The following is a 115343-nucleotide window of genomic DNA, read 5'->3' on the forward strand; positions in this document are numbered from 1 at the left end:
GATATGATGAAGGAGCATCGGCCGGAGCTGACTAAACAGCAAGTCTACGAAATGGCAGCCGAGCGGTTTACGATGCTGCATCTTTCACCGGATGTGTTGAAATCTTATCCGAATGAGCTCTCCGGAGGAATGAAGCAGCGAACGGTCATTGCGATCTCGACTATTCTTAACCCGAAGGTGCTTGTAGCCGATGAGCCGACTTCCGCGCTCGACGTCACGTCGCAGAAAGCGGTCATTCGCCTTCTTAAGGAGCTGCTGGATAAGAAGCTAATTCAATCGCTTGTCTTCATTACTCACGAGCTGCCGCTGCTATACCACGTCACCGACGATATTATGGTCATGTATGCAGGCGAGATCGTGGAACGGGGAACGGCGCATCAGATGATATTCGACCCGATTCATCCTTATACGAAAAGGTTGATGGGGTCCATCATCGTGCCGGAGGAAGGGATGAAGGAGCATAAACTGGCGGCCATTCCGGGGGCTCCACCGAATTTGAAGCATGTTATTGAGGGATGCCGATTCGCGGACCGTTGTACCTTCGCGACGGACGCGTGCCGAAACGGCAAGATCGGCAATCGCCATTCAGGTGACCGGGTATATCGCTGCATCTTTGATGTAGACACCTTGAAAGGGTGGTATGCGAATGAAGAAAGGTGAAGTATTGCTGCAAGGAACAAATGTCACGAAGGAATTCGGCTACGGGAAGAAAACCAAGTTGGCGGTTAATGAGGTCGACTTCGCCTTCCATGAGGGCGAGATTGTCTCCATCGTCGGCGAGAGCGGAAGCGGCAAAACAACTTTAGCGAAAATCGTAATGGGTCTCCTGAAGGAGACCAACGGTACGATCACCTATAAGGGCCAAGCACGACAGCTCCGCAATCATGCCGAGCGCAAGAAATATTGGAAGGATATTCAGGCGATCTTCCAGGACCCTTTCTCATCGTTCAATATGTTCCATAAGGTCGAGAAGCTGCTGCTGGACTGCATTTCCCTGCGTGGATTGAAGCTGGCCAAGGATGAGCAGTTCAACAAGATGAAAGAAGCTTGCTCGTTCGTTAATTTGAAATTCGAGGAGCTGCATAATAAATATCCGTTTGAGCTGTCGGGCGGGCAGATGCAGCGTCTGATGATCGCCCGGATCTTTATGCTTCATCCGAAAATTCTGATCGCCGACGAGCCGACTTCCATGATCGATGCGTGCTCGAGGTCGACCATTCTTGATATGCTGCTAAAGCTGCGCAGCGAGAATAACATGACGATCATCTTTATCACCCACGATGTAGGGCTGGCTTATTATGTCAGCGATACGATCTATATTATGGAGAAGGGGCAGATCGTCGAATCCGGTGAAGCCGAAGAGGTTATCATCAATCCGAAGCACAAGTATACCCAACAGCTGATCTCCGACGTGCCGAAAATTCATGAGTCTTGGAATTTGGCATAACCGCAAAATGCAGGACAAAGCACGCACGTGCTTATGTCCTGCTTTTTTTTTAGGGAAAAAGTACAAAGGTTTAAACAAACCTCAAAATATATTTTATTTTTACACGAAAAAGGCATAGACATACGAACATTCGTACCCTTAAAATAGGAATGTATTTCCATTTCCATGATTCTCCAATTCAGGGAGGGGTCAATTCAAATGCAGGACATGATTCACATTTACGAAGGCTGGACCAATGCCAGTCCGGAGGAAGCCGGTTTCGATAGACAACATCTTCGCCGTCTCGACGATCATTATGCTTCCATTATCGGAAACGGTACGATTCAGGCCGCAAGTTACATCATCGCAAGAAAAGGAAAGGTTTTCGCGCAGAAATCGCTTGGCAAGCTCCGCCACGAGGAAGGCAGCGCCGATCTCCTGCCCGATTCCATTCGGAAGATATACTCGATTACGAAAGTATTTACGGCAGTTGCGATTCACCAGCTGGTAGACCGGGGGAAAATCTTCCTGACGGAATCCGTCAGCCGGGTCCTGCCCGAATTCGATAACGATAAGCACCGCAACATTACGATTTTCCAGCTGCTCACCCATACATCCGGCCTCCAGGGAGATCCTGGCTTTTATCAGGAGCCTTACGGTCTTCCGTGGTACGAATGGATGGCGCGTGAAGCGAAGGAAGCCTATCCGCATGTCAATTGGCTGCAGGTTGTGATCTCCGGTCCCATGCAGCGCATGCCGGGCAAGGAATGGATCTATTGCTCAAGCGGTTATGCCGTATTGGGCGAGATTATCGCCAGGGTATCCGGCAAGTCCTACGAACAATACATACACGATGAGATTCTGGTACCGCTGGGCTTAACGAATACTTTCTTTAAGGTGCCCGAGGGACAACGGGACTTCGTATGCTGTACGAATGATTGGGAGAAAAGAGAAATTTACGAGCCTCGCGAGCGGATGGCGGACATGCCAAACGTCGCAGGCAACGGTCTATATTCGACGCTTGAGGACTTGTGGAAGTTCGGGCAGATGATGCTGGACGGCGGAACGGGGAACGGCAACCGCGTGTTGTCCAAACGTTCCGTTGAGCTGCAAACGGTCAATCATTTGCATGGCTTAACGAGCAGGGGCTGGGGCAATCTTCACACGGATTTCAAATACGGGTTAGGCTGGTCGGTGGATCATTTTGATCTGGCAAGCAAAGGAACCTTCTCGCATGAAGGCTACGGTCACTGCGGCTTATATGTGGATCCTGTGGAGGAATTGGTATTTGCTTTCTTGGTTCCAAGCCATAAGGGCTTCACGAACGAATCGGTTGTTACCCCGCGGGCTATCGTCTGGTCGGGTTTGGAATAATAATTAGCCTTTTAATGGAGGGATGCCCATGTCAACATCGGGTGTGTATACGGCAATACAACCGCAGGAGACCGGATTTGATCCGGATGCGCGGCTTCGGCTGGAGGAGCATTTCAAGTCGCTTATTGAACAGAACAAGATTCAAAGCGCGGCTTATCTCCTCTCGTCAAATGGAATGGTATTCGCAAAAGGCGCCTTCGGACAGCTCAAATACACGGAACCCGATTCGGTCTACAAGGACGACACGATCCGCAGGATCGCATCGGTAACGAAGCTGTTCACCGCAACTGCGATCTTCCAGCTGGTCGAGCAAGGCAAGCTGTTTCTCAGGCAGTCGGTCTCGGAATGGATTGGGGAATTCAAAAATGCCACGTACGAGAAAATTCAAATCTGGCATCTGCTGACCCATACGTCAGGTCTTCAGGCGGATCCCGGTTACTTCCAGGAGCCTTATCCGAGAGGCTGGTGGGATATGCTGTTCGCCTTCGAGCCGGAGACGGAAGGGCCGGATGCCGTTACGGATCCGGAAGAGCTGGAAAAAGAGCGCCGCAGCCAGTGGATTCGTGCCCTCTTATCCGGCCAGCCGTTATCTGCGCCCGGCGTAGAATGGAGCTATTCGTCAGCCGGATTTAATGTCCTGGGCGAGATTGTATCCCGCGCAAGCGGAATTCCGTTTGAGCAGTATGTGATGGAGAAGATCGTAAAGCCGCTTGGCATGAACCGTACGTTCTTCGAAATTCCGGAGGAGCTGCTGGGCGAGGTATGCTGGATTAACGAGCATGAGGAGAACCGGGATACGAAGAAGCATGACCGCAAATACAGTCCCCAAAGAGCCGGAGGCGGCATGAATTCCACCTTGCACGACTTGTACCGATTTGGGCAGATGCTGCTTAACAACGGTACGCTCGACGGTGTCAAAATCTTATCCCGCAAGTCGGTAGAGAAGATGACCACGAATGTGCTGAACAGCGGGATTGAAGGCTTTTGCTGGGGTGGGCGAATCAAGAACTTTACTTACGGGCTTGGAGCTAGCCTGACCGGGCATGACGACTGGCTGCCCGTTGGCTCCTACGGCCATGAAGGGGCGGGACGCTGTAAATTTCTTGTCGATCCTCAGCATCAATCCGTCGTTGTATTCTTTGTGCCGTCCAACCTGGATTGGTGTCCGGAGTCGATTAGCGGCACGCAAAATATTATCGGCTCCGGCTGGCTGTGAAGCGGCTGAGCGCCGTCATAGCCGCGATCGGCTTCGCTACCTACAAGGAGTGGGCGGCGTTCCGGTCGCATATGGCGGCTTCGCTGCTAGTTGGTCCTGTCATGTTCCTGGTTCAGGTGTTTATCTGGAAAGCCGTATACCAGGGACATGACACTTTAAACGGTCTTACCTATCAACAGATGTTAACCTATTATGGCGTCGCTAGCTTAATACATTACATTTCGTTTGATTTCGCGGACTGGAACCTGCAGATGCTGGTGCGCAGCGGGAAGTTTGTCACCTTCGCCTTAAGGCCGCTGCCGCATTGGCTGTTCGCGCTTGCCCAGAAGATCGGACATCGCTCGCTTGCGGTTTGGGTTGAAGTGCTGCCCGTTCTTCTGTTGTTTATTTTTGTTTTTGGCGTAAATCTGCAGCCCGCGGCCCCGGGCTGGGCGGTCTTGTCGATTGCCTTCAGCTTCCTGATGAACTTTATGGTCAATTACTGCGTTGGTCTAACCGCCTTCTGGCTAATCCGGGCAGAAGGAATCCGGCGCGTGTTCCTGCTTCTGAAGGATATATGCGCGGGGGTGTTTATCCCGCTGTCCTTTTTCCCGGATGTGCTGCAGAAGATATTATTTTTCCTTCCTTTTCAGTTTATTACCTATTTGCCGACCAGAGTATACGGAGGCGACTATGAGCTTGCCGGCGTTCATTTGTCGCTGGCACAGGCGGTAGGCTTGCAAGCCGTCGCCGTTGCTGTTACTGCGCTAACCATGACCTTTCTATACAACGCTGCCATGCGGAGATTTACGGGGGTGGGCGTATGAGAGAGACCTTGTTTGGCGCTGTGCTGCGAACCAAATTTGCGGAGCAGATGGCGTATCGCAGCCATTTTATCATCAGTGTTCTGATGCTCGTTATCGGAGATCTGGTCGTTCCGCTGGTTACTTTGCTTGTGTATAAGTCCGGCGCTTCGTTTCCCGGTTGGACGATGCATGAGGCGCTGCTTATTCAAGCGGTGTTTGCTTTGTCGAAGGGAATCGCCTTTCCATTTTTCTTCGGAATGGTAGGCACAACGCTAGGCCATGTTCGCGAAGGAACCTTTGACCTTCTGCTGCTCCGGCCAAGACCCGTTATGCTTATGGCAATGATCACGGGCTTTGATCCGGATGATTTCGGCAGATTGTTCAGCGGAACGGTTCTGTTCGTATACGCTTTAAACGGAATGGAGATGCCCGGCTGGTGGGCGTGGCTTCAGTTCGGACTGCTGTTCCTGGCGTCGGTTACGATGTTATGCGCGGTATCCTTGTTCTTGTCGGGCATGTTGTTTCGCTGGGTCGGCAGCAGCCGGGTCTTCGATATTTTTGACGCTTTTACAAGCTTCGGCATGTATCCGGGAACCATCTTCTCGAAATCGCTGCAAAACGTATTAACTTACGTTCTTCCCGTAGGCTTGATCGCTTTTGTTCCTGCTGAAGCGCTGCTTGGCCGGACCGGCTGGGGAGGGCTATGGGCGCTGCTGCCGGCTGCCGGTTTCCTGCTGCTCGGGATGCTGTATTGGAACCGGATGCTGAAAGGTTATACAAGTGCCGGCGGCTAACGGCTAGCGGCAGAGATGAAGGGGAGACGGTTAACATGATTGAAGTGAGGAATCTGACAAAAACGTATATGACCCATGAACGCGGTCATACGCTTCGCGAAGTGACGCGCAATTTGATCAAACGGCCTATGAAGGAAATCAAGGCCGTTCATGATTTGTCTTTTACCGTTCCGCAAGGAGAAATGCTGGCGTTCCTTGGCCCAAACGGCGCCGGGAAGTCAACGACGCTCAAGATCCTGACGGGCGTCCTTCATCCGACCTCGGGTGAAGTTAAGGCGCTGGGGCTTGTCCCATGGAAGCAGAGAAGACAGTATGTCGGCCGTATTGGGGCCGTCTTTGGACAGAAGTCGCAGCTGCTCTGGGATATTCCTCCCGTCGATGCCTTTTATATGAACAAAGCGATATACGGCGTTCCGGAGCGGCAGTATCAGTCAACGTTAAATGAGCTCACCGAGCTGCTCGATGTTGGCGACATCATCCGAAAGCCTACCCGTCAGCTGTCATTAGGCGAGCGGATGAAATGCGAATTTATTATGGCGATGCTGCACCGGCCGGAAATTGTGTTTCTCGATGAGCCCACGATTGGGCTGGATATGATTGCGAAGGAGAATATCCGCCGGTTTATAAGGAGCATGAACGGTCAGGGAGTCACCTTTATTTTAACGACGCATGACCTGGAGGATGTCGAGATGCTTGCGGAGCGGGTGATCGTCATTAACCATGGCGAGATTGTGGTAGATGATACCCTTGGCGTGTTAAGAAGCAGGCTGGGAGACAAGAAATCGGTCCGCCTGACGACGGAATCCGTTGTTCCGGATATTCGCATCCAGGGAATTACGGTTACGGAGCGCAAGGGGCCGCTGGAGCTTATGCTGGAGATTGATACGAGCGCGCTGCCTTTGAAACGCTTTATCCGGGAGTTTAACGAAGTTTATGGCATTGTGGACATGGCGATTGACGCCATCCCGATTGAATCCATTATGAAAGAGCTTTATATGGCGGAAGCGGCCGTGGAGTCGGCTGCGGCTAAGTCATAAGCGGAAAGGACTGCCGTTGCCGGCAGTCCTTTTTTTTAATTATTTGCAAGTATTGTTGTTGCTGTTCTTCTTCGGAACCGATCCGGAATTATCGGCAAGCTTATCGCCGAATTGGTCAAGGCGCGAAGGGCTTGCCGCAGGTCCGTCATTATCTGGCTTGTTGTTGCGTCCTGTCATTATTTCTCACCTCCAACCTTTCTAGATTGAACGGGCTTCGGCTAATTCATGCATTGTATAATGAAGGAAATAAAAAGCTAAGAAAAAATGAAAACGGCCGTTGACTTTGACGTTACGTCAAAGTGTAAAGTGAAGTTGTCGGGAGGTGAGCAGATATGGAATATACCGTGCAGAAGCTGGGACAGCTCGCGGGAGTAAGCACAAGAACCTTGCGGTATTACGATGAACTTGGACTGTTAAAGCCGGCAAGAGTCAGTTCATCCGGATACCGGATTTACGGGCAGGCGGAGGTGGATCTGCTGCAGCAGATTTTATTTTTTCGCGAGCTTGGGTTGGGGCTTGAGCAAATCAGGCAAATCATTCAAGATCCGGCCTTTGATAAGTCGACTGCGCTGAAGGAGCACCGCGAGCAGCTTCTCGACAGAAGGCGGCAGCTGGATGTCCTTATCCGGAATGTCGAGCAATCCATTGAACATGCGGAAGGGAGAATAAACATGTCCGACAAGCAGAAATTCGAAGGCTTTAAGCAGAAGCAGATTGATGAGAACGAGAAGAAATACGGCAAGGAAATTCGGGAGAAGTATGGTGATGACAGGGTAAATGCGTCCAATGCGAAGCTGAGCAATATGACGCAGGAGCAGTATGATGAAGTAACGCGGCTTGGGGAAGAAATCAAAATAACCTTGGCGGAAGCTTTCAAAACCGGTGATCCCGCAGGCGAGCTGGCGCAGAAGGCGGCAGAGCTGCACAAACGCTGGCTGATGTTCTATTGGAAGGAATACTCGAGGGAGGCTCATGCCGGGTTGTCCCAAATGTATGTGGACGATGAACGGTTCACCGCCTACTACGATACCGATCAGCCTGGAACGGCTGCTTTCTTGAGGGACGCCATTCATATTTATACGGGCGTAAAGCAACCTTAACCGTAGAACGCATCACTTAAGCGAAACGCAGCCTTTTAGGATGTGTCGATAAAGCCCTCATTATAAGAGCTTTATCATGTGCTTGAAGCAGTGGTCTCAGCCATATTCGGTGATTCAGGATACACGGGCCTTTAAGGTCCCTGAGGGATCTTAAAGGCTTTCTTTTTACCGATGCGAAGTGAGTTAAGGTCCCTTAGGGATCTTAACCTCGTGAATTCAGCCATATATACGGTAATGCCGGGCTACTCACGGACTATTAAAGTCCCTCAGGGACCTTAAAGGCTTTCTTTTTACCCATGCTAAGCGAGTTAAGGTCCCTTAGGGATCTTAACCTCGTAAATTCGGTCATATATACGGTAATGCCAGACTATTCAATTGTAGAGAATTCATCGATAGTCTGACAATGCCTTAAAAAATGAGGGCATTGTCGGAGTTTTGACCGCAGCCTTATAGGCATCGGTCAAAACTCCGATCACTCACTTTGTGCACCGCAGCCTTGCAGGCTGCGGTTTTTTATTGCTTACGGCATGTTAGCGTAAGGCTCCTTCATATATTGATATTGGCTCGGAATCCGTCGAATAGGTTGTCCTTTTGCGGAAAGGGGGAAGGGGAGATGAGGTTTCAGCTGGACGAGGAATATGAGCTGACACGCGCGGCTGTAAGGGATTTTGCGGAAAGCGAGCTTACACCGGGGGCGGCTGACAGAGATGAGCTTGAGCGTTTTGACCGCAGCTTGTTCGACAATATGGCGGCCATGGGCTTAACGGGGATTCCGATTGCCGAGCAGTGGGGCGGAGCGGGGAGCGATATGCTGGCCTACTCGATCGTCCTGGAGGAGCTTGCCCGGGTATGTGCTTCAACCTCGGCTGTGCTTGAGGTGCATACAACAGCGGCATGGGTAATTGCCAAGCATGGAAGCGATAACTGGCGCGAAACAATATTAATGCCATTAACTAAAGGGGAAAGACTTGGAACCATAGCTTATTCGCATCCGTCTCTAAGGGGCAAAAGGATGGGCCAAGACTTTTATACACTGGACGGATTTCTTCCGTCCGTCGAATTAGCTGGCGTAGCGGATGATTATGTTGGGCTGATCAGGCATCGGACCGGAGGGCTCTCGTTAGGTATCGTTCCGGGTGACTGTTCCGGCCTTACCTGCGAGACATCGAGAAGTAAGCTTGGGATGCGGGGGATACCAACTGCGGAACTTCGTTTTCAATCCGTTCATTGCCATTTATTTAATGTAGTTAAAGAAAAATCGGAATCGTGCGCAAGGGATATATTTAACGGCATTAATGAAATGCGGGACATTGGCGCGGCTGCACAAGCGACAGGAATTGCCCAGGGGGCATTGGATGCCGCCTTATCTTACGCCCAAGAACGGATGCAATTCGGCAAACCGATTGGACGCCAGCAAGGCATCGCGTTCAAATTGGCGGATATGGCGGCGAATGTGGAGGCATCAAGGTGGCTCGTCTACGATGCCGCCTGGTCCGTTGATAGAGGATTGTCAGGCTGCGCGAAGGCGGCTATGGCAAAGCTTTACGCGATAAAACACGCGGTAGTAACGGCCACCGAGGCGGTACAGATTTTTGGCGGGTACGGTTATATGCGCGAATACCGCGTTGAACGTTATTTGCGGGATGCCAAAAGTCTGGAAGCAGCCTCTGAGCATTCGTATTCGGCTATTTTAAGCCAAGAGGCGGAATAGGAGGAGCTGGCGGCATGTCTAATCGTCAGTCGGTCATCGCAGCGGGAGCAAGAACAGCGTTTGGCAAGTTTGGCGGCCAGTTCAAAACCGTACCAGCCGTTCAGCTGGGAGCTGCTGCAATTACAGGCGCCATGCATAGATCCGGCATATCGCCCAGTCAAGTAGACGGCGTCATTATGGGCATGGTGCTTCAGGCGGGAGCCGGCCAGATTCCGTCCAGGCAAGCCGCAAGGCTGGCGGGTTTAAGCTGGGAAGTACCGTCGGAGACGATAAACAAGGTTTGCGCATCGGGCATGAGGGCCATAACGATGGCCGATCAAATGGTCCGCTCCGGCGATGCTAAGATCGTTGTGGCAGGCGGTATGGAGAGTATGAGCCGAACTCCTTACGCCGTTCCAACGGCGAGATGGGGAGCTAGAATGGGCAACACGGCTCTCGTTGATCTGATGAATCATGACGGTTTGTTTTGCGCGTTCCATCAGGTGCCGATGGGCTCGCTTGGCAACCGGGTGGCAGACGAATTCAATATCGACCGCCAAGAGCAGGACGCTTGGGCGCTTCGCAGCCACTTGCGAGCGGTAGCTGCGCAGCAGAATGGCCGTTTTGCCGAGGAGATCGTTCCCGTCGCTTTGGATGACGGTACGCAGCATAGCGTTGACGAGTGTCCCCGTCCGGATACAGATGCGGCAAAGCTCGCCAAATTGAAGCCAGCCTTCGATCGGACCGGAACGATTACAGCCGGGAATGCTCCCGGGGTGAATGACGGTGCAGCCGCGGTGACGGTCATGTCTTCGGAGGAAGCCGCTCGTCTTGGCATCAAGCCGCTTGCGACTGTAATCGGGCATGCTTCGGCAGGCGCGGAAGCGGCGTATTTGGCAACCGTCCCGGCCCTTGCGATTCGCAAGCTTCTGAAGCAGACGGGAGTTCCGCTGGAGAAGATTGATCTATTTGAAGTGAACGAAGCTTTCGCTTCGGTGGTGCTGATCAGCGGGCAGATGCTTGGCTGGGATCCCGCAAAAGTAAACGTCAACGGCGGGGCGATCGCGCTGGGGCATCCGATTGGAGCTAGCGGCGCCAGAATCGTCCTGACGCTGATTCATGAGCTGAAGCGGAGGGGCGGCGGATTAGGCATCGCGGCGATTTGCAGCGGCGGAGCGCAGGGCGATGCGATTTTGCTTCAGGTAGATGCGTAATCGGATAGATGCTTGAACGAGAACGGGGTGAAGGGGATGGAGCAGGTAGAGCGGATCCGCCAGGTAACCGTTCTGGGAGCCGGGCAAATGGGAAGCGGCATCGCCCAGACTTTGGCGCAATACGGATATGAGACGGCGCTTTACGATATTAACGAAGCGGCGGTTGAGCGAGGGATGTATGCGATTGGAAGCTCCCTGGACCGATTCGTTAAAAAAGGACGTCTGACAAAAGAGCAGCAGGAAGCCGCCATGCGGAAGCTGACGCCGGTTATTACTCTGGAAGCTTGCCGGCTATCGGATTTTGTCATCGAAGCCATCCCCGAGCAGCTGGAGCTCAAACGGAAGCTGTTCAAGGAATTGGACCGGTTATGTCCGCCGCATGCCATTCTTGCGACAAACACCTCATCGCTGTCGATAACGGCGATCGCCGGCGTGACGAAACGGCCCTCGCAAGTAATTGGCATGCATTTTATGAATCCGGTTCCGGTTATGACGCTAGTGGAAGTGATTCGAGGTTTAGCCACTTCGGCCGATACGCTGGCAACGACGGTTGCCCTTGCCGAATCGCTTGGGAAGACGGCGGTCCGCGTTGAGGATTATCCGGGCTTTATCTCGAACCGGATCCTGATGCCTATGATTAACGAGGCCATCTATGCCGTGTATGAAGGCGTGGCAGCGCCAGAATCGGTGGACCAGATTATGAAGCTGGGCATGAATCATCCGATGGGCCCTTTGACTCTCGCGGATTTCATCGGGCTGGATACTTGCTTGTACATTATGGAGACGCTGCATGAGGGATTTGGCGACTCGAAATACCGGCCGTGTCCGCTGCTTCGCAATTATGTGTCGGCCGGCTGGTTAGGGAAGAAAACCGGGAAGGGCTTTTACAGCTACGAATAGAATCGCACCCGAAAGGAGCGATTGTCCATGGAACTCCGGTTTACGAAGGAGCAGCAAGTCATTCGGCAGGCGATAAGGCAGTTTGCCGCCCGGGAGATAGCACCGGCGGTACCCGAGATGGAATCCGAGAGGTTTCCTGCTGAGATCATCCGGAAGATGGCGGAGAGAAAGTGGCTGGGAATCCCCATTCCGAAGCAATGGGGCGGGGCAGGATCGGATTTTATCTCCTATATTATCGCGATTAACGAAGTGTCGAGAGTCAGCGCCGCGGTTGGCGTTATTTTATCCGTTCATACCTCCGTATGCACGCTTCCCATTCTGAATTACGGCATGGAGGAGCAGCGCCGGCAATTCGTCGGAAAGCTGGCTTCCGGCGAGTGGATTGGCGCCTTTGCCTTAACGGAACCGCATGCCGGTTCGGATGCTGCGTCGATACGAACATCAGCCGAGCGGAACGGCGATTATTATGAGATTAACGGCTCCAAGCTGTTCATTACAAACGCAGGGGCGGCTGGGGTATATGTCGTGTTTGCCGTTACGGACGCGACGAAACACGCCGGCGGCATTACCGCATTTATCGTGCCGGGAGATACGAAGGGGCTTCATATCGGGAAGCCGGAGAGGAAAATGGGTCTTCATGGCTCGAATACCTGCGAGCTTCATTTCGAACAGCTGCGAATTCCCGCGGAATACCGGCTGGGACGGGAAGGCGAGGGGTTCGCCATTGCCAAAGGCTCGCTTGACGGCGGCCGGATTGGAATTGCCGCGCAAGCGCTTGGAATTGCCGAAGCCTCCATACAGCTCCTCCGCGACAGGCTTGGTTCGCCTAAGGGTTATCCGTATACCTCCCGCGACACCGAGCTGGCGGAGCTTCTGGCAAGAACGGCTGCCGCCAGGCTGCTCGTCTACCGGGCTGCTTCGCTTCGTCAGGAAGGCAGGCCATGCACGAAGGAAGCGTCAATGGCCAAGATGTTTGCTTCCGATACGGCCGTTGCCGTGTCCGGAGCTGCCGTCCGGCTGTTGGGCGAAGAGGGATTGTCCAAGGAACATCCCGCCGAGAGGTTGTTCAGGGACGCAAAAGTGACGCAAATCTACGAGGGTACGAATGAAATTCACCGTCTTGTAATCAGCGGCAGATTGATGAAATGAAGGTGACGGATATGAGAAGTAGCCCCGGTCTTAAGCTTCGGGATGCGATTCAGAAGGAGCAGCCTCTGCAGGTGGCGGGGGCGATTAACGCGTATGCCGCCATGATGGCGGAGCAGGTTGGCTTCCGCGCGCTGTATGTATCGGGTGCCGGAGTCGCTAATGCTTCCTTTGGCCTTCCTGACCTGGGAATAACCACGCTTCAGGATGTGCTCGAGGATATTCGCCGGATTACAAACGTAACGGAGCTGCCGCTGTTAGTTGATATTGATACCGGGTTCGGCGGCGCTTTTCAGATTGCCAGAACGATTAAGGAGATGCAAAGAGCCGGCGTGGCGGCCGTCCATATCGAGGATCAGGTGGCGGATAAAAGATGCGGACACCGCCCGAACAAGGCCATGGTCGGAACGGAGGAGATGGTCGACCGGATCAAAGCCGCGGTAGACGCGAAGTCGGACAGCAGCTTTGTCATTATGGCAAGGACGGATGCTTTGGCATCGGAAGGGCTTGATGCCGCGATTGAACGCTCCCGCAGGTATGTGGAAGCGGGGGCGGATATGCTTTTTCCCGAAGCGGTAGGCAGTCTGGACGATTATAAAAGGTTTGCCGAGGCCGTGCAGGTGCCTATTCTGGCGAATATAACGGAATTCGGTAAAACGCCGCTGTTCACCGTAGAACAGCTCCGAGGTGCGGGAGTCAGCCTTGCTCTGTACCCTTTATCGGCGTTTCGGGCGATGAACGCGGCGGCGCTGCGCGTCTACCGCACGATTCGCGAAGACGGCTCTCAGCAGAAAGTCGTAGATTTGATGCAGACGCGAGCGGAGCTGTACGATTTCCTGCACTATTATGATTATGAACATAAACTTGACGCGTTGTTTGGAATGGAGCTGAAGGAGGAGAAGGGGGAGGGGTAAATGCCGGAACCGAAGCAAGGAGGCCTTGCGGCTGTTATTGCCGGACAGACTCGAATCTCGACAGTCGGCAAGGAAGGGAAGGGATTATCGTACCGCGGTTATTCCATCTACGATTTGGCCCGATTCGCAACCTTTGAGGAGACTGCTTATTTACTCTTGTACGGATGGCTTCCGGATGTTGAACAGCTTAGCCAGTTCCGCAAGCAGCTGGCTTCCAGCCGGGAACTGCCGCCAGCCTTAACCGGCATACTCGAGCTGCTGCCGGGCAGCAGCCACCCGATGGATGCGCTCCGGACCGGCTATTCCGCCCTTGCCTCGTTCGAGCCGGAGGAGGAAGGGCGTTCCGCTCTGGATATAGCGGTCCGGTTGATAGGCTGCACGTCATCCATTCTGCTGTACTGGTATCATTATCAGAACAGCGGCAAGCGGATTGATACGGCTGGCAGCGGCGGCGACACGGCTGCGCATTTTCTGCAGCTGCTGCATCAGAATGAGCCGGATGCGCAGCATGCCAAAGCGCTGGATGTTTCTCTAACGTTATACGCGGAGCACGAATTTAACGCCTCGACGTTTGCGGCAAGGGTTACGGCTTCCACGCTATCCGATTATTATTCGGCGATTACGACCGGAGTAGGCACGCTGCGCGGACCGCTGCACGGCGGTGCCAACGAGGCGGCTATGGAGCTGATTGAGCGATACGACAATGCGGATGAAGCGGAGGCGGGCATTCTGGAGGCTCTCCGGCAAAAGCAGCTGATCATGGGATTTGGCCATCGTGTCTATTCGGTCTCGGATCCCCGTTCCGACGTAATTAAAGAGTGGGCGCTTGCCCTTTCCGAACAAGCAGGAGACCGGAAGCTTTACGATATTTCCGAGAGAATCGAGCAGGTTATGCGCCGGGAGAAAAAGCTGTTCCCGAATCTGGATTTTTACAGCGCTTCGGCGTATTTTCACTTGGGGATTCCCACTTCGTTATTTACGCCCGTCTTTGTGTTGTCCCGTCTCACGGGATGGTCGGCCCATATCATGGAGCAGCGGGCAGGTAACCGGATTATCCGCCCAAGCGCCGATTATATCGGGCCAGACCCTCAGGAATGGTTGCCGCTGGATGAGCGTTAACGGAAATCTTGATCCAGTGAGGGAGGAGCACAACTAAAATGTCTGTAACGTTTAGCACGAATCGACCCGATCCCGATCCGCTGCTGGCCGCTATTGCGGATTATGTTCTTCATAAGGAGCTGGCGAGCGAAGAAGCTTACAACACGGCCAGGCTATGTCTGATGGATACGCTTGGCTGCGGGCTGCTGGCGCTCCGTTATCCGGAATGCGCCAAGCTTCTCAGTCCGCTTGTGCCGGGAACCGTTGTGCCAAACGGCGCGCGGGTGCCGGGTACTTCAACCGAGACGGATCCGGTCACGGCCGCCTTCCAGATCGGCTGCATAATCCGCTGGCTCGATTACAACGATACGTGGCTGGCCGCGGAATGGGGCCATCCCTCCGATAATCTTGGCGGCATTCTGGCTGCCGCCGATTATATCAGCCGCAAGAACAGGGCAGAAGGAACAGCTCCGCTCACCATGCGCGACGTACTGACGGCAATGATCAAAGCGCATGAGATTCAGGGAATCCTTGCGCTTGAGAACAGCTTTAACCGGGTAGGACTCGATCATGTGCTTCTTGTCAAAATCGCCTCGACCGCCGTAGTGGCTCAGTTTCTTGGAGGCAGCAAGGACGAGATCGTGAATGCCGTCTCGCATGCCTGGATTGACGGGCATGCTCTCCGGACGTATCGCCATGCGCCGAATACGGGCTCGAGAAAATCCTGGGCTGCGGGAGACGCGACAAGCCGCGCCGTGTGGCTTGCCATGATGGCTATGCGGGGCGAGATGGGTTATCCTTCCGCGCTGACCGCCCCGGGTTGGGGGTTTCAGGATGTCCTGTTTAAAGGGAAGCCTGTTGTTCAGGCGAGGCCGTTTAATTCCTATGTTATGGAGCATATTTTGTTCAAAATCTCGTTTCCGGCGGAATTTCACGGACAGACTGCCGTTGAAGCGGCCATTCGCCTTCATCCGCTCGTGAAAGACCGGATTGATGACATTGCTGCGATTGAGCTCACAACCCACGAGTCGGCGATCCGCATCATCGACAAGCGGGGACCTCTCCATAATCCGGCTGACCGCGATCATTGCCTTCAATATATGGTTGCGATTGGCCTGCTGCACGGCAATTTGACGGCGGATCATTATGAGGATGCGGCCGCTTCCGATCCCCGGATCGATAAGCTGCGGGATAAAATGCTCACGAAGCAGGATCCAAGGTATTCCAAAGAGTATTTGGATGCCGACAAACGTTCGATTGCCAACGCCATTCAGGTGTTTTTCGCGGACGGTTCCGCAACAGGTAAAGTAGAGGTGGAATATCCGATTGGCCACCGGAGAAGGAGAGAGGAAGGCATTCCTTTATTGGTGAGCAAATTCGAGGAGAATCTGCGGACGCGGTTCCCGGCGAAGCAAGCCGGCCGGATCGCCGCTCTTTGCCTGGATCAAGAGGCTTTGGAGCGCATGGATGCGGATCGATTTGTAGATTTATTCGTCATTTGACGCCGCGGCCTTTCAAAAGGCCGCTTTTTTCATCTTTTCTTGACTTCCTTCATTGAGTTATGAGGCCTCTAACGCTTATAATATAACGAGGAAAAAAGATTATAAAGAAAAGGTGCATTCATGAGTATATTAAACGTTGAAAGATTAAGCCATGGATTTGGCGACCGCGCGATTTTTAACGACGTATCGTTCCGTCTGCTCAAAGGAGAGCATATCGGTCTGATCGGCGCAAACGGCGAAGGCAAATCCACGTTCATGAACATTATTACCGGCAAGCTTCAACCGGATGACGGCAAGGTTGAATGGTCGAAGAAGGTTCGCGTCGGTTACCTCGACCAGCATGCGGTACTGAGCAAAGGAATGACCATGCGCGACGTGCTCAAGAGCGCATTCCAATATTTGTTTGACATGGAACAAGAGATGAACGACATGTACGGCCGCATGGGCGAAGTATCGCCTGAAGAGCTGGAGAAGCTTCTGGAGGATGTCGGCACGATTCAGGATACGCTGACAAGCCAGGACTTTTACCTGATCGATGCGAAAATCGATGAAACGGCACGCGGCCTTGGACTCACCGACATCGGTCTCGACAAAGACGTGCATGATTTGAGCGGCGGTCAACGCACGAAGGTTCTGCTCGCCAAGCTTCTGCTCGAGAAGCCGGACATCCTGCTCCTCGACGAGCCTACCAACTATTTGGACGAGCAGCATATCGAGTGGCTGAAGCGTTACCTGCAGGAGTATGAGAACGCGTTTATTCTGATCTCCCACGATATTCCGTTCCTGAACAGCGTCATCAACCTGATCTACCATATGGAAAATCAGGAGCTGAACCGTTATGTAGGCGACTATGACCATTTCCAGGAAGTTTACGAGATGAAAAAGCAGCAGCTGGAGTCGGCGTTTAAGCGCCAGCAGCAGGAAATTGCCGAGCTGAAGGACTTCGTAGCCCGGAACAAAGCATCCGTTGCAACCCGTAACATGGCGATGTCGAGACAGAAGAAGCTGGACAAGATGGACGTTATCGAGCTTGCGAAGGAGAAGCCAAAACCGCAGTTTAACTTTATCGAAGCACGCGCGTCAAGCAAGCTGATCTTCGAGACGAACAATTTGGTAATCGGCTATGATTCGCCGCTGTCGAGACCGCTCACCCTCCGCATGGAGCGCGGTCAGAAGATCGCTCTCGTAGGCGCGAACGGTATCGGTAAAACAACGCTGCTCCGCAGCATCCTGGGCGAAATCCCTGCTCTTGAGGGCTCGGTTCAGCTTGGCGACATTCTGAGCATCGGTTACTTCCAGCAGGAAATGAAAGAAACAAACAACAACACCTGTATCGACGAGATTTGGAGCGAGTTCCCGTCGTTTACGCAGTTCGAGGTTCGCGCGGCGCTAGCAAAATGCGGTCTCACGACCAAGCATATCGAGAGCAAAATCGCCGTGCTTAGCGGCGGCGAGAAGGCGAAAGTACGTCTCTGCAAGCTGATCAACCGCGAGACGAACCTGCTTGTGCTCGACGAGCCTACGAACCACTTGGACGTAGATGCGAAGGAAGAGCTGGCTCGTGCGCTTAAAGCGTACAAAGGCAGCATAATCCTAATCTCTCACGAACCTGAATTTTATCAGCAGGTTGTTACGGAGACGTGGAACTGCGAGTCTTGGACGACGAAAGTATTCTAATCGTTTGGCGCATAATAGATAGAACTGATCCTGCCTGACAGCTTGTTGTCAGGCAGGATTTTTTTGTGCGGATGGGACAAATGCTCAATATACCCCCTATAGGTATTTTTAATGATTGACATATATACGGGTGGGGGGTATACTGAAGCCAATCAACGATACTAAGAAATGGATGTGTTGCGTATGGCACCCGTGCAAACGAATGATCATGACCAGACCACCTTTGATATAACCGGAATGACTTGTGCCGCATGTGCGAATCGCATAGAGAAAGGGTTGAACAAACTTCCGGGCGTTGCTTCCGCAACGGTGAACTTCGCGATGGAAACGGCCCGCGTCGAATATGCGCCAAGCGAAGTTTCCCCCCAGGATATAGAGCGCAAGGTTGAGCAGCTGGGTTATTCTGCGTCCGAAAGCGTGGAAATGGCTGGATCAGAGAAGCATCCTGAAAGACATGGGCAAATAAGGAAGCTGATTATATCCGCCTTATTATCGCTTCCGCTCATATGGAGCATGGTGGGACATTTTTCGTTTACTTCCTGGCTATATGTGCCGGAGCTGTTTATGAACCCGTGGTTCCAGCTTGTTCTGGCAACGCCGGTACAGTTCTACATTGGCCGTTCCTTCTATGTGAGTGCGTACAAAGCACTCCGCAACGGCGGCGCCAATATGGATGTGCTTATCGCGCTCGGCACGTCGGCTGCTTATTTCTACAGCTTATATGCAACCGTCAAATGGGAAGCGGAAGGCTCATCGATGCATCAAGCGCCGGAGCTGTATTTTGAAACCAGCGCGATTCTGATTACCCTGGTATTGCTTGGCAAGCTGTTCGAAACTTTAGCTAAAGGTCGGACCTCGGAAGCGATCAAATCGCTTATGGGACTGAGAGCAAAGAAGGCGACGGTAGTAAGAGACGGCCAAGAAATGACGATTCCGATCGAGCAAGTGGTCAAAGGTGATGTCGTCCTGGTTCGGCCGGGCGAGAAGATTCCGGTTGACGGTCTAGTGCTGGAAGGCGCCTCGGCCGTTGATGAAGCGATGCTGACGGGCGAAAGCCTGCCGGTGGAGAAAAGCGCAGGCGATACCGTAATCGGAGCAACCATCAACGGCAACGGCGTATTGAAGGTCCAGGCGACAAAGGTAGGAGCGGATACGGCGCTTGCCCAGATTATCAGAGTAGTGGAGGAAGCGCAGGGCTCCAAAGCGCAGATTCAACGGGTTGCAGACGTCATCTCCGGTATTTTTGTCCCGATTGTAACGGGTATAGCGATTGTTGCTTTCCTGGTGTGGCTGATCTTTATCAAGCCGGGAGATTTAACCGCGGCGCTTGAGACCGCCATAGCGATCCTGGTTATTGCCTGCCCTTGCGCGCTTGGTCTCGCGACTCCCACCTCGATTATGGCGGGTTCCGGCCGTGCGGCGGAGTTAGGTATTTTGTTCAAGGGCGGCGAGCATCTCGAACAGACCCACAAGGTGGATGCGATTATTCTCGATAAAACAGGAACGGTAACAAACGGCAAGCCGTCGTTAACGGATATGATCGTAGCGGATGACAGGGATGAGGCGGAGTTTTTGCGGCTCGTTGGCGGAGCGGAGCAGCTTTCCGAGCATCCGCTCGCCGTTGCGATAGCTGACGGTATACGGGAGAGGGGTATATCTTTTGCTTCCGCGGAATCGTTCGAAGCTTTGCCTGGCTTTGGGATTCGGGCTGCCGTCGAAGGGAAATCGGTATTGATCGGGACCCGCAGGCTGCTCGAGGAAAACGGCGTTCATGCGGAGGACTTTTATCCGGTCATGAACAGACTTGAGGAAGCGGGCAAGACCGCGATGCTGGTTGCCATTAATGGGCAATACGCCGGAATCATCGCGGCTGCGGATACGATTAAGGAGAGCTCGGTATCCGCGGTTAGGCGGCTCAAAGAGCTTGGAATCAAGGTTATAATGGTGACGGGAGACAATGAACGCACCGCATTAGCGATTGCCTCGCAAGCCGGAATTGATCATGTGCTGGCTGAGGTTCTGCCGGAAGGCAAGGCTGCGGAAGTGAAAAAGCTGCAGCAGCAAGGCCGTATCGTGGCCATGGTTGGCGACGGGATCAACGATGCACCAGCGCTTGCTACTGCCAATATCGGCATGGCAATCGGCACGGGGACCGATGTGGCGATGGAGGCGGCAGACATCACACTGATGCGCGGCGATCTCGAGAGCATTCCGGATGCGATCTACATCAGCCGGATGACGATGCGGAATATTAAGCAGAATCTGTTCTGGGCGCTTGGCTACAACACTCTTGGCATTCCGATTGCGGCAATTGGCCTGCTTGCGCCATGGGTAGCCGGAGCGGCCATGGCTTTAAGTTCTGTATCCGTTGTCCTGAATGCTCTAAGACTTCAAAAGCTACATGTTAGACGTTAAGGAACTTTCCGTCTGCGCCGCAACCGGATTAGGTGTTGTCCAATACAAGGAAAAGCCGTTATAATAGGCATATAGAAAATGAAGAAAGTGGTGCAGCATGGGTCGTAAGTGGAATAACATTAAAGAGAAAAAAGCTTCGAAAGACGCTAACACTAGCCGCATTTATGCGAAATTTGGTCTTGAAATTTACGTAGCGGCGAAGAAAGGCGAGCCTAACCCGGAATCCAACGGCGCACTGAAGTTCGTTCTTGAACGCGCGAAAACGTATAACGTACCGAAGGCCATTATCGACCGCGCGATCGAGAAGGCTAAAGGCGGCTCGGACGAACAATATTTCGAGCTTCGGTATGAAGGATTTGGTCCTGCAGGCTCCATGATCATCGTGGATGCCCTGACGAACAACGTGAACCGCACGGCTCCGGAAGTACGTTCGGCTTTCAACAAAGCCGGCGGCAATATGGGCGTAAGCGGATCGGTATCGTACATGTTCGACCAAACCGCCGTAATCGGCGTGGAAGGCAAATCGCTGGATGAAGTGATGGAAATTATGCTGGAAGCAGACGTTGACGTCCGTGATATCGTGGAAGAAGACGAGACTATCATGGTCTATGCGGCTCCGGATCAATTCAATGCGGTGCAGGACGCATTCAAAAATGCCGGCATTTCGGAGTTTGCGGTAGCCGAAGTAACGATGCTTGCGCAAAACTTCGTTACACTCCCCGAGGATGCGGTTGCTTCCTTCGAGAAGCTGATTGACGCGCTTGAAGATTTGGAAGACGTTCAACAGGTCTACCATAACGTTGAATTTGAATAATCGCATAGAGAGTAACGGTCGCCTGAGGGCGGCCGTTTTTTTTGTAATTCTAAGCGGCGATAACCAAGAGTATCGAGGTATATCCAAGTATAGTAGGTAACCTAGAACCAATCTAATGAAAAACATTTCAGCTCTTTTCAGGCCGGAGGATGTCCTTTAGAATAAGGTTGGCTGGAGAACAGCCGTTTGTGTATGGAATAAAAATTCTTAGTAAACGAATGGAGGAGCAATACGATGAAATATCGGAAACTTGGCGGTACGGGTCTGAAGGTTAGCGAAATCAGCTTAGGCAGCTGGCTTACATATGGCGGTTACGTGGAGCGCGAGAATGCGGTAAACGCGATTCGCACGGCTTACGATTTGGGAATTAACTTTTTCGATACGGCGAATGTGTACGAGCGCGGCGGCGCGGAGGAATTGGTTGGCGAAGCATTGAAAGCGTATCCGCGCGAATCCTATGTTCTGGCGACAAAAGTATTCTGGCCGATGGGCGACGGCCCTAACGACCGCGGCTTGTCCCGCAAGCATGTGATCGAGCAGGCGAATGCGAGCTTGAAGCGTCTTGGCCATGATTATATCGATATTTACTACTGCCACCGTCATGACGCGGAAACCCCGCTGTACGAAACGCTTCGCGCTATTGACGATCTGGTTCGTTCCGGCAAAGTGCTGTATGTCGGCGTAAGCGAATGGCAGGCGTCGCAAATCGCCGAGGCGCTTGGCGTAGCGGATCGTTACCTGCTGGACCGTATTGTGGTTAACCAACCGATCTATAATATGTTTGAGCGTTATATCGAGAAGGAAATCATTCCGCTTAGCGAGCGCTCCGGCATCGGCCAGGTTGTCTTCTCGCCGCTGGCGCAAGGCCTGCTGACCGGCAAATACACGTCTGCAACCGATTTCCCGGCGGACAGCCGCGCGGCTAAAATCGATTGGATGGGCAAAGGCATTACGGAAGAGAAAATCAATAAGGTTCGCCAGTTGGAAACGATTGCGGCAGAGCTTGGCATCAGCGTTGGCAACCTGGCGCTGGCCTGGATTCTCCGTCAACCTAACGTAGCGAGCGCGCTTGTTGGCGCAAGCCGCCCTGATCAAGTAACGGAGAATGCCAAAGCTTCGGGCATTGCCTTGAGCGAAGACGTACTGGAACAAATCGAAACCATTCTGAAGTAAGAGAAGGAGACATCTTAGATGGCAAAAGTCGTAGTTACCGGCGGAAGCGGAATGCTTGGACGATGGATCGTTAAGCATTTCGTGGACCAAGGGTATGAAGTGCTTAACGTGGATACGCGTCAACCGGACGAATCGATCTGTCCGACCCTGATCGTGAACCTGGAGGATCTGGGTCAGACCTACGGGGCGCTTGCAGGCGCAGATGCCGTCGTTCATATGGCGGCTATTCCGAGAGCCGGCATGGTGCCGCCCGAGGTCACCTTCCGCAACAATGTCATGTCCACCTACAACGTTCTGGAAGCGGCGGCTGGCCTTGGCATTAAAAAGGTTGTTATTGCGTCCAGCGAGTCTTCGTATGGCATATGCTTTGCCGAGCATCCATTTGGTCCGCAATATGTACCGATGGATGAGGCCCATCCGCAGCTTCCGCAGGATAGCTACGGATTGTCCAAAATCGTGAACGAAGCAACGGCCGATATGTTCCACCGCCGTACCGGCATGCAGGTCGTATCGCTGCGCCTCGGAAACGTCATTCCGCCGGAATGGTATGAACGGTTTCCTTCGTTTATTCATAAGCCGGAGGAGCGGGAACGCATCCTGTGGAGCTATATCGATACGCGTGACGTAGCGGAAGCATGCGAGCTTGCTATTAAAGCGGAAGGGCTTGGCTCCGTAGCGATCAACCTCGCGAACGATGAGTCCAGCATGGACATCGCGAGCCGTGAGCTGATGGCGGCCCGTTATCCGGAAGTTACCGATTTCCGTGCGCCGCTTGAAGGCTTTGAATCGCTGCTGAACAGCGACAAAGCGAAGGAATTGCTTGGCTGGCAGCCGAAATATTTCTGGCGCGAGCAGCTGAAGAAGTAATGAGAACGGTCCTTATCCTCTGGATAAGGGCCGTTTTTTGCGGAAAGACGACGGTCGCCTCACTATAATGGATTGATGAAGAGTGTCTTTTTGTATAGACAGCTTTCCTGAACGAGGAGTATACTTTAAACGCTTACTTAATGAAATTTACTTATAGACATGAGAAGGTGCGGCGGCTTGTGAGTTATCTGTTTCTATTCTTGGCGACTTTGGCATGGAGCTTTGTTGGCGTGCTGGTGAAAACGGCTTCTACGATGGTCGACAGCTCCATCATTTCCTTCTGCCGGTTCTTCTTTGGCGTAGTTGTACTAGGGATTTATCTGCTGATGAAAGACGGGAAAATCCATTTCCGATACCGGATGAAATGGCTCTGGTTTGGAGCGGCGGGCAAATCCGCCAACTATATTTTCGAGAATATCGCGCTTATGATTGGTTATTCGTATGGCAATATTCTTGTACAGCCTGTACAGACCGTGATCCTGCTGTTTGCAGGAAGCTTCGTCTTTAAGGAGAAGGTAACGAGGGCGGGATGGATCTCCGCGGCGTTATGCGTGGTCGGCGTTATCGTTGTCGGGTGGAATGGCGTTCCGCTTGACGAGTTGATGGGAAGCAGCGGACTAACAACAATCCTGTTTACATTGGCGGGGATTGGCGCGGCGGTTCATGTCATGAGCCAGCGCATGCTGGTTAAGACCATGGATAACGGCAATATGAATTTCTCCGTTTTCCTGATTGCAACGCTGATGGTGTCGATTCCCATCCCGTTCCAAAGCGAAGGATTTAAGGGAGTGTCGACCGCCGGGGCATGGCTGGCGCTGGTCTGCCTTGGCGTTATTACGGGCTTAAGCTTCTTCTGGTTCGCGGAAGCGATGAAGCGGGTGCCGTTCGCCGTAGTAGCGATTGTTGGCAACAGCTCCGTATTATTCTCGATTCTGTGGGCGTATATTTTCTTCCAGGATCCGATTACCAGCTATATCATTATTGGGACGTTAATCTTTGTAGCGGGCTTCTTGCTTCTTAACTTCTCCGGTCCAAGAAAGAAGACGGTGAAGCAAGAAGACAACGTGGAAGCAGCGGTATAAAGCGAAGGAGCGAATACGATGGATCAAGTCAATGATCTCCCGGCCAAGTTAAGCAAGCCGGCCAAACGCGCCTTTGCCCAAGCGGGTTATTTGAAGCTTGAGCAGTTTGCCGGGTTGACCGAAGCCGAGGTGCTTGCGCTCCATGGCGTTGGGCCAACCGCAATCGTCCTGCTTCGCCAGGCGCTTGCCGAGAAGGGACTAGCCTTCCGCAATTAACGAAGAGAGCAGCGGGCAGCCGCTGCTCTCTTTGGCTCACCGAAAGGAGGCAGCATGCCGTATGCAAAAGGTTGAAACTACCGTGCGCCTAACGAAGCCTGTGCATGCCATCATTCTAATCCTGTTTATCTTCTATAGTCTCATTATGATCAAGCTGCTGTTTATCCGCGGCAGCAGTTATAGATGGCCAGACTATAATTACAACATCGTCCCGTTTCATACGATCAAATCGTTAATCTATCACCGGCATGCTTACAATACCGATGCCTGGGTGAAAAACCTGTTCGGGAACATTGTCTTGTTCATCCCCCTTGGAGTCTGCTTACCGATCCTTAGCCGAAGGCTATTTCGGGCAGTTAGATGTCTCGCGGCCATTATACTCCTTCTGTTTCTCGTAGAAATCATTCAACTTGTAACTAAAGTTGGAAGCTTCGATATAGACGATATTATACTGAATGCGATTGGAGCGGGCATTGGACTTGCTTTTATCAAGCTGCCGCGTTCAGGTTAAGACCTTAATCTCAATATCAAAAAAACCGTGCCATTGGCACGGTTTTTTTGATTTGCCTGTTATTTCTTCAGAATCCCTTCGAAAAACACCTGGAAGGAGATCAGGAGCTGATCTCCAAAGCCTTCCTTCGAAATGCCCATTACCCAGTTAAGCATCGTTCCCAAATAGATTTGCGTGGCAATGCATGCCATCGTATTGGCAGGGATCGTTGTTGTGAACTCACCGGTCTGCTGGCCTTTCTCAAATACGGGAACAAGATTGTCCATCACCAGACAAAAGCCTTCTTTGCTTTCCTCGATGTTCTGGTTGTTCGCGAGCATGCCCTGAATCGACAGCAGCAGCATGCCGTGATTCTCGGCCATGGCATCGCCAAGCGTCTTGACGAGTGCCAGGAAGCGGGGAGCGTAAGGTCCCGGCTTATCTTTCAGATTTACGATTTCATCAATGGCAACCAGCTTATTCAGCTTGCCTCTGACATCCTCTTTGGTCTTGAAATAGTTAAAGAAAGTGCCTTTGGCAACGCCGGCAGCTTCCGTAATTTGGGCGACGGTGGTGGATTCAAAGCCTTGCTCGGCAAACAGGCACATCGCCGCTTCAAGTATCCGGTTTTTGGTCTCGAGTTTTTTCTCTTCTCGGTTCACAGCCATCATCCTCCGTTTATTGCCTACAGTATAGCATATCCAAGGCTATAATGGGTTCAAAGTTTAAATGACCGTTGGTACAAGAATTTACTGAAAAACTCTGTTTAAGAAGGCTGAACAACGTTAATACAATAATTAAACCTTTACAAAATAACAAAAATAAAAATGACCGATGGTTCAAAATAATATTGACCAACGGTCATTTTGTCGCTATAATCCAAAATGACAGGAGTCGAGAATGGAGGATACAAATGACGAAATCAAATATTCAAGCCGTACCGGACGCGAGTACGTTTACGATCAGGTCGATCATCGCGCCGCTCATTGCCGTCATTGTTGGTTTATTTATGGTTATTCTGGACGGAACAGCGATGAATGTCGCGTTAAGCGGCTTCATGAAGGAGTTCGGCAAGGACTTGTCCGTCGTTCAATGGACGACAACCGGCTATGCGCTTGCTCAAGCTGCGGTAATTCCGCTGGCAGGCTGGCTGTCCGACCGGTTCGGGGCAAAGCGGATTTTCCTCGTGTCAGTAGGGATGTTTACGTTCGGTTCCTTGCTTTGCGCTTTTGCAGGCAATATCGAAATGCTGATTCTGTTCCGGGTTATTCAAGGTCTTGGCGGCGGCATGGTTATGCCGATTGCCTTTGCGATTATTTATAAGCTTAGTCCGCCAGAGAAGGTTGGCTCTGTAATGGGCATGCTGGGCATTCCGGTTCTGATCGCTCCCGCATTGGGACCGGTTGTCGCCGGCGCGTTAATCGATTACGCAACCTGGCATTGGATCTTCCTTATCAATATCCCTCTTGGCATCATCGGGATTATTGCAGGCATGCGCACGTTGCCGAACATTGAACGCCAAGAGGTAAAATCGCTGGACGTTCCGGGCATTATTTTTGGACCGCTCGCTTTTGCGGCTTTATCGTATGGGGTAAGCGAAGGGGGAACAAGCTGGACTTCGGTACAGACTTTAACCGGTCTTATTGCGGGTGCCGCCTCATTGATGATCTTCGTGTTTGTCGAGCTGCGCAGCAAGCAGCCGCTTCTGGAGCTTCGGGTATTCCGTTCCAGAGATTTCAGCAAGGGGATTATTGTCCAATGGTTTACGCAGATTGCGCTCATGGGAACGTTCTTCCTCATTCCAATGCTTCTTATTCAAGTACAGGGTCATACGGCCACGGAGTCCGGACTGATCATGCTGCCCCAAGCGATCGCTTCAGCCGTCTTTATGCCGATTGGAGGCAGGCTGTTCGACCGGATTGGCGCAAGACCGCTGCTTGTTACCGGGCTTAGCATTGTCGGAGTGGCTTCGTTCCTGTTATCGAACATTTCCGCGGATGACGGCTTGTCGCTTATCCTGATCACTTCCGGTCTGTTTGGTGTAGGGATGGGACTTTCCATGATGCCAATGAATACGTATTTGATTCAAGCATCCCCGCCAAGCCTGGTTGGCCGCGTTACCTCGCTTACTTCCGCAGCACAGCAGGTCATGACGTCTTTTGCTATCGCGGGACTCAGCACTTATCTCACTACCAAGATTAAAGATGCGACGGTACCCGGTCAGGCTCCGGAGATTGACGCCTTATATCATTCCTACGGGGAAACCTTCCTTGTTGTTGTAGGAATTGCCATAGCAGGCGCATTGCTGGGCTTGCTGCTGCGCAAACCGGTAAGAGCAGAGGGTGACGAAGGCACAGCTATAGAAGCTCCCATGATGATGGGACACTAATCCGAACGAAAATACCATTTATTTCTGAAATGTTCAGGAATAGATGGTTTTTTTCGTTTACAGACTGTACAACTGTATGTTATCTTCAATATATATTGATTGCTTTACTGCTATAAAGCGTCTACGCGATATCAGACTACGGAGGGTGCACATGACAGTACTAGAAGGACTGCGATCGGCCATTGATAAGACGGACCAACAGATTGTTGCCTTATTGGCACAAAGATTCATCTTTACTGAGGCGGTAGGGAAATACAAAGCAGCAAATCAGCTTCATTCGCAAGATCCCAAGCGGGAAGAACAGCAGTTCAAGAAAATTGTCGAACTCTCCGAGCAATACGGTTTAAGGCCGGAATATGCCGTAGACATCTATCGGAAAATTATGGACATTGCGATATCAAGACATCAGGAGCTGCTTGCGGACAAGGCAGTATAAGGGCACTGCGGTTGTAACTTCGGTTACGCCGCGGTGCTTTTTTTGTACATATTTCCATCCCCGTTGGAGCAAAATGACAATAACTACAAGGTTAGGGAGGGTGCGCTCGTGATCATCCTCGGACTGTTCGTCATTACCGTGATGAGCCTGCTGGTCATGTGTTTTTTGGACATGCTCGTATTTAAACAGCCTTTTTTACATGCGTTTGTGCATCTGCTTCCGATCTATCCGGATACTTCGACCATCTATATTATTGTAGCTGCGTTCCTTATGGGGGGATGGGTTGACTTCAATATGACCGAACGTTTGAGGAGGAAGCCTAGCAAGCAGTCGAATAAGCAGGTGGGAGGGGATAACCGTGACGCCAAGCAAAATTAATTTTGTGGATATGTTCGCAATGCAGCTGGTGTTTTTGCTAAGTACATCGATTATTTTCGGTACGCCCAGCACGGTACCGGACTCTTGGCTAGTTGGAATGGTAGCGTTCCTCCCAGCTTGCCTGTTTATTGTCATGTACGGCGCCATGTTATCTTCGCAGAAGGATATGGGGTTATATCAGCTGCTCGAGAAAGCTTGGGGTAAGATCATAGGCAAAGGTCTCGTCCTTATCTATACAACCTACTTCCTATACATCGCCTCCCGGAATATCCGGGATATGGTTGAGCTTGTTATGAGCACGCTATTGCGCATGACTCCCGTACCGCTAATTACAACGTTGTTCGTCCTTATCGTTGCCTATGCTACGTTGGGCGGGATTCAAGCTATAGCCCGATTTGCCTCGCTTGTTCTATGTATTGTATTAATAATGCTGCTTGCAATCGGGATTCTTCTGATGTTCAGCAGCTCGCTTATTCTGGAACAGATGCTTCCGTTCTTATCAAAAGGGATCGGGCCGGTGATATTGTCTGCCTTCGAGCACTCCATCTGGTTTCCCTACGGAGAAATCGTTGTATTCCTGGTTTTTCAGAAGGAACTTGGCGGTGCAAAACGGTTCCGTAAGCTCACCTTATACGCCTTTATTAGCGCATGCCTCATTTTATCGGTCTCCGATCTCATCCAGATCTGGACGCTTGGAATCGAAGAGAAGAAATACTCCTCATTCGCTTTGCTGGATGCCGCGCGTCTCATTAATATCGCTAATATCATCACTAGGATGGATGCGATCATTGCGCTCATCATCATTTTTGGCACATTGCTCAAATGCGCCGTCTTTCTTTTTGCCTGCACGGAAGGTTTAACGCATGTGTTCAAGGGAAAGACGGGGAAATTTAATTTTCCGATTGCTCTTCTGGCAGGAGCATTCTCTATTCTTGTGACGCGCAATAGTGCCGAGCATGTGATTGAAGGCTTGAAGTATGTGATCTATACGCTTCATATTCCTCTTCAATTAGTAGTGCCGCTATTGACGCTGCTGCTGCTCCGAATCCGTTTCCGAAAAGGGGAGGCCACATGAATACGCAAAATTTCAGCTTAACCGGAGAGGAGTTCTACCGTTTAGAGGATATAAAAAAACAATTTGCTTCGGTATTCGGCAATACCGCTGATCTGGCCGTTGTCCATGTGGATGTCGGGGACTATAAGGGGCTTTTATGCTATTTGACAACGATGACAAATACGGATTTTATCATCGAGCATGTTCTTAAGGATCTTACTCTTCCCAATCACGAAGAGCCGATCAGCATAGAAGAGACCATCCATCTGCTGGAAACCGAGCGTTATGCCGCGCTTAAGCACGAAACGATGCAAGACTTGGATAAAATCATGAACAAGATTGTTCTAGGCAACGCCGCCATCTTCATCGACGGCTTCCCGAAGGTGCTTATCTTGGAGGTGCGGACGCTCAATTCCCGTTCCATTGACGAGCCTACCACGCAAAATGTAGTGCGCGGTCCCAAAGAAGGATTTACGGAATCGGCCGATACGAATATGAGCCTCATCCGCCGAAGATTTAATAACGTCAATCTGCGCTTTGAGAAATTCGAGCTTGGTTATATGACGCATACAGCAGTCTACATGGCTTATCTGGACGGCGAGGTGGACGAGCATATATTGAAGCAAGTCAGGGAGAAGCTGAACAGCTCGCATATCGAGAGCTTGTTTGATTCCGGGCGAATCGAAGACATGCTTCATTCCAACGGGAAAGGTCTCCAGCTGTTCCCGACCGTTTATAACAGCGAACGGCCGGACGCGATTTGCAGCTGTTTGATTGACAAGAGAATCGCCATACTGGTTGACGGCAGCCCGTTTGTGCTTGTTGTTCCGGCGTTATTTACAGATTTCTTCAAATCGCCGGAAGACGAATATCAATGGTTCGTAATCGGAACCTTTTCCCGTTTACTCCGCTATTTTGCTTTTGTCCTGTCCTTGATTGTCCCGGCCCTCTATATCGCGGTGACCAGCTATCATCAGGAACTTGTTCCGACGATTCTGCTGACCAGCATCGCCGCCCAGAGGGAGGGTATTCCTTTTCCGGCCAGCATCGAGATACTGCTTATGGAAATTTCGTTCGAGATTCTTCGCGAAGCGGGCACCCGGATGCCGCGGCTGGTTGGACCCACTATCTCCATTGTTGGCGCACTAGTGCTTGGAGAAGCTGCCGTACAGGCCGGAGTCGTCTCCAATATTAACGTCATTGTTGTTTCCTTGACGGCGATTTCCGGCTTTGTCGCGCCCATCTATACGTTTGGATCGAAAGTGCGGTTTTTCCGGTTCGGAATGATTATTCTGGCCTCCGTAATTGGTCTTTATGGTCTCGTTCTTGGCTGCGCGTTTCTTATGGTACAGATGACGCGGATTGAATCGTTTGGCGTACCGTATTTGTCCTTGTTCTCCCGCTGGGATAGGAGGAGGGTCACATGAAGGCCGCGCGATTCGGAGGAATGATCCTGCTGTGCCTCGCTCTGGCTGCCGCTTGCACGGGATGCTGGGATCAGACCGAGCTGAACCAGTCTTCGCTTGTAACGGGACTTGCCCTGGAGCCGGGCGAGCATATGAAATACAAGGTGACTTTCGAGATTGTTAATGCTCTGGAGACGGACCCAAACAAAGGGGGGAAAGGCGGCACGCCAACCGTTTTATACTCCAAAGAAGGAAATTCGATAGCGGAAGCGACGCAGAAAATTAACGAGAACTTGGAACGTATGATTCTGATCTCCCATATCCGGGTGATCATTATTGATGAAAGGCTTGCCCGGGAAGGGATTAACCAGTTTATGGATGTACTGCAGCGGAACAGGTATATTCGGGAGGATGTTCTCGTCTTGGTGGGCAAAGGCGTTCCGGCCTCCGACTTTCTGAAGACGGTCTATGCCAGGGGGCAATATGCCGGTTATAAAATTCAAATGCAAGTAGAGACCTACCGCAAGGTATTCGGAGGCATTCCGCGCAGCCATTTGTATGACGTTGCCCAGACGTTGTTAACCGAAGGCCGAGTACTGCTTCTCGGAGCCATTTCTATTTCCGGAGACGTGGAGAAAAGCGAATCGTTGGATGCGATTAAGATGGTCAATCCGGCGGCTGTTGTCAGAATGTCAGGGGCGGCCGTCTTCCGCGGCGATAAGCTGATCGGATATTTGTCCAATGAACATACGCGAATGGTTATGTTGGCAAGTGATTACGTGTATAACACTTTATTCGCGATTCCGGGACCAGGCGGAACCCCTAACAGCCCGGGAGCCGTGGCTGTACAGTTCTACCATATGCATGCCCATATGCACGTCAAGATGGATGGCGATACGCCCAAAATAAAGCTTGACGTCGAAGGCGACGGAAAAATTACCAGTATTGACCGAAACATAAAGCTTACTACGACGCAAGGTTATGACAAGATGGAAGAGCTGACCCGGGAGTACGTCAATGAACAAATGAAAAGAACGATCAGCTACGTCCAGAAAAATTACGGCGTCGATGTGTTTGGATTTGGCCAGCATTATTACCGGTTTCACTATCGGAAGTTCAAACCCATTGCGGAGGATTGGAATTCGCTGTTCGCTAAAGCCGAGGTGGAAGTCGACAGTAATTTTACCTTGCGCCGTCCGGATCTGAAAACGCAAAAGCTTGAAAAAGACGGGATAGGACCATGATTATAGAGTGATGTCCCAAAAGATGTTCGTTCGCTGAAGAAACAGCTTGCATATTCAACAATAGCGGTGCAGAGTAATAGAGGTTACTCTTATACATTGATGATAATCATCATAATGGCGGATGCCCATATAAGCAGAGCAGATATTTTGTTCATGGCTTTCATCAGCCTGCCGCCGGCATCCAGCTTGCCAAGCAGCCTCCCGGCCGTGGCGAGGGAAAAAAACCAAAGCCAGGAAACGAAAATGCACGCGAAAGCAAACATCCATTTTGCCGGTCCGTTGTACTGCAACGAGCTTGTGCCGATTACTCCGACCGTATCCATAATGGCATGGGGATTAAAGAGCGATACCGAGACGGCGAGCATGATCTGCTTGCGCGGGGAGTATTGGCGGGCTTCCGAGGAAGAAGAGGTTCCAGCGCTCGAACGCCAGGACATCCATCCGATATAGGCCAGAAACAGGACGCCGGCGATAATAAGAATGGTTTTGAGCACGGGTACGTTTATAATAAGGACAGAGACGCCAAGAACCGCCAGCAAAATCAGAATGGTATCGCACGCGGCCGCTGCAATAACGACTGGAAGAGCCATGCGGAATCTGGCTTGCAGCGCGCCTTGCGAGAAAATAAATACATTTTGCGCGCCAAGGGGCAGGATCAGCCCAAAGGCCAGCAATAAACCATGCAGGAATGGCAAAGGAAACACAGCCTTTCGTTTGTTTCAAAATATGGACTAATTGTAAGGGCAGAAGCAAGTATTGTCGCCATCCAAATGGTTGGCCCGCATCCCAACCAAGTTAGAAGAAAGGGGGGAAACGGATGAAGTTTGAAACGAGCTGGAGACCGGACCGGAGCAACGGAATTCCTCTATACAGACAAATTGCCGATTATGTCCGCGGCAAGATTGAAAGCGGAGAATGGCCTCCGGGCAGCCGTATCCCTACGGAAAGGGCAATTGCCCAAATTGTTGGCGTAAATCGGAGTACCGTTGTACAGGCTTTTGCGGAACTGACGGCAGAGGGGTTAATTGAAGGGAAAAGCGGGAGCGGAACCAGCGTCTCCGCGGCAGCGGCTTGGGATACGGAGATTCCAAAGCTGCCGGATTGGGAGTCTTATGTAAAGACCGGGGTTCATCGGCCTAACCAGCGGACCATTCAGGATATCAACCATGCCGAGTTTATACCGGATATCATTCGTCTCGGGACGGGAGAGCCTTCTCCGGAGTTATATCCGATGGCGATGAGCCGGATCTTCCGGCAGCTGCCGCCCAAAATGGACATATTCGGCTATCCGGAGCCCCGCGGCTTGTATTCGCTTCGGGAGGAAATCAGCAAGCACATGGCCGGTTATGGGGTGCATGTATCTCCCGATTCGGTACTTATTGTATCCGGGGCCCTGCAGGCGCTGCAGCTCATAGCCCTTGGCCTGCTGAAGAACGGTTCATCCGTATTAACCGAATCTCCGTCTTATTTGCAGTCCCTTCAAGTCTTTCAGTCTGCCGGCATGAAGATGTCCGGCTTGCCGTTAAATGCGGAAGGATTGGACGCAAGAGCACTGGAGCATCACGCGGGAAGCGGAAAAGGGACCATCCTATATACCATCCCTAGCTTCCATAATCCTACGGGTACGGTCATGTCCTCGAAAAGAAGGCAGGAGGTGTACCAATTATGCGTGAAGTACAAGCTGCCGATGATGGAGGATGATGCGTACCGGGATCTTTGGCTGGACGAGCCGTCCCCGCCGCCGATTAAATCGTTGGATCAGAACGGACTGGTCCTTTACATTGGAAGTATGTCCAAAACGCTAAGCCCCGGGTTGCGGATTGGCTGGGTCATTGGGCCGGAGCAGGTGATTCACCGGCTTGCCGACGTGAAAATGCAGTCCGATTACGGAGCCAGCACATTATCCCAATGGACGGTTATGCAATTTCTTCGGCAAGGGCTGTATGAGGAGCATTTGGATCATATACGGAAGGAGCTGAGGGCACGCCGTGCCTATATGCTTCAGCTCCTGGAGTATTACTTGAAAGGGGCGGCGGAATGGGAGGTGCCTAAGGGCGGGTTTTATATCTGGCTTCGGCTTAAGCATGACGTCTCCATCCCCGCCTTGTTTGATGCGGCGCTTAAAGACGGAGTGCTGCTTAACCCCGGATACCTCTATGACAAAACGGATCAAAATCATCTACGTTTGTCCTACTCTTACGCTTCTTTGGAGCAAATGAAAACAGGAATCGAGCGGCTTGCCCACAGCATACCCTGAAGTGTCGGGATGCTGTTTTTTTTGTTCAAAATTTCCATGAAAAAAGTGCAAACTTTTTGGCGGCTTGATGCGTCTTGAATACATAACAAAATTATTTAATATGTAAGGGACGGAAACAGCAATGGAAGACAACATGAACAGCAAGAAACGTTACATGCCGGGTATCGACGGTTTACGAGCTTTATCGGTGCTCGCCGTCATCGCCTACCACCTGAACATGAAGTGGGCGCAAGGAGGATTAATCGGAGTTGCCATCTTTTTCGTCATCTCCGGCTACCTCATTACCGATCAGATCCTTATTCAGAAGCAGCGCAATGGAAGGCTGGATTTGAAGGACTTCTGGATAAGAAGAGCACGCAGGCTGCTTCCTGCGATGTTCTGTATGCTGCTGTTCGTTGCCATTTGGCTGTTGTTACTCGATCCCGACCGATTAAACCACTTGCAGGGCGACTACTTATCATCGTTGTTCTACGTCAATAACTGGTGGCTGATTTTCCATCAGGTCTCGTATTTCGAGAGCTTTGGCCCGCCGTCCCCGATCGGACATTTATGGTCTCTGTCGATTGAAGAGCAGTTCTATCTGATTTGGCCGTTGTTATTGCTCCTGACTCACCGCCGCGGCAAGCTGTTCGTTATGATTCTTGGCGCAGCTGTCGTATCGGCACTCGCAATGGCGTTCCTGTATGTCCCCGGATCCGATCCAAGCCGCGTCTACTACGGAACGGATACCCGCATGTTTGGCCTATTGATTGGAGCGGCGCTTGCCGTTGTATGGCCGAGTCATAAGCTGAATGCAGCGGTGTCGAAAGCCTCCCGGTTCGCAATGGATGCGATCGGAGGCATAAGCTTACTTGTACTTATCGCGATGATGTACCAAATGAACGAATACGATGCTTCCTTATACCGCGGAGGGTTTCTTGGCTTGTCGATACTCACTGCAATCGTAATCGCCGTGCTTGCGCATCCTGCCAGCCTGCTGGCCAAAGCAATGGGGCTTCGCCCTCTGAAGTGGATTGGCGTTCGATCTTATAGCTTATATATTTGGCATTATCCCGTCATTATTTTAACGAACCCTTCTAATCAGGCTGTTACTCCGGGCCCATTGCTGATTGCGTTTCAAATCGCGGCAAGCTTTGCTCTTGCTGCATTATCCTATAAGTTTGTTGAAGAGCCGCTTCGACGCGGTTCGCTCCGGGCAAAATTCCGGTCGGTGTTATCCACCAGATGGCTTGGCGTACAGCCTCTCGCTTTTTTAATTATTATTCCTTTATTACTTACGCCAAGCTTTGGCAGCTCTCTTTTGAAGGCTAAACCGGCTCCGGTGACGGCTGTCACGGATAATACCCAACATGATGACTTGCAGCCGGAAACGCCGTCTCCAACTTTGCCTCCGACGAAAGAGCCTGAAGATGATGCTGTCGTCGTTGTGACTCCCGACGAGCATGAAGATAAACCGGATGTAAATACCGCAACGAGTAAACCAACAAAGCATGAGAAGCCTGATCCCGCAAAAACGACTGATCCTACAAAAGAGCCGGTTCAGACAAATAAGCCCGAACATACGCCGGAACCGTCCAAAGAACCGGCAACGGATAACGGGCAGCCAACCGGAGGAGCGACAGATAACTCTTCAGGACAGCCGACGAAGGGGACGGATGACCAGAATAAGCCGGTTGAAACGACAAAGCCGCCCGTACATCAATCGGGAAGCGGCAAAGGCATTACCGTTATCGGCGATTCCGTTATTCTGGATGCTGCGCCGTTCCTCGAGAAATTAATGCCCGGCATCGTCGTTGACGGAAAGGTTGGCCGTCAACTGAGGCAGGCACAGGATGTGATTGACCAGATGAAGGACGATCATACGCTGGGCAGCACGGTCGTTTTAGAGCTGGGGACAAACGGAGCATTTACCAACAAGCAGCTGAAGGCGTTAATCGAGTCGCTTGATAAGGTTGAGCATATTTATCTCGTTAATACGCGGGTTCCGCGAAATTGGCAGGATACCGTAAATCAGATGCTTCCAGAAGTTGCTAAGGCGTACGGCAATGTAACCGTAGTAGACTGGTATTCTGCAAGCGAAGGGAAGGAAGATTATTTCGCGAAGGATGGCGTACATTTGAAGCGCGAAGGCGCAGAGTTTTATGCGTCCGTGCTTATCGATGCTATCACCAAGTGACCATAAATAGAAGGGTATGCCGGCCATGAACAGAAAGACCGAACAAATACTGACCCATTGCATTACAGAGAATAAGGAAAACATTTACCGGCTGGCCTATAGCTATGTCAAAAACAAAGAGGATGCGCTCGACATTGTTCAGGACTCGATTTACAAAGCGATGACCAGTATCGAGCTGCTCAAGGATACCGCATCGGTAAAGAGTTGGTTTTACCGTATCGTCGCGAACACCTCTTTGGATTTCTTGCGCAAGCACAAGAGAGTTCATCCGATGGACCGGGAAAAGCTGGAATTTTACGCGCTTGGCGCGGAGGATTCCTACATGGACATCGATCTGGTCAGGACACTTGCGGATTTGCCCTGTAAATACCGGGAGGTTGTTGTCCTCCGCTACTTCGAGGATTTGAAGATCGAAGAAGTGGCGGAGGTGCTTCACGAGAATGTGAATACGGTCAAGACGAGGTTGTATCAAGCGTTGAGGCTGCTTCGCATCAAGCTGAAGGATACTTCCTTAAAGGAGACTAATGGATGAGTGATATATTGGAGCATCTGCGGAAGGAGTATCAGTCGGTACCGATTCCGGAGGAGCTGGATCTTATCGTTAACCGTTCCATCAAACAAGCCTTGCATACACGCAAGGCGAAACGTCTGAAGGTTAAGGGGATGACGGTAGCGGCAGCGATACTCGTATTTCTGATTGCGATTAACGCCAGTACAACGGTTGCCAGCGCACTCGCGTCCATCCCCGGCGCGGAACGGATCATCAAAGTGTTAACCTTGCAGGAATTCAAGGTAAAAGAGTCCAATTACGAAGCCGACATCAAAGTACCGGCGATAACGAATATGGAGAACAAGGAGCTGCAGCTGGGGCTCAATCAGAAGTATTTGGCCGAGAGTAAGGCTTTATATGACCAATTCCAGGCAGAAATCGAAGATCTGAAGAAGCAGGGTTTAAACGACGCTCATGTCGGCATAGATGCCGGATATGAAGTGAAGACGGATAACGATACGATTTTGTCTATCGGCCGATATTTTCTGCAGACGGTCGGATCTTCTTCCACGGTGATGCAGTTCGATACCATCGACAAAAAGAATCAGAGATTGATTACGCTGCCGATGCTGTTCAAGGATGATCAGTATGTGAAGCTGATCAGCGACAATATTATTACGCAAATGAAAGAGCAGATGAAAGACGAGGACAGCAAGATCTATTGGATTGCCGGAGCAGTCGACTATCTCCCGACTGAGGAGATGTTCTCGTCAATCAAGAAGGACCAGAGCTTCTATATTAACGAGGACGGCAAGCTGGTTATCGTCTTTAATAAATACGAAGTTGCCCCGGGCTCTATGGGCCTTCCGGAATTCGTCATTCCAACAGACGTCATTCAAGGCGATCTCGTCAGCAACCATTATATTAAGTAAGGGACAAGCAGAGGGATTCATGCTCCTCTGCTTTTTTTTGTTGCGCGCAATTCCTTGTTATCGTGACAAGGCGAGTTCGGGATGGTAAAATACAGCCGATAAAGTCACAAGCGAAGGGAAAAATCCAATGCAACTTCATTCCAATACCATTTTAATTACCGGCGGAGCATCCGGCATCGGTCTCGAATTGGCCAGCCGATTATCGGCCATGGGCAACACGGTTATCGTATCCGGCCGAGACCTGGCAAAGCTCGATCAAGCCAAAGCGCAATACCCTAAGCTTCACGCGATTCCGTGCGATGTTACGGATCCGGCTGCTATTGCAGAGCTGCACAGCATCGTAACCGCCCAATTCCCGGAGCTCAATGTGCTCATTAACAATGCAGGCTTGATGCGTAAAATCAACTTGCAGCAGAAGGAAGTGGATCTTCTCGATATCAGCCGCGAGATCGAGACGAATCTGAGCGGTCCGATTCGTATGGTCAACCAGTTCCTTCCTCATTTGTTAAAGCAGCCTTCTGCGGCCATTATTAACGTATCGTCGGCATTGGCTTTTGTTCCATTCGCGATCTCGCCCGTATACGGTGCAACGAAAGCCGGCATTCATTCCTTTACCCGCTCTTTGCGTGTTCAACTCAAGAATACGAACGTTAAAGTGTTTGAGCTTGCTCCGCCTTTAACGAAAACAACGCTGGTTGACGCGTTTGAAGCCCATGATATGAAAGGAAGCGTAGCGATGGAGGTATCCAAGCTTGTTGGTTACGTTCTTAAAGCCATGGAAACGGATCAGCTTGAAATTCGTCCCGGACAAAGCAATCTGCTCAAGCTGATGAGCCGGGTGGCTCCTAATTTCATATTCAAGCAGATGAGTAAATCGGTAGATGCCATGCATTTGGAATCCGGCAAATAATAGAAACGCAAACAAAAAGACCCCGCGAGGGGTCTTTTTGTTGCAGCCTGTTGTATTAGCTTTCTTTTTTATCCCGATATCCGCCGTAAGAAGGGCCGCAGCCACCGCCAAAGATACCACAGCTACAAGCGATAATGACCAACAAGATGAACAGAACAAGAATGAAACCGGAAGAAGCCATTAAGAATAAAACCTCCTAGTAATTTAGAATACACTATAGATTATGCTTCAATGTTAGCAAGTGCTTGGACCTCTATCACGCAGATAAGAGACTATTTCCAATCGCCATATTAGGATGAATCTCCAGGTAGGAAGAATGACATGCCAAGCGAAACAAACAGAAGACCCCGCATAGGGTCTTCTGTTTGTTTCATCTATTTAGAGAATTACATTCCTCAGCATGCATGGAGGCATGATGCCGTGTGGATTAGTAATACCCTTTACCTGTACCTACGCCTCCAACTCCTGGGTAACCGCCGCCGCAGCCGCCACCCCAACCGCCAACAAATCCGCAACCGCAGACGATGATCACCAGCAAGATGAACAGCACAAGAATTGCACCAACGTTGTTAAATCCATGGCCAAGTCCTGACATAATTCACAACACCTCCTTACGTCTGGAGTATACTTTAATATATGTGGGGGTAGCGGATGTGCTTGGGTATTTGCCTCAGAGGCATTTGACCATTTCCATTTGCCCCTCCGGTACAGGGATCGGGGAATGACGTATGTCCTTGATAAAGCGTAAAAAGCCCCGGATGAGCGGATCATCCGGGGCTAATGCTTGTTAAACGAGTTTTCGGCGGATCACGCCGGAAATCAGGTCAATGATGGTAATCATGACGATAATGCCGAGCAGAATAATGCCGACACGATCCCAATGGCGCGTGCTTAAAGCGAAGATGAGCGGCGTACCGATTCCGCCTGCTCCAATAAAGCCAAGGATGGTTGCTGAGCGGACATTAATTTCGAACCGGTACAACGTATAAGACAGAAAGCTTGGAAGCACCTGAGGCAGCACGGCGAACCATAACAGCTGAAGGCGATTGGCGCCGGAAGCGAGCAAAGCCTCCGATGGGCCGCGGTCGATGTTCTCGATCTCTTCCGCGTACAGCTTGCTAAGCATGCCGACGGAATGAATGCCAAGGGCGAGAACGCCCGCGAAAGAGCCCGGACCTACGGCTTTGATAAAGAGAAGGGCCATAACCAGCTCGGGAAAGGTGCGCACAAAGCTCAGAACGACTTTTCCCGATCCCGAGACCGTCCGGAACCTGCTCATATTTCTGGCTGCCCAGAAGGCAAAAGGGAAGCTGACAACCGCAGAGATAATGGTTCCCAGGACGGAAATAGCCAGCGTATCGAGCAGTCCCCGGAGCAAATCCTCGCCATCCGGCAGATAAACATAGTTCCAATCCGGCTCGAAAAGTCCGGTAAGGATGGATTTCATTATTGTTCCCGCGGTTTCCTTAATGCCTGTAAAAGGCACGCCGCTGAATGCCCATACGTAGACAGCGAGAAGAGCGGCATAGATCAACCAGCGATAGGGACTTTTCTTCGGCTTTTGAACGATAACGTTATTCATAGCAGTCTCTCCCTTAGCTTCGTGCTGGCATAGTCAATGACAAGAACGACGGCAAGCGTAAAGAGGATAATGACGCTTGTCTTGTCGTACTCCAGGAAGCCAAGCGTTGCTTCATAATACAGGCCGATTCCGCCTGCGCCAACAAGCCCCAGCACGGCGGCGGCACGGACATTTATTTCAAAGGTATAAAGAACAAAAGACATAAAGTTCGCCTGGATTTGCGGGACAACGCCGTACACGATTTTTTGCGTAAAGTTGCCTCCGGCAGCCGTCAAAGCTTCAAGTGGCCCGTGGTCGATCGTTTCGATCAGTTCGTAGGTCAGCTTGGAGATCAGGCCAACCGAGAACACGGTCAAGGCCAATATCCCGGGAATGGGACCCAAGCCAAAGACGGATACAAAGATCGCGGCCAGAAGCAGGTCCGGTACCGTGCGAACCAGATTAAGAAGAAACCGGGACGGATAATAAAGCCACCGGTAACGCGTTAGATTTGCCGCGCATAGCAGGGAAACGGGAATAGACAGTATCGCGCCGATCGTTGTGCCGATCAGGGCCATACGAATCGTTTCGAGCATGCCGTGAACGATGTTGTCGAAGTAGCTCCAGCGCGGAGGAAACATCTCCTTCAATAAATCCCACATATTGGGCATTCCGGTTATAAGCTCGGGAAGGGATGCTTCGGTTTGCTTGCTGCTCGCCCATAACAGAACAAGAATCAGAACGATGGTCAAGTAATGCTTGATCCGGCTTGGCGGCTTAGGACGCGCTGACTTTTGGGCCGCGGCGGGCTTCGTATTCACATGAAGACTCATACGACGACCTCACCAAGCAGCTCGTCCCGCGCAGGCGGACGGCCATAAATTTCGGCAAAACGTTCATCCGTCGCTTCCGATACGGGGCCGTCAAAGACCACCTCGCCGGCGCGGAGGCCGATAATCCGGGTAGCATATGTTCTGGCTAGGTCGATAAAATGAAGGTTTACGATGGTTGTAATGCCAAGCTCCTGATTGATTTTTTTTAAATCGTCCATAACTTGCTTGGTCGTCAGCGGATCCAGGGAAGCGACGGGCTCATCGGCCAGAATGATTTTTGCTTCCTGGGCCAGAACGCGGGCAATAGCCACGCGCTGCTGCTGGCCGCCCGACAGCTCATCCGCGCGGGAATAAGCCTTTTCCATAATGTTAACCCGGCTAAGAGCTTCAAATGCCAGATCAATATCTTTCTGAGGGAAACGTCCGGTTAACGTCCGGAGGGTAGAATGATAGCCGACTCTTCCGGCTAATACATTGCGCAGGACGGAAGATCTCTTGACCAGATTAAAGCTTTGAAAAATCATGCCGATATCCCGGCGGATCAATCGAAGCTTTTTCCCTTTTGCTTTTGTAATCGATTGGCCGTTGATCAGAATATCGCCTTCGGAAATATCGTGCAGCCGGTTAATGGAGCGGAGGAGGGTAGATTTGCCGGCGCCAGACAACCCGACAATCGCGATAAATTCTCCTTCTTGTATGGTCAGGTTGATATGGTTTAACCCTTTGGTCTGGTTCGGGTAAATTTTCGATACTTGGCGAAGCTCGATCATGAGGAACCCATCCTTTTAGAAAGTTTCTGTAACGGGACAAGCCAGTACAGGCCGCAGGCGGCGTTGTACTGGCTTGTCCGATGCCTTAGCCCGCGTCAGTTGACGATGACTACTCGGTTTTTACTTTTTCGTTGTATTGGCGCACGATGTCAAATACGCTGTCATTCGATTTCACATAACCTTGATGCGAGTATACGTCGAAAATAATTTGGTGACCTGTTGGGTCACTACCGATATCGATGAACGCTTGCTGAATTTTAGCAACCCAATCCGCATTCATGTCCGAACGAACGCTGATGGTATCGTTAGGAATTGGTTCTGTAAAAGTAAGAACGCGGGTATCTTCAAATACTTTCGGATAATCCTTCGATACGAGCGTGCGTGCATCCTGGAAAATCGCAGCTGCATCCACGTCGCCGTTCAGTACAGCGAGAACGCCTTGGTCATGGCCTTTTACGGTAACCGGTTGAACGTCCTTCAGCGGGTCAAGACCTGCGTCCATCAGCGCGGCAGCCGGCCATACAAATCCTGCAGAGGAAGTAACGTTTTGATAAGCGATCTTCTTGCCTTTCAGATCCGCTAACGTTTTGATAGGCGAATCCTTCTTCACGATAATCATCGACTTGTAGCTGTCTACCAGCTCCTTAGTAGGGGCGCCGGTAGCGTCGTCTACGCCAAAGCGTTGCGCTTGCAGCATAACTTCAGCCGCGCCTTTTTCTTTCGCGAGCACGTAAGCTGTTGGAGGCAGGAAGCCAACGTCTACTTTTTTCGAAGCCATAGCCTCGATGATGGTGTTGTAGTCGGTCGATACGCTTACTTTTACCGGAATGCCAAGCTTATCGCTAAGCAGCTTTTCAAGCGGCTTTGCTTTCGCTTCAAGCGTATCCGCGTTTTGCGAAGGAACGAATTGAACCGTCAGCTCAGTTGGCACATAACCTTGCGGAGCTTTGCTTTCTTCTGGCGCAGGAGCTAGCGATGGCTCGGTTGAAGCTTCGTTTGACGGGCTTGCGGAGTTCGCAGCGTTGTTGCTTGCGTTCGAGTTGCTGTTGTTGCCGCAGGCGCTAACCATTAAAGCGAGCAGTAACAGTGGTAAGACGATCAGATGCAGTTTCTTCACTTCCAAAACCCTCCAAAAGTTTCTATATTTTTAATACTCGTCCACTATAGGTAATCTCTATTAACGGAAGGTCAATGGGGAGATAAGTATTTGTAAATATGCATAAAGACATATCTTGGCGAATAGGGCTCTGTTACAATAGCGCTAATTGAAGGGAGATGGAGTAAGAACTGTGGAAAGAGAGAAAATGAGATGCGTCATTCTGGTTACAAGCGATATTCACGGCTATATTCAACCGGTAGATTACCGGACTAGGGAAGAGATTCCGTCAGGACTAGCCAAGCTGGCCACGCTTATTAAGGAAGAGAGGATGAAGTTTCCGAATCTGCTGCTTATCGATAATGGGGATATGCTGCAGGGCTCGCCATTCGCCGCTTATGCGGCAGCGCATGCTTCCGGAGTTCATCCGTGCATAGAAGTGATGAACAACCTGCAATATGATGCGGCAGTACCGGGAAATCACGAATTTAATTATGGATTCGAGACGCTGAAACGTGCCGTGAAGACTTCCCGTTTCCCATGGTTATCCTCCAACATTCTATTTAAGGAATCGGGAGAACCAGCATTGGGACGGCCGTATACAGTGAAGTGGATAGAGAACAAGCTCAAAGTGGTCATCCTTGGAGCTACCACGCATTATATTCCTCAATGGGAGAAGGCAAGCCATATCGAAGGGCTTGAATTCAGCGATGCGCTCGAATCCGTCAAAGAATGGGCGGCCTACATTAGGGAGCATGAGCATCCGGATATTCTTATTATCAGCTATCATGGAGGATTTGAATGCGATCTGGGCAATGGACAGGCTACCGAGCGGTTAACCGGGGAAAACCAGGCTTACGCCATTTGTACGGAGGTACCCGGCATTGATGTGCTGATCACCGGCCATCAGCATCGCTTGATCGCGGAGGAGCTGAACGGGGTGCTGGTTGTGCAGACGGGCAGCAATGGACAAGCTCTAGGGCATCTTACAATTGAGCTTGAGCATAGCGGGAGCGGCTGGCTGGTCGTTTCAAAGGCTGCCCGGCTGCTTAAGCTGGAAGCGGATAAGGCGGCCGATGTAGAGATAATGGCCCTAACTGGGGAAACGGAACGAAAAACGCAGGAGTGGCTGGACCAGCCGATCGGGGCAACGGAAGGGGATTTGTCCGTTAGCGATCCGTTTGAATGCCGAAGCGCGCCGAATCCTTTTATTCAATTTATTCATCAGGTTCAGCTTGAGGCGACCGGTGCGGAAATATCCGCTGCGGCTCTACTTAGCGAAGAGACTAAAGGTTTTGGTTCGATCATCACAGTCCGCGATGTGCTCTCAACCTTTGTATACCCGAACACGCTTACGGTGCTTCGCCTGACCGGAGAGGATATAAGGCTGGCGCTCGAGCAGTCCGCCGCATACTTTGTGCTTGCTGCGGATGGAAAGCTAGGTATCAGTGAGGCTTATCTCCAACCTAAGGCCCAGCATTACAATTATGACATGTGGGCGGGCATTGAATATGACATCAACCTTTCATTGCCGGTTGGCAAACGCATTACCAGGCTTTCCCGGGACGGTGAGGAGCTGAGCATGACTGCTGAATATACCGTGGTTATGAACAGTTACCGGGCCGGAGGAGGAGGGAACTTCGATATGTTCAGGGGGAAGCCCGTTCTCTATGAAGGCGCGGAAGATATGGCCGATTTAGCGGTAGGGTATATCCGTTCCAAAAGCGTGCTGAGAGCTTCGGATGATAGGAATTGGCGATTAATTCGGTAGGCTAAGGAAAGAGGACTACTCTTCAGGCGAAGAGTGGTCTTCTTTTTTTGTCTTCATTGCAAGGGCTTAAATGTGAATAAAGCGAACATGAAAACAAATAAATTTTTGAAAAGGGCTTGAAATACTAAAATTACATGTTATATTTAATAACATCAGGTTGAGATGAAGAATGTGAGATTACGTTACGTAGATTCAAACAACTGAACAGCCATTGTCCTCTAGGGTTCCGCAGCGATCTATTCCGCTGGCCTGGTCCGAGAGAGGACGCACAGCCAATAGGCTGTGTCCACGGAGGGGGAAAAGCCCGGGAGGATATGAACAATATCTTCCCGCGGCTTTTTTTATTCTCCGTGACGAAACGCGTTCTGCCGCCTAAGAACGGCGAAGCCGTTTCGCTTTGTTTGTCCAGAGATAGGGAGGAGTATGGAGATGAAACAAGAAATTACGCTGCGCCAATCACTTACGCTCGTTCAGGTTGTTGCGCTTGGATTGGCTTGGATGACGCCGATGATTTACTTCTCGGTATTCGGAATCGCTTATGACGCTTCGAAAGGAATGATTACGGAAGCATACTCGCTGTCTATAGTAGCCATCTTCTTCACGGCGTACAGCTACAGCATTATGGCTAAGATCTTCCCGGGTTCCGGTTCCTCTTATACGTATGTTAAGAAATCGATGCATCCTATTCCCGGCTTCACGGTAGGATGGGCGATTCTTCTCGATTACTTGTTCTCCCCGATTATTGCCTGCCTGACCTTCGGCATTTATCTGAATGCTCAATTCCCTGCGGTTCCCGCCTATGTGTGGATCATTCTGCTAAACATCGTTCTGGCAGTCGTCAACATCGCGGGCATTAAATTCTCCGCCAGCTTAAGCAAGCTGTTCGTTCTCTTCCAGATCATATTTATCGCTTTATTCTGCGGCTACTTGATGAAAGGTCTGTCCGGCGTACACGACGTCGTGCTGCCGTTCACCCACATGGATGCCGGGCTGTCGACGCTCCTGGCGGGCGCTTCGCTGATCTGCTTCTCTTTCCTTGGCTTTGATACCGTATCGACTCTGTCAGAGGAAACGATCGATGCGAAAAAGACGATTCCGCGAGCGATTATGCTCATCATTCTGATTGCGAGTATCCTCTACATTACAACATCCGTCCTGATTCAGGTGAGATATCCTAACCTGACCTTTAATAATTTGGACGCAGCAGGCTTTGAGTTGATGAAGCTTGCAGGCGGAGCGGCGTTAGGCGCTATTTTTACAACCGTTCTGATTTTTGCAATCTTCACGCAAGGGCTGACTTCCGTTACGAGCGTGTCCCGATTGATGTACGTACTCGGCCGCGACTCGATTCTGCCGAAAAAGTTTTTTGGCGCCTTGCATCCTAAATACCGCACACCGGTTAACAATATCGTGCTTGTATCCGTCATCTCGCTGCTTGCTCTTGTCATCAGTCTGGATATGGCCGTCAAATTCGTAAGCTTTGGCGCTTTAACCTCGTTTGCCTTTGTTAATATATCTGTCATTGTAGAATGCTTTATCAAACGTAAACAGCGTTCGCTCAAGCAAACGTTCCAATATTTGATTTTTCCGCTGATCGGAGCGTCATTTATTATTTGGCTGATCACGCTGCTTGACTCTCAAGCTCTGCTTCTTGGCTGCATTTGGCTCGTTTTTGGCGTTACTTATTATCTGTTCCGCACAAGAAAGCTGCGCGCGGTGGAAAGGAAGCCGTCAGCACCAATCTTTCCCGCATCGCCAGTGATCGAAACGGAATTTAAATAATAATTATGTAAAGTATATTGACACGGAAAATTATTCAACATATACTTGGGCTATGTTAGCAATCATTACATCAGAATAAGTTCCGGAGATGCCGGAGCGAAAAAGCTGTCTAGGGTTCCGTTGGCGGGTAACGTCAAGGCTGGTCCGAGAGACGGCGTATGGCGGAAGCTTATCGAAGCAGCCGGCCATATGACACGGAAGGACAAAAGCCTGGGAGATCATTCTCCCGGGCTTTTTTTATTCAAAGGGGGATATAGCGATGAGCAGCATCTGGAAAACATCGATTCGCGCGGGGGAGAAATGGTCTGGAACGGTAAGCAAAGGCAGACTGATTCGTTTTACGGCTATGGAAGCAGGCGCGAACCTGTCGATTATGCTTTTTAACGCGAAGGATTTAACGGAGCGCTACAACATGCCTGATTCGCTCAAGGCACAATATACGGCGCATTTGACGAAAGGTCATACGCTTATGAGCGATAACGGGAGAGTGCTTGCAAGCATCGTGGAAGACGGCCTGGGCTGGCATGATACGATCAGCGGCTACACGACAAGAGCTCTAACCGACCGCAAGTATGGCAAGACGACCTACCAGGAGCTTAGAAATGAATGGCTCCGTTCCGGACAGGAGAACTTCGCCGTCGAGCTGACGCGTAACGGGCTTGGCTTAAGGGATATGTCGCCGGTCGTGAATTTGTTCTCCAAGGTTTATGTGGATGACGATGGGCAGATGCATTATGAGCTTGGGCATTGCGAGGCCGGTGCAACGGTTGTACTCCGCACGGAGATGGACGTTCTGCTAATCGTATCGAATACTCCAAATCCGCTGGATCCAAGAACGGAGTACCCGGCCGTACCGATTGGCATTGAAGTGTCGGCAGCTGAACCGGTGAGCGAGGAAGACTATTGCTTGAACTTTAGGCCAGAGAACCGCAGGGCATTCGAGAATACATGGAGCTACTATCAATTGTTGGAGCTTTAATAGACGGAATATTGCGATTATTAAATATGGATCAACGATTCATTAAGTTGATGCTTACGAAGCATAAATGGTTTCGCAATTTATTGAGCTTAAGATTACGAACCATGCATGGCGTCACAATTCGATTGAGGGGGTTATCGACTAATGGGAAGCTTTAACCGGGTAGAAAGCACGCGCTTGCCTGAGGCGGCGATATATAACGAAGTGGTACTGGCAGGGGATGGCTGGATGCATGATTTGGAGCCTGGTCAAGTGCTGCGCATCGTGGATCTGGAAGGGAATCAAGCGGCGGACACATTGTTCTTCGATGCGGATAATCCGGAGGATCATTACAGCGCGGTCGCAACGATTACGAATCAGCAAAACATTTATTTGACAACGGGTTCAGTCCTGCTTGCCGAATCGGGCAAAGAGCTGGTGAAGATCGTTGCGGATACCTGCGGCCGGCACGATACGGTTGGGGGATCCTGCTCAGCGCAGAGCAATACGGTCCGTTACGCCCACGAAAAGCTGCACATGCACAACTGCCGCGATACGTTTATGCTGCAGCTGGCACAGCGGGGAGAGCCCTACAACAAGCGCGATTTGGCGCCAAACGTCAACTTTTTCATGAATGTGCCGGTTACGCCGGAAGGCGGCTTGAAATTCGACGACGGCGTCTCCTCGCCGGGAGCTTACGTGGAAATGCAATCCGTCGGACGCACGATCGTTCTGATCAGTAATTGTCCACAGCTGAATAATCCTTGCAATGCCTATAATCCGACGCCGATTCGCGTCTTGATCTGGAACGACTAGCCATCTTGGGAGAAGGGGAGAGATTACGATGTTTACAAAAGTACTGATTGCCAACCGGGGAGCTATCGCGGTTCGAATTGAAAGAACCCTTCGCAGAATGGGCATTGCCTCCGTTGCCGTATATACGAAAGCCGACCAAGACAGCCTGCATGTGGACATGGCGGATGAAGCGGTGCTTCTGGGCGAAGGACCGGCGAAGGAAAGCTACCTGAACGCGGATCTCATTCTGCAGATTGCCAAAGATACCGGAGCGGAAGCTATCCATCCAGGTTACGGCTTCCTCAGCGAAAACGCGGAGTTTGCCCGCGCATGCCGCGAGAACGGCATTGTCTTTATTGGACCTACTCCCGAGCAGATGGAAGCCTTCGGCCTAAAGCATTCCGCCCGCGAGCTGGCAGAGCAAGCCCATGTTCCGCTCCTGCCGGGTACTCCTCTTCTGACCGAGCTGGATGAAGCGATCGCGCATGCGGCCAAGATCGGCTATCCGATTATTCTGAAAAGCACGGCTGGCGGCGGCGGAATCGGAATGCGGGTGTGCGCGGACGAAGAAGCGCTGCGCGCTGCCTTCGATAGCGTGCGCCATCTTGCGGAGGCTAACTTCAAGAACGGCGGCATGTTCCTCGAGAAATATATCGCGAAAGCGCGGCATGTGGAAGTACAGATCTTCGGAAACGGCAACGGCGAAGTTGTCGCTCTCGGCGAACGGGACTGCTCGGTGCAGCGCCGCAACCAGAAGGTTGTCGAAGAAAGCCCGGCTCCGCAATTCCCGGAGGAGGTGCGGGCTGAAATTCTTGCTTGCGCTAAGCGCCTTGCTTCCGTGGCCGGTTACCGCAGCGCAGGAACGGTTGAGTTCCTGTACGATCCTTCGAGCTGCAAATTCTACTTCCTTGAGGTAAATACCCGCCTGCAGGTTGAGCATGGCGTAACGGAGGAAGTGCTTGGTCTTGATCTCGTAGAGTGGATGGTGAAGGAAGCTGCGGGAGAACTGAACGGCTTGGAAGCTCTTGTTCCGGTGTCCAAGGGTCATAGCATTCAGGCTCGTATCTACGCGGAGGATTGCCTGCAAGGATTCCGTCCAAGCGCGGGCCAGCTGGATCAGGCGTTATTTTCCGGCGAAGCGCGTACGGAAACATGGGTTCGCGATGGCATTACGGTAACCACGCTGTATGATCCGATGCTCGCTAAAGTAATCGTGCATGGCGAGAACCGCGAGGATGCCATTGCCAAGCTGAAGCAGGCTTTAAATGAAACGCGCTTCTATGGCATTACGACAAACCTGCAGTATGTTCAGGCGCTGCTTGACGAGAAGCAATTCGCTGCAGGAGATGTATATACCCAGCTGTTAAACGGTTTTGCCCCGGCGGAGTCCGCGCTTGAAGTGCTGGACGGCGGCGTTCAGACGACGGTCCAGGACTTCCCGGGCCGGGTAGGCCACTGGGATGTAGGCGTACCGCCATGCGGACCGATGGATCCGCTCGCTTTCCGGATTGGCAACAAGCTGCTTGGCAATGCCGATGAGGCGAGCGGTCTTGAACTGACGCTGCGCGGTGGTTCCTATAAATTCCGCGAGAGCATGCTGTTCTGCGTTACCGGAGCAGATATGAAGCCGGCTCTGGACGATACGGCAATTCCGATGTACACGCCTGTAAAAGCGGAACGCGGACAAGTGCTTAGCTTCGGAGAGTCGGAGGAAGGTCTGCGCACGTACCTGCTGATCGAAGGCGGATTAGATATGCCGCTCATTCTGGGCAGTGCGGCAACCTTTACGCTTGGCGGCTTTGGCGGTCATGGCGGACGCGCGCTGCGAACCGGGGACGTTCTTGGCGTGAACCGTAAACAAGGAACGGCTGTGAGCATAGTGAAAGAGACGCTTCCTGCGAAGCTGCAGCCGTCTATTTCCCGCGAGTGGACGATTGGCGTTATTCCGGGGCCGCATTGCACAAGCGAATTTTTGAAGCCCGAGTATCTGGAACAGCTTGCGAATACAAGCTTTGAGGTTCACTTCAACAGCTCGAGAACCGGCGTGCGGCTGATCGGTCCGGCACCGCTGTGGGAGAGAGAAGACGGCGGGGAAGCGGGGCTTCACCCATCCAATATTCACGATAATGCCTATGCGGTCGGAACACTCGACTTAACCGGCGATATGCCGATCCTGCTTGGTCCGGACGGACCAAGCCTTGGCGGCTTCGTCTGCCCGGTAACGACGGCATCCGCCGAGTTCTGGAAGCTGGGTCAGCTCCATCCCGGCGATAAAGTACGCTTCCAGCTTGTAACATTGGAAGAGGCCGAAGAGCTTCGCAAGCAGCAGGAGGAACTGCTGGATGCGATTGAGAAGGGTCATGCCAACGAGCTTCAAGCTGGCGGATTGCCGGCGGTGCATGCGGCCTTCTCGCCGGAGTATCCGGTTCTGTACCGCGAGGAAGCAGGGCGCAAATTCCCGATTACCATCCGTTGCAGCGGCGACGAGAATCTGCTTGTCGAGTATGGTTCCCTGGAGCTGGATCTTCTGCTTCGCTTCCAGGTGCATGCCCTTGTTGAAGCTATTCGTGAGAACGGCGTTATTCCGGTGCTAGATTTGACGCCGGGCGTCCGTTCGGTGCAGGTGCATATTGACGCCGCGCGGATGAGCGTCCGCGAAGCGGCCAAACAGCTGCTTGCCATTGACGGCAGCCTGCCGCCGCTCGAATCGATCCGCGTTCCGTCCCGTATTGTCCGTCTTCCGTTGTCTTGGGATGATCCGGCCACGCAGCTCGCGATTGACCGTTACCAGCAGAATGTTCGCCCGGATGCGCCATGGTGTCCGAGCAACCTGGAGTTTATCCGCCGCGTGAACGGCCTTGGCAGTATTGACGATGTTCAGCGTATTGTCTTTGACGCCCGTTACCTGGTGCTTGGCCTTGGCGACGTCTATCTCGGCGCTCCGCTGGCTACGCCAATCGACCCGCGTCACCGGCTTGTTACAACGAAGTACAATCCGGCCCGCACCTGGACACCGGAGAATGCCGTAGGCATCGGCGGAGCTTACATGTGCGTATACGGCATGGAAGGGCCAGGCGGCTACCAGTTCGTAGGCCGTACAATCCAAATGTGGAATAAGCTGCGTTCGACGGAAAGCTTCAAAGAAGGCAAGCCGTGGCTGCTCCGCTTCTTCGACCAGATTCAATTCTATCCGGTTACGGCTGACGAGCTATTAAAGCTGAGGGAAGATTTCCCGCGCGGCAGATTCGAAGCGGATATTACGGAAACGACGTTTGACCTTGGCGAGTATTTGCAGTTCTTGGATTCCATCGAGGAGAGCGCGGATAAGTTCCGCAGCCAGCAGCAGTTAGCCTTTAATGAGGAAAGGGAGCGCTGGAAGGAGCTTGGACTTGCCGAGTATGTGTCGGAGCAGGATTCGGCGAAGCCGGTTAGCGATGAAGAGCTGCCTGCGGATGTGGATGCGATGAAATGCTCCATGCCGGGCAGCGTATGGAAGGTGCTTGTGAATCCAGGCGATTCTATCAAGAAAGGCGATACGCTTATTATCGTAGAATCGATGAAAATGGAGTTCTCGCAAAATGCTCCGTTTGACGGCATCATTCATTCCGTGCATGTCAAGCCGGGCGATGGCGTTAATGCCGGCCAATTGATTGTTGGCATTTCGAAACTAGCGGAAAGAGAGCTGACCCATATATGAGCGAACTCCAAACGGTAATAACCATTTCCTGGCTTCGTGAGCAGTATACGAACGGTACTCTTACGCCTTCGCAAGTGATTCAATCGATTATTGAACGTGCCGAAGCCGATCAAGAAAAGCATATTTGGATCACACCGCCGTCACTGGCTTATATCCAACCTTATTTGGACCGTTTGAAGGTGCTGGACACCCAGCTGCCGTTGTGGGGGATCCCGTTTGCGGTAAAAGACAACATCGACGTTGCCGGCATGCCCACAACGGCCGGCTGCGAGGAATACTCGTATCTGCCTTCCGGGCATGCGGCGGTTGTTGAGCGTCTTATTCATGCAGGCGCAATTCCTATCGGCAAAACCAATCTCGACCAGTTCGCAACCGGACTGGTCGGGACCAGAAGCCCGTACGGCGATACGCATAACGCGCTCCGTCCGGAGCTCATCAGCGGCGGCTCCAGCTCCGGCTCGGCCGTGGCGGTTGCTCTGGGGCAAGCGGTATTTTCCCTCGGCACGGATACCGCCGGCTCCGGCAGGGTACCTGCCGCGCTGAACAATCTGGTGGGTCTTAAACCAAGCGTTGGCGCATGGCCGAGCAAAGGGGTTGTTCCGGCTTGCGAAAGTCTGGATTGCGTGACGGTATTTGCCCATACTCTCGAGGATGCGGAGCTCGTTGACCAAGTTGTCCGAGGCATTCAAGCGGATGATCCTTGGTCGAAGGAGATAACGGCTGGGGAACGCAAGCTTCCGGCAAAGCTGCTTCTTCCGGATGAACCCTTGACCTTCTATGGACCGTTTGCCGAAGAGTACCGGGCAGCTTGGGAGAAATCCGTAAATAAGCTGAAGGCTCTACAGCTTCCCGTTGAATATGTAGATATTCAATTATTCCAGGCTGCGGCCGCTTTATTATATGAAGGACCATGGGTAGCCGAGCGCTGGTCGGCGCTGGGAGGCTTTATTGAAGCCCATCCGGGCGTTACGTTCCCGGTAACGGAGAAGGTGCTCAGAAGCGCGACAAAACCGGAATTTGACGCGGCATCCGTGTTTACCGCTTTTCACAAGCTGCAAAGCTATAAGCTGGAAGCCAAAAAGCTGCTTCAAGACGCGGTGCTCGTCATGCCGACGGCAGGCGGAACGTGGACACGCGAACAAGTGGCGGCTGACCCGATCAGCACGAATAGCGCGATGGGGCTGTATACGAACCACTGCAACCTTCTGGATCTGAGCGCGCTTGCCGTTCCTTCCGGCGATGCGGCTCCGGATTTGCCGTTTGGCGTAACACTGTTCGCGGCATCAGGTGAAGAAGGCATGTTATTCCGATTAGCCGAGACTATTCGTACGGCACAAGAGCATAAGCCCTCTACACTTGTGGCCGTATGCGGCCTTCATATGAGAGGTCTGCCGCTCGAACGCCAAATGCGGGAACATGGGGCAGTCTTTGTCCGCGAGGACCGGACGTCGCCGTCCTATAAGCTGATGAAGCTGGAGACGGTTCCTCCAAAGCCGGGGCTGCTAAAGCTTCCGCAGGGCGGGGCGTCCATTGAAGTAGAAATATGGGAAATGCCGATTGCGACATTTGGAGCCTTTACAGCAGCTATTCCGGCTCCGCTTGGGATTGGCAAAGTCGAGCTCGAGGACGGCAGCATCGTGCCGGGCTTTATCTGCGAGGCTTACGGAACGGTCGGTGCAGAGGACATTACCTCTTATGGAGGCTGGAGAAAAGCGCTCGCCGCCATGGCCGAGGCGAAGGCTGAAGCAGCGTTATAGCTTGATTGACTCCAAGAATAACCAACTATTATAATTGAAGAAGACAGACGCACTTATCCTTGAGGGAAAGTGCGTTTTCTTTTTCCGGGAGGGGAGACACGTCATGAATCATGTTTATATTATTTCCGGACCGGCAGGAGTCGGGAAGTCCACGACATCGAAACAACTCGTGCAGCGTTTTTCGAATTCCGCTTATATATCAGGCGACTATATTAGCCATCTGCATGTAAAAGGCAGGCAAAAGCCTTGGGAGAGCGAAGAAGAGCTTGCGCTTATTTGGGCAAACCTATTGGCTTTGATCCGCAACTTCCTTGCTCAAGGTATTGATGTCGTCATCGACTACGTGGCATTTCCGAAAGAAGCGAAATGGTTAAAGGAACAACTGATAGATACCCCGGCAAACGTCTCTTACGTTGTGCTTTGGACGGATCGGGAAACGCTGCTTGCCCGGGATCAAACGCGGCAGCCTGAGCATCAAATGGGAGAACGCTGCCTTATATTAATGAACGAATTCCTTGAATCTGGCGTGGAGAACCGGCATATTGTAAATAACAACAGCCGCTCTATTGAAGGGGTCATAGAGATGATTATCTCAGGCGAACGGTATATACTGTAGGTAAGGCGTGCATGAAGAGGTGGCCAATGAAAGGTCTGGAAGTTATTTATACTTATATGGATAGGCTCGATCATTATACAATAGAACAATTACGTTACCGGATGATGCCGGGAACCTGGTCGATCGGCCAGGTCTATTCGCATATCGTGGATGTTGCTCTTGAATATCTGGACAACGTCAAGCAATGCGCAGAATCCAGCAGCGAGCAGCCCCTTGGCAAAACGGAAGTAGGGGAGAGGCTGTTCGGAGTGGGAGCTTTTCCCCCGGTTAAGATCAAATTGCCGGAAGGCATGGAATACAGTCCTAACGACGCGAAAAATAAAGATGATCATCTTCATGATTTGAATCATTTAATAGATAACATGAGAGTATGGGATTTAAGGATTGCCGCCATACATCCCCTATATAAGGTGAGACATGGCGGATTTGGCTGGTTGAATGCCAGAGAATGGCATGATCTGATCGAGATGCATACCCGTCATCATTTACGACAATTAAAGGAGATCGAGGAACAATGGAACAAAGTGACAGTCGACAGGTGAGCAGATTATGAAGGGGCTAATTGGTCCGGACAGACGTATCGCAGACTTAGTCAAGCAAGTCGATCATCGCGTCCTGGCTTTATGGGCGGCGGATTGTGCCGATCGCGCCCGCCCATGCTTCGAAGTTGTCCTCTCCGAGGATAGCCGGATGCGGGAGGCTATTCTTGCAGCCCGCGCTTGGTCGCGCGGCGAGCTCCCGATGTCCTCTGCCCGCAAAGCGGCGTCTGCCGCGCATACCGCTGCACGCGATGTCATTGCCGCCAGCAGCGCGGCATCCCGCGCCGCCCGGGCAGCCGGGCATGCGGCTGCAACTGCCCATGTTGCCAGTCACGCGGTACATGCAGCGTCTTATGCGGCAACGGCAATCCGGGACCTGGCAGACAAAGCGGAAGCCAACCGTATTGCCGATCAGGAGCGGGAATGGCAATATATGCGACTTGTTGAATTGCTGGAGCAAATAAGATAAAGCTTTCTATTGTTTAATCTATATTTTGGGGATAAAGGGGCATAAGAACGTGCAGATCGGCGAAATTCAAGAGATATACCGTTATCCGGTGAAATCGTTTGCAGGTGAGAAGCTTGAGGCTTGCGTCATCGAAGAGTATGGCATGCTCGGTGACAGGTTTGTCGCCCTTTACGATGAGACAAAGAAGGATTGGTATAAATACATAACGGCAAGGAACATTCCCAATCTATTGAATTATCGGGCTACTTTTCAGGACGGGGAAATCCGGATCACGGGACCCGATGGGCAAAAGTATGGCTGGGATGAAGGGCTGCTGAAGGAGATCCAAAGCCAGACGAAGACGAGACTGACGATGTCGGCTTTGAAAGAAGCACATCCCGAGCATCCGCAGCTGCTATCCGTAGACGGAGCGAGTATTCTGATCATTACGGACAGCTCCTTAAACAAGCTTCAGCAGATTTGGGGCAAGGAACTTGACGAGCGCCGTTTCCGTGCCAACTTCGTGGTTAAGGTTTCGGATGACTCTATTACCGAGGGGGATTGGATCGGCCGCAGGCTTACGGTTGGCGATGTTCATTTGCAGGTGGACAGCTTCTGCCAGCGCTGCGTGCTCATTACGATGAATCCGGATACACAGGTTAAGGACCCAACTTTGCTTCGAAAAGTGAATGAAGAGTTTAATTTGCATTTTGGCGTTTATGCTTCCGTCGTCAAGACCGGAACAATCAAGCAGGGGGATAAGGTGCTGCTCGATTCATCGATCGACGATTAAATAAACCGCGGACTTTAGTCCGCGGTTTATTGCGTTATTGAACATACTTCCCTTGCTCCGGCACCGCCAGAATATCGAAATTGCGTGTCAGATGCTCCAGACTGTTCGCGAGTAAATCGCCTTTCATTGGCATTCCGTGTCCGGTTACCGCCACGGCCGGCTTTAAGGCCTCCAGTTTGCTGACCGATTCGGCAGCCGCTTTCCAATCGGTTGTCAAATAACGCGGAGGGCCGTTTATTTCGAGCTCTTGCGTAATGACGCTCCATAACGATTCTTGTTTAACGGTTACAAAAGCATCCCCGGCGAGCAAGGTGCGGTCACTTTCCCGGAAGAAGGATACATGCCCCGGGGAATGTCCGGGGGTATGAAGCCACCGCCACCCCGCCAGATGGGGTACAGAGCCGTCTGCCGGCAGCGTTGACAGATGATGGCCTAGATTGATCGCCTCTACGGGAAAAAGAGGGGAAAGCTTCGCTACAAGTCCGCTGTCTACGGTAGGATCAGGCTCCGGATATTTGCGTTCACCTGTCAGGTAAGGAAGTTCAAGGGGGTGGGCATATACAGGCACCTTCCAATAGTTAACCAGATCGACTATGGATCCGACATGATCGAAATGCCCGTGAGTCAATAGGATCGCTTCGGGTGCTGCGCCAGAACCAAAGCGTTCTTCCGCTTCCTCGATAATGGTATCGGCCGCATGCGGCATGCCGGCATCGACAAGGACCCAGTTTTTTTGCCCGGGCTGGCCAACAAAGCAGACATTTACAATTTGTACGGTGAGACAATACAAATCAGGCAGTACCTCCTGGCCTGCGCCGCTTTTAATTGAAGTAACAGGGAGGTAATGATAATCCTCGCCATACGTCATTTCCTCGTGTTCGTGCATTGGAATCCCTCGCTTTCATGGTTGACCGTAATTTATCCAAACTGACATTAAATCATTACCATCGAATGAAATGTTCTCCTGCGACGCAAGCTATTAGCACTTGAGCTCTTGACTGGTTCAGGAAAAGTAATTCCGGGTAATGTAAGGGCGGGGAATCTACGCTCCCGGACTGACGGACATGGGCAGGTAGAAGAAAGAACGGAAGGGATCGATCGCAATAAGCGGCTGGTCCCTTTTTGTAATCGAAATGGAGGGAGGAGCCTGCTTGGAAATCTTTATTATCGTACTCGTTATGCTAGTCCTGATCGGCGTGTCCAATGTGATTTATCGCTTTATTCCATTCGTGCCGGTTCCGCTTATCCAGATTGCGCTCGGAGCTCTTATAGCTGTTATTCCGATCGGGTTCCATCTGCATCTGGAGCCGGAACTATTCTTTATCCTGTTCATCGCTCCGCTCTTGTACAACGACGGAAGAAATACTCCGCGCGATGAGCTGTGGCGGCTGCGAGCGCCTATCCTTCTTTTGTCGGTGGGTCTGGTATTCGCTACCGTTGTTGCAGTCGGTTACACGATCCATTGGATGATTCCTACAATACCTCTTGCCGCCGCTTTTGGCCTTGCCGCCATTTTGTCGCCAACCGATGCGGTTGCCGTAGGCGCTTTGGCCGGCCGGATCCAGCTGCCCAAAAGCTTGATGCGCCTATTGGAAGGCGAAGCCCTGATGAACGATGCATCCGGTCTTGTAGCCTTCAAATTCGCCATCGCTGCGGCGATGACAGGAGTATTCTCCTTACACAAAGCAACGTTCAGCTTTATCGTTATTGCCGTTGGCGGTCTGCTCGTTGGGGCACTGCTTGCCTTTCTCATTATCGGCATCCGGCAGCTGCTTAGGAGAGCGGGACTGGAGGATGAGACCATGCATATGCTGCTCCAGCTCGTTACGCCATTTTTGCTGTATCTTATCGCGGAGGAGTTGGGCGTTTCCGGCATCCTTGCCGCGGTGGCTGGCGGGATTGTCCATGCCATCGAGGATGATCGGGTCGATCACAGCATGCCAAGGCTGAAGGCCGTATCGGTTAATACTTGGTCGGTCATTTTATTCATTCTGAACGGGCTCGTTTTTGTTATCCTAGGCCTTCAGATCCCGCAGGTCACCTCGGTTATATTCAAGGATCCGAATTTTAATAATGGGGTCGTCATCGGATACGCGGTGGTAATTTTTGTGCTGCTGCTAGCGCTGAGGTTCGTATGGACCTTCCTGTTCACCTGGATTGGAAAAGATAAGCTGAGTCTCAAAGTAATCGTATTGACGACGGTTTCCGGCGTGCGCGGAGCCGTTACGCTCGCAGGCGCCTTTTCGATTCCGCTCGTGCTCAACAACAGCAATCCCTTTCCTCAAAGGGACTTAATTATTTTTCTCGCAGCCTTTATTATTCTGCTGTCGCTTCTTACGGCCAGCATCCTTCTGCCATTGATCGCGAAAAAACGGGTTATTGCGGACGAGTCGGAGAAAGCCCATGAAGAGCGTGAATGGCAAATGAAGGTGATGGGAGCGGCAATCCGCCATCTGGAACGCGTCACCCATGAATCGAACGAAGAGGCGATCGAGTCCGTTATTGCCGAGTACCGCAGAATGATACTTGAGCTGGAAATGCGCGAGAACCAGAATAGGCCGCTGCCCCGCCGCCGCAAGCAGGAGCTTGAAATGAGGATTGTGGCGCTGGATATCGAGCGTAAATATGTAAACGAGCAGCTGGAGAAGGGCGCGATCAGCGAGAAGCATGCGAATTTCTACTTTAAAATGCTGGATCAGATCGAGCTTATCTTGGCTAACCGGCTCCATCTGTGGCGAATGGTGTTGAAGGGGCTATGGAGCAAAGTGAAAGCGAACTTTACAAGCGCTGGGCGAAAATTGGCTTTTTCCGAGGCTGATATCGCAACGCTGCGCGGACTTAGACTGCAATGCTCCGAGGCGGTTCTGGAAGAGATGGATGCCAGGTGCCAACCCGATTCAAAAGACGATCCGACGGAATGCGTAACGGCGTATTATCATCAGATCATCAAGCGGATGAAGGCGATGCCGGTTCATTCGAGGAATAAGACCCATGACTTCGGCGAAGCGCGGAAGGAGCTGCATTGGATTGCGATTCAGGCCGAAAGGGATGAGGTTCAGACCTTGTACGAGAAAGGAAGCATCGACCGGGAGCTGGCTTCGAATCTGCGGCGGCATATCCGCGACCGCGAGGCGGCTATGTACGAGGAGGATGAAATCGGTTAATCTTAAAGTTGTGCCGGCTTTTGCACCGTATACTTTAAGATTGAAGGAGAGATGCACATCATGACGAAATCCTACCATATTGTAGGTTTGACAGGCAGCCTGCGTAAGGCTTCCCTGAACAAAACGTTGCTAAAAAATGCGGCGGTGTTCTTACCGGAAAACTATACATACACCTACGCCGACCTCGGCGATCTGCCGCTTTATAATCAGGATCTAGAGGAGGATCTGCCGGAATCCGTCAAGCGCTTCGCCGAGCTATGCAGCTCCGCGGACGGATTTTTGATCAGCACTCCCGAATATAACGGTCTTATTACCGGCGTTCTCAAGAATGCGCTCGATTGGGTATCCCGGAAAAATATCGGCGCACCGCTTGCGACAAAGCCGGTCGCCGTAATGGGCGCTACAACCGGTCCAAGCGGCACGGCACGCGCGCAAACGAACCTGCGCCAGCTTATTTTTGCACTGGATATGGATCCGGTGAACCGTCCGGAGCTGAAGCTTGCCCAGGCGCATATGAAATTTGACGATGACGGCCGGTTAACGGACTTTGCTACTTTGCAAGTGCTGCAGCAATTAGTGGACAAATTCGTCTATAAAGTAGAACGTTCCAAGGAATAGCGGAAATGAGCAGCGACGGGATATATTTGCGATTGCTCGAACCTGGCGATGCGAAGCCTATGCTAGAACTGAAGCAGCGGAACCGCATTTTTTCTCAGCCTTTTGAACCGATCCGCGAAGATAAGCATTATACGCTTGAGGAGCAGGAGAAGGAGATCGGCAACGGGATTGCTGCCGCGCAGCAGGGACAGGCTTACTTTTACGGGATATTCTTGACGGAATCGGATAAGCTCATTGGCCGGATTGCCCTGACTAGCGTATCTCGCGGCGTGTTCCAAAATGCGTATATGGGTTACTTTATCGATCAGGAGCATAACGGGCGGGGGTATGCGACGGCAGCCGTAACGGCAGTTGTAAGAAAAGCTTTCGATGAGCTTCAGCTGCATCGCATTCAGGCTGGCGTAATGCCCGTAAACGCTCGTTCGCTCCGGGTTCTCGAAAAGGCAGGCTTCAGACAAGAAGGCCTAGCCCGGCGTTATCTGAAAATAAACGGCCAATGGGAAGACCATCTCTTATTTGCCATTACAAAAGAAGACCTTACTTAACAAAAAAGCGGCTGCGCAGTATTATTTCTGCGCAGCCGCTTCTTCTTTTCCCCTATAAAAGGTTAAAAGCAAACGGAGTATTTTTAATGTTTCTGGAGAAGTGGTAACGTTCGCTTTTGCTTGTAGATTCCAACCCATTTATCATACTATTCAAAGGAATCTATGAGCAACGGCGATCGGAAGAACATTCAAAATACGCAGTTTGCCCTTTTAACCTCCCCCCCCTTATGTCTCATACAAAACCTGCCCCGTCATAGACAAATCATACCCGGAAATGGAGCGAAGCTCATTCTGGAAAGCAGGGGAGTTCAGGATGCTTAGAACAGCTGCAATCCATGCCGTATTCTCCGGCTTTTTCAGCAGCACAAGATCGTATCGCTCTTGAATGAGCGGAATAAAGTCCACATTGTCTACGATATTAGCGGCCTTCTCAATGCCAACCCCAACATCGGCTTCCCCCGTGGCAACCTTCCCGGCAACCCCGATGTGATTGCTTTCCTCATGTTCGTAACCGGTAAGCCGATCTGCTTGAATTCCGTGCAGGCGCAGCTGTTCGTCGAGCAGAACGCGGGCGCCGGAGCCTTTCTCCCGGTTAACGAACCGGAGGCCGGGCCGTCCAAGATCCGCCCAGCCGCCAAGCTGGAGCGGGTTCCCCTTCGCAACGTATAGACCTGCGCGGCGTTTGAGCAAATGAACCACTTTATAGGAGGAGCCAATCAGCAGTCTCCGGATGTAGGGGAGGTTGTACTCTCCCGAATCGCCATCCAGAAGGTGGGTGCTGACAATATCCGATTCTCCTTTGTACATGGAGATTAGGCTATCCAGACTGCCGACATACGAGCGTAAGGGGCGGATGCCGGGTATATGTTTTTCCATATGCTTCGCAAGCAGATCAAGGCTGACATCCTGGCCGGTAATGACAATCGGGCGGTTGCCGCCTACAGGAAAGCCGGGAGAAGGCAGCGGGATACTAGGTACAGCAAGAGGAGCTTCCGTTCCTTTTCCGGCATTTTTCGTCTTTTGTTTATACGCTTCAAGATCGGATGCATCTATCCGCATCTGCTTGCCGACACGGTAGGAGGAAAGCTCGCCTTTCTTGATCAAATCGTAGACGGTAAGCTTGGATACTTTAAGAATCTGGGCGATTTCTTCGGTTGTATAGGAAATGTCATCGGCCATTAAAGTCTTCACCTTCAATTCAACGGTTTGGCCATATTGTAACATAACAAACAACTCTATTGTGCTTAGGTAACAAAAAGTCGGCATTCTATTGGATTGCATTATGATATATGGTATAAACTAGTTATAAATAGATATAAACAGATATATTTGGAGGAGATCGGATGAGTAAAAAAATGAAAAGCAGTTTGGTTTTATTAGGTCTTTCTATTATGGTTCTCGTTATGGCGGCTTGCGGCAACAACAATAACGCATCTGGCAATAACGCAACCGGAACCAACGCAATAAGCAGCAATGCCAGCACAAATCCAGCAAACGATACTAAAGATGAACCTGAGACTAAAGTTGAACTTACGATATCCGCGGCCGCCAGCTTGACGGATGCGCTTAACGAGATTCAAAAAACGTATGAAGAGAAAAATCCGAATGTGAAGCTGAATTTCAACTTTGGCGCATCCGGCGCTCTGCAGCAGCAGATTGAACAAGGGGCACCCGCTGACTTGTTCCTGTCCGCATCCTCGAAGAACCTTAAAGCGCTGGTAGACAAGCAGCTGATCGATACGGATAAACAAATAAACCTGCTCAGCAATAAGCTCGTTGTGGTTGTACCGGGTGACAGCGGCGCAGCGCTTGCAACGGAGGCCGATCTGACCAAAGTTGAAGTGAAGCATGTCGCAATCGGGATTCCGGAAAGCGTACCGGCCGGCAATTATGCGAAAGAATCGTTAACGAACGCGAAGCTGTGGGATTCTCTTCAATCCAAAGCCGTGCAAGGCAAAGACGTTAGACAAGTGCTTCAATATGTGGAGACGGGCAACGCGGATGCAGGCTTTGTCTACAAAACGGATGCTTTGACTTCGGATAAAGTAAAAATTGCTTTTTACGTAGATCCGGCAACCTACACGGCAATCCAATATCCGATCGGAGTCGTGAAAGCAACAAAGCACGGCAAGGAAGCGGAAGGCTTCTACACCTATTTGCAATCGCAAGAAGCGCTTGATGTGTTCGTAAAATACGGTTTCTCAGTACCCGAAAAATAATAAACTTAACAATTAACGGGCAACTTCTTTCAATCGTCTTGATGCCCTTATGCAGCCGCGATCTCTGATCGCGGTTTTTTTTGGTTAATTTTCAGGAAGATTATGCAAACTAAAATTATCCTATCCTTGCCAGAGGTATGCGAATGACTTTTTCTAAAACATTGCGAAATATGATCGTTAAGGAATCGGCGAACAAATCCCAACCGGACAAGCAACCTCCGCCTGAACAGGATTCCGAGCCGCCTACTCTCGCGCACACGCTTGATGAGTTTAAAGAATGCAGCGATATTACGCACCGGACGTTTCCGGATCATCAGGTTGATCTCGTGTACTTTGACCAAATGACGGACAAGGATAAGCTCAGTAGGCATATCCTATCACCGCTGTTGAGTGGAAGCGATGAGGATATCGCCTTGATGCTGAATCATTTGCAGCCCTTCAAAACAACCAGCAGCAAGACGTTAATTCTTGATGTTTTATCCGGCGGCATAGCCGTATTTCATGGTCCGGATGCTTATGTGTTTAACGTGTACAGCCCGGAAGCAAGAGCGATCAGCCAGTCCGAGACGGAGACGGTTATTACCGGTCCTCACGATGCTTTTACCGAGCAAATCAATGCCAGTCTTGCGATGATTCGCGCACGGCTGAAGAGCTCTCATCTAAAAGTGATTAAGCTGTCGGTTGGCGAGGTTACCAAGACGGATGTGTACCTGCTCTATGTGAAGGATATCGTCAATATGAGGTTTGTTGAAGAAGCGAAAAAACGGATCCAGCAGATCGAGGTTGACGCTATTCTCGATACGAATATGCTCATTCAATACATGGATGACAGCAAATATTCGATATTTCCGCAGTATTTAACCTCCGAGCGTCCGGACGCCATTGTCTCAAAGCTTGTTGCCGGACGCGTAGCAGGTCTTGTGAACGGAAGCCCGTCGGTGCTCACATTGCCTACTTCGTTTTTCGAATTTTTCTCATCGTCCGACGATTACTATCAGCGGTGGATATTGGGCAGCGCGATCAGACTGCTCCGCTTCATCGCGTTTCTAATTACAATCAGCTTTACCGCTCTATATGTATCCGTTACGACGTTTCATTACGAGATGATCCCGGAGAACCTGCTGATGACGCTTACCGAATCCAGGTCAAGAGTGCCTTTTCCACCGTTATATGAAGCGTTGCTCATGGAAGTTACGATCGAGCTGCTGCGCGAGGCAGGAGCCAGACTTCCTACCAAGATCGGTCAGACGATTGGTATCGTAGGCGGTATCGTTATCGGGCAAGCCGCTGTTCAGGCGGGACTTACCAGCAACATCCTGATCATCGCCGTGGCCTCGTCAGCTATCGCCTCTTTCGTCATTCCGAGCTATGTGATGAGCGCATCAATCCGGCTGATCCGTTTTGGTCTAATTTTGTTAGCCGGCTTCTTTGGCAATCTTGGATTGGTGTTTGGCATCGCGGCTATCGTCATTCACTTAAGCGGGTTAACCAGCATGGGATCTTCTTATCTTAATCCGGTTGCTCCGTTTGAGCCAAAGGACTGGAAGGATATGTTCATTCGCGCTCCGTTCCAGTCGTTGCGGGAGAGACCGACGCAAAGCGCATCCCCTAACAAAGTGCGAAATAAAACCAAGGAGTGATTGCCATGAATTCGGAGACGCGGGAAAAGCTCTCCCCGTTCCATACCACAATCCTCGTCTATATGATTCAAACCGGTGTGATGGCTCTTATCCTTCCCCAACTGCTCGCAGAGACGTTTGGAACCAACGGCTGGATTACGGTACTGGGATTTGGGCTAATCTCAGCCGTAAACATCCTCTTGATCGGTGCGGTATATAAGCTGGGAAAAGGACGTTCGATCTTTCAGATTCTAGCGCAGTCGATCCCCAAGTTCGTGCTGGTGCCGTTTTATTTGGCAATTGCTATAAACTGCGGGATGCTTGGATGCTTGGCCGGGAAGGAATATATTCTAATCTTCCAAATGTATGCCTTTCCGACCACGAATCCGATGGAATTCAAACTTATCATGGATATCCTTGTGTTTTGGCTGCTGACAAAAGGCTTATATAACATCTCGAAAGCGGCAACCGTGTTCTTCTGGTTATTTGCGTGGATGGTTCTTTTGCTGTTCTTTTTCTATGTAGACTTTAACTGGTCAAGATTAACGCCTTTTCTATTCAAGGGCGGACATTTCAGTTACCTGGAAAGCTTCGATATTTATTCGTCGTTTCTTGGTTATGAAATCCTACTTCTTGCGTTTGGCTATATGAATCAGAGGACGAAATTCGTAAAGTCTGCCTTAATCGGCAACGGTATGACTACTTTGACTTATTTCTATCTCTCCATGATTACATTTGGAATCTATAGTCTAGGGCAGTTAAAAAACAAGGCTTTTCCCGTGCTTGAAATGTTAGCCTATATCCGCTTTCCTTTTATGGAAAGGATGGAAAACCTACTGTATGGTTTTATTCTGTTTACCTCCTTATTCTCGATTGTTATGTATGAGTGGTGCGCTCTGGAAATGCTGAAGCAAATCTTCCCCAAGCTGAAGAGCAATTTCCTTGCTTTTATAGTGATGGCGATATGTTACCTAATCGCTTTTATCCCGGACACTCTTAACGAGGTGGGGGATTGGTTAAGTACGTTAAGTTTGATCGAATGCGGGATTGCTTTTGGCTTGCCGGTGCTGCTGATTATTCTACTTATGTTTCAAAATATGGGGAGTAGTTCATCTTATGAAAAGAATGCGAATTAGCTTGCTGGCGATGCTCATGCTTATGGTCCTTTCCGGCTGCGATTACCGGATTCTGGAGAGAATCGGCTTCACCTATGCCGCCAGCTATGATACCGCACCGGAAGATCAGGTGGAGATTACCATTAGCGTGCCAAGAGCGGAGCCAACGATAAAAGTAAAGAGAGAAATCCATTCCGCGGTCGGCAGAAGCTCGAAGGATGCGAGAGTTAAATTTTCCAATGAGACAGACTTGCTGCTTGTTAACGGCCAGATTCGCGTTTTGTTATACTCGGATACCCTTGCACGCAAAGACCTATCCAATGAAATCAATAGTATTCTAAGGGATACGTCTATATCGCCGCTGGTTAAGATTACGTTGGTAAGCGGCAACGCAAAAGCCTTGCTGATTAAAGACTATAAACAGCATCTGTCCACAGACAAATATATAAACCGCTTATTGGAGAAAGAGAGCACCAACCATCGTATCCCGAAAACAACCCTTTATGAGTTCGAGAGGGATTACTACGATGACGGGATTGATCCCGTTGCTCCCATTTTGAAGGAAGTCGGCAATGATGTTTCGGTCGATGGCATTGGGTTGTTTCAGGATTATAAATACGTTGCCAAAATTCCGAACAAGGATTCCTTGATATTTTCCATCTTGCGGGGGAATTTTAAGAAAGGCGATATGAGCCTGGATCTCGGCAGCAACAAAGAAAAAGGTTCCCATGAGTTTATCATGTTTTCTTCCGTTCTTAGCACTAGAAAGGTGCATGTTGATCATAAAGCAGACGGAACGACTCATGTCACTATAGACGCTAACTGCAAAGGATCTGTTCACGAATACATCGGAAACAAGAAATTAAGCAACGATGCCCAAAGACATGAGGTAGAGAGCAAAGTCTCGGAAATTTTGTCGGCTAGGGCCAATCGTCTTGCCAAGCAGCTGCAGCAGCACAGGGTGGACAGTCTGGGAGTCGGTGTTTATGTCCGCAACAGCATGTCGTACGAGGCATGGAAGAAGCTAAATTGGCGCGAGGAATATCCAAAAGTGGAGATCGAATGCAAGCTTCATTTTAAAGCGAAGGATTATGGGAGAATAAGGTAAACAAATAACAAGCCCGCTGCAGGCCCCGGCCTGCAGCGGGCTTGTTTGCGTTATTGCATCGAACGGTAAGGCGTGGAATGCATACCTTCGTTTTGGGAGTTGAAGTTCGAATACGAATGTTGCGGTTGTTGCGATGCATATCCCGTGTTGTAAGACGGAGTATGGGTATTAAACGATTGAGAGATCGAGGAGTTTAACTGAGTGTGAATCATGCTCTCCACTTGTCTGCAAATTTGCGAAACTTGTTGAAGCTGTTGAATAGCCGTTTGGTGGCCTTGAAGAGCCGTTTGAATGATTTGAGCCGCTTTTTGCTCGCGTGCTGCGAGTTCTTCAAGACGTTGCGCATTTTGCTGTTCTTGCTGAAGCAGCATTTGATAATTTTGGCTGGCTTGCTGCGTTTGGTTAACGAGCTGTTGAATCACTTGCTCACATTGATGAAGGGACTGGCTTGCTTGATTGTTGTTAACGAATTGCATGTCTTAATTCCTCCTTTGGTTTGACGAACACGTATAGAATCCCTACTTGGACAATTGCTATTCATTTTTTTTCTCCGTTATAAATTGAACTCGAAAGGACATTCTAATAAGCGGTGGTCAACATAATCCCGACTTGTTTACTTGGAGGAAGTAATGGAAAAGAAGAAGCAATTAGATCTGGCTTCCATCGCAACAATTCCTTTAACAATGACTTTGGCGAATTCGATTTTGATCCCAGTCCTGCCTTCCATGCAGAAAGCGATGGGAATAACCGCGGTACAATCCAGTTTGTTGATTACGGCTTATGCGGCTGTTGCCATCTTATTTATTCCGATTGCCGGATATTTGTCAGACCGCATTGGCAGGAAAAAAGTGATTCTTCCCGGGCTGCTGCTGGTTGCGGCAGCAGGTGCCTTTTGCGGCTTTGCCGCTATTTCATTTCAAAAGCCCTATGCTCTTATTATGGCGGGAAGGTTAGTTCAGGGGCTGGGAGCGGCAGGTTGTTTTCCTGTGGTGCTTCCGCTTGTAGGGGATTTGTTCAAGAGGGAAGAGGATGTAAGCAACGGACTTGGCATAGTTGAAACAGCAAATACATTTGGCAAAGTGCTTGCTCCAATTATAGGCTCAGCTTTAGCGATGTGGACCTGGTATATGCCCTTTTGGTTCATTCCGGTGTTCAGCCTAATTTCGTTTATACTGGTTGCCATATGGGTTAAAGCGCCCAAAGATAAAAAACCGGCAGTTCCGTTTAGCCAATTTGTGCGCGACGTTATTTCCTTATTCCGTGAAAAAGGGAGATGGATTTGGGGCGTGTACGTAGCGGGCGGAATCAATATGTTTGCGATATTTGCCTCCTTGTTTTATTTGTCGGAGATTCTGGAAGAACGGGGGAGTCACGGGATTGTGAAGGGCTGCCTCGTTGCGATTCCGCTTGCTGCCTTATGTTCAACATCATGGGCCATCGGCAAATGGATCGGTCAGAACAAGAAGCTTATGAAATGGATTAGCGTCATTGGATTCGTTGAAGCAGCAGGCTGCCTTGTATTTCTGGCCTTTGGGGTGCGGGATTCTATCTGGTTCATTATAACTCTTCTCTTCGCAGGCTCCGTTGGCCTTGGGGCGGCATTGCCAACCCTCGATGCGCTTCTGACGGAAGGGATTGAGAAGGAGCAGCGCGGGACGATTACTTCCATTTACAGCAGTATCCGTTTTCTTGGGGTTGCTGCAGGGCCTCCTTTAGCTGCGCTCCTAATTGAACATTCGAAACCCTCTTTATTCTGGCTGTTAACGGCTTGCTGTATTGCCGCCGCTTTAATTGCACTGCTCACAATTAAGCCAAAGCAAGCTTAACCCGTTATATCCGGGCGGATCCCTTCATACCTTCTAAAAGAATGGAACCCGGAGGAGGGATCAGCTGTTGGCTAGGTCTGAATGGTATGAGCATCGCTTCTGGCTGCAAATTATGGGGGATCATGGGAGGTTTATTCTAAATACTTTATCGCCTGTAGAGAGCAACGATATTAAACTGGCCAATTATTTTATAACGGCGTTTGATCAGTTGCTTGAGTATGCGAGACAGTCTTCGTCGGAGACGGATTGTTTATCCATCAGTCGACAGGCGCTTGATTTAACGATTGAGCTCCGGTCCTTCAAGTTGAATTTGCTGGAGAGAAGCCTCCTTGGCAAAGTGACAGTCATGCTGACCCCGACTTTTCTGAATCATATGGTCAATGAGCTGGAAGAGTATCTTCGGATTCTGAAAGAGCTTGTTGCAGGCAAGCCTGTTCCCGTCTTTGACGCCCTTCATCATGATTTCTTATGGTTGCCGGACGCGGCTGGCCATGCGGCCGCCATCGGCAGCGATCTGGATTTTGTCGAAAAGCCGATGATCAAGCGGACGCAATTGTTCGAGGAACGGTTTAACCAGCTGTATTTAAAGAGTGTGGAAATGGCAGGCTATATGAGAACGGAACTTAAGGATTTTCCCGCTTTCCGGCGGCTTCATAAAGAAGTGGATATAGAGATGAAGCTGTTTGTGGGCTTTCTGAAAGAGCTCGAGGAGCTGGAGATAACGGATGAGGTGCTTGACCGGATCAGCCCGTTAATGCCGGATCATATGATGAGGGAAGAATGTTATTACCTTACGAAGCTGGCCCAGCTGGGGCTCGTTCCGAATCCGAACTGCCAAGCGGATAAACCGCGTGTTCAGCCCTGATGGTGGAATGACTATCTCCTGATGAGATAGTCATTTTTTTATGCCTATTATCCGGCAATAGTGGTTGCTGATCTGAATGAGGACGGCGATAATGAAATTATAATTGTCTTGACGAAGGGGTATGGGACAGGCGTTAATGCGCAAGAGCTCCATATCTTAAATGAAGATGATCTATCGGAGTTAACGGTCGAGAACCCCCTCTATTACATAAGCAAGCATTCTCATTCAAGTATTCAGAGCATTGGCGATAGGGTGAAAGTCACTGTTGAAGTTGATGGACAAACCTATAAGAAGGACTACGCGAAATCTAATGCCGCCACCTGGAATGATAAAGTGTGGTTTGGTAACATCTTGAATTATACCGTGATGGATAACAAGCTGGTTGCTCTGGTACCAGGCAACATATCTCCTGCAGAATACCCGGTCACCATAAAGCTCGAATACGGGAAGGATCTTAAGGTAGCCAAATCGACGATAATAGAGGCAATAGGAGATGACCGTTGATGTTTCTAAGAAGCGTGGAGATCAGGCGGGACGAGAATGTAAATGAACGGGTGTATCCGTTTACGATACCGGCGATCAAGTCGATGGACAGGCTGCATTTCCGTTCAAACGTAACGTTTCTGGTTGGCGAGAACGGCTCGGGCAAGTCGACCTTGCTTGAGGCCATTGCTTATCAATGCGGTTTCCATACGGCTGGCGGAGGCAGGAACAACGCCTATGAGGTGGATGCTTCGTCGGCGATACTGGGCAACGCCATCAGGCTGGCTTGGATGCCAAAGGTGACGAACGGGTTCTTCCTGCGTGCGGAAACCTTTTATCATTTTGCTTCTTATATCGACACGCTTGAACCCGATGTGTTAAGCAATTACGGAGGCCGTTCCTTGCACCAGCAATCGCATGGGGAAGCTTTCTTGTCGCTATTCAAGCACCGATTCGGCAAAAAAGCGATCTATCTCCTCGATGAGCCCGAGGCGGCGTTATCTCCGGCAAGGCAGCTCGCCCTCATGCGCGTTATTAAAGATTTATCGGAGGACGCCCAATTTATAATCGCAACGCATTCACCGATTCTTCTAGGGTATCCGGATGCGCAAATCTATAATTTTGACGAACAGCCCATTGAGGAAATTGCTTACGAAGATACGCTGCATTATATTGTGACGCGCAGATTTCTCGAGAACCGGAAAACGGTGCTTAAAGAATTGTTTGAAGACTAACGAGCGGTTAGGGGGGAGATTGCAATCGTGGAGGACCAATGGAGAATTGCCGAGCATAATCCGCTGTGGCTTGACATGTTTCAAGAAACAGCCGCAAGACTTCGTACAGCCCTAGGCGATATCGCATTAAGAATTGATCATATCGGATCAACTTCGATCAGCGGTTTGGATGCAAAGCCTGTTATCGATATTCAAATTTCTGTCTCCAGATTGGATGAGCTGGATGGTTATAAATCCAAGATTGAAGAACTCGGATTCGTATATAGAGAAGACAATCCTGACTTGTCAAAGAGATATTTCAGAGAGGCTCCCGGTACTCGCAGAACCCATATTCACGTGAGGCAGGCAGGAAGCTTCTCGGAGCAGATGAGCCTGTTGTTCCGGGATTATTTGCGGCAGCATCCGGAGGACTGCCTGCGTTACGGGCAAGAGAAGCACCGCTTGATGGAGCTGTACAAGCATGAACGAATCAAGTATGTGGAAGGTAAAGGCCCAATCGTATGGGACATTTTACATAAAGCGCATATCTGGTCGCAAAGCGCCGGCTGGCACCCTGGCGCGACAGACAGGTAAGGGAGGGACAACGGTTGACGCTGACTCAACTGAAATACATCATCGAAGTCGCAAACCGCGGCTCCATTAATGAAGCGGCGAAGAGGCTGTTTATTTCGCAGCCAACGCTGTCGAACGCGATTAAGGATCTGGAAGAAGAGCTGCAGCTGGCGATATTCGAACGTTCGAATAAAGGAATTTCCCTTTCCAAGGAAGGAGTAGAGTTCCTCGGCTATGCCCGTCAAGTGGTGGAGCAAGCGGAGCTGCTAGAGGGCCGATACTTGAACAAAAAGCCGTCTCCGCAGCATTTTTCGGTATCCACGCAGCATTACGCTTTTGCCGTAAATGCTTTTGTTAGTCTGGTGCAGGAATACGGGCAAGAGGAATATGAACTGTCGCTTCGGGAGACGAAGACCTACGAAATTATCGAAGACGTAAAAAGCTTGCGAAGCGAGATTGGCATCCTTTATCTGAACGAATTCAACGGCAAAGTCATCAATAAGCTGCTCAAAGACTCGAATCTGCAGTTCACGAGCCTGTTTACGGCCAAGCCGCATATTTTCATCAGCATCAAGAACCCTTTGGCGAAGCAAGCCAAGGTAACGATTGACCAGTTGGACGAGTTTCCCTATCTCTCCTTTGACCAAGGGGAATACAATTCCTTTCATTTTGCCGAGGAGATTCTCAGTACGTTATCGCATAAGAAAAGCATCCGGGTAAACGACCGCGCGACGTTGTTTAACCTGCTGATCGGCTTGAACGGATATACGATCTCGACCGGTGTCTTGAGCGCGGATCTGAACGGAAACGAGATTATTCCGGTGCCGCTCGATATCGACGAAACGATTAATGTAGGCTGGATTGCGCATAGGAGCACCGCGTTATCCAAGCTTGGAGCCGCCTATGTCGAGGCCTTGCATCAGGCGATTGCGCCAGCTCCATGATATAGCTTTTGGCTATAACTAGATATAGCATTTTACAGTTACACTATAACTCGAAATCCATGATATCTTTCTTGTAACAAATATTGAGGAGTTGTTGCAAGATGGCAAAGAGCAGTGTATTGGGGTACCCTCGAATCGGTGAAAACCGTGAATGGAAAAGAGCGCTTGAAGCATTCTGGGCAGGCAAGCTGGAGGAATCCGAGCTTCACAAGCAGCTGCAGGAAATTCGCTTGAACCATCTGCGCAAACAGCAGGATAAAGGCATCGACTTCATTCCGGTGAATGACTTCAGCTACTACGATCAAGTATTGGATACTGCCGCTATGTTCGGAATCGTTCCGAAACGGTTTTCCTATAACGGCGGTCCGGTTCCGATTTCCGTCTATTACGGCATCGCCCGCGGCACGAAAGACGCTGCGGCAAGCGAAATGACAAAATGGTTCAACACGAACTATCATTACATTGTTCCGGAGTTCTATGGCGCGCAGCCAGCTCTCACGGAAAATAAACCGCTTATCGCTTACCGCGAAGCGAAAGAAAAGCTTGGAATCGAAGGCAAGCCGGTTATTCTTGGACCGTTCTCCTTCCTTAAGCTGTCGAAGGGATACGGCCGCTCGGAGGTCGACTCCTGGCTCTCGATCCTTCTTAAGCTGTATGTGCAGGTTCTTCAAGAGCTTGAGTCGGCAGGCGTTCAATGGGTGCAAATCGATGAGCCGGTCCTGGTGACGAAGCTGAGCAATGATGACTTGGCACGCCTTAGAACGGTATACGGCAAAATTGCCGAAGCTGTGCCTGGTCTAAATATAATGCTTCAGACGTATTTCGAATCGGTTGACCAATACAAGGAAATCGTTAACCTGCCTGTACAGGGCGTTGGCTTAGACTTTGTACATGGATTAAAAGGCAACCTATCCGCGATTCGCCAACACGGCTTCCCGGCAGACAAAGTGCTTGGCGCCGGCGTGATTGACGGCCGCGGCATTTGGAAGGCATCGCTTGGGAAGAAGCTTGAGCTCTTGAAAGAGCTGCAAGGATTTGCGTCGGCTGACAAGCTGCTCGTTCAGACTTCCTGCAGCCTGCTGCACGTACCGGTGACAACAAAACCTGAAACGAAGCTTCAGCCTGAGCTGAAAAACGCGCTTGCCTTTGCGGATGAAAAGCTCGATGAGGTCGTTCTGCTCACGCAAGCATTGAACAATGGGGAAGCTTCCGTTGCCGAAGCGCTTCAGGCTAACCAGTCGGATGTTGGCGCATTGGAGAAGTCCGCTTCACGTAACCGTTCGGATGTTCAATCCGCGGTAGTGCGTATTGAAGCGCAAGTACCGGCAAGAAAATCTCCGTTTGCGGCGCGTAATGCGGCTCAGCAGGAGAAATGGCAGCTGCCGTTGTTCCCAACTACAACAATCGGAAGCTTCCCGCAATCGACGGAAGTGCGCAAGGCGCGCCAATCGTGGCGTAAAGGCGAATGGAGCAGCGAGCAGTATTCGAGCTTTATTCATGACCAGATTGATGCTTGGATCAGCTATCAGGAAGAAATCGGACTTGATGTGCTTGTACATGGCGAGTTTGAACGGACCGACATGGTTGAATTTTTCGGCGAGAAGCTTGAAGGCTTTGCGTTCACGCAAAACGGCTGGGTGCAATCCTACGGCTCCCGTTGCGTGAAACCTCCGGTTATTTTCGGAGACGTAGCTTTCAAGGATGCGATGACGGTCGAAGAGACCGTGTATGCGCAATCCAAAACAAACCGTCCGGTGAAGGGCATGCTTACGGGTCCAATCACGATTATGAACTGGTCCTTTGTCCGCGACGACATTGAGCGCGAGCAAATTGCCTATCAGCTTGCTTATGCTCTTCGCCAGGAAGTGGAAGCACTTGAGAATGCCGGAATCGGCATGATTCAGGTGGATGAGCCGGCTGTACGGGAAGGTCTGCCTCTGAAGGAAGAGGAGCAAAAGCGTTATCTGGATTGGGCGGTTAAAGCGTTCCGCATGACAACCTGCACCGTTCAGGACACCACTCAAATTCACACTCATATGTGCTATTGCGAATTCCATGACATGATTGATTCGATTGAAGAGATGGATGCGGATGTCATCTCCATCGAGACTTCCCGCAGTCACGGCGAGCTGATCCACAGCTTTGAGGTGAATACGTACAAGCATGGCATCGGCCTTGGCGTTTACGATATTCATAGTCCTCGCGTTCCGGATGTGCAAGAAATGACAACCATGATTGACCGCGCGCTTCAAGTTCTTGATCCGAAGCTGTTCTGGATTAACCCGGACTGCGGATTAAAGACACGCGGCAAGGAAGAAACCATTGCTTCGCTGCGCAACATGGTGGAAGCAACCAAGCTGGCGCGCGACAAGTTTACCGTTAAAGCTTAAGATGGAATACGGAGACTCTACCTTATAGAATGGTAGAGTCTTTTTTTTTGTCCTTTTTATCTTTTTTTTCATATTTGGGCTAAAGGTGTTACAAAATAGAGTTGATAGCCGTCTTATACATGTCAACGTTAAGCCCGGGGCAAGCGTTAAGGCAATTGAATATCAGGGAGGCAATGGAGAATGAACATTTCCAATCCGGCGCCGGATTTGTTTAAAGATATCTTTCATAAGCATTATCCGTCCGTACTTCGAAAATTAATAGCACTCCTGCGGGATCAATCGGCTGCAGAGGATTTGGCGCAGGAAGTATTCCTGAAATTATACAAAAATCCGCCGTCAAGGCCGGAAGCCGTTGGTGCATGGCTGCATCAGGTTCTAACGAGAAGCGCCTACGATTATTTGGATCAGAAGGCAAGAGAACGAATGCTGGTGCAGCGTCAGGAGAAGCAGCTGATGACAGAGCCGCAGACCTTCCAATCGGGAGAGCAGGCTGTAATCCAGCAGGATGAGGAACAGCGGGTTCAGGGCTGGCTGAACTCATTGCCCGAAAGGGATAGGGATTTGCTGCTGCTCCGTTACTCGGGATACAGCTATTCGGAAATCGCGCAGGAATTAAACGTGCAGCAGCCTCAAGTAGGCATGCTTCTGAAGCGGGCGGGAGAACGATTAAGAAAGCAAGCGTTAAAGCATGAAAATCAATGGTCGCATGAATAAGGAGAGAGAGCAGATGACAAATCATCCGATTGATGAACGGAAGCAAGGGAACTTGTGGGCTTCGAAAGAGACGAACGACGCTTGGGCAAAGCTTGAGCTTAAATTGAAAGAACAAGAAGCTTCTCCGGTCTGGGGAGCATGGATGAAGGAAGGCGTTACAGCGGAGGATACGGAGCATAAAGCCGCGGGTCCATCTCCCATGCTCGGAAAGGAACGAGACGCTTATATGGGGAAAGTCGAGAAGCAGGAACGCCATGCAGCCAAGCCGCTGCCTTCCCCTTATCGCAGCTGGTTGAAGAAGCATGGCATAAAGACCGGCGTTGCCGCTGCCGCCGTATTGATCTGCGCGGCAATCGCAATCCCGTCTACGAATGAAGCGCTGGCTTCCATTTTGGGCAAGTTTAAGATGAACCAGGTTGCGGTAGTGCAGGAGGACGATTTCAAAACGGCATTGGAAGGCATCTTCGGAAGCAATGTGTCGGCGGAATCGAGCAATAAGTTTGGTCAATTCGAGCGTACCTTCACGGGTGAGGACGCCTCCGATTTAACGGTAGCGCAAGCGCGCGAGAAGTATGGGATCGAACTTAAGGAAAAGCTGGATCTGCCATACGGCAAGCAAACCGATCTCCAAATTTATGGTCAGCAAGGGCAAGCCATTACTCTTCGATTAGATGTGGATGAAATCAATGACGTGATGAAGAAGCTTGGAGCGAAGCAATTGCTGCCGGCTTCCGTAGACGGCAAAGCGATTACGCTCCGGACGGGTCAAGGAGTAAACGCCGATTACCACTTCATGGACTCAAATGAGAAATCGCATTATGTCGCGGTCAACGTCATTCCGGTTCCGGTTGTTGAGATGGACCCGTCTATTGAGGCGGAAGACGCCTATGAAGCTTTGATCCGATTCCCTGTTCTGCCGGCTAACCTGAAAAACGTATTGATGCAAAGTACCCGGATTTCCGAGGGAGAGGTGCCTTTCCCGATTATTACTAACGGAGATGTGACGAAATCGGTCGTGAACGGTACGGACGTATATTATGAGAACAGCAAAAACTATTGGGCTGGCTGGAACGCTACTTGGGTGAAGAACGGTCAAGTCACTCAAGTTCAAATGTATGACGCCAATACGCGCGAAGATGCCGAATTGATTGTGAAGGAACTGATTGCCCAATGAGTTATGCCATCGAAACATTCGGTTTAACGAAAAACTACGGGAATGGACGTGGCTGTCATGATGTCACGCTACGCATTCCTGCCGGGGAAGCCTTTGGCTTCCTTGGCCCTAACGGGGCCGGCAAGAGCACCATTGTCAAAATGCTGGTAGGGTTAACGACGCCAACGGAAGGGAAAGCGTTATTGTTTGGCCAGCCGGCCGGTTCAGTGGAAGCCAGACGGCGCATCGGCTATTTGCCGGAATTATTCCGTTATCCGGGATGGTTAAGCGGCGAAGAGGCGATGCGTTTCCATGCCAAGCTTTGCGGATTAAAAGGGGCAGAGGCCAAGCGTCGGATTAACCGATTGCTGGACGAGGTAGGGATCGGACAGCGGGGACAGGACCGGATAAAAGGTTATTCCAAAGGGATGCAGCAGCGGCTTGGCCTTGCCTGCGCGCTGCTGGGCGATCCGGACATCGTATTTCTGGATGAGCCGGCATCCGCTTTGGATCCAGTTGGACGCCATGAAGTACGTGAGCTGCTCCAGCGTCTGCGCAAGGAAGGGAAAACCATTTTCCTGAACTCTCATCTATTAGAGGATGTGGAGCTGTTATGCGATCATGTGGCGCTGCTGAACAATGGCAGAATACTGGCTGACGGGCGCGTATCGGATGTACTCCGGGCTTCGACCCGCTGGCGCTTCCGGGTAGGCGGTATGACTCCCGAATTGCTCGACTGGCTTCGCGAAGCAATGATTGTACCGGTCGATATCATTCCGTGGGAAGACAGCGACACGCCTGCTTGGGGAGAACATTGGCTGGAGGCCGAGCTTGCCGAGGACGAGCAAGCAGGCTATTTTAACCGTCTGCTGATTGAACAGGGACTGGCTTTATACGAGACGCAGAAAGTGAAGTCAAGCCTGGATGAATGGTTTTTACAGGCAGTATCGGGATTGGAGCATAGGGGGGAAAACCGGTGATTGCCGTATGGATGTTAACCTGGAAAGAGCTGATACGCAAAAAAGTCACTCTAATGACTTTGCTGCTTACGGTTTTGTTTTGGATCGCCTTTTATTTTATCGCGCAAAGCGCGGGAGCGTCGGTATCCCGATACGAATCCGGCATTATAAGCTTGGATAATTTAATTGAACGCTTCAGAGGAAGCGCTATTTTGCTTTGGATCGGTTTTTTCTTCGCCTCCTTTGCTACGGGTTTTCTGGCTATATTCAGCTCTGTGGCTGCTGTTACCGGTGAAATGGAGCATGGGGTGCTGCAATCGGTCTTCGCTAGGCCGATCAAACGCACCCGTTGGTATTTGGGCCGCTGGCTCGGGTTTGTTACGTTTTGTCTTGCTTATGCGCTTATTTTATTCGTATCCATCCTTGGTATCGTAGCTTACGCGACGGGTGTTCACCCGGATTGGCCCTCCATTGGGCCGGCGTTTGTTTTATTCGTCACCCCGGTGCTGCTTATGGTTACGCTGACGATGCTTGCATCCTGCTGGCTTGCGCCGCTTGGGAACGGAGTTGCCATGGTGCTGCTCTTTGGGATGGGCTGGCTGGGTACCATGCTCGACCGGGTTATGGCAGCCGGTATTTTCGCATCCAATGATTCGACAAAAACAGCCGATACGATGGAAACGGTGTCGGGGCTGATCCGCCTTCTTATTCCAACCGATGCGCTGCAGCAGCGGATGCTGTCGGACTTATTCCAGGTCAAGAACTTGGGCCAAACTTTCACGTCCAGGGATTCTTTAGGTTATTTTTCAATCGTAAATCCGCCATCAGACGCTTTCATATATTACACCGCCGTTTATTTCGTATTTTTCCTAGCGGCAGGTTTGTTTGCCATTCGACGGAAGGACTTTTGAAGCAGTATGTTTAATGATTGGAATATCCCGGTCCCCGTAATGGGGACCTTTTTTTATGTCGGAATGGACCTGCTGAGGCGAATCTGGGCGTCGATTTTTTGACCTGATCGGAATCAGCATGGTAAAGTTTTTGTATCGATCTCAAGCGATAAAATTTTTAGCAGTTCAAAACAGGAGGAGTCTATGGCAAATACACATGTTTATTCGAAAAATGAAGAAAAAGCTAATGCAATCACCCATGGGGTTGGAGCCGGATTGAGTATTGCCGCTCTGGTACTTCTCATTGTTAGGGCAAGCTACATTGGCGAACCATGGCATATCGTATCGTTTATCCTATTTGGATTTTTTATGGTTATTTTATATATGTCCTCGACCCTATTACATAGCTTCCCGGAAGGAAAAGTAAAAGACTTATTTGAAATTTTTGATCATGGGTCGATTTATTTGTTTATTGCCGGCACCTACACACCCTATCTGCTCGTTACGATAAGAAGTCCGCTCGGTTGGAGTTTATTTGGCGTTATTTGGGGCATAGCGATTGGCGGCGTTGTGTTTAAATGTTTCTTTGTAAAGAAGTTTCTATTTCTATCAACGCTTGGTTACGTCGTTATGGGGTGGATGATTGTCTTTGCATGGGGGGCTTTAGTTGACCATTTAGCACATGGCGGACTCGTATTTCTGGTCATCGGCGGCGTGTGTTATACATTCGGCAGCATCTTTTATGTATGGAGGGGATTCCCTTACCATCATGCTGTATGGCACCTCTTCGTTATTGCCGGAACGATTTGTCATTTTTTTTCGGTCTTTTTATATGTTTGAGAAGAAAATTACCCATTTTGGATTTTTTTGAAAATAGAGGGATGAAAGCTTGATGCTGTCATGCTATAATGGGTTATCTTGCATGTTTTGGGAGGTATCTAATTAGACATCATGTGGACCTAATTTCCTGTCGATCATGATTTTCGAAAATGACGATAAGTGATAAGAGCTCAGCCTACGCGCGGAGCGGATTAGGATACGTGTGTCTATTGGAGAGAACTCCTTTCACCTTGTATGATGCTGTTTATTAGCGTCTATTTAGGGTGGGTGTTTTTCACGCTATTCCTATATCCGCATATCCTTAGCCGCAGGCGCGCCCTGCGGTTTTTTTGAATTCTAAGCGTTTATATGCTGTGCTAATAAACATCGCTTAGAATTCATCGGATTGAAATGCGCCTCGCCACCAGGGATGGCGGTAGCCGTTTCACCTTGTCATTCGACAATCATAGCCCCTGTCAGTTGTTCAACTAAACTAGAAGTGGTGATTGGAATGACAATATTATCGTTACGCGGAATTAATAAAAGCTACGGCGACACAAATGTGCTCGTTAACGTAGACGCCGATCTGGCAAGCCAAGAGCGTGTCGGGTTGGTTGGGATGAACGGGGCTGGCAAAACAACGCTGGCCAATCTCATCTTTGGTACGATTCTTCCAGACAAAGGGAAGATCACCTTCCACCGGGATCAACTGCGAATCGGTTATTTGCTGCAGTCGACCTCGTACACCGTTAGTACCTTCAGCAAGATGATGGACCCCTCAGATGAGTCGCATGAAACCGAGCAGTTCCTAAAGACTACGAGTCAATTCGGATTGCACAAGGTGAAGGAGTGGGATGGGTCGCGTTTAGCAGGGTTGAGCGGAGGAGAGAAGACGAAGCTGGCCATTGCGCATATTTTGTCCTCGAAGCCAGATCTATTGCTGCTCGACGAACCAACGAATCATTTGGATTTTGACGGCGTCGATTGTCTCGTTCAAGAGCTTAAACAGTATAGTGGAACGTCAATTGTAATATCGCATGACCGTTATTTTCTTGATCAGACGGTGGACCGGATTATCGAGCTGCAAGATGGCGTATCGACGTCGTTTCCGGGCAATTACACGTTCTATCGGGAGGAAAAATCCCGTCGCTTCCAGAGTCAACTGCATCAGTATGAAGAGCAGCAGAAATACGAGCAAAAGATTGAAGCGGAGATTAAACGGTTGAAGACTTGGTCAGAGAAAGCGCATCGCGAAGCCGGCAAAGTTGGAAAAATGGCCGAAATGCGCGCTGGAGTGAAGGAATTCTACCGCAGTAAAGCCAAAAGCATGGATAAACAAATCAAATCCCGCATTCATCGCCTGGAAAAGATTGAACTTGAAGGCGTGAAGAAACCCATTGAGGAAGCAAAGGTGTCCTTTGGCTGGGATCACCCGGACAAACGCGGCCGACGAATCGTAGAAGCGCAGCGGATTAGCAAGTCTTATGACAGGCGCTCCTTGTTTAAGGAAAGCTCATTCTATTTGCAACGCGGAGAGAAGATCGGCTTGCTTGGACCTAACGGCTGCGGAAAAACGACGCTTATTCAAATGCTGCTGGGGATGAAATCGGTCGATTCCGGTCAGCTATGGATTAGTCCAACAGCCAAAGCCGCGTATTTAACGCAGGATGTATCGGATCTCAGTCAACAGCAAACCGTACTCGAACTGCTGCAGGAGAGCCATGAAGTCCGCAGCGATATTGGGAAAGCACGGACACTGCTGGCCAGTATGGGCTTCGATGCTTCAATGCTGCAAAAGCCGATCGCCCAGCTAAGCCTTGGTGAACGCACGCGGATCAAGCTATCGCTGCTTATGATGCGCGAGCAAGATTTGCTCATCCTGGATGAGCCGACCAACCATCTCGATTTGGCAAGCCGGGAGCAGCTTGAAGAAACGTTATCCGAATACCGAGGAACGTTGATTGTGGTCTCGCATGACAGATATCTGATGGATAAAATCTGCACGAAGCTGCTTGTCTTTCAAGACGGTATTATTAAGCGGATTGAATCGGGCTATGAAGCGTTTCGCGAGCGGGAGCACAGTATGCATGCTGCAGGCGAAAAGAACGAGCAGCAGCTGGAGGAGGAGAAGTTGGTTATCTCGAATCGAATCGTTTTTGTGCTTGCGGAATTAAGTATGTTGAAGCCAACTGACATTCGGTACGCGGAGCTAGACGAAGAATATAAGCAACTGCTCGCATGGAAGAAGCGGCTAAGAACTTAAAAACAAGAAAATGAAATGAAAGGCACCCGCCCGCCAGGCGAGTGCCTTTCTATTCAGAATATTAGATTTTTAACTGGTTACTTAAATTTGTTGTCCACTGTTTATGAACCTCCATGGAAGGACAAGAAAAAGCAGCTTCAAAGTCGTTTGGCGTTCTTATGATTTTATTTAAACCTTCCAGTCCGTACTCTTGTTGGATGAACTCACAAAGAAGGAGGGAGAATTGAAAGCCTTTCATTTTCTCAAAGTCCCAAGTATTATTCTCCAGTTCTGAAAATGTTGGGATATCCCCACGCTTAACCAACTCCATAGTCGACTCATATATATATTCTCTTGTCATGAGCCCTGCTTCATAGCCGCCTATCCCTTGATACAGCCACTTTGGCGCTGATGGATTTATATCTTTAACTAACCATATCGTAAAGAGATGCACGGTCGACTTTAGAATGGATTGATAAGTGTGCTCTGGGCCTGGATTTAAGGGGGAAGCCATTTTTATCGTATCTGCTTCAATTATTCCCATAAACCAATCCGGGGCATCGGGTTCGTTTACGGCTTGATGAAAAGAGCTAAAATCCGGATAAATCTCAATGGTCAATTTTTTTGATGGATGATGCTTTAACTTTAAGCAAATTTGATCAACGTTAACTCTTAAGTGTTCGATAATATCTTGATAAATTTTATTATCCGATTTAGTCGCATTTGTTGTTCCGGCATTTTTACTCTCGATAGATATCGTGTCTATAATGGACATTATTTTTTGAGCCTCCCGGTCATCAAGTTCGTTTCTTAGCTTCGTTAATGCCCGATATAACCGATTTTTTACGGCACTAATCCGCATACCTACAAGTTCAGATATTTCCTTAAATGTGCAGCCTACATCATAATGAAGCGATATTATTTCACGATCGAGTTGGCTAAGTTTAAGCAGAGCCGCAGTAACGTCGATTCGCAGTTCAACATTTTTTGCGAACTCAACCGTAATAAAGCGGTTTTCCATCTCCAACATATCTACCGAAGTTTCTAAGTTTCGATCTCTTTTTCTGAACTCATTTTTTAAAAGGTTGTAAGCTATATGGCTTATCCAAGTGAATACGCTTGATTCTCCTCGAAAAGTGTTCCAGTTTTCCAAAGCTTTGACAAATGCTAGCTGCGTTGCGTCCTCTGCTGTCTGGTAATCGACCTTCAGAGAGAGGTACCGCAGTATTTTTTTATAATATTGCTCGAAAATTTTATCGAATTCGTCGTTGGGCCCAGACACAGGTGAACCTCCTTTGTTTTCACATATGATTAGACACCAGAAAGTCGTAAATAGCCACATAAACGGAAAAAGTTTTTTTATAAAATGCCGTGCCCGCCATAAACAGCTCGAGTTAATAAACTAAAAGGGAGGATAGCGTAATAAATATAGTTGAATCAACAAATTACAGTTCGGCAGCGGGAGGTTAGTTCAAGGAAAGGGTGATCACAATGGATAAAATATTAGAAGCGCTTCTTGGAGGATTTAAGAAGCAATATTCGAAATCAAAAGCAATTATTCCGCCAAAGGTATATGATGTATCACCTCAAAGTAAGAAAGAAATATTCGACATGAAATTCCCTGGCCTTTATATTTTTTATGGCCAGACGAGTTATTGCTCCAAAAAAAAGATACTTTATGTTGGTATAGCCGGCGCAAATAGTGGTGTTGGGAAAAGAGTTCAGAATCAAATCAACAACCGTAAATCGAATTCTGATTTTCAAAAAAACATGAAGGAGTTGGGGTATGATGGAGTTATTCACTATGACACGGCTGGTTTTCTAGACAGTACGAAAGCGACAGTCTTATTAGAGGAGATACATATCGTTGAGTTTGAGGGGGAAGAAAACCTGAAGCTTGTTGAGATGTTCCTTTGTATCGAGGAAGAACCTCTTTTTTGTAAAAAGCACATTACAGAATCGATGAAAGATCGGCATAAACGTTATATAGAAGAGTGTGAGGACGAGGTACTCCAAGCCGACTAAACTTAATATGAAAGCGAGTCTCGATTGTCTGCCTCTCAAACTGGAAGTCCGGTTGATAATGTTGATTGAATAACTAACGATCGTGAAGGAGTTGTCGCGGACAACTCCTTTTTATATTCGCTTCACCTACCGATTAACTTTCTCTTAGTTAAATCAATTGTTACAATAATATTGTATTAAATATTGTAAAACAGAAAATATCTTTGAATAATACAAAATATTTGAAAGAAACCGTTGACTTTTCTTAGAAAATGCCGATATACTCTCGATATATTAGATTAAATGAGGTGATTTGGACAAAAGTGTCCAGGGAAGATCATCATGATCAGTCATTGATGAAAGCGCTTTAAATAAATCGATGAGGTGATAATTTTCATGTTGAAACGAAGTTTAGCGGCTGTGCTGTGTGTACTGCTTTTGTTAGCCCCTCAGGCGGCATTCGCCTATAAGAATCCGACATCTCTGCCGGACGAATGGGGACAATATGGACTTGGTGATCCATACGTGCTGAAGTTTAACGGTACTTATTATTTGTATGTGAGCACGAGGGATACCGATATTGGGGTCAAAGTGTGGAGCTCGCCAGACCTTGTCAACTGGAGCTATGGAGGATTGGCCGCAACCGATCCGATTACGAAGGGCGCCTACGCTCCCGAAGTCGTTTATTGGAACGGATATTTCTACATGTATACCTCTCCTGCCGGCAATGGTCATTACGTGCTGCGCAGCGAAAGCCCGACCGGTCCGTTCACCGTCCAGACGGGTAATTTGGGCCATTCGATCGATGGCAATGTCTTCATTGACGATGATGGCAAGTGGTATTTCTATCATGCGAACGGAGCGGGAATTCTTGCTGCTACGATGCCTACGCCTACGACGATCGGCAACAGCGTCAATACAGGCGCAAGCATGAACGGTTGGACGGAAGGTTCTACGTTGTTCAAGCGCGACGGGAAATATTATATGACGTATACGGGCAACCATGTATTCAGCAAAGGCTATCGAGTCGACTACGCGGTCAGCACAAACCCGCTCACGGGATTCGTGCGTGCTACGGATAACCCGATTCTGATCAGTACGGAAGGCCCGACAGTTGGTCTCGGCCATAATACGGTCATCGTTGGCCCGAATCTGGATGCCCGCTATATCATCTACCACAATCTCGAAGGACCTGGCATTGTTGGACCTCTTCGCCACATGGGGATGGACCGGATTGTGTTTAACGGGGATAAAATGTCGGTGCTTGGACCGACGACATCCGAGCAGCCGGATCCGGAGATGCCGGATTTCGAGGACCGGTTCAATGGCGAGGAGCTCAGCACGGCGTGGAAGAATACGGACGGCGGCAATTGGAACGTTGATTCCGGTCTTCTGCGCCAGCAGGCCTCCGGTACTAGCAGACTGATAACGACAGTTAAGGCTGAAAACAACTATACGGCAGAGTTTAATCTGCAGCTGGCTGAGTCTAGCGATACCGTCAGCCCGCGGCTCGGGGTCGTATTTTCCTACACAGGCGATAATGATTTCGGAACAGCAATGCTAGATCCGGCGAGCAATTCGGTGAAGACGCAGTTCCGGGTGAATGGCGCCGATCTGGGATGGGTTTCGAGCACGCTGCCGGAAGGGTACGATTATACAAAGCTGCACAATATCCGGGTTGAGAAAGCGGGAGACACGTTCAAGATCTACGTCGACGGCATGCTGAAGCAGACACGCAACGTGATGCTTGGCGGCGGCAGTATCGGTTACGTCACGGAAAACGCGAAAGCTAATTTCGGTTATGCTGCTTTCAGCAACGACGTGAACGGCAGCAGCGACTTTGACGCTGCGAAACCGGTTCCGGGTCAAGTCGAAGCCGTTCATTACCTGTCCGGCGGCGAAGGAGCCGGGTATCATGACCTGACGCCGGATACAATCGGCGATTTTCGAGGAGAAGGCATGGACACGGGCAAAGCAGATGATGGCACCTCGCATATCACCGCTTTCCAGAAAGGCGAATGGCTGCAATACCGGTTAAACATCTCGGAAGCAGGCAAATACGATATCGATCTTTCTTATGCGGATGCAGTCATTGGCAGCAAGGTACAGCTCACTCTGGATGGTGGACAACCGCTGGGCGAGTTTGAATTGGCAGGAGACACTGACGCTGCTGATAAAGGATGGCAAACGGCACAGCTGAATGGGATAGAATTGCCGGCAGGTGTACATACCTTGAAGGTCGCTGCCTTATCAGGCACAGCGTCGATGGATAAGCTGGCGTTCCACAAGCACGTAGACGTTCCGGTTCTCTATGATAACTTCGATGATGGCCAGGATGACGGCTGGAAACGGTATGAAGGATTCTGGAGCGTAAAGAGCGACATTGCCGAAGAGGAGCAGCCTTACGACGCTTATCATCCGATTCCGGGTACAATCGGTACGGTACACTATATCTCCGGCGGCGAGGGTGTCGGTTATCATGAGAATACACTCGAGAACATCGGCGGCCAGTACCGGGGAGATTCGGTCGACATTCGCTCCAACCCGGTTGGCGGCGGTTACAACGTCGGTTGGAACCAGACAGGCGAGTGGCTGAAGTTTAACATTGATGTGGCGGAAGCCGGATCTTACAACGCGGAATTCAAAGTAGCTACTACGCTGGACGGAGGCCAGATCCGGCTTTGGCTGGACGATACGACGGATCTTACCGGCATTGTGGACATTCCGAAGACCGGTGACTGGAACATCTGGAACGTGGTGCGTAAATCAGGTGTTACACTGCCGGCAGGCAAGCATACCCTGAAAGCCGAGACGGTCCGCGGAGAATTTGATTTTGCAGGCATAGCGCTGACGAGGACGGAACAACCAATACCCGTACCCGGGGTCATCGAAGCCGAGCATTACAAGCCCGGCGGTGAAGGCGTAGGCTATCATGATTTAACTACTGCGAACATCGGAGGCAAATACCGCAGTGATCAGGTGGATATTCGATCCGCTGCATCCGGCGATCAGATCGTAGGCTGGAATCAAACGGGCGAATGGTTGAAGTACAACATCCGCGTCGCGGAAGAGGGATTGTACGATCTCGACTTGTGGGCAGCTACGACGTTCAAGGATGCGCAAGTCCGGTTATGGCTGGATGACACGACAGATTTAACAGGCGTACTGGACGTTCCTGCTTCCGGCGATTGGAATAAGTGGAAGTCGGTTACGAAGTCCGGTATTCAGCTGCCGGCTGGCGATCATGAACTGAAGGTCGAGATTGTCAAAGGCGAGTTTGACATGACGAGACTGTCGCTCACCCAATTCGATAAGCCGCACGTATTGCCCGGATTTATTCAGGCTGTTGATTATAAGGCTGGCGGCGAAGGTACTGGCTACCATGATCTGACTCCCGCTAACATTGGCACGGAATACCGAAATGAAGCGGTCGACATTCGCCCCAATGCGGGTGGCAGCTACAATGTGGGGTGGAACGCTACCGGCGAATGGCTGGCCTACAACGTAGATATAACCGAGGCCGGTGTATATAACGTCGATTTCGTGACCGCTACATCGATGGACGGTGCGAAAGTCCGGTTGTGGCTGGACGATGCAACCGATCTAACCGGTGAAGTCGATATTCCGAATTCCGTTACCTGGGAGAACTGGGCGACAACAACGAAGCGAGGCATCTATCTTCCGGCTGGCGAACATACCTTGAAGGTCGAAACCGTGAAAGGTGAATTCGACTTCCAAGGACTACGGATTCATCAGAAACCGGTCGAGCCAAAGATTGTTCATACCGGCGAATATCAGGCAGCTGTCGGCAGCTTCGCAAAGACGACAATCGGGGATGCCAATTGGTCGGATTATAGCGTGGAGTCCGATATCAAGCTGATTAACGATTCCGGAGACGGAGGCATTCTGTTCCGGGCGAATAACCCGGCTCACGGCAAGGAGCTGAATCAGAACAATGCGAACTTCGTGCAAGGATATGTGGCGTATCTGAATAAAGAGGGCGTTCATCTCGGCAAACTGAATTACAATTGGACCTATTTGACAGGAGTGCCGCTCGAGATAAAAACAGGCGAATGGAAGCATGTGAAAGTCGTAGCGCAAGGGGCGCGTATCCAAGTGTATGTGGATGATATGAGCAAGCCGGTAATCGATTATACGGACCGCAGCGGCAATCCTTTCACACACGGCAAGGTTGGCATGCGGACGTTCATGAATGAAACGAGCTACGACAATTTCACGGTTCTCCCAGCCCCTCTTAACGCACCTGCCGTCGGAAAGCTGCTGGATTGGTTTAGCTCAGCCGGACAGTTAGACGAGAAGACACGGAAGCAGCTGGATAAGGAGCTTGAGCATGCAGCCGATGCGGTTAGCAAGAAGAAGCCGGACTGGAAGCAGGGAATTAAGCATTTGGAGAATTTGCTGAAGCAGTTGAATAAAGAGAAGAAGCAGGAAGAGGTTTCCGATCAAGCAAAGACAATGCTCAATCGGACCGTTAACGCACTTATTGGGGTGTGGAGCGCCAATATGGGCAAGTAGCGGCAATGCCGCATCCAACTAACGAATAAAAACGTCCCTGTACCGAAGAAGCTTCGGCGCGGGGACGTTTTGAATTATTTTCGGCTATCGCTATGTTATTGTACCGTAGCATGAGCAAGTGGGAACATTAGCCCTGGCAAATGTTGCGGCGAACGAAATCACAACCAAAGGTATGCAACATTGAGATTGACCATACGGTCATGCTCAGCTTTTGATCGCGCCTGCCGCAATATCGGAAATAAACTGCTTGCTGACAAACAAGAACAGGACGATAAGCGGGATTACCGCCAGCAGCGTGCCCGCGACGACCATTGCATAATCGGTCACATAAATTCCGTTCAGGGAGGAGAGCGCCACCTGCAGCGTGAATTTACTTTCGTCATTAAGGATAATCAGCGGCCAGAGATAATCGTTCCAGGAACCGATGAAGGTAAATGCACCCAGGAATGACAACGCCGGACGAAGGATAGGGATGGTGACGTTCCAGTAGAGCCGAAAGAAACCGCAGCCGTCGATCCGTCCGGCATCGAGAAGCTCGGATGGAACGGCTTCCTGCGCGTATTGGCGAATCCAGAAAATGCCGAATGCATTGGCCATGCCGGGAATAATCAGCGCCTTGAAGGAGCCTACCCACCCGAACTTCGCCATGATGACGAAGGAAGGAACGAGCGAGAGCTGCGACGGCGCCATCATTGTTGCGAGCAGAAGGACAAACAGCCACTTTTTGCCCGGGAAATTGAATTTAGCGAACGTAAAGCCAGCCAAGGAATCGAAGAACAAGACCAGCAAGGTGCTGCAAGAAGCCACAAACAGCGTGTTGAGAAACGCACCGAAGAAATCGACGTTGTCGAACACCCGCGTTATATTGCTAATAAAATGCGTCCCGAACCAAAACTTTGGCGGGAAGCTGTATATTTCCGCCGTCGTACGCGTGGCCATCACAGCCAGCCAGTAAAAAGGAAAGACGGAAATGACAAGTCCAATGATTAGCCCGAAATAGAGCAAGACGGCAGACTTCCTTTTAACCATGCGTATCACCCCGTTTATTCATCTTTGGCACCGCCGCCCTGAACGACCCGCCAGTTGAAGATCGAGAATAGGGCAATCAATATGAACATGCCCCAGCCTACAGCGGAACCGTATCCGAAGTAATTGTTCACGAATGCCTCCCGGTACAGGTAGAGTACGATGGTCAGCCCTCCACCGCTAACGCCGCCGTCGTTACCGACGAGCACCTGCGATTCGGTGAAGACCTGCATGCCTCCGATGGTAGAAGTAATGACGGTGAAAAGAATAATCGGCCTCAAGTTCGGGATGGTAATGCGAAAGAAGGACTGGATGCCCGTGGCTCCGTCAATTTTGGCCGCCTCATAGAGCACGGTAGGAATGCTCTGGAGTCCCGCCAAATAAATGATGGCATTGTATCCGACCCAGCGCCAGATGACCATGATGGACACGGCCAGCTGGATGCCCCAAGTCTTGTTCAGCCATTCCACGGGGGAAAGTCCGAAGAGAGACAAGATATAGTTCAGCAGCCCGTAATTATTGGAGAATACCGTGCTGAACACAATGGCAACCGCAACAAGCGAAGTGACGTTCGGCAAGAAATAACCGATTCGGAAGAAGGTGCGGAACCTCGTGAACGAAGCGTTCAGTAAAAACGCGATGATAAGTGCGAAGAACAGCATCGGAAAGGTTGAATAGATCCAGATCAGGATCGTATTGCCGACCGCTTTCCAGAATTCAGGATCGGTGACCATAAATTGATAATTGTTGAGACCGTTATAGGTCATCACGCCGATGCCGTCCCATCTCTGGAACGAAAGATACATGGAGAACAGAATCGGAAATAAGCCGAAAACGGCAAACAAGATGTAAAAGGGAGAAATGGCCAGATATTCCTTCCGGTGCTTCCATATTTCAGACGCTAATCCTTGCTTCCGCTCCGAGAGCTGCATGGAGCTACCGGGATCGAATTGAGTTCGGTTCTGTAAGGGTTGAGCCATCAGATTCTACCTCCATTGCCGGGATGGTATGATTCTTTAACGCAGCAGCTCCTTTTTTACTCTGGAAAGCGCATCATTCCAAGCCTTATCCGGGCTTTTGCCTTCAAGGGCAACCGATGACAGCTCACGGTTCACGATTCCGTTTAGGTTGGAGTATTTCGTCCCGAAATAGGAGGGCTTCACGTTGCGAGCGGACTCCGTAAAAATTTCACCGGTAGCTTGACCGCCGAAAAACTCCTCTTTCATCTTCATGACATCCGAATCGAGCGCCTTGGAAGCGGAAGGGAACAGGTTGAGTTCCTTGAAGCTGGTCTCCTGATTCTCGGAATTCAGCAGCCACTTCATCACCTCGAAGGACTCCTTCGGGTATTTGCTCGTTTTCATAATGGCAAGGAAAGAGCCGCCGTTATTGCCGTCTCCGCCCGGAGCTCTCGCGACGCGCCACTTGCCTGCCGTATTCGGAGCCGCGTCCATCAGGATTTGTTTGCTCCATACGGCTCCCACGAATGATGCGATCTTGCCGTTGTTCATCGCGGCATTCCACTCGGTGGAGAACGTGCCTGCATTGGCAAGCAAGTCCATTTGCGAGGCTTTAACCGCCAAGTCCCATGCCTTTTTCATGGAAGAGGAGGGGTCCTCACCAATGAAGTTTTCGTTTTTATCAAAGTAAATTTTATCCGACTGCGCATTGACCTGGTTATACACCTGTCCGATATTGTCAAGCAGCTTCACCTTGCCGCCTAACGCCTTCTGAAGCTTCTCGCCTGCGGCGAAGTAGTCATCCCAAGTGCCCATCATTCGTTGAACCTCTTCCGGATCGGTTGGGAGCCCCGCTTGTTTGAACAAGTCCGCGCGGTAAAATAAGGCGGTTGGGCCAGTGTCAATCGGCATGGCGATCATTTCGCCCTTTGGCGTGACCCCAAGCTGCCATTTCCAGTCTAGGTAGTCCCCCTCGATGTCTTTCGCTCCGAGTTCGTACAAATTGTAGAAGCGGTCGGCGCTTGGAAACAGCTCGGTGACCCAGTCGTTAAAGGCGACGATATCCGGGCCGCCTTTGCCGGCAGCAAGAGTCGTTTTCAGCTTGGATTTGAAGTCGCCCCCGATTTTCTGGGCGTTGATGCGAATACCCGGAAACTGCTTCTGGACCTGGTTGATCAAGTTATCGTCCAGACTCCGGTTCCAGTACCAAAGGGTTAGCGTTTTCGTATTGCTGTTAGATGGGGTCCCGCTTGAACATCCGCTAATCATGAAAACCAGAAGCAATAAACACGTTAATAATGCTCGGTATTTTGCCATCGTTTTCGGCCTCCCATTGCGGCATTTTGGTATTGCAGCAGCATCACCACCACTCTGTTAAATGCATGAGACGCATTCGTCTTATGAAACATTATAGACGCATCCAATTCGATTTTGAACACGCTTTCATGAATTGAGACGATGGTAGGACATCGTCCGGGAGCCATTTTATTTCGTATGGGTTTATGGTCTTAAGGGATTGTCTCGACTGTTATCGCATCCTGACGATTGGCTTATTTGTACCTAGAATTAGGGGGCTATCACAAGTAAAAGCTCGAAAATAGCCATCTATTTTTACACCTAAAGCAGCTTCAAGATCTTCAAATTGATCTTACGTTTTTTTGAATCGATACATTGACCGTATAAAGGATGAAGGATCGTTGAGATCCCTCGCAGGAACGGTCAATAAATTTACATTTTACACAAAACCACCGAAATCATGACATGATCCGGTGGTTTTCCATTTTTCTGGACATTTATGTCGCTAGATTTACAATTCCTTAGGCCTGGTTTAACGCAGAAGAAACATCCGCTCCTTAATCTATACGTATGGGAACGATCCCATATGGGAACGGTCTCACAGCTTTGAAAGGGAGTGCACCCGTGGATAATCCAACCATCAAAGAAATCGCCCGTCGCGCCGGGGTGTCCAAATCTACCGTTTCGCGCATTATTTCCGGGAATGGATATTCCAGTCCGGAAGCGCGCGATAAGGTACTTGGGCTAGTCGAGGAATTACAATATAAACCCAATGCCGTCGCAAGGGCTATGGTATCACAACGGACGCATAACATCGGGGTGCTCTTATATAGAAGAGATCTTCCGATTGCTTCGCATCCCTTCTACGGGAAAATCGTTGATGCCGTCTTGCTGGAAGCAGCACGGTTGAACTATTCGATATTCGTGACAACGGATCACGATATGTCGTATCGTTCGGCCGATTTCATGATCGAGAAGCGGGTGGACGGGCTTATCCTCATCAGCCGACTGCAGCAAAACGTGATTGATCACATAACGAGCTTCGGCATCCCCTTCGTTATGGTGAACGGTTCGACGGACGTGGATGGCGTTATTCATATCGTCAACCAGGACGAAGAAGGCGGCAGGATGGTCGCCGAGTTGTTGACGCAAACCGGGCATGAACGGATATTCGTCGTCGCGGGACCGCAAAGTCATCGCAGTCATCATTTGCGCCTGAAGGGTTTCATGACGTTTATAAGGCAGGCAGGTATTCAAGAATCCGATGCGGCAATCCAATCTGCGGCGACTTCAACCTTTGGAGAAGGTTACGAAATCATGAGCCGTCAATGGAATGAATTTAGGGAGGGCGGGTATACGGCGCTTTTTGCCACCAATGACATGCTCGCCATGGGCGCGATGAAATTTCTGCTGGAGCAGTCGGTTCGGATTCCCGAGCAAGTATCGGTAGTAGGATTCGATGACGTTGATTTCGCGTCGATGTTCTCGCCATCCTTGACGACGGTCAGAGTGGACACCGGAGAGATGGGCACGTTGTCCGTCCGTCTCTTGGATCAACTGATCCGGCAGGAACAAAACGTTGAGCATCCCAGTCAACTGGTACCCCGGCTGATCGTCAGACAGTCAACCAAATAACGATATATTCAAATTGAAAGGAGCGATAACCCTTCATGCGCTGGTATTTCAAGGCACTTGGAACGAGGAAAATCATTGAATTTATTGTGCTTGTCATCTTCGTCATCTTCTTTTTAGGACCGCTGTTGAACTTGGCTATTCTAGCCTTCACGGGAAAATGGAACTATCCGGATGTTATGCCGCATCAATGGTCTTTGAAATGGTGGGCTTTCGTCTTCAAACAAGAGGACATCCCGCAGTCGATCGGCTTGTCCTTCATGATAGCGGCTATTGTAACAGGGCTGTCCATTGTGCTATGCATCCCGGCAGCCTATGCGTTCGCGCGCATCCGGTTCCCGTTCAGCCGTTTCTTCCTCTTTTCGTTTCTGCTGACCCACGCATTCCCTAAGATGGGGCTGTATGTCTCGATCGCGGTGCTTTTCTACAAGCTTGGTTTAATGAATACGCTGCTTGGCGTTGTTCTGATCCATATGATCAACGTGCTTATGTTTATGACGTGGATTCCGACTGCCGCCTTCCGGAATGTGCATCAAGCACAGGAGGAATCGGCCAGAGATGTGGGAGCGGGGCCTTTCCGTGTATTCCTAAAGATCACCTTGCCCATGGCGCTGCCGGGCATCATCGTCGCCTCAATATTCACATTCCTTAACTCGCTCGACGAAGCGCAGGGTACGTTCCTGGTCGGTATTCCGAATTACAAAACGATGCCAATCGTCATGTATTCCATTATTAGCGATTATCCAGCTTTTGCGGGCGCGGTGTTTTCGATCATTTTGACGGCACCAACGATTATTCTGCTGCTAGCGGCCAAACGTTTCGTTAGCGCGGATGTCATGTCCAGCGGGTTTACGTTGAAGTAAAGAGATATAATCGCAACACAAAGGAGGCCATTATGGATATGGTTCAGGGTGTGCAAGACATTCAAGGTATAAGCGATAAGCAAAAAATTCTCCAAGTGCGGAACAGCCGGGACATCCAGCTCTCCGTTCAACAGCTTTCGAAACGTTACCGCACCGGCGAAGGTGTTGCTTCGATCTCGCTTGATGTGCATAAGGGTGAACTCGTTACGCTGCTTGGTCCTTCCGGCTGCGGCAAAACGACGGTGCTGCGCAGCATCGGCGGGTTTCTCGAACCGGACTCCGGCGACATTCTCATCGAAGGGGTGAGCGTGCTCAAATCGCCGCCGGAAAAACGTCCAACCTCGATGGTGTTCCAAGGCTACAATCTTTGGCCGCATATGACAGTGTTCGATAACCTGGCATTTGGTCTTAAAATACGCAAGATGAAGAAAACCGAAATCCGTCAACAGGTCCAAGACGTTCTGAAGCTCGTACGCTTGCCGGATGCCGCGAACAAATTTCCCGGCCAACTGTCCGGCGGTCAACAGCAGCGCATTGCGCTTGCGAGGTCTCTGCTATTGAAGCCGGCCGTTCTTCTGCTCGATGAGCCGTTCTCGGCGCTTGACGCCAAGCTTCGGCATGAGATGCGGGAGGAATTAAGGGAAATTCAGGCGGAAACCGGGTTAACGATGGTATTCGTCACGCATGACCAGGAAGAAGCGCTGTCTATCTCCGACCGCATCGTCGTCATGAATCACGGCAACATCGAGCAGATCGCATCGCCGCAAGAGATTTACGATCAGCCAAACACGCTGTATGTCGCCCAATTTATCGGCAAAATGAATTTTTTGAAAGGGGTGGTTTCGGAAGGTCAAGTACTGGTAGGGAAGTTGAGGTTTCCAAATTCGAAATCGTTGTCCGGCGGGGTATGGCTGGCAATCCGGCCTGAAGATGTCATCATATCGACTCAAGAACAAGAGAGCTTGCCCGGCGTCGTCAAACAGATTATGGTTCTAGGCCACTATGCCGAAGTATCGATTCAATTACCGGAGCATGGCGTCATCCGGGCGTTTCAGCCGAGGGATGCCGTTAAGGAGCTTAATTCAGGCAACCAGATTTATGTCAGCTTCAAGAAAGCTATTACGTATCCAGAAGCTTAAGCAAATCTAATCTCGAAAGCGAACAAAATTCCTCAATGCCAAGGAGGCAAATAAGCATGTTAAACAAAAAATCTACCCTTACTTTACTGACTGTAACAACCGTTACCGCAGCTCTTCTCGCGGGTTGCGGAAACTCGAATCATTCGAATACTGCCGGCTCCGGCGCATCTAACGCAGGCGCCGCGAATACGGCCTCGCCGGAACCGTCGGCTCAGCAAGTCGAATTCAGCTTCTATTTCACGGGCTCCGAGAACGTGAAGAATCTATGGGATACGATTATACCGATGTTCGAAAAGGACCATCCGAACATCAAGGTTAAAGAGGTGTATATTCCTTCCGGCACCGGCGCGCAGCCAACCTACGATCGCATTCTCGCAGCGAAGCAGGCGGGCAAAGGTTCCGGCGGCATCGATCTGTACGAAGACGGGCTGAGCAACGTAACCCAAGGACAAAAGGACGATTTATGGGAAACGCTTGATCCGGCAAAAATCAGCAACCTCGCTTCCGTTGACGCGAATACGATGAAGGACGTATCCAACCTGGCCATCCCGTATCGTTCGTCCGCCGTGGTGCTTGCTTACAACAGCGAGAAGGTGCCGACGCCTCCGAAGACGCTGGACGAGCTGTTCGCTTGGATTAAAGAGAATCCGGAACGCTTCGCTTACAACGATCCTTCCACAGGCGGCGCAGGCAGCTCGTTTGTGACAACAACGCTGTACGACAAGCTTCCTGAAGATGCGATTCATAATTCGGACCCGAGCATTGAGAAGGAATGGGATAAAGGATTCGATACGCTGAAGGAACTCGGCAAATACGTGTACGGTAAAGGCATTTATCCGAAGAAAAACCAAGGCACGCTGGATCTGCTCATCAGCGGTGAAGTAGACATGATCCCGGCATGGTCGGACATGGCTCTTGAGCAAATCGGCAACGGCCAGCTGCCGGCTACGACGAAAATCGCGCAAATTACACCGGGCTTCAACGGCGGCCCAACCTACTTGATGGTACCGAAGCTTTCCGATAAGAAAGACGCGGTTAACGAGTTTCTGAACTTCGTGTTGTCTCCGGAAGCGCAATCGGTTGTTGTAACCAAAATGCACGGTTTCCCCGGCATCCAGCTGTCGAACATGCCGCAGGACATTCAGGATTCCTTTAAAGGCGTGGCTGAAGGCTTCCGTACCTTCAACATCGGCGACTTGGGCAATGAAATCAACAAACGCTGGCAAAGCGACGTAGCGGCGCAATGATGAACAAACAAGTGAAAATGGGGATACTGGGATTGCTTCTAGTCATCCCCTCTTTTCTGCTGCTGTTCGTGACGGTTGTCATCCCAATCGCGGTTTCGTTCAAAGAAAGCCTAACCAACAAAGAGGGCGGCATGGATCTGTCGAATTACAAGTTCTTGTTCACCGACAAGCTGATGCGCTCCAATATCATTTTTTCGTTAGAGGTCACGATTATATCGGTTGTGATCGTGCTGATCATTAGCTATGCTCTCGCGGCTTATATGCGTTTCAATAAAGGCAAGTTAGTGGCTTGGATTCGGAATATGTACATGATCCCAATGTTTATACCTTCGGTCATTGCGACGTACGGCTTGATTCAGCTGTTAGGCAACCACGGCTGGGTAGCCCGCTGGGTGCTGCTGTTTGGCGGCAGCGGAATTCCGCGCATTATTTTCGATATGAAAGGCATTATTATCGCTAATTTGTGGTTCAACATTCCGTTCACGACGATGCTGCTTGGGTCTGCCTTGTCAGCTATACCGGATTCTGTAATGGAAAGCGCGAAGGACGTAGGCGCCGGGAAACTTCGTATTTTCACCCGTTTCATCGTGCCGCTTACCTACAAAACGCTGCTTGTGGCTGTAACCTTCGTCTTTATGGGCGTAATCGGATCGTTCACCGCGCCGTTCCTGCTTGGACCAAATGCACCGCAAATGCTTGGCGTATCGATGGAACAAATATTCGGCGTGTTTCAGGAAAAAGAGCAGGCTTCCGCGCTTGCGTTCTTCACCTTCCTGCTTTGCTCGTTTATGGGCTACTTCTACATTCGCAGCATGATTAAGGAAGAGGGGGCGCGTTCTTAATGAAACGTCTTATTCTTGAAGCGGAAGGACAGGTGACTCCGGAATGCTCCAAGACGCATATTGCCTACAGCTTTCATCTAGATCGACAAGGCGGCAAGCTCTGGATTGACTTTGCTTACGAGCCTAAAAATCTTGATGACCGCGAACAAGCTTACCCGTTAATCGCGGCTGGCATCAACAAGTACACGGAGCCGGCGCAGCGCGGTCGATTGCTCAAGAAATGGGACTCGTTTCTTCCGCTTAAAAACCTGATCACCGTTTCGGTAGACGACCCCAAACGGCACCGCGGAGCCGGTCATCGGCACGATCCGGAGCAGCTGCTGTTTATCGGAGGCGAGGATGCGTCTCCCGGGTTCGTCAGCGGTGAGCTGACCGAAGGGCTGTGGCGAGTTACGTTAAGCCTTCATGAAATTGTAACGGACAATTGCCGATACCGCTTGCGAATTCACCATGAGGAGGCTTAATAGAATGGGATGGACGGCTTGCGAGCTGCATAGTCATACAAACCACAGCGACGGCAGGCAATCCCTGCTGGAGCTTGCGCAAGGAGCTAAGGCGCTTGGCTTTGATTGCGTGGCACTGACTGACCATAATACGATGACGGGTTTGAAGGATAGGGAAAGTATTGAGCAGGAGACAGGCCTGACGATTATTTCAGGCATGGAATGGACGACGTTCTACGGACATATGGTGACGATCGGTCTGACCGAATTCGTGGACTGGCGTCCCGCAGGTCCGGGCGATATTCACGAGGGGGTCGAACGGGTTCATGCGTTAGGCGGGATTGCCGGCATGGCGCATCCATATCGCATCGGCAATCCGATGTGTACAGGCTGCTTCTGGGAGTTTGAAATTCGGGACTGGAACCAGCTGGATTATATCGAGGTATGGTCGGGTACGTTCCCTTCGATTAAGACGGACAATGCCCGGGCGTTTCGTCTATGGACCGAGCGGTTGAACGACGGCTTCCGGATTGCGGCAACATCGGGACGGGATTGGCACGCGCAGGAACTGACGGATGCCCCTATATCGGTGACGTATCTGCAGCTCGATGAAAACGAAGGCAGCATAACGGAGCAAGCCGTTCGTGCGCTTGCCGCAGGAAGAGCTTCGGTCACAATGGGACCGTTAGTGACATTGGAGCTGCGTTCTGAGAAGATGGTTTACGCGATCGGCGATTGCGTGCCGGAGCAGGATCGAAGCGAAAGCTACGAAGCTGTCGTCGAAATTGATTTCCAAGTGAGAGAAGGCTTATGGGAATTCCCCGAAGCTCGATATTTGATCACGCTAATGAGCAACCTCGGCGTTATTGGCGAGCAGCATGCAAGCTCGGAGCAGAAACAATATCGCTTCGAGATTCCCGGCAAAGGATTAATGTGGGTTCGGGCAGAGCTTAAAGGAAATGCGCGTAGTATGCGCACGATGATTGCTTTTACGAATGCGATTTACGCGGAATCCGAACAAGCTTATGATTAATTAAAGACGGTAATTAGGAGTGTGACAAGAATGACGCGAAGCTTTCCGCTGATTACGGCTCACGCAGGCAGCATGAACACGGAAGCGCATACGCTTCGTTCGGTCCGGATTGGACTTGAGCTTGGCGCCGACGTGGTAGAAGAGGATATTCGGGTGACCAGAGACGGGATTCCCGTGCTGGCACATGACGATGAATGGCTTACCGTTGAACGGTTTCATGTGAATATAGCGGATAGGAGTTACGCGGAGTTGACCGAATGGCATGCCGAATCGGGGACAGATCAAGTTCCGCCTCTCCTTAAGTTGGAAGAGATATTGCCTCTTGTGCAAGCTTCCCGTAAAATCGTGAATTTGGACTTGAAGGTAGATGCTGCGATTGAGCCTGTTGCGGCGCTGGTCCGCAAGTTCGGCTTATCCCAGCAAGCTTTCTTCTCCGGCTGCGAGTGGGAGCGGGCTCTTCTTGCGCAGCGGCTGCAGCCGGAAATGAGCAAGCTGCTTAATACGAACGTCGAATTGTTTAAGACCTTGCCATACCGGGAAGCGATGATTCAGACCTGTGCGGATGCCCGGGAAGCTTCCTGCATGGGAATAAATATTTATCACGGTATCCTGCGGCAAGAGTTTGTGAAGTATGCCGCAGGGCTTGGAATGCCCGTATATGCTTGGACCGTCGAGGATGAAGCGCTAATGCGCAAATACGCGGAATGGGGTGTTCGGTCTATTACGACACGCAATGTTGCGGCATTGGTAAACGTGAAGCAGGTATTCCAGCAGCAACAGCCATCTGTCTAACTCGATTTTGTCTAACCGCTCCGGATACGGGGCGGTTTTTTGAATTATGAAATTATGTAAACCGGAAACGGGAACGCAAAGCGAAATTGCTAAGCTTTTGTTCAAATCAGGAAACTGGATCATATATCCATTGATTTATCTCGCATAGGTCATTAATATAAGACAATGTCAGTCAATTTAATAGTAAATCCTCATCCAATTCGATGAGGTAGAGGTCGCGTTGTTTGATCAGTAGATCAGGGGAGGTCCAGTAAGACCGCCGATCCCGATTGAAAGGCAGCATCGCCGAAGCCGTCCGGTATACTGACCGTGGCAGGCTGGGGCCGTCTCCGAACAGGAACGGAACTGTCATATTGCTTTTAATCAACGGCAATATGTTGTGCTATCTTGATAGTTGGAAGTGAGGAAGATGAAGCGGTCTTTCTTGTGTTTGTAAAGAGAGGCGGCTTTTTTGCGTTTATAAGGCTGCTGTTTATGGGACATTATTGGAAACGTAGATAAGGGGAGTATGAGTTCGTGAAAGAAGAGAACAAATTACGCAGAGGCCTGAAGTCCAGGCATATGGCGATGATTTCCCTAGGAGGGTCTATCGGGACGGGGCTGTTCCTGGCGAGCGGCGGAGCGATTCATGACGCCGGTCCGGGCGGCGCATTGCTTGGTTATTTCATAATTGGCATTATGGTATACTTCCTTGTCACCAGCCTTGGCGAAATGGCGACCTACATGCCGGTATCCGGTACTTTCAGTACGTATGCAACAAGATTCGTAGATCCATCCCTTGGCTTTGCGCTTGGCTGGAACTACTGGTATAACTGGGCTATTACGATTGCGGCAGAGCTGTCCGCCGCAACCTTGATTATTAAATTCTGGCTTCCGAACAGCCCGTCATTCTTATGGAGCGCGCTGTTCCTGGCTTTCATGGTCGGGCTTAACCTGCTATCCGTCAAAGGCTACGGGGAATCCGAATACTGGTTCGCCATGATTAAGATCGTGACCGTCATCGTATTCATTGTGATTGGCTTGCTTATGATCGTTGGGATCTGGAAAGGCGACGCGGTTGGCTTCAGCAACTTTACGGCAGGCGATGCCCCGATCTCTGGAGGATGGCTTGCGGTTCTGGGGATTTGTATGGCTGCAGGATTTTCGTTCCAAGGAACGGAACTTGTAGGTATTGCGGCAGGGGAATCCGAGAATCCCCGGGAGAACGTTCCGCGCGCCATCCGCAGCGTATTCTGGAGAATACTGTTATTCTACATCCTGGCGATCTTTATCGTAGGGATGCTGATTCCTTATTCAACCGACACGCTTGCAGATGACAGCGTAGCGGCTAGTCCCTTCACCATTATATTTGAAAAAGCGGGCCTCAGCATCGCCGCATCCGTCATGAACGCCGTTATCCTAAGCTCGGTATTATCGGCAGGCAACTCGGGGATGTATGCTTCGACTCGTATGCTGTGGGTACTTGCGAAGGAAGGCAAAGCGCCGAAAATCTTCGCGAAGCTGAACAAACGGGGCATCCCGGTTTATGCGTTGATTGCTACCGCAGCGATTGGCATGTTAGCTTTCCTGGCCTCCTTCTTTGGCGACGGACAAGTCTATATCTGGCTGCTTAACGCATCCGGCATGTCGGGCTTTATCGCATGGCTTGGCATTGCCGTCAGCCATTACCGTTTCCGCAAAGCCTATGTGGCGCAAGGCCGTAAAGTAGAGGATTTGCCATACCGTTCCCTCTGGTATCCGTTTGGTCCGATCCTGGCAGGCATCATGTGCATGATCGTCATTATCGGTCAAAGCTTCAGCGCTTTCTCGGACGGCAAGGTTGACTGGATGTTTATGCTTGCGTCTTATATCGGGATTCCATTCTTCCTTGCGATTTGGCTTGGGTACAAGTGGAAGTATAAGACAAAAGTATTAAAGCTTGAAGAATGCAATGTCGATCCCACGGTGGAATAATAGAAGGAAAAAAGCAGAGGCTTCCGAAGCCTCTGCTTTTTTTATTCGATATTCTGCTCTACCGGCAGGATCAGTTCATTCGACGGGTTTTCGCCGCTGCAGGTGCTGTCTTCAAAGTTATAGTAGAAACGGGCGGTATATCTCGTAGCGACCTGGGTGAGAGACTCACTCTCCATTTCCTCCGAGTCGGAAACATAAATCCAATAACTGACCTTAACCGTTTGGCCAGGTGCAAGCAAGCCAAGGTTTACGCCTTCTGAAACCGTAAAGGAAGCAACCCGATTATCGTTAATTTGCGGATCCAGCAGATAGAAGCCATTCGGATAATCTGTCCGGAATAAGGTGACGTCTGCTGCTAGATTCCCCGTATTTTGCACATAGGCGGTAAAGTAGACGGAACGCTCCACCTCGTAATACATCGGCTTGGCATTCGCCTGAACGGAAATGACCGGCGCAAAGATGTCGGTAACAATAGGGTTTGATGCCGCGTTTTGCTTGACAAGCCGGCCGTCGGACAGCCTGAACGTATAAATCGCTTCTACTTGATTCGGAATTCGGGGATATGTCGTCCGAATCATGACTTGATAAGTAATTACGGCGGTCGATCCGGCTAACATGGTGCCTAACGCAAGACCCGAAGCGAGGCTGATTCCTTTGCGGGGAACACCGTCGATGATTACGCTATCAGGCAGAATCACCGTTCCTTGCGGGATAAGTCGGATTAAATAGGCATCTACCGCAAAAACGTTCTCGTTATTGACAATAATCGTATACGTCAGGCTGGAGCATGCCGAAGCCCGGGCATGATCTACGGTTAAGCTGACGGAAAAGGAAGGGTCGGTAATATTCAGAATAAGCAGGTTCGCGAGCGCGCGGTACACCGTTCCGTTAACGGTGTACTCGATAATCGCCTGGAACGGAACCTGCGCCTTGGCGGGCATCGCGGCAAGCCGGATTGCGACGCGGATGGACACCACCGCGCCAGGCGCCAGGAATCCGATATAAATGCCGGACGCGGGATCAATCCAAGGTACTAGCACGCCGTCGATAACAACGCTGCCCGGTACGAATTCAAAGCCTTCGGGAAGCGGCAAGTATGCAATTACATTTTCCATTGGCAGCAGGCCGTCGTTTCGAACGATCAAATCATAGAAGACGATATCTCCGAGAAAGGTAACGGGCGTACTCAAGCTGGCATGCGCATCCAGTTGAAACGGCACGACTTCGAGCGTGATTTTATTGGATAGTACGGAATCCGAAACGACTCTGCCATCCGGGGTAGAGAACGTGTAGAGCAGCGTTGCCTCATTCTCGAATAGATGCGTGTCGGGAATGAAAATCACGATAGCTTGAAAATGGACTTGAACCGTGCTGCCCGTTTGAATCGTCCCTAGCGGAATCCCTGTCTGCGGCGAGGCTCCCGGCAGAGGGGAGCCGTCCAGCAGAACGCTATTCGGAATAAAAGACAAACCGGCCGGAAGCAAGTCCTGCAGCTGCGTGGACGCAGGACGGTTACCGGAATTGGAAATAAGAATGGTAAAAGTGACAGTTTGATCCCGGTTTAATTTCTGCGGGAAAGCGGACTTATTCGCCGTAATAATGGGACCGACAAGCGGCGTCTGGACCGTATTGGAATAGGCGACTCCATCATAAATGCCGCTGCTGAACCGGACATGAGTCTGGTTCAGCAGCTTGAAGTCATTGGGCGGGGTCATATCGCGACCACCTGTACGTTAAAGGTTACGGTTGCCGTAGCGCCGTTTGCAATCGTTCCGATGGAGATGCCGGTATTCGGATTACCCGCAGGAAGAGGATTACCATTCAACGTTACGCTGCCAGGCACAAACACGGTGCCTGTTGGAACAGGGTCGACCAGAATAACGCTGTTGACAGGGCTTATGCCAAGGTTAGAAACGAGAATTGTATACGTAATAACGTCGCCAACAACGGCATCGATTGCATTGGTGCTCTTCACAACGGATACATCAGGTGAAGATACCGGAATCGACAGCGTATTTGAATTGACCGATCCGGTGATCGTTCTGCCGTCCGGCGCCGCATACGAAAAGTCGCCGCTAGCGGTATTGACGAGGTGCTGTGAAGGCGGCAGCGTCTGGATAACCACCTCATACGATACGGACACCACAACGGACTGACCCGGGTTAACGGTACCGATGGAGAAGCCGGAAGAAGGATTAGCGCCAGGCTGCGGTACGCCGTTAACAAGCACGCTGTTTGGCACAAAAGCGCCGCCGGTTGGAGAAGGGTCCGTAATCGTAACCTGAGCAGGCAGGTTTCCGGTATTGGTTACGACCAGATTGTAGGTAACGGTATCCCCAACCGTTGCATTGGTCGTATTGGCCGTTTTCTGAATTCCGATAATAGCTTGGTACACCGGAAGGACTACGGTATTGGAGAACGCCGAGCCGGAGAAAGCGCCGGAAGTGAAGGTTGCGCTCGCTTGGTTGCTAAGCTGAGCCGGCGTAGGCAGCGATGTGATCGTGAGATTAAAGGTGACGGTAGACGTTGCGCCCGGAGCAATGGTGTTAAGCGAAATACCTGCGGCCGGCGACGCGCCAGGACGCGGAAGTCCGTCTACGGTTACGCTGTTCGGGACAAATACCGAACCTGCCGGAATAGCGTCAACAACAATCACGTTATTAACATTCTCGATACCGTTATTGGTAACCGCGATCGTGTAAGTGACGGTATCACCTACAACGGCGGTTGTTACCGGAACCGATTTCGCTACGGCAACATTAGGAACAGATACTTGAATGACCAATGTATTCGAAGTTAGGGAGCCGTTTAAAGTACGGCCGTCCGGCAACGTATACGAATAGGTTGCGCTGGCTTGGTTCGTAAGCTTTTGTCCCGGCGGCAGCGACTGGATAATCACGGAGAAGGAGACGGTTGCTGAGGTAGTCACATTGCTGACCGGAATTCCGGTAGACGGATCAACGCCCGGTACCGGCTGATTGTTGACGATTACGCTGTTCGGAACAAAGACGGTGCCCGTCGGGATCGTGTCGGTCAACGTGATGTCTGCGCCATAGTTGCCGGTATTTGATATGGCTATGGTGTAGGTAACCGTGTCGCCAACCGTTGCATTAGTGGTGCTGCCGGTTTTTACTGCGAACAGAATCGGGTCATAGACAGGCGTTGACACAATATTGGAGAACGTAACTCCCGAGAAAGCCCCCGATGTGAAGGTAACGGAAGATTGGTTGTTCAGTACGGCCGGCGAAGGTAATGACGTCACAAGGACATTAAACACAATGGTTGTAGTCGCTCCCGGGCTGATCGCGTCTATAATAACGCCCGTTGCAGGATTAGCCGCCGGTCTCGTCACTCCGTCAACGGTCAGGGAGCTCGGAACAAAGGTGGAGCCGGCAGGGATCGGGTCGGTGAACAAGACGTTCGTAATCGTCGCGATTCCGCTGTTCGTGACGGTAGTCGTATAAGTGACTGTATCGCCGACCGATAAGGCGGTCGAAGGAGTGCTTTTGACAACCGTCGCGTTAGGCGCGGAGACCGGGAACGTTACCGTATTGGAAACGGCCGTCTGATTAAAGACCCTGCCGTCCGGAAGCGTATAGGTAATGCCGGCAGTGCCTGTATTCGACAATTGTTGAGGCGAAGGCAGGGAATTGATAACGACCGAGAACATCACGTTGACCGATGCTCCAGCCGCTACGGATCCAACCGGAATTCCGGTTACCGGGTCGGCACCGGGCACGGGATTGCCTCCCACCAGGGCGCTGTTTGGCACAAAGGAGGTACCGGCGGGAATATTATCGGTTACGGTTACGGTAGCCGGATAATTGCCCGTATTTGTTACACTTAAAGTGTACGTAACCGTTTGGCCAACGGAGGCGTTAGACGAGCTGGCGCTTTTTACGATGGAAATAACGGGCAGATCAACCGGCGTCGATACCGTGTTGGAGAATGCCGTCCCCGTGAATGCGCCGGAAGTAAAGGTAACGGATGCCGTATTGTTAAGGACGGCAGGATTCGGAACGGTATTAACGCTATTGTTAAACGTAATCGTGACTGTACCGCCAGGCGGTATAGAGGCAAGCGGAATACCGCCAATTGGGTTTGCTCCCGGAACTGGCGTGCCATTAATCGTAACCGTACCCGGGATAAAGGAAGTTCCCGCAGGGGCAGGATCGGTAAAATGCACGTTGTTAACCGTTTCAATCCCGTTATTTGTAATGACTGCCGTATACGCGATGGTGTCTCCTACAGTAACAGCGATGTAGTTGGCGCTTAATGCAATCCCCACATTTGGAGCCGACACGGGGAAGGTTACCGTATTGGAATTGACGGAACCGGTTAACGTCCGGCCGTCGGCAGGCGTATACGAGTAGGATGCCGTTCCCGTATTGCTTAACGATTGCGGCGACGGAAGGGAGGTAACCACTACGCCAAAGGTAACCGTAGTGGTTGCGCTTGGAGCCAAGGACCCGATATCGATGCCGGTAACCGGAGAAATGCCCGGCATCGGCAATCCGTTCACGATCACGCTGTTCTCCGTAAAAGTTGTGCCGGCAGGAATGGTATCCGTTACAATCGTTGCCGCTGCCAGGTTTCCCGTATTGGAGACGACCAGCGTATAAATAATGGAATCGCCAAGCGTGGCATTACTGGTGTTTGCGCTTTTGACAATTGCGATTTGAGGTTGTGTGACCGGAGTAACCGTCGTGTTGGATGCGGATGTTGCCGAGAAGGTGCCCGAAGTAAAGCTGGCTGTCGATTGGTTCGTAATCTGTGAAGGGATTGCCATCGTTATCATCACCTCGAATGATACGGTAACCGATGCTCCTGGCGCCAGGCTACCGAGTGATATGCCGGCATCGGGAGAGGCTGCCGGCTGGGAAACATTTTGAACCAATACGCTTCCAGGTACAAAAGCCGCATTTGATTGAAGCGGGTCACGCAGAACAATGTTGTTCACCGCTGCGATGCCGTTATTCGTCAGAACGGACGTGAAGGTCATGGTATCGCCGGATACGAGAACGGAACGGCTGGTGCTTTTCACTAGCGAAACATTCGGCAGCGCAACCTGAACGGTAACCGTATTGGATAAGGCAGAGCGGTCAATGACGCGTCCATTGGCAAGCGTGAACGAATAAGCCGCGCTTGCCTGATTAACCAGCTGCCGGCTGGCCGGATAAGAGACAATGTTCACGACGTAACTTACCGTGGCAGATCCTCCGGCTGGAATAACGCCAACCGGTATCCCGGCTCCAGGACTGACGTTTGGAGTCGGTACTCCGTTAATAAGAACGCTGTTGTTAATAAATACGGCTCCACTCGGAACGGTATCCGTCAATGTAACCTTTGCGGCAGCATTTCCCGTATTGGTTAAGGTGAAGCTGTAAGAGAACGTATCGCCAACGGTTGCATTGGCGGTACTGGCCGATTTGCTTACCGCAACAACGGCTTGCGAGACCGGCGTCGTAACGGTATTCGAAGTTGAGCTGCCGGTAAAGGCGCCGGAAGTAAAAGCGGCGCTTGCCGCATTGCTGAGACTGCCGGATGAAGGAAGCGATGTGAGACGAATCTGAAAAGCCGCCGTAACGGTAGCCCCGGCACTAATTGTGCCCAGCGAAATACCTGCGTTTGGATTAGCGAGAGATGAAGATGTTCCATTGATGGTAACGCTGCCTGAAACAAAGGCTGCTCCTTGCGGAATGGGGTCGGACAATACGACGCTTGTTACCGGTGCAATCCCGTTATTCTTAACAAGTACGGTATAAGCGAGAATATCTTGTACGGCTGCAGCCGTATCGCTGGCCGATTTGGTTACGGTGACATTTGGCGAAGAAACGGTTATGGAAACGGTATTGGAGCTGCTGCTGCCGTTTAAGGTCCTGCCGCTTGGCAAGGTATAGGAGTAGGTGGAGGTTGCCTGGTCATTCAAAACGGACGGTGACGGCAAAGTGTTTAGAAGCGTCTGGAACGTGACGGTTGTCTGGACATTAGGCGCCAGACTGCCAATCGCGATGCCTGTTATCGGCGAAGCTGCGGGGCTGGCCGCGCCGTTAATCGTCACGGAGCCCGGGATAAAGCTTGAACCGGCAGGGATATTGTCAAACAGGGTTACGGTTGCAGCCAGATTTCCGGTATTTCGGGCAAGGATCGTGTACGTAATGGTATCGCCAACCGTAGCAGCCGTGGTACTGGCTGATTTCGTCAGCGGAATAACGGGCTGGTAGACCGGCGTTGTTGTATTGTTGGAAGCTGCTGTACCCGAGAAGGTGCCTACGGTGTAAGAAACGTTAGAACGATTGACCAGCTGCGCGCTTGCCGGCATGGAGCTGACTAATGCCTGCAAGGTAACCGTTACCGAGCTGTTGGCAGCCACGGTTCCGACAGCAATTCCCGTTGCCGGATTCGCCGTTGTATTAGGCGTGCCGCCGATCATTACGCTGCCCGTAACAAAGGTAGCTCCCGCGGGCAGAGCATCCGTTAGCGTTACATTCGTAAAGGCTTCGGATCCGGTATTTGCAATGACCGATGTATAGGTCAATGTCTCGCCTACGGCAACATCCGTTACGTTAACAGACTTGGTGAGGTTTATGCTCGGCAGCGAGACGGGCAAGGTTAGCGTATTGGATGCAGCGGAACCGGATATGGTACGGCCATCCGGCGGCGTAAAGGTATAAGTCGCCGTGCCTTGGTCCACGAATTGCGGCGGAGAAGGCAAGGAGTTTACCTGAACGATAAACGTGACGGTGGACACCGCGCCTGCCGCAACGGAACCGATGGCAACGCCCGCTGCGGGATTGGCGCCGGCAATGACATTGCCATTAACCCGGAACGTTCCGGTTATAAAGGAGCTTCCCGTTGGAATGTTATCTGTCAGCGTAACATTTGCCGCAATATTACCCGTATTTGCGACAAGCAAGGTATAAGTGACCGTGCTGCCTACGGTAGCGGTCGTTCGGTTCGAGCTTTTGGTAATGCCGATAATCGGCGAGTAGACTGGCACGGACACCGTATTGGATGGAATAACGCCGGTAATATTGTCGCCGCCCGCCACCATCTGGAATGTAAAAGCTGCTTTCGCGCTGTTTGGTAACAAGAAAGTGCTAGGCAGCGAGCTGACGACTGCCCGGTAAGTAACAACAACGGAGCCATTGATGTTCAACGCTCCTAGCGGGGCACCTGCAATGATATCGTAAGTAGGACGCGCTACTCCTCCAACCGTTACGCTCCCGGTCACGAGAGTAAGCCCGCTTGGAAGGGCATCGGTTAGAACAACGCTTGCGGCATTGGCGGTACCCGTGTTGCTGATCGTAACCGTATACGTAATGGTATCGCCTACCACTGAGCCGGCGACGCTTGCGCTTTTTGCAACGTTTATGGTTGGCGAGTTGATATTGATCTGAATGGCATTTCCATTAACGACATAGGCATCGCCGGAGGTAGTCAAGGTAAGGACGGCAGAAGACTGGTTATTGACGAGGCGCGAGGATACGTCGACGTTCGTAATATCCCAGCCTTGCCGGCCGCCGATAATATTGGTGCCGGGAGCGCCGTTCGTCTGGTTTCGGCTGCCGAAGGTGCCCGTTGTGTTCAGGTTGCCGGTATCGTTGTTGATCTGCGATGCAAAAAAGTTGTTCGCAAAGTTGTTCGGGCCGGATAAGGCAACGGTTGTTGCTGAGGTTGGACCAAATAAAGCCTGGTCGCCGGTCCTGTTGGCGTCGCCTTCCTGGGCGCTGAATAAAGCTCTTCCGCCCAGCGTACCGGAGATTGGAGTTGCAAATCCGGTCAAGGTGGTGGACACCGGCCCGGAATCGGCCTGCACAAGCACCGCGCCGGCGCGCAGCGACATGTTTCGGAAAGGCAAGGACGGATTCTGATAAATAACGCCTAAAGTCCAGCCGCAATGATTGGCGGTAGAATCACCGGTAATGACAATGGTACCAACAACGTTGCCGGTCGTGTACGTTCCCGCGCCGCCTTGCGCTATAAGCGATGTTACGTTGTTGGATCGCACGTAAGCCGAGGCGCCATTGCCCAGGTTGACCTGATTGCTCGTTGCGGCATCCGGCGAGACCGTAAACGTTCCGGCGGGCGTGGTGAAGGTAACCGGGTTATTAATGAACGCGCTTAGGTCCGTCGTTCCATTAATATAAGAGCCGCCCCAGATCAGCTCGGCGTACAGAATGGTGCTGCCCGTCGGCAGGACGAGAATCGCCGAAGAGCTGTTGCTGGCATAGGCACTTGTCGTGCCGGCAGGATATGTACCAAAAACGGAGGCGGTATTGATCGTCGAAAAAGCTCCTATGCTATCCTGCGTTCCCGGGACGCCGGCGGTATCGGAACGGCTTAAGCCAAGCGTGTTCCCGGTGAAGGTAATTGCTCCGGTAGCGTTAAATGTCGCACGAGTGACAAGAGGAATTGGTATCACCCCCTCGAGATCGCATCATTTTAGTTGAATTGAGGGAAAAATAACGGATTTCATGACTGTACTATTCAAGCATATGAACGTTAAGCTTCGTTAACAACATTTCTCTTTTTAAGATACAATAAAAGGCTTGAACCATTCGGGTTCAAGCCTTTTATCATGTAGCGCTGACGGAGTTCGACCGGGTGGTTCCCGTAGGTTCCGGGCTTTCCTTGTTGACCAAAGAATGAATCAGGAAGGAGCCCACCGATACCGCCGCCGTAATAACCGCAAGCCAAGCGACCGGTGTTAGTCCGCCGCCGTCATAAAGCCCGCCCATCATGTACGGACCGATAACCCGTCCAGCCGAACCGATTCCGCCGGTCAAGCCTAGATAGAATGGAGCGTTTTTGCCGCTGTTCTCGCTTAGGAAGGCAGGTATGGCAGGCGCGATCAGCATCTCGCCTAGCGTAGTCAGGATCATGCCAAGTACCATGCCAGGGAAGCTGTGCATGATCAGAATGACGACATAACCGCTCATATACAGAACGGCGCTTGCCGTCAGTTGGGCTTTAATCGAGTTTGCAGCCAGCCGTTTGATCAGATTGGTCACCGGCTGGGCGACAAAGATGAGAATGCCGTTAAGCGTCCAGAGATAGCCGAACATTTGCTTCGACATCCCGTGCTCGATAATAAAAGGCGAGACGCCGGTATTCCAAATGCTATTGCCGAGATTGATCAGCATGCCTCCCATCGCCATAAACAGATAGAGCCTGACGTCGGTGATCAGCTGCCATAAGCTAGTGCCGGTTGTTGAGCGTTTCTTCCGCATCAGTTCAGCTTTACGATCATCGCTGCCGGTGCCAACCCGCTGCAGATAGAAGAGGAAGAACAAGGCGAATACGCCGGATGTAACGCCGTTTAGCACAAAGCTGAGCGAATAGGAGACATCGGCCAGAAAACCGCTTAGCGCCGTCCCGACCGCCACGCCGATGTTGTTGGCAATATACACGATGTTAAAAAGCTCACCGCGTTGGTCGGCGAATCGGAAACCGATAAAGGCTTGAATAGCCGGCATCGATAAAGCGTTAAACAGCCCTATGAGGCCCATCATGACGATAAATACGGTCCAGGCATGACTTAAAGCCGGCAGAAGCAGCAGTCCCGCGGCATTTAAGGCGAGTGCGCCGATAATCAGCTTTTTTACGCCAACCCGGTGATACAGCGCGCCTCCAAGCAGCTGTCCGGCGATCCCGCCGACAGACTGTACGAGAATGACGAACCCCGCGTCGGACATGGATCGCCCAAGCTGGTCGAAGACGAACATCGTTACAAGCGGCCACATCAGCGCGCTGCCAATGGCATTAATAAGACTGGCGATAAGGAACACTTTAATTTCTTTTGGGTATTGCGATAATGATTTCATCGATGCTATAGACTCCCGGATGTTAGATCGTGATGCAAGGCTTCTATTATACCTTAAGGCAAGCAAAAAAGACGAAGGATATTTTTGCTCCAGGCGAATTATCCCTTCTGCCCGTATTGGTTGCGGTAATCGCGGGGAGAGAGGCGGATATGGGCCTTGAATACGCGTTCGAACTGCGATAGGCTTTCAAATCCGACGTCAGCCGCAATTTCGGTAATTCGTTCATCCGTTTCGCGAAGCTGCTGCTGCGCCTCCTTCACTCTGGTGATGCCGATATATTCCGTCAGCCCAAAACCGGTGTACTTCTTGAACGTGCGGCTCAAATAGCTGGTACTGAGATGGAACTGCCGGCTTAGGCTGTCGAGCGTCAGGGGCTCGCGGAAATGGTCGGCAATATAGCTGGCTATTTCCATCGCTTTGGCTGCCGCAGGGGAAAGAGGGGCAGAACCGTCGGTTGAATCCGGCGTGTTATGGATCGCATGGCGCGCGGCGAACAGCAGGGCTTCGGCAACGGCATGGCGAATCGGCATTTCATGTCCCGGCGGACGCTCCTGCACCTCCTGAAGAAGACCGTACAACAGCTGCTCGAAGCGAAGCCGCTCTTGGTGGGCAAGCCGGAAGACCCTGCGTGAGCCAAGGAAAGGGGAGAGAAGCAGCTCAGCCTCTTCTTTGCCGTATTGCTCGAAATATTTTTCATTGTAATAGAGGACAATTCTCGCATGGTTCGGAACGCCGGTATCCGAGGTTTTGTGCAGCTCATTGGCCGGAATAAGCACCAGATCCCCGGCGGCAATCGGATATTTGCGGTCTTTAATGAAATACTGCCGTTCCCCGCTGAACAAATAATAGAGCTCGTATTGTCCGTGGATATGCTCGACTGACATCGTGAAATGCCCCTTGCGCTTGTTATACTCCAGAAAGAAGAGATCCTCTGAATCTCCATAAAATAGTTCGTTGCTTAAATTTATGATGAACAACCCCCGAATGACAAAATATGCAGTATACAATAAATTCTAGCATATATTGCGGAGATATTGAGCAGATATTGCTGTACATTTTGAATATAAGAAATCCAATACCAGCCAATAAGGAGATGTACAAATGTCTAACAAGAAATCCTATGTGCAGGTCGGAACCGGGGGACGCGCGGAATTTTTCTATGGAGCGATTGCCACAACCTACCGTGAGACGTCGGAGCTGCTTGCCTTTTGCGATATTAACCAGACCCGCATGGACTATGCGAACAAGCTTCTGCGGGACAAGTACGATTACCCGGCCGTGAAGACTTACAAGAGCGATGAATTCGACCGCATGATCGAGGAGATCAAGCCTCAATTTGTTATCGTTACGTCGGTTGACCGGACGCATCATCAGTATATTATCCGTGCGCTCGAGCTTGGCTGCGACGTTATTACGGAGAAGCCGATGACGGTAGATGAAGAGAAATGCCAGGAGATTCTGGACGCGGTCGAGCGGACCGGTCGCCAAGTGCGAGTCACGTTCAACTACCGTTATGCACCGCATCATACCAAAGCCCGTGAGCTTATTGAAAACGGTACCATCGGCGATGTAACCTCCGTACACTTCGAGTGGCTGCTTAATACGCAGCATGGAGCGGACTACTTCCGCAGATGGCACCGCGACAAACGCAACAGCGGCGGCCTCCTTGTCCACAAGTCGACGCATCACTTCGACCTCGTGAACTTCTGGATCGGTTCGGAGCCGGATACGGTATTCGCGATGGGAGACCTGCTGTTCTACGGCCGGGAAAATGCCGAGAAGCGCGGCGTTACCAAGTTCTACGACCGTGCAACCGGCAATCCAAACGCAGAGAATGATCCGTTTGCGCTTCCGCTCGACAATAACGAACATCTGAAAGCGATGTATTACGACGCGGAGAAAGAAGACGGCTACCGCCGCGATCAAAGCGTATTTGGCGACGGCATTTCGATCGAAGACACCATGAGCGTGATGGTCCGCTACAAGAACAAAGCTTTGCTGACGTACTCGCTTAATGCTTATCTGCCTTGGGAAGGCTACCGCATTGCGTTCAACGGTACGAAAGGACGTATCGAAATGACGGTTATCGAACAGTCCTACGTCAACTCCGGCGGCGATAAAGCATTGGAGGGCGCGGTTCAAGGCGTCAACATCATCGTATTTCCGATGTTTGGCGAAGCTTACACGGCCGAGTTCGAAGAAGGCGAAGGCGGACATGGCGGCGGCGATCCGGTTCTGCTGAACGATATTTTTGGCGTGCCGGTGGAAGACCGCTTCAATCGCGCGGCGAACCATATTGACGGCGCGCGTTCGATCCTGACAGGAATCGCAGCCAACAAATCGATTCGTACGGGCCAATCGGTGAAAGTCGATGACCTGGTACGCTTTTACCAATAGGGGGAATTCGGATGAAGGCTTTTATGGATGATCAATTTCTATTGTACAGTGATACCGCTGCCTTGTTATACGAGCAGTTCGCGAAGCCGATGCCGATTATCGACTACCATTGCCATCTCGATCCGAAAGCGATCTACGAGAATAAGCCGTTCCGCAACCTGACCGAGGTATGGCTGTACGGCGATCACTACAAATGGCGGGCGATGCGGGCAAACGGGATTGCGGAGAAGTATGTGACCGGCGGCGAAGGCGTCAGCGATTATGACCGGTTCCTCGCTTATGCGCGTACCGTTCCGATGGCGATCGGCAATCCGCTCTATCACTGGTCCCATCTGGAGCTTAAGCGTTTGTTCGGCATTGACGAAGTTATTAACGAGAAGAATGCACCGGTTATCTGGGAGAAAGCGAATAAAGGTTTTGAAGGCAACGGGATGACGCCGCAGGAGCTGGTGCGGGTATCGAATGTCCGCGTCGTATGCACGACGGATGACCCGGCGGATTCGCTGGAGTATCACGTTAAGCTGATGGAGGAAGAGCGTCACGGCTTTCAGGTCAGGCCTTCGTTCCGTCCGGACAAGGCGCTCGAGATTAACCGCGCGACATTCCTGCCGTGGATCAACCGTCTGGAAGAAGCAAGCGGATATCAAGTCTCCGACTACAGCCTGCTGCTGAAAGCTCTGAAGGAGAGAGTGGAATTCTTTCATCAGACCGGCTGTCTGCTGTCCGACCATGCCATGGATACGGTTCTGTATGCGGATGCGTCGGAAGAGCAGGCAGCGGCGATCTTTGCGAAAGCTCTCCGCGGCGAAACGGTAAGTCTGGAAGAGGAAGCGCAATACAAGACCTTTACGCTGGTCTACCTGTCCCGTCTGTATGCCGAGCATGGCTGGGCGATGCAGCTTCATATTCATGCCCACCGCAACAACAATGCCGCAATGATGGGACGCCTAGGTCCGGATACCGGTTATGACTCCATTAACACGGGTTCGTTGGCAGGACCGCTTGTCCGGCTGCTCGACAGCATGGAAAATAACGGAGGTCTGCCGCGTACGATTCTGTATTCCTTGAATGCTTCGGATAACGATGTGCTTGCTTCCATTATCGGCTGCTTCCAGGACGGCACGATTCCGGGTAAAATCCAGCTTGGCTCGGCATGGTGGTTCAACGATACGATTGACGGCATGCTTGCTCAAATGAAATCTCTTGCGAATATGGGCCTGATCAGCCGGTTTGTCGGCATGCTGACCGATTCGCGGAGCTTCCTGTCTTATCCGCGCCACGAATACTTCCGCCGGATTCTGTGCAATTTGCTTGGCGACTGGGTGGAATCCGGGCAAGTGCCTGCGGATATGGAGCTGCTTGGCTCTATCGTTGAAGGAATCTGCTACCGCAACGCGGAGCAATACTTCCGGTTTGGTTCGGAATCGGCCAGCATTCAGGTTCAGGCGGAGGTTGCCCAATGAGCTCTCTGACGAATAATCAGCCTATATTGAATTATGCCAGCCTTCAGGAAGGAGAAGCTTCATCCTTTAACCGGATGAAGTCTTATCCGGTTAAGGTGCTTCAGATTGGCGAAGGCAATTTCCTCCGCGGCTTTGCGGATTGGATGATTCACCGCTGCAATGAGCAAGGGCTTTTTAACGGCAGCATTGCGGTATCCCAGCCTCGTCCAACGGGCGCAGCGAAGCTGAAGGAGCTCAAGGAACAGGACGGTCTGTATTATCAATGGGTTAGAGGCTTGCATGAAGGGGAGCTTGTTGATCGCCGCGAGCTAATCTCGGTATTTTCAGACTTTATTGATCCGTATCAGGAATGGGACCGTTTCCTTGCGCTTGCGGCTAATCCGGATTTGGAGCTGGTTGTGTCCAATACGACGGAAGCGGGTCTCGTCTACCAGGCATCGGAATGGGCGCCGGATCAACCGATTTTATCGTACCCGGGTAAGCTGACGCTGCTCTTGTACCGCCGGTTTGAGCATTTTGGCGGCGATCCGGGCAAAGGGCTTCTGCTGCTGCCATGCGAGCTTGTTGAGCGTAACGGCGATACGCTTCGCGATATTGTGCTGCGGCATGCATCGGATTGGAAGCTGCCCGAAGCGTTCTCGGAATGGGTCCTGGAGCATAACCGTTTCCTGAATTCGCTGGTAGACCGCATTGTTACGGGCTTCCCAGCCGAAGAAGCGAATGAGCGTTATGCGGAATGGGGCATCAAGGACCGGCTACTAAATACGGCTGAGCCTTATCATATTTGGGCGATTGAAGGGGAAGAGGAGCTTGATGAACGTCTTCCGTTCGTAAAAGCCGGATTAAACGTTGTTTGGACAAACGATCTGCAGTCCTATCAGCTCCGCAAAGTACGTATCTTGAACGGTGCGCAT

The 115343-nt window shown here is 50.8% G+C and carries 98 protein-coding genes and 3 riboswitches (2 of these 101 cut by a window edge); of the genes, 78 read left to right on the top strand and 20 right to left on the bottom strand.

What is annotated here, in order from left to right; all coding sequences use genetic code 11:
• The 7 genes from WFK81_RS05950 to WFK81_RS05980 form a co-directional block, all read left to right on the top strand.
• A protein-coding gene (locus tag WFK81_RS05950) for an ABC transporter ATP-binding protein (protein WP_336785542.1) crosses the window boundary here: on the top strand, nucleotides 1-660 show its 3' portion. It extends 396 nt beyond the left edge of the window; the window shows 660 of its 1056 coding nt (coding positions 397-1056); the start codon falls outside the window, past its left edge; it ends in the stop codon at nucleotides 658-660.
• Nucleotides 647-1447, top strand: coding sequence for an ABC transporter ATP-binding protein (locus WFK81_RS05955; protein WP_336785543.1), 801 nt, complete (start codon nucleotides 647-649; stop codon nucleotides 1445-1447). Before WFK81_RS05950 ends, WFK81_RS05955 begins: the two co-directional genes overlap by 14 nt.
• A gap of 198 nt (nucleotides 1448-1645) precedes the next feature.
• The gene (locus WFK81_RS05960) at nucleotides 1646-2800 is read left to right on the top strand and encodes a serine hydrolase domain-containing protein (RefSeq protein WP_336785544.1); all 1155 of its coding nucleotides are present in this window, start codon (nucleotides 1646-1648) and stop codon (nucleotides 2798-2800) included.
• Between the two features lie 28 nt (nucleotides 2801-2828).
• Complete coding sequence (locus WFK81_RS05965) at nucleotides 2829-4016, top strand: serine hydrolase domain-containing protein (RefSeq protein WP_336785545.1); 1188 nt, start codon at nucleotides 2829-2831, stop codon at nucleotides 4014-4016.
• The gene (locus WFK81_RS05970) at nucleotides 4013-4822 is read left to right on the top strand and encodes an ABC transporter permease (protein WP_336785546.1); all 810 of its coding nucleotides are present in this window, start codon (nucleotides 4013-4015) and stop codon (nucleotides 4820-4822) included. Before WFK81_RS05965 ends, WFK81_RS05970 begins: the two co-directional genes overlap by 4 nt.
• On the top strand, nucleotides 4819-5595 hold the full coding sequence (locus tag WFK81_RS05975; RefSeq protein ID WP_336785547.1) for an ABC transporter permease: 777 nt from the start codon (nucleotides 4819-4821) through the stop codon (nucleotides 5593-5595). The genes WFK81_RS05970 and WFK81_RS05975 overlap by 4 nt, the downstream gene beginning before the upstream one ends.
• Before the next feature lie 35 nt (nucleotides 5596-5630).
• Nucleotides 5631-6632: an ABC transporter ATP-binding protein gene (locus WFK81_RS05980; RefSeq protein ID WP_336785548.1), complete on the top strand. Its 1002-nt coding sequence runs from the start codon at nucleotides 5631-5633 to the stop codon at nucleotides 6630-6632.
• A 39-nt stretch (nucleotides 6633-6671) separates the two neighbouring features.
• Here the strand turns inward: WFK81_RS05980 and WFK81_RS05985 are convergent, their stop codons facing one another.
• Complete coding sequence (locus WFK81_RS05985) at nucleotides 6672-6809, bottom strand: hypothetical protein (RefSeq protein ID WP_164775555.1); 138 nt, start codon at nucleotides 6807-6809, stop codon at nucleotides 6672-6674.
• Between the two features lie 155 nt (nucleotides 6810-6964).
• Here WFK81_RS05985 and WFK81_RS05990 point away from each other — a divergent pair, with 155 nt between their 5' ends.
• The 16 genes from WFK81_RS05990 to WFK81_RS06065 all read left to right on the top strand — a co-directional run bounded on the left by WFK81_RS05990 (nucleotide 6965) and on the right by WFK81_RS06065 (nucleotide 24951).
• Nucleotides 6965-7732: a MerR family transcriptional regulator gene (locus tag WFK81_RS05990; protein WP_336785549.1), complete on the top strand. Its 768-nt coding sequence runs from the start codon at nucleotides 6965-6967 to the stop codon at nucleotides 7730-7732.
• A 613-nt stretch (nucleotides 7733-8345) separates the two neighbouring features.
• Nucleotides 8346-9443 carry an acyl-CoA dehydrogenase family protein gene (locus WFK81_RS05995; protein ID WP_336785550.1) on the top strand — a complete coding sequence of 366 codons (1098 nt, stop codon included), beginning with the start codon at nucleotides 8346-8348 and terminating at the stop codon, nucleotides 9441-9443.
• 14 nt (nucleotides 9444-9457) lie between these two features.
• A complete protein-coding gene (locus tag WFK81_RS06000; protein WP_336785551.1) occupies nucleotides 9458-10636 on the top strand; it encodes an acetyl-CoA C-acetyltransferase in 1179 nt (392 codons plus the stop codon).
• Between the two features lie 36 nt (nucleotides 10637-10672).
• On the top strand, nucleotides 10673-11536 hold the full coding sequence (locus tag WFK81_RS06005) for a 3-hydroxyacyl-CoA dehydrogenase family protein (RefSeq protein WP_336786423.1): 864 nt from the start codon (nucleotides 10673-10675) through the stop codon (nucleotides 11534-11536).
• Between the two features lie 27 nt (nucleotides 11537-11563).
• Nucleotides 11564-12685 (top strand): acyl-CoA dehydrogenase family protein, encoded by a 1122-nt coding sequence (locus WFK81_RS06010; protein ID WP_336785552.1) that lies wholly within the window; start codon nucleotides 11564-11566, stop codon nucleotides 12683-12685.
• An 11-nt stretch (nucleotides 12686-12696) separates the two neighbouring features.
• Nucleotides 12697-13596, top strand: coding sequence for a methylisocitrate lyase (gene prpB / locus WFK81_RS06015; RefSeq protein WP_336785553.1), 900 nt, complete (start codon nucleotides 12697-12699; stop codon nucleotides 13594-13596).
• The gene (locus tag WFK81_RS06020; protein ID WP_336785554.1) at nucleotides 13597-14715 is read left to right on the top strand and encodes a citrate synthase/methylcitrate synthase; all 1119 of its coding nucleotides are present in this window, start codon (nucleotides 13597-13599) and stop codon (nucleotides 14713-14715) included.
• 38 nt (nucleotides 14716-14753) lie between these two features.
• A complete protein-coding gene (locus tag WFK81_RS06025; RefSeq protein ID WP_336785555.1) occupies nucleotides 14754-16196 on the top strand; it encodes a bifunctional 2-methylcitrate dehydratase/aconitate hydratase in 1443 nt (480 codons plus the stop codon).
• A 120-nt stretch (nucleotides 16197-16316) separates the two neighbouring features.
• On the top strand, nucleotides 16317-17873 hold the full coding sequence (locus WFK81_RS06030; protein WP_336785556.1) for an ABC-F family ATP-binding cassette domain-containing protein: 1557 nt from the start codon (nucleotides 16317-16319) through the stop codon (nucleotides 17871-17873).
• 183 nt (nucleotides 17874-18056) lie between these two features.
• Nucleotides 18057-20288 (top strand): heavy metal translocating P-type ATPase, encoded by a 2232-nt coding sequence (locus tag WFK81_RS06035; protein WP_336785557.1) that lies wholly within the window; start codon nucleotides 18057-18059, stop codon nucleotides 20286-20288.
• Nucleotides 20289-20385: 97 nt separating this feature from the next.
• The gene (locus WFK81_RS06040) at nucleotides 20386-21102 is read left to right on the top strand and encodes a YebC/PmpR family DNA-binding transcriptional regulator (protein ID WP_336785558.1); all 717 of its coding nucleotides are present in this window, start codon (nucleotides 20386-20388) and stop codon (nucleotides 21100-21102) included.
• A 234-nt stretch (nucleotides 21103-21336) separates the two neighbouring features.
• Nucleotides 21337-22275: an aldo/keto reductase family protein gene (locus tag WFK81_RS06045; RefSeq protein ID WP_336785559.1), complete on the top strand. Its 939-nt coding sequence runs from the start codon at nucleotides 21337-21339 to the stop codon at nucleotides 22273-22275.
• Between the two features lie 18 nt (nucleotides 22276-22293).
• On the top strand, nucleotides 22294-23142 hold the full coding sequence (locus WFK81_RS06050) for an NAD-dependent epimerase/dehydratase family protein (RefSeq protein WP_336785560.1): 849 nt from the start codon (nucleotides 22294-22296) through the stop codon (nucleotides 23140-23142).
• A 140-nt stretch (nucleotides 23143-23282) separates the two neighbouring features.
• Nucleotides 23283-24224, top strand: a complete 942-nt coding sequence (locus WFK81_RS06055) for a DMT family transporter (RefSeq protein ID WP_336785561.1) — start codon at nucleotides 23283-23285, stop codon at nucleotides 24222-24224.
• 18 nt (nucleotides 24225-24242) lie between these two features.
• Nucleotides 24243-24440, top strand: a complete 198-nt coding sequence (locus WFK81_RS06060; RefSeq protein ID WP_336785562.1) for a DNA-binding protein — start codon at nucleotides 24243-24245, stop codon at nucleotides 24438-24440.
• Between the two features lie 61 nt (nucleotides 24441-24501).
• The gene (locus WFK81_RS06065; protein ID WP_336785563.1) at nucleotides 24502-24951 is read left to right on the top strand and encodes a VanZ family protein; all 450 of its coding nucleotides are present in this window, start codon (nucleotides 24502-24504) and stop codon (nucleotides 24949-24951) included.
• Nucleotides 24952-25010: 59 nt separating this feature from the next.
• Here WFK81_RS06065 and WFK81_RS06070 read toward each other — a convergent pair whose 3' ends face one another.
• Nucleotides 25011-25592: a TetR/AcrR family transcriptional regulator gene (locus tag WFK81_RS06070; protein ID WP_336785564.1), complete on the bottom strand. Its 582-nt coding sequence runs from the start codon at nucleotides 25590-25592 to the stop codon at nucleotides 25011-25013.
• Nucleotides 25593-25843: 251 nt separating this feature from the next.
• Here WFK81_RS06070 and WFK81_RS06075 point away from each other — a divergent pair, with 251 nt between their 5' ends.
• From WFK81_RS06075 to WFK81_RS06100, 6 genes are all read left to right on the top strand, one after another.
• Nucleotides 25844-27319, top strand: a complete 1476-nt coding sequence (locus tag WFK81_RS06075) for a DHA2 family efflux MFS transporter permease subunit (RefSeq protein ID WP_336785565.1) — start codon at nucleotides 25844-25846, stop codon at nucleotides 27317-27319.
• 151 nt (nucleotides 27320-27470) lie between these two features.
• Nucleotides 27471-27755 carry a chorismate mutase gene (locus WFK81_RS06080; protein WP_336785566.1) on the top strand — a complete coding sequence of 95 codons (285 nt, stop codon included), beginning with the start codon at nucleotides 27471-27473 and terminating at the stop codon, nucleotides 27753-27755.
• Between the two features lie 108 nt (nucleotides 27756-27863).
• Nucleotides 27864-28133 carry a hypothetical protein gene (locus WFK81_RS06085; protein WP_336785567.1) on the top strand — a complete coding sequence of 90 codons (270 nt, stop codon included), beginning with the start codon at nucleotides 27864-27866 and terminating at the stop codon, nucleotides 28131-28133.
• Nucleotides 28114-29208, top strand: coding sequence for a GerAB/ArcD/ProY family transporter (locus WFK81_RS06090; protein ID WP_336785568.1), 1095 nt, complete (start codon nucleotides 28114-28116; stop codon nucleotides 29206-29208). The genes WFK81_RS06085 and WFK81_RS06090 overlap by 20 nt, the downstream gene beginning before the upstream one ends.
• Nucleotides 29205-30614 carry a spore germination protein gene (locus WFK81_RS06095; RefSeq protein WP_336785569.1) on the top strand — a complete coding sequence of 470 codons (1410 nt, stop codon included), beginning with the start codon at nucleotides 29205-29207 and terminating at the stop codon, nucleotides 30612-30614. The genes WFK81_RS06090 and WFK81_RS06095 overlap by 4 nt, the downstream gene beginning before the upstream one ends.
• A complete protein-coding gene (locus tag WFK81_RS06100; protein ID WP_336785570.1) occupies nucleotides 30611-31837 on the top strand; it encodes a Ger(x)C family spore germination protein in 1227 nt (408 codons plus the stop codon). The genes WFK81_RS06095 and WFK81_RS06100 overlap by 4 nt, the downstream gene beginning before the upstream one ends.
• Nucleotides 31838-31926: 89 nt before the next feature.
• On the opposite strand, the gene WFK81_RS06105 is transcribed toward WFK81_RS06100, so the two are convergent.
• Nucleotides 31927-32532, bottom strand: a complete 606-nt coding sequence (locus WFK81_RS06105) for a LysE/ArgO family amino acid transporter (protein WP_336786424.1) — start codon at nucleotides 32530-32532, stop codon at nucleotides 31927-31929.
• A gap of 122 nt (nucleotides 32533-32654) precedes the next feature.
• Here WFK81_RS06105 and WFK81_RS06110 point away from each other — a divergent pair, with 122 nt between their 5' ends.
• The 5 genes from WFK81_RS06110 (at nucleotide 32655) to WFK81_RS06130 (ending at nucleotide 38602) form a co-directional block, all read left to right on the top strand.
• A complete protein-coding gene (locus WFK81_RS06110; RefSeq protein ID WP_336785571.1) occupies nucleotides 32655-34094 on the top strand; it encodes an aminotransferase-like domain-containing protein in 1440 nt (479 codons plus the stop codon).
• Between the two features lie 133 nt (nucleotides 34095-34227).
• Nucleotides 34228-36270, top strand: a complete 2043-nt coding sequence (locus WFK81_RS06115) for an acyltransferase family protein (protein ID WP_336785572.1) — start codon at nucleotides 34228-34230, stop codon at nucleotides 36268-36270.
• 25 nt (nucleotides 36271-36295) lie between these two features.
• On the top strand, nucleotides 36296-36802 hold the full coding sequence (locus WFK81_RS06120; protein WP_336785573.1) for an RNA polymerase sigma factor: 507 nt from the start codon (nucleotides 36296-36298) through the stop codon (nucleotides 36800-36802).
• The gene (locus tag WFK81_RS06125; RefSeq protein WP_336785574.1) at nucleotides 36799-37692 is read left to right on the top strand and encodes a DUF3298 and DUF4163 domain-containing protein; all 894 of its coding nucleotides are present in this window, start codon (nucleotides 36799-36801) and stop codon (nucleotides 37690-37692) included. Before WFK81_RS06120 ends, WFK81_RS06125 begins: the two co-directional genes overlap by 4 nt.
• 127 nt (nucleotides 37693-37819) lie before the next feature.
• Nucleotides 37820-38602 carry an SDR family oxidoreductase gene (locus WFK81_RS06130; protein ID WP_336785575.1) on the top strand — a complete coding sequence of 261 codons (783 nt, stop codon included), beginning with the start codon at nucleotides 37820-37822 and terminating at the stop codon, nucleotides 38600-38602.
• A 55-nt stretch (nucleotides 38603-38657) separates the two neighbouring features.
• Here WFK81_RS06130 and yjcZ read toward each other — a convergent pair whose 3' ends face one another.
• The 6 genes from yjcZ to WFK81_RS06160 all read right to left on the bottom strand — a co-directional run bounded on the left by yjcZ (nucleotide 38658) and on the right by WFK81_RS06160 (nucleotide 42883).
• The gene (yjcZ, locus tag WFK81_RS06135; RefSeq protein WP_336785576.1) at nucleotides 38658-38783 is read right to left on the bottom strand and encodes a sporulation protein YjcZ; all 126 of its coding nucleotides are present in this window, start codon (nucleotides 38781-38783) and stop codon (nucleotides 38658-38660) included.
• Nucleotides 38784-39029: 246 nt separating this feature from the next.
• Nucleotides 39030-39197 (bottom strand): hypothetical protein, encoded by a 168-nt coding sequence (locus WFK81_RS06140; RefSeq protein ID WP_336785577.1) that lies wholly within the window; start codon nucleotides 39195-39197, stop codon nucleotides 39030-39032.
• 192 nt (nucleotides 39198-39389) lie between these two features.
• The gene (gene phnE, locus WFK81_RS06145) at nucleotides 39390-40184 is read right to left on the bottom strand and encodes a phosphonate ABC transporter, permease protein PhnE (RefSeq protein ID WP_336785578.1); all 795 of its coding nucleotides are present in this window, start codon (nucleotides 40182-40184) and stop codon (nucleotides 39390-39392) included.
• Entirely contained in the window at nucleotides 40181-40996 is an 816-nt protein-coding gene (phnE, locus tag WFK81_RS06150; RefSeq protein WP_336785579.1) for a phosphonate ABC transporter, permease protein PhnE, read from the bottom strand. The genes phnE (WFK81_RS06145) and phnE (WFK81_RS06150) overlap by 4 nt, the downstream gene beginning before the upstream one ends.
• Entirely contained in the window at nucleotides 40993-41766 is a 774-nt protein-coding gene (gene phnC, locus WFK81_RS06155; protein WP_336785580.1) for a phosphonate ABC transporter ATP-binding protein, read from the bottom strand. The genes phnE (WFK81_RS06150) and phnC overlap by 4 nt, the downstream gene beginning before the upstream one ends.
• 109 nt (nucleotides 41767-41875) lie before the next feature.
• A complete protein-coding gene (locus tag WFK81_RS06160) occupies nucleotides 41876-42883 on the bottom strand; it encodes a phosphate/phosphite/phosphonate ABC transporter substrate-binding protein (RefSeq protein ID WP_336785581.1) in 1008 nt (335 codons plus the stop codon).
• A 172-nt stretch (nucleotides 42884-43055) separates the two neighbouring features.
• Between WFK81_RS06160 and WFK81_RS06165 the strand changes: the two genes are divergently transcribed.
• The 10 genes from WFK81_RS06165 to WFK81_RS06210 all read left to right on the top strand — a co-directional run bounded on the left by WFK81_RS06165 (nucleotide 43056) and on the right by WFK81_RS06210 (nucleotide 56018).
• Nucleotides 43056-44633 carry a bifunctional metallophosphatase/5'-nucleotidase gene (locus tag WFK81_RS06165; RefSeq protein ID WP_336785582.1) on the top strand — a complete coding sequence of 526 codons (1578 nt, stop codon included), beginning with the start codon at nucleotides 43056-43058 and terminating at the stop codon, nucleotides 44631-44633.
• A gap of 207 nt (nucleotides 44634-44840) precedes the next feature.
• Nucleotides 44841-44946, top strand: a riboswitch (guanidine-I (ykkC/yxkD leader).
• Between the two features lie 116 nt (nucleotides 44947-45062).
• Nucleotides 45063-46415 (top strand): APC family permease, encoded by a 1353-nt coding sequence (locus WFK81_RS06170; RefSeq protein ID WP_336785583.1) that lies wholly within the window; start codon nucleotides 45063-45065, stop codon nucleotides 46413-46415.
• A 98-nt stretch (nucleotides 46416-46513) separates the two neighbouring features.
• A riboswitch (guanidine-I (ykkC/yxkD leader) is annotated at nucleotides 46514-46634 on the top strand.
• Between the two features lie 40 nt (nucleotides 46635-46674).
• Complete coding sequence (locus WFK81_RS06175) at nucleotides 46675-47394, top strand: urea amidolyase associated protein UAAP1 (RefSeq protein WP_336785584.1); 720 nt, start codon at nucleotides 46675-46677, stop codon at nucleotides 47392-47394.
• 144 nt (nucleotides 47395-47538) lie between these two features.
• A complete protein-coding gene (locus WFK81_RS06180; protein WP_336785585.1) occupies nucleotides 47539-48189 on the top strand; it encodes an urea amidolyase associated protein UAAP2 in 651 nt (216 codons plus the stop codon).
• A 28-nt stretch (nucleotides 48190-48217) separates the two neighbouring features.
• The gene (uca, locus tag WFK81_RS06185; RefSeq protein ID WP_336785586.1) at nucleotides 48218-51865 is read left to right on the top strand and encodes an urea carboxylase; all 3648 of its coding nucleotides are present in this window, start codon (nucleotides 48218-48220) and stop codon (nucleotides 51863-51865) included.
• On the top strand, nucleotides 51862-53622 hold the full coding sequence (gene atzF / locus WFK81_RS06190; protein ID WP_336785587.1) for an allophanate hydrolase: 1761 nt from the start codon (nucleotides 51862-51864) through the stop codon (nucleotides 53620-53622). Before uca ends, atzF begins: the two co-directional genes overlap by 4 nt.
• 103 nt (nucleotides 53623-53725) lie before the next feature.
• Complete coding sequence (locus tag WFK81_RS06195) at nucleotides 53726-54238, top strand: AAA family ATPase (RefSeq protein ID WP_336785588.1); 513 nt, start codon at nucleotides 53726-53728, stop codon at nucleotides 54236-54238.
• A gap of 26 nt (nucleotides 54239-54264) precedes the next feature.
• A complete protein-coding gene (locus WFK81_RS06200; RefSeq protein ID WP_336785589.1) occupies nucleotides 54265-54780 on the top strand; it encodes a DinB family protein in 516 nt (171 codons plus the stop codon).
• Between the two features lie 7 nt (nucleotides 54781-54787).
• Nucleotides 54788-55246, top strand: a complete 459-nt coding sequence (locus WFK81_RS06205; RefSeq protein ID WP_336785590.1) for a putative immunity protein — start codon at nucleotides 54788-54790, stop codon at nucleotides 55244-55246.
• A gap of 49 nt (nucleotides 55247-55295) precedes the next feature.
• Nucleotides 55296-56018, top strand: coding sequence for an MOSC domain-containing protein (locus WFK81_RS06210; protein ID WP_336785591.1), 723 nt, complete (start codon nucleotides 55296-55298; stop codon nucleotides 56016-56018).
• 34 nt (nucleotides 56019-56052) lie between these two features.
• On the opposite strand, the gene WFK81_RS06215 is transcribed toward WFK81_RS06210, so the two are convergent.
• Entirely contained in the window at nucleotides 56053-56904 is an 852-nt protein-coding gene (locus WFK81_RS06215; protein ID WP_336785592.1) for an MBL fold metallo-hydrolase, read from the bottom strand.
• 265 nt (nucleotides 56905-57169) lie between these two features.
• Here WFK81_RS06215 and WFK81_RS06220 point away from each other — a divergent pair, with 265 nt between their 5' ends.
• The 3 genes from WFK81_RS06220 to WFK81_RS06230 are packed head-to-tail and all read left to right on the top strand — an operon-like array spanning nucleotide 57170 to nucleotide 60345.
• Entirely contained in the window at nucleotides 57170-59182 is a 2013-nt protein-coding gene (locus WFK81_RS06220; protein WP_336785593.1) for a Na+/H+ antiporter, read from the top strand.
• A 60-nt stretch (nucleotides 59183-59242) separates the two neighbouring features.
• Nucleotides 59243-59800: an NADPH-dependent FMN reductase gene (locus WFK81_RS06225; RefSeq protein WP_336785594.1), complete on the top strand. Its 558-nt coding sequence runs from the start codon at nucleotides 59243-59245 to the stop codon at nucleotides 59798-59800.
• Between the two features lie 5 nt (nucleotides 59801-59805).
• The gene (locus tag WFK81_RS06230) at nucleotides 59806-60345 is read left to right on the top strand and encodes a GNAT family N-acetyltransferase (protein WP_336785595.1); all 540 of its coding nucleotides are present in this window, start codon (nucleotides 59806-59808) and stop codon (nucleotides 60343-60345) included.
• Nucleotides 60346-60570: 225 nt separating this feature from the next.
• On the opposite strand, the gene WFK81_RS06235 is transcribed toward WFK81_RS06230, so the two are convergent.
• Nucleotides 60571-61524 carry a helix-turn-helix transcriptional regulator gene (locus WFK81_RS06235; protein WP_336786425.1) on the bottom strand — a complete coding sequence of 318 codons (954 nt, stop codon included), beginning with the start codon at nucleotides 61522-61524 and terminating at the stop codon, nucleotides 60571-60573.
• A 164-nt stretch (nucleotides 61525-61688) separates the two neighbouring features.
• On the opposite strand from WFK81_RS06235, the gene modA reads away from it, so the two are divergent.
• From modA to WFK81_RS06255, 4 genes are all read left to right on the top strand, one after another.
• Complete coding sequence (gene modA, locus WFK81_RS06240) at nucleotides 61689-62564, top strand: molybdate ABC transporter substrate-binding protein (protein ID WP_336785596.1); 876 nt, start codon at nucleotides 61689-61691, stop codon at nucleotides 62562-62564.
• Nucleotides 62565-62707: 143 nt separating this feature from the next.
• Nucleotides 62708-64204: a spore germination protein gene (locus WFK81_RS06245; RefSeq protein WP_336785597.1), complete on the top strand. Its 1497-nt coding sequence runs from the start codon at nucleotides 62708-62710 to the stop codon at nucleotides 64202-64204.
• Nucleotides 64205-64209: 5 nt separating this feature from the next.
• On the top strand, nucleotides 64210-65319 hold the full coding sequence (locus WFK81_RS06250; RefSeq protein WP_336785598.1) for a GerAB/ArcD/ProY family transporter: 1110 nt from the start codon (nucleotides 64210-64212) through the stop codon (nucleotides 65317-65319).
• A complete protein-coding gene (locus WFK81_RS06255) occupies nucleotides 65300-66406 on the top strand; it encodes a Ger(x)C family spore germination protein (protein WP_336785599.1) in 1107 nt (368 codons plus the stop codon). The genes WFK81_RS06250 and WFK81_RS06255 overlap by 20 nt, the downstream gene beginning before the upstream one ends.
• Before the next feature lie 50 nt (nucleotides 66407-66456).
• Here WFK81_RS06255 and WFK81_RS06260 read toward each other — a convergent pair whose 3' ends face one another.
• Nucleotides 66457-66882, bottom strand: a complete 426-nt coding sequence (locus tag WFK81_RS06260) for a hypothetical protein (protein WP_336785600.1) — start codon at nucleotides 66880-66882, stop codon at nucleotides 66457-66459.
• Between the two features lie 153 nt (nucleotides 66883-67035).
• On the opposite strand from WFK81_RS06260, the gene WFK81_RS06265 reads away from it, so the two are divergent.
• From WFK81_RS06265 to abc-f, 13 genes are all read left to right on the top strand, one after another.
• Nucleotides 67036-68232, top strand: a complete 1197-nt coding sequence (locus WFK81_RS06265; RefSeq protein WP_336785601.1) for an MFS transporter — start codon at nucleotides 67036-67038, stop codon at nucleotides 68230-68232.
• A 67-nt stretch (nucleotides 68233-68299) separates the two neighbouring features.
• A complete protein-coding gene (locus WFK81_RS06270; protein WP_336785602.1) occupies nucleotides 68300-69097 on the top strand; it encodes a DUF2935 domain-containing protein in 798 nt (265 codons plus the stop codon).
• Between the two features lie 60 nt (nucleotides 69098-69157).
• Nucleotides 69158-69601, top strand: a complete 444-nt coding sequence (locus WFK81_RS06275; RefSeq protein ID WP_336785603.1) for a hypothetical protein — start codon at nucleotides 69158-69160, stop codon at nucleotides 69599-69601.
• Nucleotides 69601-70314: an AAA family ATPase gene (locus tag WFK81_RS06280; RefSeq protein ID WP_336785604.1), complete on the top strand. Its 714-nt coding sequence runs from the start codon at nucleotides 69601-69603 to the stop codon at nucleotides 70312-70314. Before WFK81_RS06275 ends, WFK81_RS06280 begins: the two co-directional genes overlap by 1 nt.
• Before the next feature lie 27 nt (nucleotides 70315-70341).
• A complete protein-coding gene (locus WFK81_RS06285; protein ID WP_336785605.1) occupies nucleotides 70342-70887 on the top strand; it encodes a GrpB family protein in 546 nt (181 codons plus the stop codon).
• Nucleotides 70888-70901: 14 nt separating this feature from the next.
• The gene (locus WFK81_RS06290) at nucleotides 70902-71810 is read left to right on the top strand and encodes a LysR family transcriptional regulator (RefSeq protein ID WP_336785606.1); all 909 of its coding nucleotides are present in this window, start codon (nucleotides 70902-70904) and stop codon (nucleotides 71808-71810) included.
• Nucleotides 71811-71911: 101 nt separating this feature from the next.
• On the top strand, nucleotides 71912-74200 hold the full coding sequence (metE, locus tag WFK81_RS06295; RefSeq protein WP_336785607.1) for a 5-methyltetrahydropteroyltriglutamate--homocysteine S-methyltransferase: 2289 nt from the start codon (nucleotides 71912-71914) through the stop codon (nucleotides 74198-74200).
• A 180-nt stretch (nucleotides 74201-74380) separates the two neighbouring features.
• Entirely contained in the window at nucleotides 74381-74914 is a 534-nt protein-coding gene (locus tag WFK81_RS06300) for a sigma-70 family RNA polymerase sigma factor (protein WP_336785608.1), read from the top strand.
• 13 nt (nucleotides 74915-74927) lie between these two features.
• Nucleotides 74928-76088, top strand: a complete 1161-nt coding sequence (locus tag WFK81_RS06305; RefSeq protein ID WP_336785609.1) for a hypothetical protein — start codon at nucleotides 74928-74930, stop codon at nucleotides 76086-76088.
• A complete protein-coding gene (locus WFK81_RS06310) occupies nucleotides 76085-77047 on the top strand; it encodes an ABC transporter ATP-binding protein (RefSeq protein WP_336785610.1) in 963 nt (320 codons plus the stop codon). Before WFK81_RS06305 ends, WFK81_RS06310 begins: the two co-directional genes overlap by 4 nt.
• Nucleotides 77044-77937, top strand: a complete 894-nt coding sequence (locus WFK81_RS06315; RefSeq protein WP_336785611.1) for an ABC transporter permease subunit — start codon at nucleotides 77044-77046, stop codon at nucleotides 77935-77937. The genes WFK81_RS06310 and WFK81_RS06315 overlap by 4 nt, the downstream gene beginning before the upstream one ends.
• A gap of 183 nt (nucleotides 77938-78120) precedes the next feature.
• The gene (gene trhA, locus WFK81_RS06320; RefSeq protein WP_336785612.1) at nucleotides 78121-78756 is read left to right on the top strand and encodes a PAQR family membrane homeostasis protein TrhA; all 636 of its coding nucleotides are present in this window, start codon (nucleotides 78121-78123) and stop codon (nucleotides 78754-78756) included.
• Between the two features lie 490 nt (nucleotides 78757-79246).
• A complete protein-coding gene (gene abc-f / locus WFK81_RS06325) occupies nucleotides 79247-80998 on the top strand; it encodes a ribosomal protection-like ABC-F family protein (protein ID WP_336785613.1) in 1752 nt (583 codons plus the stop codon).
• 61 nt (nucleotides 80999-81059) lie between these two features.
• Here the strand turns inward: abc-f and WFK81_RS06330 are convergent, their stop codons facing one another.
• Nucleotides 81060-82259 carry an RNA polymerase sigma factor gene (locus WFK81_RS06330; protein WP_336785614.1) on the bottom strand — a complete coding sequence of 400 codons (1200 nt, stop codon included), beginning with the start codon at nucleotides 82257-82259 and terminating at the stop codon, nucleotides 81060-81062.
• Nucleotides 82260-82468: 209 nt separating this feature from the next.
• Here WFK81_RS06330 and WFK81_RS06335 point away from each other — a divergent pair, with 209 nt between their 5' ends.
• The gene (locus WFK81_RS06335) at nucleotides 82469-83002 is read left to right on the top strand and encodes a hypothetical protein (RefSeq protein ID WP_336785615.1); all 534 of its coding nucleotides are present in this window, start codon (nucleotides 82469-82471) and stop codon (nucleotides 83000-83002) included.
• Nucleotides 83003-83377: 375 nt separating this feature from the next.
• Nucleotides 83378-87517 carry a carbohydrate-binding protein gene (locus WFK81_RS06340; protein WP_336785616.1) on the top strand — a complete coding sequence of 1380 codons (4140 nt, stop codon included), beginning with the start codon at nucleotides 83378-83380 and terminating at the stop codon, nucleotides 87515-87517.
• A 204-nt stretch (nucleotides 87518-87721) separates the two neighbouring features.
• Here WFK81_RS06340 and WFK81_RS06345 read toward each other — a convergent pair whose 3' ends face one another.
• The 3 genes from WFK81_RS06345 to WFK81_RS06355 are packed head-to-tail and all read right to left on the bottom strand — an operon-like array spanning nucleotide 87722 to nucleotide 90819.
• The gene (locus tag WFK81_RS06345; RefSeq protein WP_336785617.1) at nucleotides 87722-88546 is read right to left on the bottom strand and encodes a carbohydrate ABC transporter permease; all 825 of its coding nucleotides are present in this window, start codon (nucleotides 88544-88546) and stop codon (nucleotides 87722-87724) included.
• 14 nt (nucleotides 88547-88560) lie between these two features.
• On the bottom strand, nucleotides 88561-89523 hold the full coding sequence (locus WFK81_RS06350; protein WP_442956027.1) for a carbohydrate ABC transporter permease: 963 nt from the start codon (nucleotides 89521-89523) through the stop codon (nucleotides 88561-88563).
• 36 nt (nucleotides 89524-89559) lie between these two features.
• Nucleotides 89560-90819: an ABC transporter substrate-binding protein gene (locus tag WFK81_RS06355; RefSeq protein WP_336785618.1), complete on the bottom strand. Its 1260-nt coding sequence runs from the start codon at nucleotides 90817-90819 to the stop codon at nucleotides 89560-89562.
• 603 nt (nucleotides 90820-91422) lie between these two features.
• Between WFK81_RS06355 and WFK81_RS06360 the strand changes: the two genes are divergently transcribed.
• The 9 genes from WFK81_RS06360 (at nucleotide 91423) to WFK81_RS06400 (ending at nucleotide 100742) form a co-directional block, all read left to right on the top strand.
• Nucleotides 91423-92433: a LacI family DNA-binding transcriptional regulator gene (locus tag WFK81_RS06360; RefSeq protein WP_336785619.1), complete on the top strand. Its 1011-nt coding sequence runs from the start codon at nucleotides 91423-91425 to the stop codon at nucleotides 92431-92433.
• A 35-nt stretch (nucleotides 92434-92468) separates the two neighbouring features.
• Nucleotides 92469-93293 (top strand): ABC transporter permease, encoded by an 825-nt coding sequence (locus tag WFK81_RS06365; RefSeq protein ID WP_336785620.1) that lies wholly within the window; start codon nucleotides 92469-92471, stop codon nucleotides 93291-93293.
• A 113-nt stretch (nucleotides 93294-93406) separates the two neighbouring features.
• Nucleotides 93407-94432, top strand: coding sequence for an ABC transporter ATP-binding protein (locus WFK81_RS06370; protein ID WP_336786427.1), 1026 nt, complete (start codon nucleotides 93407-93409; stop codon nucleotides 94430-94432).
• 56 nt (nucleotides 94433-94488) lie between these two features.
• Complete coding sequence (locus WFK81_RS06375) at nucleotides 94489-95679, top strand: extracellular solute-binding protein (protein ID WP_336785621.1); 1191 nt, start codon at nucleotides 94489-94491, stop codon at nucleotides 95677-95679.
• A complete protein-coding gene (locus WFK81_RS06380) occupies nucleotides 95679-96521 on the top strand; it encodes an ABC transporter permease (RefSeq protein WP_336785622.1) in 843 nt (280 codons plus the stop codon). Before WFK81_RS06375 ends, WFK81_RS06380 begins: the two co-directional genes overlap by 1 nt.
• Entirely contained in the window at nucleotides 96521-96985 is a 465-nt protein-coding gene (locus WFK81_RS06385; RefSeq protein ID WP_336785623.1) for a hypothetical protein, read from the top strand. The genes WFK81_RS06380 and WFK81_RS06385 overlap by 1 nt, the downstream gene beginning before the upstream one ends.
• Nucleotides 96986-96989: 4 nt before the next feature.
• On the top strand, nucleotides 96990-97997 hold the full coding sequence (locus tag WFK81_RS06390; protein WP_336785624.1) for a CehA/McbA family metallohydrolase: 1008 nt from the start codon (nucleotides 96990-96992) through the stop codon (nucleotides 97995-97997).
• Nucleotides 97998-98027: 30 nt separating this feature from the next.
• Nucleotides 98028-98789, top strand: coding sequence for a glycerophosphodiester phosphodiesterase (locus WFK81_RS06395; RefSeq protein WP_336785625.1), 762 nt, complete (start codon nucleotides 98028-98030; stop codon nucleotides 98787-98789).
• A 201-nt stretch (nucleotides 98790-98990) separates the two neighbouring features.
• Nucleotides 98991-99182, top strand: a riboswitch (Lysine riboswitch).
• Nucleotides 99183-99350: 168 nt separating this feature from the next.
• A complete protein-coding gene (locus WFK81_RS06400; protein ID WP_336786428.1) occupies nucleotides 99351-100742 on the top strand; it encodes an amino acid permease in 1392 nt (463 codons plus the stop codon).
• Nucleotides 100743-100783: 41 nt separating this feature from the next.
• On the opposite strand, the gene WFK81_RS06405 is transcribed toward WFK81_RS06400, so the two are convergent.
• The 4 genes from WFK81_RS06405 to WFK81_RS06420 all read right to left on the bottom strand — a co-directional run bounded on the left by WFK81_RS06405 (nucleotide 100784) and on the right by WFK81_RS06420 (nucleotide 111453).
• Nucleotides 100784-102457: a DUF11 domain-containing protein gene (locus tag WFK81_RS06405; RefSeq protein ID WP_336785626.1), complete on the bottom strand. Its 1674-nt coding sequence runs from the start codon at nucleotides 102455-102457 to the stop codon at nucleotides 100784-100786.
• On the bottom strand, nucleotides 102454-109167 hold the full coding sequence (locus WFK81_RS06410; RefSeq protein ID WP_336785627.1) for a DUF7507 domain-containing protein: 6714 nt from the start codon (nucleotides 109165-109167) through the stop codon (nucleotides 102454-102456). The genes WFK81_RS06405 and WFK81_RS06410 overlap by 4 nt, the downstream gene beginning before the upstream one ends.
• Before the next feature lie 154 nt (nucleotides 109168-109321).
• Nucleotides 109322-110569, bottom strand: a complete 1248-nt coding sequence (locus WFK81_RS06415) for an MFS transporter (protein WP_336785628.1) — start codon at nucleotides 110567-110569, stop codon at nucleotides 109322-109324.
• A gap of 98 nt (nucleotides 110570-110667) precedes the next feature.
• Complete coding sequence (locus tag WFK81_RS06420; RefSeq protein WP_336785629.1) at nucleotides 110668-111453, bottom strand: AraC family transcriptional regulator; 786 nt, start codon at nucleotides 111451-111453, stop codon at nucleotides 110668-110670.
• Nucleotides 111454-111670: 217 nt separating this feature from the next.
• Between WFK81_RS06420 and WFK81_RS06425 the strand changes: the two genes are divergently transcribed.
• The 3 genes in view from WFK81_RS06425 to WFK81_RS06435 are tightly spaced (at most 11 nt apart) and all read left to right on the top strand, a layout consistent with a single transcriptional unit that may run on beyond the window.
• On the top strand, nucleotides 111671-112966 hold the full coding sequence (locus tag WFK81_RS06425) for a Gfo/Idh/MocA family protein (protein WP_336785630.1): 1296 nt from the start codon (nucleotides 111671-111673) through the stop codon (nucleotides 112964-112966).
• 11 nt (nucleotides 112967-112977) lie between these two features.
• On the top strand, nucleotides 112978-114429 hold the full coding sequence (gene uxaC, locus WFK81_RS06430; protein ID WP_336785631.1) for a glucuronate isomerase: 1452 nt from the start codon (nucleotides 112978-112980) through the stop codon (nucleotides 114427-114429).
• Nucleotides 114426-115343, top strand: the 5' portion of a protein-coding gene (locus WFK81_RS06435; protein ID WP_336785632.1) for a tagaturonate reductase. 591 nt of this gene lie beyond the right edge of the window; only the first 918 of its 1509 coding nucleotides appear in the window; the start codon lies at nucleotides 114426-114428; its stop codon lies beyond the right edge, outside the window. The genes uxaC and WFK81_RS06435 overlap by 4 nt, the downstream gene beginning before the upstream one ends.

It is taken from the genome of Paenibacillus sp. MMO-177 (genome assembly GCF_037147795.1).
In the GTDB taxonomy this organism is placed as follows: domain Bacteria; phylum Bacillota; class Bacilli; order Paenibacillales; family Paenibacillaceae; genus Pristimantibacillus.

Bases quoted from the DNA above. Each gene is read 5' to 3' on its own strand.
- WFK81_RS05955 (WP_336785543.1), top strand. From the start codon at position 647: ATGAAGAAAGGTGAAGTATTGCTGCAAGGAACAAATGTCACGAAGGAA.
- WFK81_RS05960 (WP_336785544.1), top strand. From the start codon at position 1,646: ATGCAGGACATGATTCACATTTACGAAGGCTGGACCAATGCCAGTCCG.
- WFK81_RS05965 (WP_336785545.1), top strand. From the start codon at position 2,829: ATGTCAACATCGGGTGTGTATACGGCAATACAACCGCAGGAGACCGGA.
- WFK81_RS05975 (WP_336785547.1), top strand. From the start codon at position 4,819: ATGAGAGAGACCTTGTTTGGCGCTGTGCTGCGAACCAAATTTGCGGAG.
- WFK81_RS05980 (WP_336785548.1), top strand. From the start codon at position 5,631: ATGATTGAAGTGAGGAATCTGACAAAAACGTATATGACCCATGAACGC.
- WFK81_RS05985 (WP_164775555.1), bottom strand. From the start codon at position 6,809: ATGACAGGACGCAACAACAAGCCAGATAATGACGGACCTGCGGCAAGC.
- WFK81_RS05990 (WP_336785549.1), top strand. From the start codon at position 6,965: ATGGAATATACCGTGCAGAAGCTGGGACAGCTCGCGGGAGTAAGCACA.
- WFK81_RS05995 (WP_336785550.1), top strand. From the start codon at position 8,346: ATGAGGTTTCAGCTGGACGAGGAATATGAGCTGACACGCGCGGCTGTA.
- WFK81_RS06000 (WP_336785551.1), top strand. From the start codon at position 9,458: ATGTCTAATCGTCAGTCGGTCATCGCAGCGGGAGCAAGAACAGCGTTT.
- WFK81_RS06005 (WP_336786423.1), top strand. From the start codon at position 10,673: ATGGAGCAGGTAGAGCGGATCCGCCAGGTAACCGTTCTGGGAGCCGGG.
- WFK81_RS06010 (WP_336785552.1), top strand. From the start codon at position 11,564: ATGGAACTCCGGTTTACGAAGGAGCAGCAAGTCATTCGGCAGGCGATA.
- prpB (WP_336785553.1), top strand. From the start codon at position 12,697: ATGAGAAGTAGCCCCGGTCTTAAGCTTCGGGATGCGATTCAGAAGGAG.
- WFK81_RS06020 (WP_336785554.1), top strand. From the start codon at position 13,597: ATGCCGGAACCGAAGCAAGGAGGCCTTGCGGCTGTTATTGCCGGACAG.
- WFK81_RS06025 (WP_336785555.1), top strand. From the start codon at position 14,754: ATGTCTGTAACGTTTAGCACGAATCGACCCGATCCCGATCCGCTGCTG.
- WFK81_RS06030 (WP_336785556.1), top strand. From the start codon at position 16,317: ATGAGTATATTAAACGTTGAAAGATTAAGCCATGGATTTGGCGACCGC.
- WFK81_RS06035 (WP_336785557.1), top strand. From the start codon at position 18,057: ATGGCACCCGTGCAAACGAATGATCATGACCAGACCACCTTTGATATA.
- WFK81_RS06040 (WP_336785558.1), top strand. From the start codon at position 20,386: ATGGGTCGTAAGTGGAATAACATTAAAGAGAAAAAAGCTTCGAAAGAC.
- WFK81_RS06045 (WP_336785559.1), top strand. From the start codon at position 21,337: ATGAAATATCGGAAACTTGGCGGTACGGGTCTGAAGGTTAGCGAAATC.
- WFK81_RS06050 (WP_336785560.1), top strand. From the start codon at position 22,294: ATGGCAAAAGTCGTAGTTACCGGCGGAAGCGGAATGCTTGGACGATGG.
- WFK81_RS06055 (WP_336785561.1), top strand. From the start codon at position 23,283: ATGAAATTTACTTATAGACATGAGAAGGTGCGGCGGCTTGTGAGTTAT.
- WFK81_RS06060 (WP_336785562.1), top strand. From the start codon at position 24,243: ATGGATCAAGTCAATGATCTCCCGGCCAAGTTAAGCAAGCCGGCCAAA.
- WFK81_RS06065 (WP_336785563.1), top strand. From the start codon at position 24,502: ATGCAAAAGGTTGAAACTACCGTGCGCCTAACGAAGCCTGTGCATGCC.
- WFK81_RS06075 (WP_336785565.1), top strand. From the start codon at position 25,844: ATGACGAAATCAAATATTCAAGCCGTACCGGACGCGAGTACGTTTACG.
- WFK81_RS06080 (WP_336785566.1), top strand. From the start codon at position 27,471: ATGACAGTACTAGAAGGACTGCGATCGGCCATTGATAAGACGGACCAA.
- WFK81_RS06095 (WP_336785569.1), top strand. From the start codon at position 29,205: ATGAATACGCAAAATTTCAGCTTAACCGGAGAGGAGTTCTACCGTTTA.
- WFK81_RS06100 (WP_336785570.1), top strand. From the start codon at position 30,611: ATGAAGGCCGCGCGATTCGGAGGAATGATCCTGCTGTGCCTCGCTCTG.
- WFK81_RS06110 (WP_336785571.1), top strand. From the start codon at position 32,655: ATGAAGTTTGAAACGAGCTGGAGACCGGACCGGAGCAACGGAATTCCT.
- WFK81_RS06115 (WP_336785572.1), top strand. From the start codon at position 34,228: ATGAACAGCAAGAAACGTTACATGCCGGGTATCGACGGTTTACGAGCT.
- WFK81_RS06120 (WP_336785573.1), top strand. From the start codon at position 36,296: ATGAACAGAAAGACCGAACAAATACTGACCCATTGCATTACAGAGAAT.
- WFK81_RS06125 (WP_336785574.1), top strand. From the start codon at position 36,799: ATGAGTGATATATTGGAGCATCTGCGGAAGGAGTATCAGTCGGTACCG.
- WFK81_RS06130 (WP_336785575.1), top strand. From the start codon at position 37,820: ATGCAACTTCATTCCAATACCATTTTAATTACCGGCGGAGCATCCGGC.
- yjcZ (WP_336785576.1), bottom strand. From the start codon at position 38,783: ATGGCTTCTTCCGGTTTCATTCTTGTTCTGTTCATCTTGTTGGTCATT.
- WFK81_RS06140 (WP_336785577.1), bottom strand. From the start codon at position 39,197: ATGTCAGGACTTGGCCATGGATTTAACAACGTTGGTGCAATTCTTGTG.
- phnE (WP_336785578.1), bottom strand. From the start codon at position 40,184: ATGAATAACGTTATCGTTCAAAAGCCGAAGAAAAGTCCCTATCGCTGG.
- phnE (WP_336785579.1), bottom strand. From the start codon at position 40,996: ATGAGTCTTCATGTGAATACGAAGCCCGCCGCGGCCCAAAAGTCAGCG.
- phnC (WP_336785580.1), bottom strand. From the start codon at position 41,766: ATGATCGAGCTTCGCCAAGTATCGAAAATTTACCCGAACCAGACCAAA.
- WFK81_RS06170 (WP_336785583.1), top strand. From the start codon at position 45,063: ATGAAACAAGAAATTACGCTGCGCCAATCACTTACGCTCGTTCAGGTT.
- WFK81_RS06175 (WP_336785584.1), top strand. From the start codon at position 46,675: ATGAGCAGCATCTGGAAAACATCGATTCGCGCGGGGGAGAAATGGTCT.
- WFK81_RS06180 (WP_336785585.1), top strand. From the start codon at position 47,539: ATGGGAAGCTTTAACCGGGTAGAAAGCACGCGCTTGCCTGAGGCGGCG.
- uca (WP_336785586.1), top strand. From the start codon at position 48,218: ATGTTTACAAAAGTACTGATTGCCAACCGGGGAGCTATCGCGGTTCGA.
- atzF (WP_336785587.1), top strand. From the start codon at position 51,862: ATGAGCGAACTCCAAACGGTAATAACCATTTCCTGGCTTCGTGAGCAG.
- WFK81_RS06195 (WP_336785588.1), top strand. From the start codon at position 53,726: ATGAATCATGTTTATATTATTTCCGGACCGGCAGGAGTCGGGAAGTCC.
- WFK81_RS06200 (WP_336785589.1), top strand. From the start codon at position 54,265: ATGAAAGGTCTGGAAGTTATTTATACTTATATGGATAGGCTCGATCAT.
- WFK81_RS06205 (WP_336785590.1), top strand. From the start codon at position 54,788: ATGAAGGGGCTAATTGGTCCGGACAGACGTATCGCAGACTTAGTCAAG.
- WFK81_RS06215 (WP_336785592.1), bottom strand. From the start codon at position 56,904: ATGCACGAACACGAGGAAATGACGTATGGCGAGGATTATCATTACCTC.
- WFK81_RS06225 (WP_336785594.1), top strand. From the start codon at position 59,243: ATGACGAAATCCTACCATATTGTAGGTTTGACAGGCAGCCTGCGTAAG.
- WFK81_RS06230 (WP_336785595.1), top strand. From the start codon at position 59,806: ATGAGCAGCGACGGGATATATTTGCGATTGCTCGAACCTGGCGATGCG.
- WFK81_RS06235 (WP_336786425.1), bottom strand. From the start codon at position 61,524: ATGGCCGATGACATTTCCTATACAACCGAAGAAATCGCCCAGATTCTT.
- modA (WP_336785596.1), top strand. From the start codon at position 61,689: ATGAGTAAAAAAATGAAAAGCAGTTTGGTTTTATTAGGTCTTTCTATT.
- WFK81_RS06245 (WP_336785597.1), top strand. From the start codon at position 62,708: ATGACTTTTTCTAAAACATTGCGAAATATGATCGTTAAGGAATCGGCG.
- WFK81_RS06250 (WP_336785598.1), top strand. From the start codon at position 64,210: ATGAATTCGGAGACGCGGGAAAAGCTCTCCCCGTTCCATACCACAATC.
- WFK81_RS06255 (WP_336785599.1), top strand. From the start codon at position 65,300: ATGAAAAGAATGCGAATTAGCTTGCTGGCGATGCTCATGCTTATGGTC.
- WFK81_RS06260 (WP_336785600.1), bottom strand. From the start codon at position 66,882: ATGCAATTCGTTAACAACAATCAAGCAAGCCAGTCCCTTCATCAATGT.
- WFK81_RS06265 (WP_336785601.1), top strand. From the start codon at position 67,036: ATGGAAAAGAAGAAGCAATTAGATCTGGCTTCCATCGCAACAATTCCT.
- WFK81_RS06280 (WP_336785604.1), top strand. From the start codon at position 69,601: ATGTTTCTAAGAAGCGTGGAGATCAGGCGGGACGAGAATGTAAATGAA.
- metE (WP_336785607.1), top strand. From the start codon at position 71,912: ATGGCAAAGAGCAGTGTATTGGGGTACCCTCGAATCGGTGAAAACCGT.
- WFK81_RS06300 (WP_336785608.1), top strand. From the start codon at position 74,381: ATGAACATTTCCAATCCGGCGCCGGATTTGTTTAAAGATATCTTTCAT.
- WFK81_RS06305 (WP_336785609.1), top strand. From the start codon at position 74,928: ATGACAAATCATCCGATTGATGAACGGAAGCAAGGGAACTTGTGGGCT.
- WFK81_RS06310 (WP_336785610.1), top strand. From the start codon at position 76,085: ATGAGTTATGCCATCGAAACATTCGGTTTAACGAAAAACTACGGGAAT.
- trhA (WP_336785612.1), top strand. From the start codon at position 78,121: ATGGCAAATACACATGTTTATTCGAAAAATGAAGAAAAAGCTAATGCA.
- abc-f (WP_336785613.1), top strand. From the start codon at position 79,247: ATGACAATATTATCGTTACGCGGAATTAATAAAAGCTACGGCGACACA.
- WFK81_RS06335 (WP_336785615.1), top strand. From the start codon at position 82,469: ATGGATAAAATATTAGAAGCGCTTCTTGGAGGATTTAAGAAGCAATAT.
- WFK81_RS06340 (WP_336785616.1), top strand. From the start codon at position 83,378: ATGTTGAAACGAAGTTTAGCGGCTGTGCTGTGTGTACTGCTTTTGTTA.
- WFK81_RS06345 (WP_336785617.1), bottom strand. From the start codon at position 88,546: ATGGTTAAAAGGAAGTCTGCCGTCTTGCTCTATTTCGGGCTAATCATT.
- WFK81_RS06350 (WP_442956027.1), bottom strand. From the start codon at position 89,523: ATGGCTCAACCCTTACAGAACCGAACTCAATTCGATCCCGGTAGCTCC.
- WFK81_RS06355 (WP_336785618.1), bottom strand. From the start codon at position 90,819: ATGGCAAAATACCGAGCATTATTAACGTGTTTATTGCTTCTGGTTTTC.
- WFK81_RS06365 (WP_336785620.1), top strand. From the start codon at position 92,469: ATGCGCTGGTATTTCAAGGCACTTGGAACGAGGAAAATCATTGAATTT.
- WFK81_RS06375 (WP_336785621.1), top strand. From the start codon at position 94,489: ATGTTAAACAAAAAATCTACCCTTACTTTACTGACTGTAACAACCGTT.
- WFK81_RS06380 (WP_336785622.1), top strand. From the start codon at position 95,679: ATGAACAAACAAGTGAAAATGGGGATACTGGGATTGCTTCTAGTCATC.
- WFK81_RS06385 (WP_336785623.1), top strand. From the start codon at position 96,521: ATGAAACGTCTTATTCTTGAAGCGGAAGGACAGGTGACTCCGGAATGC.
- WFK81_RS06390 (WP_336785624.1), top strand. From the start codon at position 96,990: ATGGGATGGACGGCTTGCGAGCTGCATAGTCATACAAACCACAGCGAC.
- WFK81_RS06395 (WP_336785625.1), top strand. From the start codon at position 98,028: ATGACGCGAAGCTTTCCGCTGATTACGGCTCACGCAGGCAGCATGAAC.
- WFK81_RS06400 (WP_336786428.1), top strand. From the start codon at position 99,351: ATGGCGATGATTTCCCTAGGAGGGTCTATCGGGACGGGGCTGTTCCTG.
- WFK81_RS06405 (WP_336785626.1), bottom strand. From the start codon at position 102,457: ATGACCCCGCCCAATGACTTCAAGCTGCTGAACCAGACTCATGTCCGG.
- WFK81_RS06415 (WP_336785628.1), bottom strand. From the start codon at position 110,569: ATGAAATCATTATCGCAATACCCAAAAGAAATTAAAGTGTTCCTTATC.
- WFK81_RS06420 (WP_336785629.1), bottom strand. From the start codon at position 111,453: ATGTCAGTCGAGCATATCCACGGACAATACGAGCTCTATTATTTGTTC.
- WFK81_RS06425 (WP_336785630.1), top strand. From the start codon at position 111,671: ATGTCTAACAAGAAATCCTATGTGCAGGTCGGAACCGGGGGACGCGCG.
- uxaC (WP_336785631.1), top strand. From the start codon at position 112,978: ATGAAGGCTTTTATGGATGATCAATTTCTATTGTACAGTGATACCGCT.